The following is a 111,407-nucleotide window of genomic DNA, read 5'->3' on the forward strand; positions in this document are numbered from 1 at the left end:
CCGGGAATCCGTGATGAACCATAAAAAAGCCCCGGCTCTTGCGAGTCGGGGCTTTTTTTGTGGCTGGCGATTAGCTTGAACCTTTTGGTGATCCAAATGTGGGAGCGAGCAAGCCCGCTCCCACATTGGTTCTGCGCTCAGTCACAGGCTGCGTTAGAACAGATCGATCGGCGCTGCCTCATCCGCCGGCAGCGGGCTGCCCGGTGCAACGCCATTGCCCAGTTCGTTGACCGATGGGGGCGTGTCTTCGCTCTTGAACAGCTCAAAGTACGCATTCGGCGTGCTCGGCGATGCCGCACGACCGCTGACCGGGTCGATCCGCAGGCTGAGAATGCCTTCCGGCTCGGGCTGGGTATGCAGTGGCATGTCCTTCAGCGCAGCGGCCATGTAGCTCATCCAGATCGGCAGCGCGACGGTACCGCCGAACTCCCGGCGACCCAGGCTTTCCGGCTGGTCGTAACCGGTCCAGACGGTGGTCACGTAGTCGGCGTTGTAGCCCGAGAACCACGCATCCTTGGAGTCGTTGGTGGTACCGGTCTTGCCGCCGATATCGGCACGGCCCAGGGCCAGTGCGCGACGGCCGGTACCTTTCTTGATCACGTCTTCCAGGATGCTGTTGAGGATGTAGGTAGTACGGCCATCCACCACACGTTCGGCCACGGCCGGCGCTTGTGGGGCGGCGGGTGCGTCGGCTGCCGGGGCTGCCCCAGGTGTCGGATTGATGGTGATGCCACCGTTGGTGGGGGCCGCCTGGCCATCAGTGGCCGCGACACCATTGACCACGTCACCCGGTACGCGCGGCGGGTTGGCGGTGAACAGGGTTTCGCCGCTACGGCTTTCGATCTTGTCGATCAGGTACGGCGTGATCTTGTAGCCGCCGTTGGCAAAGGTGCTCCAGCCCGTGGCGATTTCCATCGGCGTGAGGGTTGCGGTACCCAGGGCCAGCGACAGGTTCTGCGGCAGGTCCGCCTTGTTGAAGCCAAAGCGCGTGATGTAGTCGATGGTCTTGCCCACGCCCATCGATTGCAGCAACCGGATTGATGCCAGGTTACGGGATTTGTACAGCGCCTCGCGCAGGCGGATCGGCCCGAGGAAGGTGTTGGTGTCGTTCTTCGGACGCCAGACCTTGTCCAGGTACTCGTCGACAAACACGATCGGCGCATCGTTGATCAGGCTGGCGGCGGTATAGCCGTTATCCAGGGCGGCGCTGTAGATGAAAGGCTTGAAGCTCGAACCCGGCTGGCGCTTGGCCTGGGTGGCGCGGTTGTAGTTGCTTTGCTCGAAGGCAAAACCGCCCACCAGGGCACGGATCGCACCGTTCTGCGGGTCAAGCGACACCAGGGCGCCTTGGGCTACGGGCACCTGGCTGAATTTCAGGCTGTCGTCCTTCTGGCGCTGTACGCGGATCAAGTCACCGACCTGCGCCACGTCCGACGGCTGCTTGGGCATCGCGCCCATGCTGTTGGTGTTCAGGAAAGGGCGTGCCCATTTCATGCTGTCCCACGACACATGCTCTTCGCCGGTGCGGGTCAGGACCTGTACGCCATCTTTCTTCACCTGGGTGACGATGGCGGGCTCAAGGCCGCTGATCGGGCGTTGTTTACCCAGCTCCACGGTCCAGGCGCTCAGGGTCTTGCCCGGCAGACGCGATTCAGGGCCACGGTAGCCGTGGCGCTGATCGTAGGCGACCAGGCCATCGTGTACCGACTTGTTGGCGATTTCCTGCAGGTTGCTCGGAATCGTCGTGGTCACGCGGAAACCTTCGGTGTACGCCTCGCTGCCATAGCGGCCGACCATTTCGGCACGGACCATTTCGGCGATATACGGTGCATTCACTTCCGGCGTCGGCACGTGGTAGCTGGCATTCAGCGGCTCGGCTACCGCGCTTTCGTACGCGGCCTGGTCGATCTTGCCCAGTTTGTACATGCGGCCCAGGATCCAGTCGCGACGTTCTTTGCTGCGAGCCGGGTTGGCCAACGGGTTGAAGCGCGATGGGGCTTTCGGCAGGCCGGCGATCATCGCCATCTGCGCCAGGCTGGCGTCACGAATCGACTTGCCGTAGTAAACCTGGGAAGCCGCCTCGATCCCGTAGGCACGGTTACCGAGATAGATCTTGTTGACGTACAGCTCGAGGATCTCGTCCTTGGTCAGCTGTCGTTCGATCTGCAACGCCAGGAGAATTTCCGTGGCCTTGCGGGAAAAGCTGCGTTCGCTGGTCAGGAAGAAGTTCTTCGCCACCTGCATGGTGATGGTGCTGCCACCGGACTGAATGTGTCCGCTTTTTACCAGCTGTGTGGCGGCCCGCACCAGGCTGCTGGGGTCGACGCCATAGTGATTGGCGAAGTTATCGTCTTCGGCCGACAGCAGGGCGTTGATGAAATTGGGTGGAATGTCGGCGAAACGGATCGGGGTGCGGCGCATTTCGCCGAACTCCGCGATCAGTTTTTCATCGCTGCTGTAGACCCGCAAAGGAATCTGCAACTGGATACTTCTCAGGGCCTCTACGGAGGGCAAACCCGGACTAAGGTAGAGATAGGCCCCGCTGAGTACGAGCATCAGCCCGCAGACGATCGCGACAATGGAGTACCCGAAAAACTTCAGCAGACGAATCAAGGCTTTTGGATTTCCAAGGAAAAGAATGGGTTAGGCGTCGGGGCATGCACGGTAAGCGGTGGATCGACCCGGCCAGCAGATAAACGCGGGAAAAAACGCTGGGCATTAAAGCATTTTTCGGCTTCGGGCGTCATTCGCACCGCTCATACGAGCCGACCGAATGCATGAAGCCTGGCAGCAATCAGTCCGTAAGACAGGGAAAGTTTTGGGGAGTTTTATGAGAAAGGGATTTTTCAGGCGAAAAGCCGATGCCGTCCTCGGTGTCGACATCAATGACGCGGGTATTCGGCTGGTGGAACTGGAGGCGTCAGGCCGCGGCTACAGCGTCCGGGCGTATGCGCTGCAACCGTTGCCGGCCCATGCGGTGGTCGACAGCAGCGTGGTGGAGTTTGATACCGTCGCACAGGCAATTTCCCGGGCGCTGGCACAGGCGCGTACTTCGCTGAGGCACGCCGCCGTGGCCGTGGCCGGGCCCTCGGTGATTACCCGCGTGCTCGAGATGGACGCAGGGCTCAGTGATGATGAAATGGTGCGTCGAATCCATGAGGAGGCGGACCAGTACATTCCTTATCCGCTGGAGGACGTCGCCATCGACTTTCAGGTGCAGGGCCCTTCGCCCCTTGATCGGCGGCGCGTCGATGTGCTGCTCGTGGCCTGCCTCAAGGAGCAGGTCGAGGCCCGAGAGGCGGTTTTGGCCCTGGCCGGGCTGGCGACGCGGATAGTGGACGTCGAAGCATTTGCATTGGCCCGCGCGGGCAGGCAGGCTTCGGACAGCATCACGCCGGGCAGTCGCGTCGATGGCGCGCAATGGGCGGTGGATGCCCAGGGAATGGGAGTGGCCTGCGGGTTGGCCTTGAGGAGTTTCGACTGATGACACGAATCAACCTGCTGCCGTGGCGGGCAGAACGGAATGAGCGGCGGCGTAAATATTTCCTGGTTTTTTTACTGGGGGCGGCGGCTGTCGCGCTGGCCGCAGTGTGGCTGGCTGACCAAGTGATCGACCGTGCGATTGATCGGCAATTGGCCCGCAATAGCCAGTTGAACCAGGGCATCACCGGACTCGACTCCAGGATCAAGGCCATCGACGAGTTGCATGAGCAGCGCCAGCAGTTGATGGAGCGAATGAAAGTTGTGCAGGGTTTGCAGGACGACCGTTCGGCGGGCGTTCAGTTATTGGACCAGTTGGCCCGTGCCGTGCCGGACGGTGTGCAGTTACGTGAAGTGAGCGTGGACGGCGGCTCTGTGTCGATCAGTGGTACGGCGGAATCCAACCATGACATTGCCCAATTGATGCGTGGCCTTGAGGCCGCCGATGACTTGCAGGCGCCCAGGCTTCAGCGGGTTCGGGGGGCGCAGGGCGGCGGCGACAATGGCTTTCAGTTGACGGTTCGCCATGGCCATTCGGATGAGGTGCGCCAATGAGAGTGGCGTCAGGCCTGCCAAGGCTGACGGAACTCGACATCGCCCAGCTCTACCGAAATGCCGCCAACTGGCCCCTGCCTGGCAAGGCTTTGTTGGGTGGCGCGGTTGTTGGCCTGCTGTGGACAGTGGGCATCACCTTCTACTTGAGCGGGCCGCGGGAGCACCTGCGCCAGCTTGAGGCGCAGGAAGCGGCGCTTGAGCATTCGGTGACGCTGAAAGGCCGCCAGGCGGCCGGTCTGGAATCTCATGCCCACGGCCTCGAAACGATGCAAGGCCGTTTCGCCAATCTGTTGCGCCAGTTGCCTGTTGAAGCCGAAGTGCCGGGCCTGCTTGAAGATATCAGCCGCCTGAGTGCGGCCAATGGCTTGGTGCTGGACGCCATCGAGCTGCTGGATGACCAGCCTCGGTCCCTGTACATCGAATCGTCCATGCAGGTAGATGTCACCGGGGCTTTTCACGATCTGGCGGGGTTCATCAACGGTATCGCCGGCTTGCCAAGGATTGTCACGGTGCATGACCTGGGGTTCAGCTACGTTGATCCCTCGCTGTTGCGCCTTAGCCTGGTAGCGAAGACCTATCGATACAACCCTCAGGCGGGCGATGACGTGCACCTGCGCTCGCAGGCGCTCGCTGGGCCCATGCTGCCGCAGCCAGTTGCCTACGATTTTGCGGACGTGCGCGATCCTTTTCAGCTCCCCTCGCGCCAGCGTGTGCGGCCTGCTGGTCGACCGGCTGCCGGGCCGGATCTGGCCAGGCCGCGGGGAATGCTCGAAGGCTTAGCCGTAGAGCAGATCGAAATGGTCGGCACCTTGTCCCTGGGTAGCCAAACCTTCGCGCTGCTGCGTGGAGCGTCGTCCATCCATCGCCTGGCAATCGGCGATTACCTGGGGCCAGACCACGGGCGGATCACGGCGATTCATGACGCCCACATCGAACTGGCCGAGCTTTTCCCGGATGGCCAGGGCGCCTGGCTGGAACGTTTGCAAACCCTTGCCCTGAACGTGAACTCATAACGGAAACAAACAATGAAAAGGACTTTTTCGTCCTTCGGTGTGGCGCTATGGATAGCGTTCACGGCACCGATGGTCATGGCTGTGCCCAATCGAGTCGATCTTATCCACCTGCCGCCTCCTGGTAACGTGCCCCTGAGCACCGGGCGCGTGGCGTTTACCGGCGACAAGCTGTCCCTCAACTTCCAGAACATCGAGTTGCGCGCCGTGCTGCAGCAGATTGCCGACGTCGCCGGCCTCAACCTGGTGGCCAGTGACGACGTGCAGGGTTCGATCACATTGCGTCTGAAGGACGTGCCCTGGGATCAGGCCCTGGATCTGGTGCTGCAAACCAAGGGGTTGGACAAGCGTGTGACCGCCAACGTGCTGTTGGTGGCGCCGGCCGAAGAGTTGGCCGCCCGCGAGCTGCTGGTGCTGGAGTCGCGAAAGCAAATGACCGAGCTGGCGCCGCTGCGCCGCGAGCTGTTGCAAGTCAATTACGCCAAGGCGTCGGACCTGGCCAAGCTGTTCCAGTCGGCCGTGGGGCTGGAGGGTGCAACCGATGAGCGCGGTTCGGTGGCGGTGGATGACCGCACCAATAACATCATCGCCTACCAGACCCAGGAGCGCCTGGAGGAGCTGCGCAGGATCGTGGCGCAGCTGGACATCCCGGTGCGCCAGGTGATGATCGAGGCGCGGATTGTCGAGGCCAATGTGGATTACGACAAAAGCCTGGGGGTGCGCTGGGGCGGGCAGCTTAACCGGGGTAACTGGAGCGGCGGCGGGATCAGAAAGCCGCTGGCCGAAGGCGCCGAGCTGCCTGAACCCCCACCCGGCTCGCCGTTTGTCGACCTGGGTACGGTCAACGGCAGCGCCGGCCTTGGGGTGGCCTTTATCACCGACAACCTGCTGCTGGACCTGGAACTGACCGCCATGGAAAAAACCGGCAACGGTGAAATCGTCTCGCAGCCCAAGGTGGTCACCTCCGACAAGGAAACTGCACGAATCCTCAAGGGCACCGAGATTCCGTATCAGGAATCCAGCTCCACCGGTGCCACCTCGGTTTCGTTCAAGGAGGCCTCGCTGTCCTTGGAAGTGACCCCGCAAATCACCCCGGATGGCTGGGTGATCATGGAGGTCAAGGTCACCAAGGACGAGCCCGACTACCTGAACAAACTCAACGATGTGCCGCCCATCAAGAAAAACGAGGTCAATGCCAAGGTGCTGGTCAAGGACGGGGAGACCATCGTGATTGGCGGGGTTTTCTCCAATACCCAAAGCAAAGTGGTAGATAAAGTGCCATTTTTGGGCGATGTGCCGTATCTTGGCCGCCTTTTCCGGCGGGATGTGGTTTCGGAGAAAAAATCCGAGCTGCTGGTATTCCTGACTCCGCGTATTATGAATAACCAGGCGATTGCTGTGAGTCGTTGATTCTGTGCGAAATTTGATTCTTGTTGGACCGATGGGGGCTGGAAAAAGCACCATCGGCCGTTTGCTGGCCAAAGAGCTGCGCCTGCCATTCAAAGACTCCGATAAGGAAATTGAATTGCGCACGGGCGCCAATATCCCGTGGATCTTCGATAAGGAAGGCGAGCTGGGCTTTCGCGACCGCGAGCAGGCGATGATTGCCGAGCTGTGCGGCTGCGATGGCGTGGTATTGGCCACCGGCGGCGGCGCGGTGATGCGTGATGAGAATCGCCGGGCGCTGCATGCCGGCGGTCGTGTGGTTTACCTGCATGCTTCTGTCGAGCAGCAGGTGGGCCGCACCGCTCGCGATCGCAATCGCCCGTTGCTGCGTACCGCCAACCCGGAAAAAACCCTGCGGGATTTGCTGACGCTGCGCGACCCGCTGTATCGGGAAATTGCCGATCTGGTGGTGGAAACCGATGAGCGGCCGCCACGAATGGTCGTTCTCGACATTCTTGAGCGCCTGGCGCAGCTGCCGCCCCGTTAAAGCCAGAGCCGAAATGCGCTATTCTCGGCGGCACGTCGTGACCGTCCGAGTTGTGGCGTAGAGCCATCAGGCAGCGTCAGATCCCGACGTTGCCGACAACGTTAATGTAGGGCAGTACGCCTGCTTTCATCTTCAACGCGGGGACACATGCAGACACTTAAGGTCGATCTTGGCGAGCGCAGCTACCCGATCCATATTGGCGAAGGTTTGTTGGACCTGCCCGAATTGCTCGCACCGCATATTGCCGGGCGACAAGTGGCGATCATCTCCAACGAAACGGTCGCGCCGCTGTATCTTGAGCGTCTGAGCCGCAGCCTGGCGGCGTACTCGGTGATCTCGGTGGTGTTGCCCGATGGCGAGGCCTTCAAGACCTGGGAAACCCTGCAACTGATCTTTGATGGCCTGCTGACTGCCCGTCATGACCGTCGCACCACCGTGGTGGCGTTAGGCGGCGGTGTGATCGGTGATATGGCCGGCTTTGCGGCCGCCTGCTACCAGCGCGGCGTGGACTTTATCCAGGTGCCGACCACGTTGCTGTCCCAGGTCGATTCGTCGGTGGGCGGCAAGACCGGCATCAACCACCCGTTGGGCAAGAACATGGTCGGCGCGTTCTATCAGCCAAACGTGGTGCTGATCGACACCGCCACCCTCAATACCTTGCCGCCCCGCGAGCTGTCGGCGGGCCTGGCGGAAGTCATCAAGTACGGGCTGATCTGCGATGAGCCGTTCCTGACCTGGCTGGAAGAACACGTCGACGCCCTGCGCGCCCTGGACCAGGTGGCGCTGACCGAAGCCATTTCCCGCTCCTGCGCCGCCAAGGCGCTGGTGGTGAATGCCGACGAGCGTGAGTCCGGCGTACGCGCCACCTTGAACCTCGGCCACACCTTCGGCCATGCGATCGAGACCCACATGGGCTATGGTGTGTGGTTGCATGGAGAGGCCGTAGCGGCTGGCACGGTAATGGCACTTGAGATGTCGCAGCGCCTGGGCTGGATCAGCGCCCAGGAGCGTGATCGCGGGATCCGCCTGTTCCAGCGCGCCGGGTTGCCGGTCATTCCTCCCGAGGAGATGACCGAGGCAGATTTTCTCGAACACATGGCAATAGACAAGAAAGTGATCGACGGTCGACTGCGACTGGTGCTGTTGCGCCGAATGGGCGAAGCGGTAGTGACCGACGATTATCCGAAAGAGATTTTACAGGCCACGCTGGGAGCGGATTACCGCGCCCTGGCCCAGCTTAAAGGTTAATAAGATCCCGATGACTAGTTTGCATGCCGACGAGGCGTTCCTCGGCCATTACCAGTTAAGCCACGACCCTTTTGCTCCACGGGTGCCTGGTTTCAAATTTTTCCCTGCGCAACGCAAACCGGTGCTCGGGCAATTGCACCACCTGGCGCGCTACAGCCAGCTGTTGCTGGTGGTCACCGGCCCGTTGGGCAGCGGCAAGACCTTGCTGCGCCAGGCGCTGGTGGCCAGCACCAACAAGCAATCGGTACAGAGCGTGGTGGTTTCCGCCCGTGGTGCCGGTGATGCTGCGGGTGTGTTGCGCCAAGTGGCCCAGGCCCTGGACGTGTCCACGGCCGAGCCGAACGCCATCCTCAAGCAAGTGGTGCAACTGGGCCTGACCGGCCAAGAGGTCTACCTGCTGGTGGACGACGCCGAGCAGCTCGACGAGTCCGCCCTGGAAGCCTTGCTGGCCCTGGCGGCCGGTACGCCTGAAGGCCGCCCCCACGTGTTCCTGTTTGGCGAGTCTTCGCTGATTGCCGAGCTTGAGCAGATCAGCGGCGAGCAGGAGCTGTTCCACGTCATCGAACTGCAGCCCTACGAAGAAGAAGAAACCCGCGAATACCTGGCCCAGCGGCTGGAAGGCGCAGGGCAGGGCATCGAACTTTTCTCCGCTTCGCAGATCTCTGATATTCACGAAAGCTCCGACGGCTGGCCTGGCACCATCAACCAGGTTGCCCGGGATGCAATGATCGAAGCCATGATTGCCAGCCGCTCAGCGGTTAAGCGTCCAAAGATGGGGTTTACTATGCCGAAGAAGCACGTATTGGCAATTTCTGCCGTTGTCGTGGTCGCTGTTGCCGCCGCCTGGTTGATCCCGGGTCGCAGCAAGGCCCCGACCACCGCTGGCGCGCCAACCGAACAGGCGCAGTTGCCACTGGGTAAGCCAACGCCGAATGTTGAATTTGCCAACTCCGGCCAACCGACCAACCTGCCGATGGTGGGCCAACCTGTGATGCGCGGCCCGCTCGCCGAGGAAGCCGGTGGCATCTCCGAAGGCGATGACGGCGTGCCGGTGGAAGGCTCCAGCGCCACGCCGCCGACCGTGACCACCACTGCGCCACCGGCGGGCGTGCCAGCCGGTCAGCCTGCTGCCAAGCCAGCGCCTGCACCTGCGCCGGCCCAGGTCGCCACCGCCAAGCCCGCCCCGGTTGCCAAGCCGGCAGCCCCGGCACCTGTGGCCAAACCGGCTCCAGCGGCCAAACCTGCTGAAAAACCTGTGACCGTGGCCAAGGCCGGCGCTACCGGCAGCAGCTGGTACAGCGGCCAGCCTACCGGTAACTTCGTGGTGCAGATCCTCGGCACCAGCTCCGAAGCCAACGCCCAGGCGTTCGTGAAAGAGCAGGGCGGCGAGTACCGTTATTTCAAGAAAGTACTCAACGGCAAGCCGCTTTACGTGATCACTTACGGCAACTTCTCCAGCCGTACAGCAGCTGAATCCGCTATCAAGGCCTTGCCAGCGAAGGTTCAGGCTGGTAAACCTTGGCCTCGCACTGTCGCCAGCGTCCAACAGGAACTGGCAACAACTCGCTGAAGATTCGGCGGCCTTACCCAGGCCGCCCTCCCGGCACCTCAAAAAAACCGCAAGTGCGTGCTGCCCTCCAGGCCGCGCGCTTTGTGGTGTCTGCGTCACGGTAGCTTTTGAGTCGTAGCGGTCAGAATTAAAAAAGTTTTGACTAGCACAGCATATCGCTTTAAACCTTTCATAAATGCGACATAGATTTGCGACATTTCGTCGCTAAATTTGTGAGCGTCTGTGTCGGTGTGTACAATGACCTCCCTTTTGCCCCCGCTAAGCCGGCGTACGTTCGGCGTGGAAGGTAACCGGTTGAATTGAAAAGAAATTTGCCTCATAAAAAGAGGCAGCCTGGTGAGAAAGTGTCTATGAAAGCAGGTCTGTACCAACCCGATGAATTCAAGGATAACTGCGGTTTCGGCCTGATAGCCCATATGCAGGGCGAGCCCAGTCATACCCTTTTGCAAACGGCCATCGAGGCCCTGACCTGCATGACCCACCGCGGTGGGATCAACGCCGACGGTAAGACCGGTGACGGTTGCGGCTTGCTGATTCAAAAGCCCGACCAGTTCCTGCGCGCCGTCGCCAAGGAGCATTTCGGCGCCGATTTGCCCAAGCAGTACGCCGTGGGCATGGTGTTTTTCAACCAGGACCCGGTAAAAGCCGAAGCTGCTCGCGAGAACATGAACCGCGAGATCCTGGCCGCCGGCCTGCAACTCGTTGGCTGGCGCAAAGTGCCGATCGACACCAGCGTGCTCGGCCGCCTGGCGTTGGAGCGCCTGCCGCAGATCGAACAAGTGTTCATCGCGGGCGACGGCCTGAGCGACCAGGACATGGCGATCAAGCTGTTCACCTCCCGTCGTCGCTCGTCGGTGTCCAACGCCGCTGACACCGATCACTACATCTGCAGCTTCTCCAACAAGACCATCATTTATAAAGGCCTGATGATGCCGGCGGACTTGACCGCCTTCTATCCAGACCTGAGCGATGAGCGCCTGCAAACCGCAATCTGCGTGTTCCACCAGCGCTTCTCCACCAACACCTTGCCGAAATGGCCGCTGGCCCAGCCATTCCGCTTCCTCGCCCACAACGGCGAGATCAACACCATCACCGGCAACCGCAACTGGGCCGTGGCCCGTCGCACCAAGTTCGCCAACGACCTGATGGACCTGGAAGAACTCGGCCCGCTGGTCAACCGCGTGGGTTCCGACTCCTCCAGCATGGACAACATGCTCGAACTGATGGTCACCGGCGGCATCGACCTGTTCCGTGGCGTGCGCATGATCATTCCGCCAGCGTGGCAGAACGTTGAGACCATGGACCCCGACCTGCGGGCGTTCTATGAGTACAACTCGATGCACATGGAACCGTGGGACGGCCCGGCCGGCGTGGTAATGACCGACGGTCGCTACGCCGTGTGCCTGCTCGACCGTAACGGCCTGCGCCCGGCGCGTTGGGTGACCACCACCAACGGCTTTATCACCCTGGCGTCGGAAATCGGCGTGTGGAACTACCAGCCGGAAGACGTAATCGCCAAGGGCCGCGTTGGCCCGGGCCAGATCCTGGCCGTGGACACCGAAACCGGTCAGATCCTCGACACGGACGCGATCGACAACCGCTTGAAATCCCGTCATCCGTACAAGCAATGGCTGCGCAAGAACGCCCTGCGCATCCAGGCGACCATGGAAGACAACGACCACGGTTCGGCGTTCTACGACGTCGACCAGCTCAAGCAGTACATGAAGATGTACCAGGTCACGTTCGAAGAGCGTGACCAAGTGCTGCGTCCACTGGGTGAGCAGGGCTACGAGGCCGTCGGTTCCATGGGCGATGACACGCCAATGGCCGTGCTGTCCCAGCGTGTGCGCACGCCGTACGACTATTTCCGCCAGCAGTTCGCCCAGGTGACCAACCCACCGATCGACCCGCTGCGCGAAGCCATCGTGATGTCCCTGGAAGTGTGCCTCGGTGCCGAGCGCAACATCTTCCAGGAATCGCCTGAGCACGCTTCCCGCGTGATCCTCAGCTCGCCGGTCATTTCCCCGGCCAAGTGGCGTTCGTTGATGACCCTGGACCGCCCGGGCTTCGACCGGCAGATCATCGACCTGAACTACGACGAGAGCCTTGGCCTTGAAGCCGCGGTGCGTAACGTCGCCGATCAGGCCGAAGAAGCCGTGCGTGCCGGTCGTACCCAGATCGTGCTGACCGACCGCCATATTGCTCCGGGCAAGCTGCCGATCCACGCGTCCCTGGCCACCGGCGCGGTGCACCACCGCCTGACCGAAAAAGGCCTGCGTTGCGACTCCAACATCCTGGTTGAAACCGCCACTGCCCGCGACCCGCACCATTTCGCGGTGTTGATCGGCTTCGGCGCTTCGGCGGTGTACCCGTTCCTGGCGTACGAAGTGCTGGGTGACCTGATCCGTACCGGTGAAGTGCTGGGCGACCTCTACGAGGTGTTCAAGAACTACCGTAAAGGCATCACCAAGGGCCTGCTGAAGATCCTGTCGAAGATGGGCATCTCCACCGTCACGTCCTACCGCGGCGCTCAATTGTTCGAAGCCATCGGCCTGTCGGAAGAAGTCTGCGAGATGAGCTTCCGGGGTGTGCCGAGCCGCATCAAGGGCGCACGTTTCGTCGACATCGAAGCCGAGCAGAAAGCCCTGGCAGCCGAAGCCTGGAGCGCGCGCAAGCCGATTCAGCAAGGCGGCCTGTTGAAGTTCGTGCACGGTGGCGAATACCACGCCTACAACCCGGACGTGGTCAGCACCCTGCAAGCGGCTGTGCAGCAGGGCGACTACGCCAAGTTCAAGGAATACACCGCGCTGGTGGATAACCGCCCGGTGTCGATGATCCGTGACCTGTTCAAGGTGAAAACCCTGGACACGCCGCTGGCCATCGGCGAAATCGAACCACTGGAGTCGATCCTCAAGCGTTTCGACTCCGCCGGTATTTCCCTGGGCGCGTTGTCGCCTGAGGCTCACGAAGCCCTGGCCGAAGCCATGAACCGCCTGGGTGCGCGTTCCAACTCCGGTGAAGGCGGTGAAGACCCGGCGCGCTACGGCACCATCAAGAGCTCGAAAATCAAGCAGGTTGCGACGGGCCGTTTTGGTGTGACTCCGGAATACCTGGTCAACGCCGAAGTGCTGCAGATCAAGGTTGCCCAGGGCGCCAAGCCCGGTGAAGGCGGCCAGCTGCCAGGTGGCAAGGTCAACGGTCTGATCGCCAAGCTGCGTTACGCGGTGCCGGGCGTGACCCTGATTTCGCCGCCGCCGCACCACGACATCTACTCCATCGAGGATTTGTCCCAGCTGATTTTCGACTTGAAACAAGTCAACCCGAAGGCGCTGGTCTCGGTGAAACTGGTTGCGGAAGCCGGCGTGGGCACCATCGCCGCCGGTGTGGCCAAGGCCTATGCTGACCTGATCACCATCTCCGGCTACGACGGCGGCACCGGCGCATCGCCGCTGACCTCCATCAAGTACGCTGGCGCGCCGTGGGAACTGGGCCTGGCGGAAACTCACCAGACCCTGCGCGGCAACGACCTGCGCGGCAAAGTCCGGGTGCAGACCGACGGTGGCCTGAAAACCGGCCTCGACGTGATCAAGGCCGCGATCCTCGGCGCCGAAAGCTTCGGCTTCGGCACCGCGCCCATGATCGCCCTGGGCTGCAAATACCTGCGCATCTGCCACCTGAACAACTGCGCCACCGGCGTGGCCACCCAGAACGAGAAGCTGCGCAAGGACCACTACATCGGTACCGTCGACATGGTGGTGAACTTCTTCACCTACGTCGCCGAAGAAACCCGTGAGTGGCTGGCCAAGCTGGGCGTGCGTTCGCTGGAAGAGCTGATCGGTCGTACCGACCTGCTGGACATCATCCAGGGCCAGACCGCCAAGCAACAGCACCTGGACCTGACGCCGCTGTTGGGCAGCGATCACATCCCGGCGGACAAACCACAGTTCTGCCAGGTTGAGCGGAACCCGCCGTTCGACAAAGGCCTGCTGGCCGAGAAGATGGTCGAGATGGCCACTTCGTCGATCAACGACGCGAGCGGCGGCGAATTCGCCCTGGACATCTGCAACTGCGACCGTTCCATCGGCGCACGCGTCTCCGGCGAAATCGCGCGCAAGCACGGCAACCAGGGCATGGCCAAGGCACCGATCACCTTCCGCTTCAACGGCACCGCTGGCCAGAGCTTCGGCGTGTGGAACGCCGGTGGCCTGAACATGTACCTCGAAGGTGACGCCAACGACTACGTGGGCAAGGGCATGACCGGCGGCAAGCTGGTGATCGTCCCGCCGGTGGGCAGCGTCTACAAGACGCAAGACAGTGCCATCATCGGCAACACCTGCCTGTACGGCGCTACGGGCGGCAAGCTGTTTGCAGCCGGTACCGCCGGTGAGCGATTCGCCGTGCGTAACTCCGGTGCCCACACCGTGGTGGAAGGCACCGGCGATCACTGCTGCGAATACATGACCGGTGGTTTTGTCGCGGTGCTGGGCAAGACCGGCTACAACTTCGGTTCGGGCATGACCGGCGGTTTCGCCTACGTGCTCGACCAGGACAACACCTTCGTCGACAAGGTGAACCACGAGTTGGTGGAGATCCAGCGGATCAGCGGCGAAGCGATGGAATCCTATCGCAACCACTTGCAGCATGTGCTGGACGAATATGTCGAGGAAACCAACAGCGAATGGGGTCGTAACCTCGCTGAAAACCTCGATGACTACCTGCGTCGTTTCTGGCTGGTCAAGCCCAAGGCTGCCAACTTGAAATCGTTGCTTTCCAGCATCCGTGCCAACCCGCAGTGATATGCGCCTGAAGAGTTTGATGAGGTTTTAACATGGCTGAACGTCTGAATAACGACTTCCAGTTCATCGATGTCGGGCGCAAAGATCCGAAGAAGAAACTGTTGCGTCAACGCAAGAAAGAGTTCGTGGAAATCTACGAGCCCTTCAAACCCCAGCACTCGGCCGACCAGGCCCACCGCTGCCTGGGTTGCGGTAACCCGTATTGCGAATGGAAGTGCCCGGTGCACAACTTCATTCCCAACTGGCTGAAATTGGTGGCCGAGGGCAACATCCTCGCCGCCGCCGAGCTGTCGCACCAGACCAACACCCTGCCGGAAGTCTGCGGCCGGGTGTGCCCGCAGGATCGTCTGTGTGAAGGTGCGTGCACCCTCAACGACGGCTTCGGCGCGGTGACCATCGGTTCGGTGGAGAAGTACATCACCGACACCGCGTTCGCCATGGGCTGGCGCCCGGACATGTCCAAGGTCAAGCCGACCGGCAAGCGCGTTGCGATCATCGGCGCGGGCCCCGCGGGCCTGGGCTGTGCCGACGTGCTGGTGCGTGGCGGCGTGACCCCGGTGGTGTTCGACAAGAACCCGGAAATCGGTGGCCTGCTGACCTTCGGCATCCCCGAGTTCAAGCTGGAAAAAACCGTACTGAGCCATCGTCGCGAAGTCTTCACCGGCATGGGTATCGAGTTCCGCCTCAATACCGAAATCGGCAAAGACGTGACCATGGAGCAACTGCTCGAAGAATACGATGCCGTGTTCATGGGCATGGGCACCTACACCTACATGAAGGGCGGCTTTGCCGGTGAGGACCTGCCGGGCGTGTACGACGCTCTGGATTTCCTGATCGCCAACGTCAACCGCAACCTGGGCTTTGAAAAGTCGCCGGAAGATTTCGTCGACATGAAAGGCAAGAAGGTCGTGGTGCTGGGCGGTGGTGACACCGCGATGGACTGCAACCGGACGTCGATCCGCCAGGGCGCCAAGTCGGTGACCTGTGCGTACCGTCGTGACGAAGCCAACATGCCGGGCTCGCGCAAAGAGGTGAAGAACGCCAAGGAAGAAGGCGTGAAATTCCTCTACAACCGCCAGCCGATCGCCATTGTCGGCGAGGACCGTGTCGAAGGCGTGAAAGTGGTCGAGACCCGTCTCGGCGAACCGGACGCCCGTGGCCGTCGCAGCCCTGAGCCGATCCCGGGTTCCGAAGAGATCATCCCGGCTGACGCCGTGGTCATCGCCTTCGGTTTCCGCCCAAGCCCGGCGCCGTGGTTCGAGCAGTTCGAAATCCAGACCGACAGCCAGGGCCGCGTGGTGGCCCCGGAACAAGGCCAATACAAACACCAGACCAGCAACCCGAAAATCTTCGCCGGTGGCGACATGGTTCGCGGGTCTGACCTGGTGGTGACGGCCATCTTCGAAGGCCGCAATGCCGCCGAAGGGATCCTGGATTACCTGCAGGTCTGATCAAATTTCAGTTTGAAATGCGATCAAATGTGGGAGCTGGCTTGCCTGCGATGCAGGCAACTCGGTCTGTCATCCAGACCCGGTTGATGCTATCGCAGGCAAGCCAGCTCCCACACAAACCTCATTTCACATTGAGGTTTGTGTCGCCACTCATTGCGACAAATTGACCCGATAGACAAAAGGCACGGCTCTTGCCGTGCCTTTTGCGTCGCGCTCTGAGAAAATGCCCGCACTTTTTTTGCGGATGCCGACATGACTGCCCTCAAGAACGACCGTTTCCTTCGTGCCCTGCTCAAGCAACCCGTGGACGTCACCCCTGTGTGGATGATGCGCCAGGCCGGTCGCTACCTGCCGGAATACCGCGCCAGTCGCGCCCACGCCGGCGACTTCATGAGCCTGTGCATGAACCCGGAGTTCGCCTGCGAAGTCACGATGCAACCGCTGGACCGCTATCCACAGCTGGACGCGGCCATCCTCTTCTCCGATATCCTGACCATCCCGGACGCCATGGGCCAAGGCCTGTACTTCGAAACCGGCGAAGGCCCGCGTTTCAAGAAAGTCGTCAGCACCTTGGCCGACATCGAAGCCCTGCCGATCCCTGATCCCCACAAAGACCTGGGCTACGTGATGGACGCCGTCAGCACCATCCGCCGCGAGCTGAACGGCCGCGTGCCGCTGATCGGCTTCTCCGGCAGCCCGTGGACCCTGGCCACCTACATGGTCGAAGGCGGCTCGTCGAAAGACTTCCGCAAGACCAAGGCCATGCTCTACGACAACCCGCAAGCCATGCACCTGCTGCTGGACAAGCTGGCGCAGTCGGTCACGTCCTACCTCAACGGCCAGATCATGGCCGGCGCCCAGGCGGTGCAGATCTTCGACACCTGGGGTGGCAACCTGTCGGCGGCGGCGTACCAGGAATTCTCCCTGGCCTACATGCGCAAAATCGTCAGCGGCCTGATCCGCGAACACGAAGGCCGCAAAGTGCCGGTCATCATGTTCACCAAGGGCGGTGGCCTGTGGCTCGAAAGCATCGCCGACGCCGGCGCCGATGCGCTGGGCCTGGACTGGACGTGTGACATCGGCGAAGCCCGTCGCCGCGTGGGCAGCAAAGTGGCGCTGCAAGGCAACATGGACCCGACCGTGTTGTACGCCAAGCCGGAAGCCATCCGCACTGAAGTCGGCCGCATCCTGGCCAGCTACGGTAAGGGCAGCGGTCACGTGTTCAACCTCGGCCATGGCATCACCCCGGAAGTGGATCCGGAGCACGCAGGCGCGTTCCTGCGGGCGGTGCATGAGTTGTCGGCGCAGTATCACGAGTGATCATGCGGCAATGAAAAAGCCCGGCAGATGCCGGGCTTTTTTGTGAGCGGTGGTTAAGCCTTGGCTTCCTGCAACGGCGGCAACTTCGCCAGCTTCAACGCCACCAGCAACGCGACGATCAACAGCGCGACGATAAACCCGCCAATCCCGTTCCACCCGCCGTAGTGCCAGAAAAACCCGCCCGCCGTCCCCGCAATACTCGACCCGACGTAATAACTGAACAGGTACAGCGACGAGGCCTGCCCCTTGGCTTTCAACGCGCGGCGGCCAATCCAGCTGCTGGCCACCGAGTGGGCGCCGAAGAAGCCGAAGGTGAAGATCAGCATGCCGGGCACTACCAGCCACAGCGGGGTGAACAGGGTCAGGGCGATGCCGCCGAGCATCAACACAATGGTGCCCCACAGCACGCGACGGCGGCCCAGGCGGTCGGCCAGGGAACCGATCTTCGCCGAGCTGTAGATACCCGAGAGGTACACCAGCGACAACAGGCCTACCACGGCCTGGCTCAAATCGTACGGATCGGCGAGCAGGCGGTAGCCGATGTAGTTGAACATCGTCACAAAGGCGCCCATCAACACGAAGGCTTCGAGGAACAGCCAAGGCAGGCCAGCATCCTTGAAGTGCATGGTGAAGCCGTCGATCAGGCTGCGCGGGCGCAAGGTGCTGGCGCGGAAGTTGCGCGATTCGGGGAGAATTTTCCAGAACACCGTGGCCGCGATCAACGCCAGGGCGCCGATGATCAGCATTGCGGTGTGCCAGCTGACGAAGTCGATCAAGACGCCGATGATCAAGCGCCCGCTCATGCCGCCGATGGCGTTGCCGCCGATGTACAGGCCCATGGCCAGGCCGATGTGTTGCGGGTGGATCTCTTCGCTCAGGTAGGTCATGGCCACCGCCGCCAGGCCGCTGAGGGACAGGCCCACCAGGGCGCGCATCAGCAGAATGCCTTCCCAGCTCGGCATCAGGCCGCTGGCGATGGTGCACAGCGCGGCGCAGAACAGCGCGGCCACCATCACCGGCTTGCGCCCGAGAGTGTCGGAAATCGGCCCGGTGATCAGCAAGCCAATGGCGAGCATGCCGGTGGCCACCGAGAGAATCAGGCTGCTTTGTGCGGCATTGATAGAAAATTCGTGGGACAGCGCCGGCATCATCGGCTGTACGCAGTACAGCAGGGCGAAGGTGGCGAAACCGCCGGAAAACAGCGCCAGCACCGTGCGCATGAACATCGGCGTGCCTTTTTCGATGAACTGCTCATTGAGCTGCGCCACCACGTCATCGAGGGCGGTGGGTGGGACTTCTTGAGCGAGCGGAGCGACAGCAGATTTCACGCGGGACCTCGGGGAGCAAAGGCTGCCAGGGCGGCAATGCAAAAAAGAATATAGCTCCCTATTGATTCTTTCCAATATATTGTTCGACCTGTTTAAGAGCTTTTACGACCTAATGAGGTTTTCATGGAATTGCGCCACCTGCGTTACTTCATCGCCGTGGCAGAAGAGCTGCATTTTGGCCGCGCTGCGCAGGTGCTGGGGATCTCCCAGCCGCCCCTGAGCCAGCAGATCCAGGCGCTGGAGCAGGAGATAGGTGCGCGGTTGTTTGAGCGTACCAATCGTCGGGTTGAGCTGAGCGAGGCGGGCCGGTTGTTCCTGCAAGAGGCGCGTCTGGTGCTGGCGCAGGTGGATAAAGCCGCGGACGTGGCGCGTCGGGCGCAGTTGGGGGAACTGGGGGAGTTGAAGATTGGCTTCACGTCTTCCGCGCCGTTCAACTCCAGCATCCCACAGGCGATCTTCGCCTTTCGCCAGGCGTTCCCGGCAGTGCATTTGAATCTGCAGGAGATGAGCAGCACGGAAGTGGCCGAGTCGCTGGTGGATGAGTCGATACAGGTGGGATTGATGCGGCCGTTGCCGTTGCCGGACTCGTTGAGTGTTGTGGAGCTGATGCGCGAACCCTTGGTGGCCGTGCTGAACGCTGGGCATCCGTTGGTGGAAGGCAGCGAGCGTGGGTTGCACCTGGCGCAATTGGCCGAAGAACCGTTTGTGTTTTTCCCGCGGACTTACGGCAGCGGCCTGTATGCCCAACTGCTGAACCTGGCACGTGATGCAGGGTTCAGCCCGCACTTCGCCCAGGAGGCCGGGGAGGCGATGACGATCATTGGTCTGGTGGCGGCGGGGTTGGGGGTCTCGGTGCTGCCGGCGTCGTATCAGCGGATCCGCATTGATGGCGTGGTGTATCGCACGCTGCTGGACCAGGAAGCGGTGACGGCGGTGTGGCTGGTGCAGCGCAAGGGCCAGCAGACGCCGATGGCGAAAGCGTTTGTTGAGCTGCTTGTGGCGAGGGGGCAGTAGGTCAAGCCATGGACGATGTAAATCCAGTGTGGGAGCTATCGAGTTTTAGCGAGGCTGCGATAGCGGTAGGTCAGGCAACATCAATGTTGAGAGTGCCGACGCCGTCGCAGCCTCGCTAAAGCTCGACAGCTCCCACCTTTGATCTTCGCAAGGCAAGGCGCTTTGCCACCGATTGTCGGGTGCAGATTCCCAGGCATAGTGGCCGAGTTCCCGAAAGGGGCTTGTGAGACTCTGAGGATCCTGGGCAACCAGCCATCGCAGAGCCAGGCAGGAACCGGCGATGACAAGCCAACCTGTTTGTGAAGAGGGCGCCGAAAGGCGCCCTTTGTCGTTTCTGGTATTTCAGTTCTGCTTCGAAGTCCCGGTCTGCTGGAACAACTGCGCCGCCGACCCGGTGTCACTCACCCCGTTGGTGCGCAGCGCCGCCAGGATGTCCTTGTCCAGCATGCTCACCCAACGGTTGTAGTTGCGATGAATCTTGCCGTCCTTGTAGCCCAGGTCGCGGCTGTCGCGGTAGGTGATGGCGTAGCTGGTCGCGGTGTAGCGAATGTCGATTTCAGCGTGGAACTGGTTGCGCACGTTGATCTCGGCCTGGACCAGTTGCGGGCTTAGGCGCTGCACCACCCATTCGCGCTTGTTCAGGGCAGCCACGATGGTCTGCTTCATTTTTTCTTCGTTGACCTGCGGGTTCGCCGGCAAGTCGTGCTGGGTGTTGAGCACCGGTTTGTTGGTGCAGCCAGCGGTGGTGAGCAGGGCCAAAGCGACCAGTGTTGCGCGTAGCAGGGAAGACATTCCATTTCTCCAGTCAGTAAAAAAATCAGGCCCAGCGGCGGAAAATCAGCGAAGTGTTGACGCCGCCAAAGGCAAAATTGTTGTTCATCACGTAGTCGCTGTGCAGCTCGCGGAACTCACCTTGCAGGTAGTCCAGCGCGCCGCAGCGCGGGTCGATCTCATCGAGGTTGAAGGTATGCACGTACTGGTCGCGGTTCATCATTTCGATGCTGAACCACGACTCCAGCGCACCACACGCGCCCAGGGTATGCCCGAGGAAACTCTTCTGCGAACTGATGGGCATGCGGCTGCCGAACAGGCTGCTGGTGGCCAGGGTTTCGGCAATGTCACCCTGGTCGGTGGCCGTGCCATGGCCGTTCACGTAGCCGATGGCATCGGGTTGCAGCCCGGCATCTTCCAGGGCCAGCTCCATGGCGCGGCGCATGGTGGTCTGTTCGGGGCGTGTGGTGTGCTGGCCGTCGGCGTTGCTGCCGAAGCCGACGATCTCGGCGTGGATATGCGCGCCACGGGCCAGCGCGTGTTCCAGCTCTTCGAGCACCAGCATGCCGCCGCCTTCGCCGATCACCAGGCCGTCGCGGCCACTGTCATAGGGGCGCGGGCTGGTTTGCGGTGCATCGTTTTTCAGGCTGGTGGCGTACAAGGCATCGAAGACCATGGCTTCGGTAGGACACAGCTCTTCCGCGCCCCCCGCCAGCATCAGCGGCAAGCGGCCAAACTTGATGGCTTCATAGGCATAGCCGATGCCCTGGCTGCCACTGGTGCACGCGCTGGACGTCGGGATCAGTCGGCCGGTGAGGCCAAAGAAGATGCTGATATTCGCCGCTGTGGTGTGGGGCATCATCCGCACGTAAGAGTTGGCGTTCAGGCCCTCGGCCACCGAGTTCAGCAGCATGTTGCCGAAGGCCTTGATCTCGTCGGTGCTGCCGGTGGACGAGCCACAGGCCACGCCCATGCGCCCGTCCTTGATCGACGCGTCGCCCAGCAAGCCCGCGTCTTTCAGTGCCTGCTCCGCCGCCCACACCGCCAGGCGCGAAACCCGGCCCATGCTGCGCAACTGCTTGCGGGTCCAGTGGGCGGGCACCACGAAATCATCAATCGGCCCGGCCAGCCGTGTGTTCAATTCGGTGAAGCGATCCCACTCGTCCATGCGCCGAATGCCGCTGCGGTTGGCGCGGAAGTTGGCGGCGATGGTTGCCCAATCGCTGCCCAGGGACGTAACGCCGGCCATGCCGGTGACCACCACGCGCTTCATCAGCACAGGCCTCCATTCACGGCCAATACCTGGCGGGTGATGTAGCCGGCTTCCGCCGACATCAGGAAATTCACCGCACCGGCGACTTCTTCCGGAGTGCCCATGCGTTGGGCCGGGATCATTTTCATCAGTTCTTCCACCGGTACGTTTTCATCGAGCATCGCGGTGTCGATCAGCCCGGGGGCCACGCAGTTGACGGTGATCTTGCGCTTGCCCAGCTCGATGGCCAGGGCCTTCGCGGCGCCGATCAAGCCGGCCTTGGACGCGCTGTAGTTGACCTGGCCGCGGTTGCCGATCAGCCCGGACACCGAGGTAATGCACACGATGCGCCCGGCGGCGCGACGACGAATCATCGGCATCATCACCGGGTGCAGCACGTTGTAGAACCCGTCGAGGTTGGTGCGCATCACCACGTCCCAGTCGTCTTCCGACAGCGCCGGAAACGCACCGTCGCGCGTCAGCCCAGCGTTGAGCACCACGCCGTAATAGGCGCCATGGGCTTCCACGTCCGCCTCGAGAATTTCCTTGCAACTGGCGCGGTCCGCCACGTCGAATTGCAACACCCGGGCCTTGCGTCCCAAGGCTTCGATTTCGACCTGCACCCCCTCTGCCTCGGCACGCCCGCTGCGGCAATGCAGCACGATGTCGTGCCCGGCCTGGGCGAGGCGCAAAGCGATAGCGCGGCCGATGCCACGGCTGGAGCCGGTAACCAATACGGATTCAGTCATGGCGTGGTGTCCTTCGATTCATCTAAATAGTTGGCCGCCTGGGGCGGTCGAAATACGTTCAAGCGTGCACTCGCTTGGATACCGTCACCGGTGAGGTGGCATTCGAACACACCCATGCCGTTGTCGTCTTCCAGGGATCGCAAGCCGTGGATGGTCAGTTCGCTGCCGACGGGAAAATGCTCGACGTTGCACTCGAACTTGCGCGTGCCCAGCAGGAAGCCCAATTCCACGGCGTCGCCTTTCTGGCGGGCACGGCAACCGGCGTAGGCGGCGACGCTTTGCGCCATCAACTCAATGCCGACCCACGCCGGCAGGCTGCCGTCGGCGCGGCTGAAAAGACCACCGGGCTTGACCGTCAGGCGGGTGTGAATCTGTTCTTCATCAAAGCTCAGGACCTGATCGATCAAAATCATGTCCCCGGCGTGGGGCAGCAGTTCGGCGAGCGGCCAGTCAGTCATGGGGCGTCTCCGATAATCAGGCTGACGTTGTTGCCGCCGAAGGCAAACGAGTTGCTCATCAGGCAGCGTTTTTCCAGGGTGTCGCCGGGCTGCGCCCACTTCAACACGGGCAGCTCGGGGTCCGCCTGGCCGTCCCAGACATGGGGCGGCACCAGGCCTTCTGCGAGGCTCAGCCAGCAGAAGGCCGCTTCCAGGGCACCGGCGGCGCCCAGTGTATGGCCGCTCATGGGTTTGGTTGACGAACAGGCCACGCCGTCCGGGAACAGGGCCGCGACCGCCAGGGCTTCCATGGCGTCGTTATGCTGCGTGGCGGTGCCGTGCAGGTTCAGGTAACCGATCTGCCCGGGCGCCAGTTTTGCGCTGGCCAGGGCCTTGCCCATCGCTTGCAGCGCGCCCTTGCCGGTGGGCTCGGGGGCGGAAATATGGTGGGCGTCGCAACTGGCGCCACTGCCCAACAGCGCGACGGTTGCCGGGGTCTTGCTCATCAAAAACAACACGGCGGCTTCGCCGATGTTGATCCCGTTACGGTTCGCCGAGAACGGGTTGCAGCGTTGTGCCGAGACCGCTTCCAGCGATGAAAAACCATTGAGGGTCAGCTTGCACAGCGTGTCGACACCACCGCAGATCACCGCATCGCACACGCCCAGATCCAACAGGCGCTGGGCACTCATCAGCGCCCGCGCGCTGGAGGTGCAGGCAGTGGAAATCACATAGGCCGGGCCGCTCAGTTGCAGCCACTCGGCGAGGAAGTTCGCCGGGGCGCCGAGTTCCTGTTGCTGGTAGTCGTAGTCGCCGGGGAACTGCTTTTCCCGCAGGTAGTGGGCGATACCGCGGCTGGCCTCATCGATGCCCGAGGTGCTGGTGCCGAGCACGATGCCGATACGGGACGCACCAAAGGTCTGGATCGCGTGCCGGATCTCGTCGTCAATCTGCAACGCCGCTTCCAGTAACAACTGGTTATTACGGCTGCGATGGGATTCCAGCCCGGGCGGGATTGCCGCCAGCTCACCGTGTACGCCGGCCACCGGCAACACACGCTCCGGCACCCAGCCGCTTTCAGCGCGCATGCCGGAGCAGTCGCCGGCAAACAGGCTGCGGCTGACTTCGCGCTTGTCGCGGCCCAGGGCGCAGATCACGCCGAGGGCGTTGAGGTAGGCGGTCATCGGGCGGCCTCAAGGGGCGAGATGCGGTAGGTCAGGTGTTGCCCGATCACGTCCACGCGAAATACCAGGGAGGAGTGATAAGTGATTTTCCAGTGGAGCGGCAGGGTGCGGATCAGGTCCATTTCCTGGGTGCCGGGGTACAGCGCGGAGACTTCATCCGACGACGTGAGGGCAAACAACAGCGCGGCAAACAACTCCCGCGCCTGGGGGTTGGGCGGCAGCAGTCCATCGGCTTGCCAGCCACCGTTGATCAACTTCTGCCGCGCCTGGGGAATGCCCAGCGGGTCCATCATCGACCAGCGGATCCCGCCGCCTTCGCGTTGCATCACCAGTAACCAGTCCTGACGCTGGCCGTCCTGTTCGCGCTGCACGTGCAGTTGCAGGGGCAGGCTCAGCACCGGGTTTTTCGACGGCAACGGCGGCTGGCTGGCGCACGCGCTCAGCAGCAACAGGCAGCCGATCAACAGCATTCGAATCATGTTTCAGGGCTCGCTAGAGGTTTGCGGGCGACCACATTGACCAGGGTTTCTTCGCGCTGGCCGGCCGGTGGCGGCTGGCGCAGGCCCCAGCGTTCAAGCAGGCCGAAATCGGTGGCGCGGCTCCACCACAGGTACGGGTATGATACGTTCTGCGGGCCGAACTCAAAGCCTTGCTCGCGGAGCATCTCAAGGTACTCTTCTGCGCTTTTTTGCACATGCATCGGGTGACGGAACAGCCAGCGAATCACCCAGGTGTCGATGTAGGCTTCGGTGGACTCGGCAAACAGCAAATAGCCGCCCGGCTTGAGCACCCGGTAGAACTCTTTCAGGGCGCGGTGTTGTTCCACCAGGTGATGGAAAGTCTGGTGACAGAACAGCACGTCGACACTGGCGTCGGGCACCTCGAGGGTCGCGCAATCGCTGCTGATCAACTCAATGGCGATGCCCTGGCGCGCCGCTTCGGCACGGCTCAGTTCCAGGCTGTGAGGGTCGGCGTCCAGGCCGATCAGGCGCTCGGGGGCGAACACCTGTTGCAAGTACTGGAACGACTTGCCCTGGCCGCAGCCGGCGTCCAGCAGCACCGGCGCCACCGGCAGCGGATCGCTGAACAGGCTGCGCAGGTCGTTGATTGCCACGCGCAGCACATGGTGCTGCCAGGTGTGGCTGCGCAGGAACCAGAAGCCGAATTTGGTTTCTTCGACATAATTTTTACTGAGGTACTGGCTGCTCATCTTTTCTTCCTTGTCCCTGACGGGGCGGCCCACGGTGCCAGGATGAAGCTGAACGCCAGCCCCAAACTCACCGACAGCCCAAAATTACTCACCGCCGGCGTGCTGGAAATGGCCAGCAGGCCGAACGATAGCCAAGTAGTCACGGCGGCCAACAGTGTGCCCAACAGGCTCACGGCGGCGCCGCCAATTTGTTCACGCATCAGGATCGCGTAGTCGACGCTGATGGCGGTCACCAGCAGCAGGCCAAACAGGCTGAACAACGTCAGTGGCTGCCCCAGCCAACCGAGGCTGGCCAGGCTGCACAGCGCCGCCAGCAGCGGCAGGGCGACGATACGCAGGGCACCGCCGAAGCCGAACGGCAGGATCAGCAACAGCACGATCAACACGCACGACATCAATTTCAATTCGGCGGCGCTGATCTGCGTGGCGGCAAACACCTGGTTCAAGTCGCCCAGGCGGTCCACCAACTGCACACCGGGCAGATCCAGGGCCTGCACCCGCAGCAACGCCGGGTTGTTCAAGCCTTGCAGGCTGACCATCGCCGCCACGCCGCCGTCGACGTTGCCCAGCCACAGGGTGCGCCACGGCTCAGCCAGCGGGCCGACCAGTGCGGCGTCGATGTCTTCCGTGGGCAAGGCTTGCAACTGGGCCAGCTCGGCTTGCAACGCGCTGGCCGGCACGCCGAGGTCGAGCAATGGCTGCCAGTACTGCGGCAACGTGCTCAGGGCGTCCCGCAGTTGCTGTTGCTCGGCCGGCGCGCTGACCAACTGGTTGAGCGCCAGGTAACCCTGGAGCTTGTCCATGTTCACCAACTGATCCAGGCGCTGGCTCAGTGCAGCCTGGCGCTCCAGCAACTGTTGCTGGTTGTCTGCCCGTACCAGGAAGAATTGGCTGGTGGGCTGATACCCGGTAATCCGTGCAACGGCCTGGGCTTCCTGCAGCAACTGCGGCGGTGCACCGATCCATTGGCGGATATCGTTTTTGCTGTTCAGGTGCCACAGGCCGCCGGCGCAAAACACCAGCACCAGTACCAGCAACACCGGGCTTGGCAGGCGCTTGAGCAGCGACTCGCGCACGCTCAGCAGGACCTCGGCAATGCGCAGCGGCCATTGCGCCGGACGCAGCTCCAGGCCCTTGAGCAAGGCCGGCAGCAGGCACACGGCGGACAAGTAAGCGCCCACCAGACCTGCTGCCGAGAACACCGCGATTTGGGTCAGGGCCGGGAACGGCGTCCAGGCCAGCGCCAGGTAGCCGATGCAACTGGTGGCCAGGCTCAGGCTCAGGCCCGGCAAGGTCAGGCGCAACGCCGGCCAACTGCGCCAAGGGCTCATGCTCCAGCTCTTGGACAGGTAATGCAGCGGGTAATCCACCGCCACGCCGATCAGGCTTGATCCCAGCACCAGCGTGATCACATGCATATGGCCGAACAGCGCCACACAGGCCACCGCGCCAAACAACATGCCCACCAGCACGGGCACAAACGCCAGCCATACCCGCCAGCGCCGGAACGCCAGCAGCAACAGCAACAGAATCCCGGCCGTCGCGCCGCCGCCGACCCAGGTGATTTCCCGGGTCGCCTGCTGCTGACCATTGGCCGCGTAGAGCAGGCCGCTGGCGGCGAGCAATTGCGCGCCTTGCGGGTCGGCCTGCTCGCGGCTGGCCTTGAGCAGTTCGGCCACTTGCAGCGGCAGTTTCAGGTCGAAGGCGTTGCCGGTGGTGCGCGCCCGCAGCAGCACCCAGCTTTTGCCGTCGGCATCGGCGATCAACGCGCCGCTGCCGATATCCAGTTGCACCGAGCCGTGCTGCGGCTGGCTGTTCTGGATGCGCCCGGTGAGGCCCAGCCAATCGTCCTGGCTGGGCACCAGGCTGAAGCCGGTGAACGGATCAAACAGCGACTGAACACGCTGCTGAATAAACGCTTGGGGCTCGTCGATCAATTGCTCGCGGTCCTTGGCCGAAAGCATCGCCAGCCGGCCTTGCAGCAACTGCTGACGCAGGGCGGGCAAGTCGGCTTGCAGGTTCCACTGGACCTTTTCAAACAGGCCGCTGGCCTGCCAGCGCTCGCCCAATTGTTGGGCCATGGCCACGGCTTTTTGCCGGTCGGCATGCCCCACCAGCACCAGTATTTCGCGGTTCAGCGGTTCCTGCATGCGTTGTTCGGCGCGCAACTCCAGGGCGTCCGGCGCGGTGCCGGGCACCAGTTCCATCAGGTTCGCCGACAGCGGCGCGCCATGGCGCCATTGCCAGCCCGCCAGGGCCAGCACGGCCACCAGCAGGATCAGGAACAGGCGCGGCAACCAGCGTTCACTCGGCAAAGTCGTGTTGCTCCGCGTCACTCAAAGGCTGGCTGCTGGTGCTGTCCTGCATGCGCAGCACGGTGCTGTCGCCCTGGGTTTCCAGCAGCTCGATTTTTTGCACCAGCTCGCCGCCGTCGATATTGATCTGGGTGAACACCTGCTTGAGCAGCAACGAGCGCGGGGTCAGCGTGAGTTGCCACTGCTGGGCGTCGCCTTGCAGGTGCAGCTCGAAGTCCCGTTGCAAGCCGCTGCTGTCGCCCTGCAATACGGCGAGGAACAAACGGTTCTGCTCAGTACCGGCGCTCTTGTTTGGCAGCCGTTGCCAGCCGTTGGCGTCACGCCGGGCGATGCCATTGGCGCTGATGCGGTAGTCCTGTTGCAGCGGGGTTTTCAGCAGCCACAGCAGGCCGTGATCCTTGGCCAGCACGAAGGTGCCTTTGCTGACCAGGGGCTGGGGCAGGGCGCGCAGGTGTTTTTCCTGGATGAAGTTGCCGTGGATCACTGACGGTTTTGCCAGCTGATCGCTGAGTTGTTGCAGGTCGAAAGCGTGGGCCACGCCTGAAACGCCCAACAACAGCATCAACGCGACCCTTGTAGGAGCGAGCTTGCTCGCGAAGAACCAGAGGGCGCTGCGGGGTGTCAGGCGGCCTGCGTTATCGTTGACGTTTTTCGCGAGCAAGCTCGCTCCTACAGGGGGGGTCATTGCAGGGCTCTCTCTACGGCGTCTGTGAATATTTTTGGCGACGCCAGTTGCATCTCGCGGCTGGCAATCTCCACCGCCACTTGCACGGTACTGGCGCGGGTCAGGCGCTCACCGGTGGCCTTGTCGCTGATCAGGTAATTGACCTTCAAGCGGTTCTCCCACTCCACCAGGCTGGCGCGCACGGTGATGGTCTGGCCGAAGGTCGCGCCGCGCACATACCGCAGCTGCATATCGATCACCGGCCAGGCGTAGCCCGACTCCAGCATCTGCGTGTAGTTGTGGCCGAGCTTGTCCAGCAAGGCGCAGCGGGCGACTTCCAGGTACTTCACGTAGTGCCCGTGCCACACCACGTTCATGGTGTCGATGTCGAAAAACGGCACGAGGATTTCAGTGTCGCAATGCAACACACCCTGGCTACGCATGCAGCCTCCAGTGTTGCTCGGCGATGCGTTTCAGGCACAGGCGCAGTTCGCCTTCCAGGGCGCGGTCTTCGATGACCGGCGGGAAGTCCTTGGCCAATTCTTCGTGCATGGCGGCCAGCGCCGGTGGCAGCGGGCGGGCGTCTTCAGCCTGGGCCCGCAGCCATACGCCCTGGTTGGCGGCCAGCAGGGCGGCGGCGGCGACTTGTTCGGTCAGCTCCAGCACACGAATGGCGTCGCGGGCGGCGATGGTGCCCATGCTCACCTTGTCCTGGTTGTGGCACTCGGTGGAGCGCGAGAACACGCTGGCCGGCATCGTGTTTTTCAGGGCTTCGGCGGTCCAGGCGCTGGTACCGATCTGCACCGCCTTGAAGCCGTGGTTGATCATTGCCCGCTCGGCGGGTGCGCCCGACAAGTTGCTCGGCAGGCCGTGGTTGTAACGCACGTCCACTAGCAGGGCGAGCTGGCGGTCCAGCAGGTCGGCGACGTTGGCCACCAGGGTCTTGAGGCTGTCCATGGCGAAGGCAATGTGGCCGCCGTAGAAGTGGCCGCCGTGCAGCACACGCTCTTCTTCGGCGTCGATGATCGGGTTGTCGTTGGCGCTGTTGAGTTCGATCTCGATAAACGAGCGCAGCCAGTTCAGGCTGTCGGCCAACACGCCCAACACGTGGGGCGCGCAGCGCAGCGAATAGCGATCTTGCAGGCGATGCAGCGGCGCGGTGGGTGCGTCAATCGCCAGGTCTTTGCGCAGCCAGGCGGCCACTTGCATCTGCCCCGGGTGCGGCTTGGCGGCAAACAGGCGCTCGTCGAAATGCTCCGGGTTGCCTTGCAGCGCCACTACGTTCAGCGCGGTGATGCGCGTGGCCAGTTGCAGCAGGTAATCGGCGCGGGCGAAAGCCAGGCAGGCGAGGCCGGTCATCACCGCGGTGCCGTTCATCAAGGCCAGGGCTTCTTTCGGGCGCAGCACCAGCGGGTCCCAGCCCAGCTCGCGGTGCACGTCGGCGGCCAGGCGACGTTCGCCACGGAACATCACTTCGCGCTCGCCAGACAGGGTCGCAGCCACGTAGGACAGTGGCGTCAAATCACCGCTGGCGCCCACCGAGCCTTCTTCCGGAATCAGCGGCAGCACGTCGAATTCAAGGAACGCGTGCAGGCGTTCCAGCAACTCCACGCGTACCCCGGACACGCCGTGGCACAGCGACTGCAACCGCGCGGCCAGCACGGCGCGTGTGGCTTGCGCGTCCAGCAACTTGCCCAGGCCGCAGCCGTGGAAGGTGTAGAGGTGGCGGGGCAGCGCTTCGACATGCTGCAACGGCACCGCCACCACGCATGAGTCGCCGTAGCCGGTGGTCACGCCGTAGATCACGCCTTCCTTGTCCAGCAGCGAATCGAGGAACTGCGCGCCCTTGGCGATACGCTGGCGATACGCGGCATCGGCTTGCAGTTGAGTCGGCGCCTGACGGTTGGCCAGGGCCAGCACGTCTTCGATGCGCAAAGGGAGTTCGCCGAAGGTTACCGGCTCAAGATGCGTCGTCATCGGTCTTCCAGAAAGGGTAAAAGTTGAACCATTGTTGGGGCGCTTCCAGGCAGAACTGGCCCAGGCGCTCGGCGTAGCGGGCGGTCCATTGAGCGATCACCTGCTGGCGGTCGCTGCGTTTCCATTCGATCAGGTGGGCGAACGGCTCGATGATCAGGCGGTAACGGCCCTGATGCTTCAAGCACATCAGCAGGTTGACCGGGCATTTCAGCAGGCCGGCCAGCAGCCACGGGCCCTGGGGAAGGGCGGCGTCATGGCCGAGGAAATCCACCCGCACCGTGCGCCCGCCATGCAGCGGCACGCGGTCGCCGGCAATTGCCAGCCACTCGCCGGCGTCCAGGCGCTGGCTGAGCAGCATCATCACCGCCGGGTCGAGTTCGCTGACCTGGATCAGGCGCAAATGGGTCGCCCCGGCTTCGCCCAGAATCCGGTTGAAACGTTCGGCGTGTTTGGTGTGCACCAGCACGTTCATGGTGACCTTTTCCCCCAGTTCGGCGAGGGCGCGGCACACTTCAAGATTGCCCAGGTGCGCGCCCACCAGCATCTGGCCGCGTTCGCTGCGCAGTTGGCCGCGCAGTTGGGCCGAGTCGATGATTTCGATCTGGTCCAGGCGCAGCTTGCCGTTCCACACGTCGAGCTTGTCCAGCAACGCATCGGCGAAGGCCATGAACTGGCCGAAGACCCTTCTGTGGGTGGGGCGCAGGTCGACGCGCTGGCTCCAGTCGGCCAGCCGCTGCTGGTACTGCCAGGCGCTTTGGCGCGCAGTGCGGCCGAACAGGAAGAAGTAGAAAACGATGCCGTACAGCAGCGGGCTCAATAGCCGGCGCCCGAGGACTTTGGCGGCGAAGGCGGTGAATTTCATCAGCCAGAAACTGCCGCGTTCTTCGCGGTCGGCCCAGTGTTTAGTGTCCTGGGTCATGCTTTCCACCGGTGCCAGAGGATCATCGGGGCACGTACCAACATGCCGAAGAACAGCCGGGTGTGCATCGAGGAAATCAGGGCGTTGTCGTGGAACAGGCGAAAGTGCGACAGGCCGTCGGCGGGGTAATGCACCTGGGTCGGCAGCCAGCGCATTGGCTGATTGCGCCAGGCCAGACGCACCAAAATGTCGGAGTCGAAATCCATGCGTTTGCCGATGTTGGCCGAGTCCATCAGGGCCAGGGTTGGTTGTAGTGGGTACACGCGAAAGCCGCACATTGAATCGCGGATTTGCAGCGACAATGTATTGATCCACACCCACACGTGGGTCAGGTAGCGCGCGTAGAGGCGGCCCTTGGGCACGCTGTCGTCGTATTCCGGGTAGCCGCAGATGACCGCGTCCGGGTGGGTGCGCGAGGCGTCGAGGAAGGTGCCGACCTCTCGCAGGTCGTGCTGGCCATCGGCGTCCACTTGCAGGGCGTGGGTGAAACCCAGGCGTGCGGCTTCGCGAAAGCCGGCCATGACTGCGGCGCCCTTGCCCTGGTTGGTGGGCAAGGTCAGCAAGGACACGTTATCGAGGGTTGCCAGTTGCGCCAGGACAGCGGCGCAGGCGGGGCTGCTGCCGTCGTCCACCAGCAGGCACGGCAGGCCGCTGTCCAGTACGGTGCGGACCACGGCGGGCACGGCGGCTTCGTGGTTATAGACCGGGATCAGGGCGCAGGGGTTATGCATAACAGGCACCCCATTGGCACAAGCACTTCGTGTGGCGAGGGAGCTTGCTCCCGCTGGGCTGCGAAGCGGCCCCAATACAGGCGACCGAGATCTGCCTGATAAACCGCAGTGCCTGGGTTGGGAGTGCTGCGCACTCCAGCGGGAGCAAGCTCCCTCGCCACAAAAGCTTAATCACTGACCCTCTCCAGCACGATACGCCCACTGGAGCAGGCCGCCGTCTCATTGCGGTAGGCAAAGTACAGCTTGCCGCGCTCCTGATCGAACCGCAGGTGCAGTTCGATCCGGTCGTCCGGGCGCACCAGTTGCTGAAACTTGAGCACTTCCATCCCGGCGAATTGCGCCGGCAGGTTGAGCAGTTGCTGGCCCAGGTTCAGGGCCCAATCCACCTGCACCACACCCGGCAGCACCGGGGTTTGCGGAAAGTGGCCGCTGAAGTAGGCGAGGTCCGGCGGGATCGCCAGTTGCAGGGTCCATTCACCGTTGACTTCGGTCTGTTCCAGCACTTCCGGCGCTTTCGGGCGGGGCGCCAGCAGCAGGGCTTCGACGTCAGCCTGGGGCAGCTTGCCTTGGCTGTTCAACGGCAATTGGCGCAACAGGCGCCAGCGGCGGGGCAGGGCCAGGGCTTCGCAATGTTGGCTCAAGTGCTGGCGCAGGGTTTGGGTGACGGTGCGCCGGCCCTGGTTGCGCAGGGCATGCAAACCGTCGCTGCTGAGCACCACGAGGGCGCCGAGGGAGGCACGGTTTTCCTGCACCACGCCAAGGCGGGTTTCGGCGACCCAGGCATGGTCCGTCAGCGCTTGTTCAAGCATCGGCAGGGAGATGCGTTTTTCTTCCAGCTTGACGATGCGGTCCAGGCGCCCCAGCAATTCGAAGCGGCCGTCGGCGTGGATCTTCGCGGCGTCGGCGGTGTGTTCGATATGGCCGGCGGGCAGGTACGGTGAGGCAATGCGCAAGGCGCCGTCGGCGTCCTGGGTCAGTTGCACCTCGGCAAACGGCTGCCAGGGTTGGTCGCCCTGGCGCCAGGCGATGCCGCCGGTTTCCGAGCTGCCGAGGATTTCTGTGGGCCACTGTTGCAGGCGCTGATGCAGGCTGCGGGCGGCGTCGAAAGGCAGCGCGCCGCCGGAGGAAAACACTCGCTTGACCGGTGTGAGGGCCGGCCAGTCGAGGTTGTCGCCCATACGCTTGAGCAGCGCCGGGCTGGCGACCCAGGCGAACTGCGCATGCTCGCGGCTGGCGCGCTGCAAGTCCTCGGGGAATGCCAGTTGCTGACGCACAAACGTACGCCCGGCACACAGCGGCCACAGCACCCGGAACAGCAAGCCATAGATATGTTGGGTGGCGACGCTGCCGATGATGCAGGCCTCACCGAGGTCGGCGCCCCACAGGGTTTCCAGGGCCAGGACCTCATTGGCCATCTGGCGCAGGGTTTTGTCGATGCGCTTGGGCTCGCCGCTGGAGCCGGAGGTGCACAGGCTCAGGCAGCAGGCGTCCAGGTCCAGGGCCGCGGCGCTCAATGGCGCTTGATACAGCGCGTCCAGGTCGCCAGCCGCGGTCAGCCAGGCGTCGACGGCATCGTCCCAGCGCTGGCGGGTTTGGGGTTGCAGGTCGGCGGGCAGCAACACGCTGACCCCGGCGCGCCAGGCACCCAGCAGGGCGATCGCCAGCAAGCCGGCATCTTCCAGGTGCACCGCCAGGCGCTGGATGCCCCGGGCTTGCAACCCGGCGGCCAGGCTCAGGGACTTCTCCCACAACTGCGGGTGATCCAGGGCAGGCTCGGTGGTGACTGAACGCTGACCTACAGGCTCAAGCAACACGTGCTCAAGATTCAACCAATTCATACGCGGCCTCGAACCCTTTGTCGTACCAGCCATTCCACGGCAAACAACAGCCCCATCAGCCCGTAGGCGATCATGCCGTTGTACAACGTCCACCAGCTCAGCGGCGCCCACAGGGTGAGGGCGGCGGCGAGCAGGCCGTTACACAGAAAAAACACACTCCACACCACGGTGACCTGGCGGGTATACACAATCGCTCTTTCGGGCAATTGGGGCTCGGTCATGCGGGCCAGGCGCTCGACCATCGGTGGCCCGTATTTCAGGCTCAGGCCGAACAGCGCCAGCATGAACGCGCTGACCAGGCTCGGGTACCAGCGCAGCATCTGCGGGTTGTCGAACCAGGCGAGCAGCAGGCAAAAGACGATGATTGCCGCCGCCATCCAACGACTGCCCGGGCGCCGGGCGCCGGTCAGTGCGCGCAACAGCCACAGGCTGCCCAGCAGCAGGCCAAATTGCCAGGGGGCAAAATGCTCCGTGCCGTAATACACCGCAAAAGGGTACAGCAGCCCCGCCAGCAACAGGCCAAGGCCGATCAGCCGGCTCATGCGGCCGGTTGAACCAGACGGTAGACCGCCTCGACCACGTCGCTCACAGTACGCACGGCCTTGAACTCTTCGGCGGCGATTTTTTTGCCGGTCTGGCGCTTGATGTGGTCGATCAGGTCCACCGCATCAATGCTGTCGATTTCCAGGTCCTGGTACAGGTTGGCGTCGAGGGTGACGCGTTCAGGTTCCAGTTCAAACAGTTCCACCAGGGCGTCGCGCAAGGTGTTGAAAATATCGTCACGAGTTTGCATGGTACGGTCTCAAGCTGCCTGTCTGGCCGTGACGAACGCCGCGAGGCTGGCCACGTTGGTGAAGTGATTGCGGGTGTCCTTGGCGTCGGCATCGATCTTGATGCCGTACTTTTTCTGGATCGCCAGGCCCAATTCCAGGGCGTCGACGGAATCCAGGCCCAGGCCTTCGCCGAACAGGGTTTGCTCGTTGCCGATGTCGCTCTCGTTGATGTCTTCCAGGCCCAGGGCCTCGATGATCAGCGTTTTTATGTCGTGCTCAAGGCGGTGTTGGTCGCTCATCTTCGGCGAGCTCCTTAATAAAATACTGGTGCAGGTAATCGTTAAGCTTGCGTGAAGCCTGGGGCGCGGGGCCTTGTGCGGCAAACGCCTGTGGTTCTATATCGGCACCCACGCGCAAACTGAAGTGAAAACGGCGATTCGGGATGCGATACCAGGGTTCGGCCTTGGTCAGGGTGGTGGGGCTGACCTTGATCACCACCGGGGTAATGATGCTCGCACCTCGCAAGGCAATAGCGGCGGCGCCGCGATGAAAGGTCGGCGCCTGGCCGGGAGAGGTGCGGGTGCCCTCCGGGAAAATGATCAGAGTCTGGCCGTCTCGCAGGGCACTTGCGGCGGCGTCGAGCATGTCGGCGCTGCCGTCGTTGCTGATGTAGCCGGCGTCGCGCACCGGCCCGCGGGTGAACGGGTTCTGCCACAGGCTCTGCTTGACCACGCAGTTGGTCTGGCGCATCAGGGCGATCAGAAACACCACGTCCACCAGCGACGGGTGGTTGGCGATGATCATTTGGCCCGGGCGGCCGAGCTTTTCCGCGCCTTCGACGCTGTAGGTCAGAATGCCCAGGCGCATCATCATGCGGATAAACAACCAGAACAGGCAGCTGATGGTGTGGCGGGCGCGTCGCTGATGCTGTTTGGTGTCACCCGGCAGGCAACTGAGCAGCGGGAACACCAGCACGCGCAGGCACAGGCCACCGAGGCCAAACAGGGCGAAGGCGGTGGCAGTGGCGAACAGGCGCCAGTAGTAGGCCTGTCGAGGCTTTTCGGTCAGGGCTTGCGTTGCCAGTTCCATACTCGGTTCTTCCAGGCATGTTGGCAGGCGCCCTGATCGTTCAGCAGGGTGCGCAGCAGGTTCAGGGCGTGGGGCCACTGGGCTTTGGTGGTGGGTTGGACAGCGGCCGTATTCAGTTCCAGCTGCCACTCGTCGCCCGGCGTCAGCAGCAGGCCGAGGGCGTAGGGGAACGGCACGTCGTCGATCCAGCGGGCATAGGCCTCGGGCGGCTGTTCCTCGGTAATGATCAGCAACACCGCCGGTGCGCCTTCATTGAGCAGGGCGGCGGCTTCGAGCACGCCGTGCTCCAGGCCATCACCGGCGGCGGCGAGGGCGGTCATTTCGGCGGTTTCATTGCGCAGGATCGACCACAAGCCAATCACCGCGTTGTGCACCGACAGGCTGAACTGGGTCGGCGACAGCGGTTCGTCGTTGGCCAGGTCGCTGAGAATATCGAGGGTGCGCGGGGTTTCACCGTGACGGGAAACAAACACCAATGGCAGCTGTTGCAAGCCATCGGCCAGTGGCCAGCCCACACTGAAGGCCATGCGCGCCAGGCGGCTCAGGCGCCGGCGCTGCATGGCCGGCAGGAATGACACGTCGGGGGCGGCGTCGCTGCCGGCGAGCACCGTGGGTTGCTGGCACCAGGCGCGCCAGTCGTCCGCGCTTTCGAGCCCGGGGGCCCAGGCACGCCATTGGGCGATGTTGAAATTGATCACTGAGAAGTTATCCCGCCCCTGCGGGCTTCCTTGTGCGGCCTTTGGCCCCGGATACGGGGACAGGGAGCAATGGCCGAGTGGGGCGCATTATCCCGGTGCCGTGGGGTTCTAGCAAACTTTGGTAAAGAATTGTTCACGGCTGATTACAATTTCGAAGGAAAGAATTACAGATTGTCCGCCATGCAGGTGGGGCAGCAGGTGTCAGGCAATTCCTGCTTTGTCGGACAGGCGGGAAAATGTTGTGCGAGATAGAGCCTCTGATGCTGTAGTACAAGAACAAACGAGGTAGCTAAGCGGCGCTTTTGCCCTCTACACTCGGTCATTCATTGATACACGGAGGTTTTTCCATGCGGCGCGTGGTGTTCAACCAAAAAGGCGGTGTTGGCAAGTCCAGCATTGCCTGCAACCTGGCGGCGGTCAGCGCCAGCGAAGGCTATCGAACCCTGTTGGTGGACCTCGATGCTCAGGCCAACTCAACCCAGTACCTCACCGGGCTGACCGGCGATGACATCCCCATGGGCATCGCTGACTTCTTCAAACAAACCCTGTCTTCCGGGCCGTTTTCGAAGAAAAACCAGGTGGATATCTACGAAACCCCGTTCGACAACCTGCACGTCATCACCGCCACGGCGGAACTGGCGGACCTGCAGCCCAAGCTCGAGGCCAAGCACAAGATCAACAAGCTGCGAAAGCTGCTGGATGAATTGAGCGAGGACTACGACCGGATTTACCTGGATACGCCGCCGGCGTTGAACTTCTATGCGGTTTCAGCGCTGATTGCCGCTGATCGCGTACTGATCCCGTTCGATTGCGACAGCTTCTCCCGCCAGGCGTTGTATGGCCTGCTGGCAGAAATTGAAGAATTGAAGGAAGACCACAACGAAGGGCTGGAAGTGGAAGGCATTGTGGTCAACCAGTTCCAGGCCCGGGCGAGCCTGCCGCAGCAGATGCTGGATGAACTGATTGCCGAAGGGTTGCCGGTGCTGCCGGTGTACCTGACCAGTTCGGTGCGCATGCGTGAGTCGCACCAGGCGAATATGCCGCTGATCCACCTGGACCCACGGCACAAGCTGACACAGCAATTTGTGGAGTTGCACAACCTGCTGGAAAACGCGTGATTTAGCAGGCAACACATAACCCATGTGGGAGCCTGCTTGTGTGGGAGCCGGGCTTGCCCGCGATGCAGTCAACTCGGTTTGTCAGTTACACCGAGGTGATGCTATCGCAGGCAAGCCAGCTCCCACATTGGTCTTTGTTCCTACAGGGAAATCGTCGTCTTGCGCCGTTGCCTACAGTTACGCCAGAATCCGCCGGCTTGTGCGTCTAGCCCTGCATCTCTAAGGTTCTTCGATCGCTGACATCAGCGATCGGGTTTAGTAGCCCAGTGGTGACGACGTCCAGTGCTTATTCAGTCAGGAACTTCCTGCGCTTGATGGCGGCTGTACGTAGGGCGCTTTCGAGCGCGCCGGTTGCGTCTCCCCGGTCTACTAACCTGCGTACAGCTGCCACCCCTTCGTTTAGTAGCGAGTTGGTTGCGGCTTCACTACTACGGAGACGAATCATGTTCAAAATAACGCCAAATCCGCCAGATGCCCCGTTTCATGACGAGAAGCTCAATCGAGCCGCTTACCGCGCCATCGACCACTATCTCAATCCCTCTGAAACCCCAAGCTCAGCAACGTTGTTTGCCGTTACCCCCGGCATTGACGACGAAACCCTGATCCTCAATACCTACGAAACCTTCTCCTCAGTCACCACCCTCTTGCTCGACCTTTCCGACGACCTCACCGGTAAGCAGCGCGATGTCGCGTTGGCCATTCATCAATTGAGCGAATTGGGCGTACTGCTGATGGGGCAAGTGATGGACCGGGGCGTTCCGCTGCCTCAAACGCCCTGACTGCGCAGCCAGCTCATCAACTGCGGCAACGGAAACGCTCCGCTCTGACGCGCCACTTCCCGGCCATTCTTGAACAGGATCAGGCTGGGAATCGAGCGAATTCCCAACTGAGCGGATAACTGCTGATTGGCCTCGCTATCGAGCTTGGCCAACCGGCATTTCCCGGCCAACTGCCCGGCAGCCTGTTCAAACACCGGTGCAAACGACTTGCACGGCCCGCACCATTCGGCCCACACATCCACCAGCAACGGCAGGTCGCCCTTGATCTGGCTGGCGTAGTCGCCCTGTTTCAACTCAAAGGATTTGCTCAACAGCACCGGCTGCTTGCAGCGCCCGCATTTAGGCGCATCGCCCAGGCGTTCATTGGGGATACGGTTAAGACCGTTGCAGTGGGGGCAGGGGATTACTAGAGAGTCGGACATGGTGGGCTCCGTGAAAGTGGCCAATGGGTTCTATTTGGAGTCGGAGACTTGGTTTATCAAGGAATAACTGAAAGAGGGGGCAACATGAGCTAAATCGTCAAGCAGGCTATCGAACATTGGCCTTTTGTTTCTGCTCTCTTGCGTAAGCCCATGACCGAGAAGGATTACGATATTTTGGTTATGGCGCTCGACGAGTTGCTGGATGAGGTTGGGGAGGACGAAAGCCACGCGCTGATTGGGATGTTAGATATCATCGGTGATTGGATCGAAGGTTATGACCTTGAGCATCGTCCGATGTCTGTAAATGGCTAATAGCGCTGGTCATAAGCCATCAGTGCCCAATCTTCTTTCGTGCTAGCTGGCAGGCAAACACGCTGCCCACAGCACATCCCCCAATCACCAGCATCAGGGTGAAAAGCAGTGGCACATCCAGCTGAGACCCAAGCCAAGTTAAAAATCCCGCCCCGGCCACGGTGATGCATCCGAAAACTGCAGAAGCCTTGGCTTGGTGAGGCGCGTCGATATCCAGTGCCCAGCCGGTTGCAAGGGGCAACAAAATGCAGAAGGCAATACTGGTTGCTGCTGCAGCTGCCAAGTAAAGGTAGATATCGACATGTAGCCATGTCGCTACCGTCAAGAGCGCGGCGAGGCACTGAGAGACCGATCCAGCATTCAGGCGTTGGGCGTCACTGAATCGTGTGACGGCTTTCCCTGAAAAGAAAAATCCTGCCGCTACCAGCGCCGCCCAACCTGAAAGGATCATGCCTGTTGCTTGCGGCGAGAGCTGGAAAGTGCCCTGAAGGACAAACGCCTTGCTGAGGTTCAACTGTGTGAAGGCGCTCTGCATCAGGAGTGCAACCAGTAAACCGCAGATAAATTTCGGGCGTTTCCATAGCAAGGATGGCGTTTCATTTGCAGGCCGTTGGTCTTGCTCGGATGTCTTGTCGACATGTGTGACTAGAAGTCCCAGGAAAATTACAAATAGCAGGCAGCCGAACACGCTAAATACCCATCGCCAACCCCAAACTGAGGCTGCCGCCAGCAGAATCGGCGGGCTTAGCACCGAAAGGATGCTAATCGCACCCAAGAGATAAGCCGTTGTGCTTTGGAAGGTTGTTTGCCCAAGTCGTTGACGTAGCCAAAGGCGTGAAGAGGTTGCTGCCACCGCGTTGGCGATGAACATGAAAGTAAAGATGATCGATAATGTGAGAACGGTCGTTGATAACGCCACTGCGACACATAGCAGCGCGATCAGCACCGATGCACCGGCTAGGCTGACGCTGGTTCCCAGGCGGTTGATCAGCGGCGTTGAAAACAACTGGCTGAATGCGAAAGCCATCAGGCACACGCCGAGCATGCCTTGAAAGAATGCCGGAGAAACACTCAAGTCTTGAGCGATTAACGGAGAAAGAGGAACAAGGGCATCGAAAACAACCGCACTGATCAGCGTCCTGGCCACCACGACCCTAAGGCCTGGGGTCACGGCCTGATGCTCCAGCTCCTCTGTACCACTGCTTACGTATTCACTGCGCGCAGAGTCGCTGCAGGCTCATTCGCCTCAGCCCTGGCTTGGCTCCCTTTGAGCCACAGTGCTATTACTTCCTTGTGCTGTGGGTATCGCTCAACCAAAAACAGCTCAAGTGGCCCCCATGCCCGCTTTTCCAGCCAGGCATTGACCTGGGAAAGGTCGTGGTGAGGGAAGGACAAGTCCATGTGTAGACGGACAGCGGAATATTTCTCGGGTGTAGCGTGATCGCACACCGATTCCAGATTTGGAACATCGACGCCCATGACGCACCTCCATTTCATATCTGCTTAGGTTTGTTGCGTGATTGCAACAGGCCAACCCTAGGCCGAAGAGATGTTTAATGATGTCAGGCGCGTCCGGCATTTATTTCTTGATATGTCGCTCGGATTTAACCCCTACGATGAACAACTGATCTCCAAATGCTTCCCCCAATCCGGTGGTCGCTGGGCGTATTGCTCCATCCCCGGCTGCTCTTCAAAGGGTTTGGTCAGCACTTCATGCAGCCGGCGCACTTCACTGTAGTCGTCCAGCTCCGCCGCCTGGATAGCATTCTGCGCCAGGTAATTGCGCAGGATATAAAGCGGGTTCACCCCATGCATCCGCTCACGCCGCTGCTCTTCTGTGCCGCTGGCTTCGCGCTCCACACGGGCTTTGTACAGCTCGGCCCACTCATCAAACCCCTTGAGGTCGACAAAATCGTCACGCAACCGCGCCACGGCCAGCGCGGCTGATTCATCCCCCAGCCGGCGGAAGAACAAGGTGTAGTCGACGCCACTGTTCTGCATCAGTTGCAGCAGGCGCTCCACCAGTTTTTGATCGTCATCTTCGGCGGTGGTAAAGCCCAGTCGGCGGCGCATCAGGTCCAGGTAGTGCGCCTGGAACAACGGCAGATACAGCCCGAGGGTTTCCCGCAGCGCTTCAACAGTGATGAACGGCGTCAATGCCTGGGCCAGCGCGCTCAGGTTCCATTGCCCGATCGGCACCTGGTTGCTGAAGGAGTAACGCCCTTCATGGTCCGAGTGGTTGCAGATGAACTGCGCGTCGAAATCATCCAGGAACGCAAACGGCCCAAAGTCGAAGGTGATGCCGAGGATCGACATGTTGTCGGTGTTCATCACCCCATGGCAGAACCCATAGGCCTGCCACTTGGCGATCAGCTCGGCATTGCGTTCGACGATTTCTCGGAACATCGCCAGGTACGGCTCGGGTTGTTCCATGCACTCCGGGAAGTGCAGCGACAATACGTGCTCCGCCAGCTGCTTCTGCAACTCGGGCTTCTTGGTGTAGTAGAAATATTCGAAATGCCCAAAGCGCACATGGCTGTGGGCCAGGCGCAGCACCATGGCGGCGCGCTCCTGTTTCTCGCGCCACACGGGGGTGGTGGAGCCGATTACACACAGCGCGCGACTGCTGGGAATACCCAGTGCATGCAGCGCTTCCGAGGCCAGAAACTCCCGAATCGAGGAGCGCAGTACCGCGCGCCCATCGCCCATGCGCGAATAAGGGGTTTGCCCGGCACCCTTGAGGTGCAGGTCCCAATGCTCGCCGGCTTCGTTGTACACCTCGCCCAGCAGCAATCCGCGCCCATCACCCAGTTGCGGGTTGTAGGAGCCGAACTGATGCCCGGAATAGATCATCGCCCGCGGCTCGGCCTCGGCCCACAGCTTGTGCCCGCCAAACAGCTCGGCGAATACCGGTGTCTCGGCCACGGCGGGGTCGAGATCCAGCAGCGCCATGGCCGCCTCGCTCGCCACCACTAAACGCGGCTCGTCGATGGGTTCGGGCAGTATGTGGGTCGAGAAACCGTCGCCCAGGCGGGCGAAGCGGTTGTCGAAGGTCAGTTCGTCGAGGGCTTTCAACGGCCATCTCCTGAGCAGAATGTCCGACCATTCTGCTGGGGATAGCGCGTTTAGTCGAGTTTGGCCGGCGGCGGCTCGGGGAGGTCCTGGTCCTGGGCAGGCGGCAGGATGGTTTTGTTTTCCTCTTCCACGGGCACCAGTTTGTATTCCTGGCCATGCAGGTTTTTCAGGTACACCTCCATCTGCCGGAACGAGATGTTGATGTGGTGGTTCTTGAACTCGCGGTTGATGAAGCGGTTGACCTCGTCGATCACCGGGTTACGGTCGCCCAGATCCCGTACATGCATGCGCAGTTCGTGGTCGAGGGTGCTTTCGCCGAAGTTGAGGAAGTAAACGTGGGGCGCCGGGTCCTTCAGGACGCGCGGGTTTTCGGCGGCGGCCTTGAGCAGCAAATCTTTCACCAGGTCCAGGTCCGAGCCGTAATCCACACCCAGTTTCAGGGTCACCCGGGTGATGGTGTCGGTCAGCGACCAGTTGATCAGTTGCCCGGTGATGAACGTCTTGTTCGGGACAATGATGTCCTTGCGGTCGAAGTCGGTGATGGTGGTCGCGCGGATGCGGATCTTGCTCACCGTGCCCGACAGGTTGCCGATGGTGATGGTGTCGCCGATCCGTACCGGGCGCTCGAACAGGATCATGATGCCGGAGATAAAGTTGGCGAAGATCTCCTGCATCCCGAAGCCCAACCCCACCGACAGCGCGGCCACCAGCCATTGCAACTTGTCCCAGCTCACGCCGAGGGTCGACAGGGTGGAGACAAAGCCCACGCCGGCAATCACATAGGACAGCAACGTGGTGGTGGCGTAGGCGCTGCCCTGGGCCAGGTCGAGCTTGGACAGCACCAGCACTTCCAGCAAACCGGGCAGGTTGCGCGCCAGGGCGAAGGTGATGCCGATGATGATCAAGGCGCCGAGCAAGTCGCCGATGCTGATGGGCACCATGCTGATATTGGCACCGGTGCCGCTGGTGTATTCGTAGAGGGTGACGTTGTCCAGGTAGGAAAACACCGAGATCAAGTCAGACCACACCCAGTACAGCGCAGCGATAAAGCCGCCGAGCAAGGCCAGGCGAATCAGTCGCATGGACTGTTCGTTGACCTGTTCGATGTCCAGGGTCGGCTCTTCGATCACCGCTTCGCCATCCCCCGCTTCCTTGGCGGCCTGGCGTTTGGCCAGGGCCCGCGCATAGGCCAGGCGCCGTGCAGCAACCCCCAGGCCGCGCACGAACGTGGCTTCGATCACCAGCCAGAACATCAGCAGGTACAGGGTGTTGATCAGCCGGTCGCTGAGCTTGAGGGCGGTGTAGTAGTAGCCAAAACACACGGCAATAAACAGCGCGACCGGCAGGGCGGTAAACACCAGGCCGACGGCTTTGCGAAACAGCGAGGCTTTTTCGTGGGTTGGGCTGTTGAGCAGCAGGCGGCTGAGCAACCAGGCCATCAAGGCGTAGCAGGTCAGTACCACGCCGATGCCCAGCACGTCGTCCGCCAGTGCCGCCGGCTGATGCTCGGCGATGGCCACCACAGCCACCAACGCCAGCACCACCAGCCCGAGTTTGCGCACCCAGCCCTGGAGGAATTCGACCTGGGGTTTTTCCCAGCGGAAATGCAGCTCGGCGACGCCGCCCGGCGCGAGGATTCGATAGGCGGTGTAGAACACCAGCCAGGCCTGGGCTATCTGCAGCAAGGCCGCACCGAGGTTGGCGTTTTGCCCGCGGGCGTCGATCTGCAAGGCATAGCCGCACAGTGCCAGGCCCAGCGCCACCGGCATCGCCAGCGCGATATTCACCAGAATTGCCACCGGCGTGTGCCACTGGCTGTCGCGTTTGAAGTGGCCGATGTCCAGGTGGATTTTTTTCAATCGGTTATACAAATAGCTGCGGCGCCACAGCAGGGCGCCAATCAACAGCAGCAGAGGCAGGAACAGCAACGGGCGCTGGGTCAGGCCGTCATACAGTTCGCTGACGCTGGAGGCCCACGGCAGGGTCGTCACCTGTTTGCTCAGGTGCGCCGGTACGGTTTCCAGCCACTCGGTGTCCAGCGGCTTGTTGCTGGGAATCCAGAACATCTGCTCATCAAGGGTCGCCCGCAACGTGGTGGCGGTGCTCAGCAGTTGTTTCTGGTTCAGTTGCAGGGTGATGGATTCGTTGAGCAGGGCGCTCAGTTCCCGGCTCAGGCGTTCCAGCAGGTCGCTGCGGGTGATCGCCAGCTCCAGCAGGGTACGCCGCAGCTGTGGTGTTACCTGGTCGGCAGGCTGGGTGGCCAGCAGGCTGTCGACGTAGGTACTCGGGGTGCTGATCAGTTCGCGCTGTTGATTGACCTCGAACTGGTACAGACGAATATTCGCAATATCGTCCGCCAGGTCACGGTCCACGGTCAGGCGCGGCAGGGCCTGTTTCTGTTTGTAGAGGATCTTGGACAGCAATAGGCTGCCCTTGAGCACGTTGATCTGCTCGTCCAGCGCCGAGTCGCTTTGGGTCACGCTGTCCAGTTGCTGCTTGGTTTGCAGGTTCTTCTGGGTCAGTTCGTTGAGCCGGTCGGTGCTTTTGAGCAAGTAGTCGGACAGTTTCAGGTTGGCCGCGCTTTCCGTGGCGAGCAGGCTGCTGCCGCCGGCCTTTTGGGCCTCGATGGACTGCTGGGTCACGGTTTCCTGGGATTGGGCCAGGCGTTTCTGGTTGATCAGGGTTTGCAGGTCCTGGATTTCCTGCTCCAGGCGGGCGGTTTTCTCCAGCACCAGGTCGTGCTGGCTGTTGCCCAGGTCTTGCAGCTGGCTGTTGCCGGCCAGCTCCTGGCGGCGCAAAGGAATCAGGGCGTTAAGGGCGGCCAGCTCGGCGTTCAGCTGGTTGCGCTGGTCGCCGCTGAGGGTCTTGCCGTTGTCTTTGCCGGCCTTGAGGGTCGCGTTGATCTGCTGGATACGCGTCTGGCTGCTGCTGATTTCAGTCTGGGCACGCTCGGGCCGGGTCTGGGCGGCGATGGTCAGGCTGTTGGCGTCGGCCAGTTCCTTTTGCAGGTCGCCTTGCTGGGTGGTGCGCTGCACCAGCAGTTGCTCAAGTTGCGGCACCGGCAAGGTGGCGTAGCGTTGGGTGACCGGAATCACCTTGGTGGCCTTGAGCCGGGTCAGTTCGCGCTGGTTGTCGACGGTTTGGCGGGGCGCGTCTTCCAGTTGGCGCTTGAGGTCGACCAGGCGTTGCTGGTAGTCCTGCTGGTTGCCGAGGTAGGTGAGGGTCTGCTGCAGGATGGTTTGCAGCGCCTTCATGTCGGCGTCGGGCAGTTTGCGGTCTGGCAGTTTGTCCAGGGTTTGCTGGACGGCGTCGACGCTGGGCGGGTCGGCCGCGTGTACGGTGCCGACGCAGAGTGTCAGGCCCAGCAGGGCAGTGGCGAGAAAAGTGCGCAGGGTTGTCATAGAGACCGGTCGAGCAAGGTGGTAAATAGGGGGCGTCCTGACATCGACTGGCGCGCCGTCGCCCCGCAGTTTAGAGGAAGAGCCCGGGGCCCGGGCGACTTCCTTCGGGGAATCTGACGCCGACTTTGCCGATCTTGTTCCCGTCCATGACCGCGACGGTCCAGATGGTGTTGTTCCATTCCACCTGATCGCCCACCACGGGCGCACCGCCGACTTTCTGGGTGATGAAGCGGCTCAGCGGCATGTCCGGGTCGATGCCTTCGAGCTTGAGCCCGTACAACGCCGACACCGCGCCCAGCTGGGCGTCGCCTTCCAGTACGAAGTCACCGAAGAAGCGCAGGTCGAGGCCCCGTTGCGGTGCCTGGCTGAACAGCTTGCCGAGGGCCGGCAGGTTGTGTTCATGGCCGATCACACAGAGCAAATCGTCGACTTCCAGCACCGTACTACCCGACGGATGGAGCAGTTGCTGGCCGCGAAACAGTGCTGCGATCCGCGTGCCTTCAGGCATTTTCAGCTCCCGCAGGGCCGCGCCGATGCACCATTTCTCGGCGCCCAGGCGGTAGACGAACAGCTCCCACTCGCTGGTGACGTGCACTTCCAGGGCCGCCCGGGAAATCGGCGCGGGCTCCGGCGGTACCGTCACTTTCAACAGCTTGGCGACCCACGGCAGGCTTGTGCCCTGCACCAGTAACGACACCAGCACGATAAAGAACGCCAGGTTGAAGTACAGCTGGGCATGGGGCAGGCCGGCCATCAGCGGGAACACCGCCAGAATGATCGGCACCGCGCCGCGCAGGCCGACCCAGGCAATAAAGGCTTTCTCTCGGCCATGGAAGGCCTTGAACGGCAGCAGGCCGACCATCACCGACAGCGGCCGTGCAAACAGGATCATCCACAGCGCCAGGCCCAGGGCGGGCAGCGCGATGGGCAGCAAATCATGGGGCGTGACCAGCAGGCCCAGCACCAGGAACATGCCGATCTGTGCGAGCCAGGCCATGCCGTCGAGCATATGCAAAATGCCATGACGGCTGCGCACCGGGCGGTTGCCGAGCACCAGGCCGCACAGGTACACCGCGAGGAAGCCGCTGCCATGCAAGGCGTTCGTCAGGGCGAACACCACCAGGCCGCCGGCAATCACCAGGATCGGGTACAGGCCGTTGGCCAGGTTGATCCGGTTGACCAGCTGCAGCATCAGCCAGCCGCCGCCCAGGCCGATGAAGCCGCCGATGCCGAACTCGCGGATCAGGTGGCCCAACAGGCTCCAGTGCAGGCCGGTCTGGCCGCTGGCGAGCATGTCGATCAGGGTGACGGTGAGGAACACCGCCATCGGGTCGTTGCTGCCGGACTCGATTTCCAGGCTGGCGCTGACCCGTTCGTTCAGGCCTTTGCCACCCAGCAGCGAGAATACCGCGGCGGCGTCCGTGGAGCCGACGATGGCACCGATCAGCAAGCCTTGAATGATATTGAGGTTGAACAGCCAGGCGGCCGCCATGCCGGTGAGCCCGGTGGTGATCAGCACCCCGACCGTCGCCAATGACAGCGCGGGCCAGAGGGCCACGCGGAAACTGGCTACCCGCGTTCGCAAGCCGCCATCGAGCAGGATCACGGCGAGGGCAAGGTTGCCCACGAGGTAGGCGGTGGGGTAGTTATCGAAGATGATGCCGCCGCCGTCGACGCCGGCGAGCATGCCCACGGCCAGGATAATTACCAGAATCGGAATCCCTAAGCGGGACGAAAGAGAACTCACCAGAATGCTCGCACCTACCAGCAACGCGCCGATCAAGAACAGGCTGTTGATGGTCGTCGCATTCAAAGGCAGTACTCCATGAGTAGGTAAGGCGAGGCGCAAACTGACCATGCAGTCTGCGTGCCAGCGATTCTAACCTGTTGAATTGCGGTGCTGTCAAAAAAGGTGTTGGGGATGTACATCGGTCAAATGTGGGAGCTGGCTTGCCTGCGATTGCGGTGTGTCAGTCACTGGAGATCGTGGCTGTCAGATTGCTATCGCAGGCAAGCCAGCTCCCACAAGGGATCGCCGGTGTCAGTTAAAGCCTGAACCGCCCCACCATCCCGTTCAGATCCACCGCCAGGCGCGACAGCTCACTGCTCGCCGCACTGGTCTGGCTGGCGCCGGTGGCCGATTGCACCGACAAATCACGAATATTCACCAGGTTGCGGTCCACTTCCCGCGCTACCTGTGCCTGCTCTTCAGCGGCACTGGCGATCACCAGGTTGCGTTCGTTGATTTCGACGATGGCGGTATTGATGGTGTCCAGCGACATCCCCGCACCTTTGGCGATGTTCAACGTCGACTCCGCCCGCTCGGTGCTGTTGCGCATCGAATCCACGGCATGCTCGGTACCGGCCTGAATGCTGCCGATCATCCGCTCGATCTCGCTGGTGGACTGCTGGGTACGATGGGCCAGGGCCCGCACTTCATCGGCCACTACCGCAAAACCACGCCCGGCTTCACCGGCGCGCGCCGCTTCAATCGCCGCGTTCAGGGCCAGCAGGTTGGTCTGGTCGGCCAGGCCGCGAATCACGTCCAGCACCTTGCCGATGTCCCGGGACTCCTCCGCCAGGTTGCCGATCAGGGTCGCGGTGGCTTGCACATCGCTGCTCATGCGCTCGATGGCGCTGACGGTTTCCTGCACCAGGTCACGGCCATCGCCCGCAGACGAGGTAGCGTTTTTCGAGGCTTCGGAGGTGCTGACCGCGTTGCGGGCCACTTCTTCAACCGCGCTGGTCATCTCGTTGACGGCCGTGGCGGCCTGTTCGATTTCGTTGTTTTGCTGGGTCAGGCCGCGGGCGCTTTCGTCGGTTACGGCGTTCAGCTCTTCGGCGGCGGAAGCCAGCTGGGTGGCCGAACCGGCGATACGCTGCAGGGTGTCTTTCAGCTTGTCCTGCATCTTGGCCATCGCCAATAGCAGGCGGCCGGCTTCGTCGTTGCCTTCGACCTTGATCGGGCGCGTCAGGTTGCCTTCGGCGATTTCCTCGGCGGCATCCAGGGCCTGGGCAATCGGCTGGGTGATGCTACGGGTCAGCAGCCAGGCGAACAGCATGGTCAGTGCCGTGGCCAGGATCAGCAGGACCACCACCAGCTCAAAGGCCATGTCGTACTGGTCGGCGGCTTGCTGGTTGGTGGCCAGGGCCATCTTGCTATTGATGTCCAGCAGACGGGACAGTATGGCGTTGACCTGATCGGAATTGTTCAGCAACTCGGTGTTGAGCAGCGTGCGCAACTCTTCCACCTGATTGGCCCGGGACAGGCTCTTCATGCGTTCTTCGATCTGGTGGTACTGGCCCAGCAGGCGCACGTACTCGTCGTAGGTGCTGCGCTCTTCAGGGCTTTCGATCAACTTCTCGTAGACCGCCTGGGCGGTACGAATCTGCTGATTGCGCACGTCAAACGATTCCAGGGTCTTTTGCTGAACGTCGGGTTCGCGGTTGGTCAGCAGGCGATAGGACAGCACTCGCAGGCGCAGGGTCAACTGGGTGAATTCGTCCAGGGCGCGAATGCTCGGCACGCTGCTCAGGGTGATGTCTTCCGTTGCCGCGCGAATCTTGCTCATCTGGTTCAACGCGAACACACCGAGAAACAACATCAGCGCGCCAATCAACGCAAAGCCGAGGAAGGCCCGCGGCGCGATATTCATATTACGAAGAGACATGCTGTGATCCTGGGGAGAAGCGCGATCCATGCGGGGTTTTGGCAGGGTGTCCATGACCTATCGGTCATACGACTAAAGTCTTGAGGGGGTGCGCGCTTTTGTCGCAGAGTTGGACGGGCCGACGGGATTCAGGAACCAGATGGCATAAATGCAGTCACTAAGGCTCCAACGCGTGGCCTGCCCCATGAAATCAAGGCCCCGCGCCAGGGATAACCCTGGCATCCGAGGTGAATTTTCTTTATCGTCACCGCCCTTTGAAAAAGCCCGAGAAATCAAAATGTTAGAAGCATCCCTCAGCCAATTGGAACAACTGGTCAGCGACCTGGTACAGCAGAACCAGGATCTGTTGGGCACCAACGAATCCCTCAAGGCCGAACTGGCTCGCGCCAAGGATGAAAACGACAGCTTGCAGCTGAACCTGATGGAGCAGGAAGAAAAGCAGGGCGCCACCGCTGCCCGTATCCAGGCGTTGGTTGAGCGTGTGAGCGCGGGTCCTGTGAGCGCATGAGTGAAGGGATAAAGGTCGTTTCGATTCTCGGTGAGGATTACTCGATCAAGGCGCCGGAGGGGGAAGACAACACCCTGATGAGCGCCGTGACGATGCTCAAGGCATCCCTGGCCACCACCAAGAAAAAGTACCCGACACTGATCGGTGACAAGCTATTGGTGCTGGCGGCGCTGAACCTGTGCGCCGAGCAGATCGAAATGCAAAAGCATCACCAGCAGGAACTCGACCGTTACCAAGAGCAAGTCAGCGCCACGGTCGAGGTGATTTCCAAGGCGATCGGAACGCCTTAGAACCACTCATCCTGCATCCCCAGGCACGTGTCATCGCGTGCCTCGAGAATCGCCAGTTCATGATGGCAGCCCGGTATTTCCCACGTCAGGAAGTACCGGGCGGCCTGGAGCTTGCCCTTATAGAAGGCGACATCGGCCGCATTGCCTTTGGCCAGCCCTTCCTCGGCGCGAATCGCTTGCTCCAGCCAGCGCCAGCCAATCACCGTATGCCCAAACACTTTCAGGTACAGCGCCGAATTCGCCAGGCTGCTGTTGACCTTGCCCTGGGCGAGATCCGTCAGCAGGCCGAGGGTGACGCTTTGCAGGCGCGCTACCAATTGTTCCAGCGGTTCCCGTAAGGCGGTCAGCGACGGGTATTCCTGTGCCCGCGCGCCGGTCTCGGCGATCAGGCGAATCAATTGTTTCAAGCCCGCGCCGCCGCTCTGCGCCAGTTTGCGCCCGAGCAAGTCCAGTGACTGGATGCCGTGGGTGCCTTCATGGATCGGGTTCAGACGGTTGTCGCGGTAGTACTGTTCGACCGGGTATTCGCGGGTGTAGCCGTGGCCGCCGAGGATCTGGATCGCCAGTTCGTTGGCCTTCAGGCAAAACTCCGACGGCCAGGATTTGACGATGGGCGTCAACAGGTCCAGCAGTTCGTGGGCCTGTTTGCGTGCGGCGTCGGTTTCCAGGGTCGTGGTGTCGTCGAACAGCCGCGCCGCGTACAGGCCGAGGTCGAAAGCGCCTTCCACGTAGGCTTTTTGCGTCAATAGCATGCGCTTGATATCGGCGTGCTGGATGATCGACACCGGCGCGGTGTTCGGGTCTTTGCTGTCGGGCAGGCGGCCTTGGGGGCGTTCCCGGGCGTACTCCAGGGAATACAGGTAGCCGGCGTAGCCGAGCATCACTGCGCCCATGCCCACGCCGATCCGCGCTTCGTTCATCATCTGGAACATGCAGCTCAGGCCCTGATGCGGCTTGCCCACCAGATAGCCGACACACTCACCGTTATCGCCGAAATTCAGCGCGGTCGAGGTGGTGCCGCGCCAGCCCATCTTGTGAAACAGCCCGGCCAGCAACACATCATTGCGTTTGCCCAGGCTGCCATCGTCGTTGACCAGGAACTTGGGCACGATAAACAGCGAAATGCCCTTCACCCCGGCGGGGGCGTCCGGCAGTTTGGCCAGCACCATGTGCACGATGTTCTCCGACAGCGGGTGATCGCCGCCGGAGATGAAGATCTTGTTGCCCTTGAGGCGATAGCTGCCGTCAGCCGCCGGCTCTGCGCGGGTACGAATATCCGACAGCGATGAGCCTGCATGGGGCTCGGTCAGGGCCATGGTGCCGAAGAAGCGCCCTTCGATCATGGGTTGCAGGAAGCGTTGTTTCTGCTCCTCAGTGCCGAAGCTCTCGATCAGGTTGGCGGCGCCCATGGTCAGGAACGGGTAGGACGTGGACGCGGCGTTGGCTGACTGGAAGTGCGCGAAACAGGCTTGGGAGAGCAGGGTTGGCAACTGCATGCCACCGGCTTCGAAACTGCGGGCGGCGTTAAGGAAGCCGGCTTCAAGGAAGGCATCCACGGCCGGTTTCACTTCAGGGATCAGAATCGCCTGACCGTTCTCGTAGCGCGGTTCGTTCTCGTCGCCCTTGCGGTTGTGGGGGGCGAAGAACTTCTCGGCAATGCTACGGGCGGTGCCGATGGCGGCGTCGAAGGTTTCGCGGTTGTGTTCGGCAAACCGCTCGCGCTGGGTCAGGCCCTCGGCATCGAGGACTTCGTACAGCTCGAAAGCCAGATTGCGGGAACTGAGCAGCGTCTCGGACATGGCGGCTTACCTCTGTGGGAATGGGCCTGAGTCTAAGTGCGCAAATAGAGGCTGGATAGCAAGATTGATCTGGGTGATGGAGGGGCCAAACAACAGCGGTGAGTTGCAAATACGGTCAGTGTGGGAGCTTTTGTGGGAGCCGGGCTTGCCCGCGATGCAGGCACCTCGATGTGTCAGATACACCGAGGTGATGCCATCGCAGGCAAGCCAGCTCCCACACAAGCCCGCTCCCACATTTTGACCGCGTTCCGTCAGTTAGCCGATCGTCATCAGGCTGGCGTTACCACCCGCCGCCGCGGTGTTGACGCTCAGCGCGCGCTCGATCACCAGGCGCTCCAGGGCAATCCCGGTTTCCCCCGAAGACAAGCCGTGAACCCCGACAATCGCCCCGCCACGCTTGGCCACTTGCTGGCAAACCCCGCGCAGTTGGTCGGAATCGCCATGATGCAGCACGGCATCAAACACGGTTTCATCCTTGGTCCAGTCAGCCACCAGCTTGATCTTCGCCTGAAGCTCCTTCGGCAAGCGTGCGAACACGGCCTTGGTCAATTCAGTGTCCGGCCATACCGCCGAGCTGCCGACTGCCAGTACGGCGGCCAGTTGGGTCAGCAGGTCGCCTTCCGCATCCGCCAGGCACAACACGTGCTCGCGGGGCAGGATGGCGTAGCTGTTGCGCTCGCCGGTGGGGCCGGCCAGTTGGCGGGTGATACCGCTCTGGGACTGCGCGGCGAATTGCACGCACAGGGCGCTCAAGTCACTGAGCTTGCTGCTGTCGGCCCAGGCTTGCAGGGCCGTCAGCGGCTTGCTCATGGCATCCCGCAGGCGTACATCCGGTGCGGCCAGTGCATCGCCGCGAACGAAGGATTGCTCGATGGCATCCGTAGGACGGGTCGACAGCAGGCGGTACAGGTACAGGGGGCCGCCGGCTTTCGGGCCGGTCCCCGACAAACCTTCGCCGCCGAACGGTTGCACGCCGACCACGGCCCCCACGATGTTGCGGTTCACGTAGACGTTACCGGCATGGACGTTGTCGATCACCTTGGCGATGGTCTCGTCGATACGGGTGTGCACGCCCAGGGTCAGGCCGTAGCCAGAGGCGTTGATCTGACCGATCAGTTGGTCGATCTCTTTACGCTTGTAGCGCACCACGTGCAGCACCGGGCCGAAGATCTCCCGTTGCAGCTCGTCGAAGCTTTCCAGTTCGATCAGGGTCGGCATCACGAACGTGCCACGCTTGACCTCTTCGCTATCGGCAATGGCCACCTGGTAAACGGTGCGGCCTTTGTCGCGCATGGCCTGGATGTGTTTCTCGATGCCAGCCTTGGCTTCGGCGTCGATCACCGGGCCGATGTCCACCGACAGGCGTTCCGGGTTGCCGAGGCGGCATTCAGCCATGGCACCTTTGAGCATTTCGATGACGCGGTCAGCGGAATCTTCCTGCAGGCACAACACACGCAGGGCGGAGCAGCGTTGACCGGCACTGTCGAAGGCCGAGGACACTACGTCGATCACCACTTGTTCGGTCAGCGCCGAGGAGTCGACGATCATCGCGTTCTGGCCACCGGTTTCGGCGATCAGCGGGATCGGACGACCTTGTGCATCCAGGCGACCGGCGACGTTGCGTTGCAGCAAACGTGCGACCTCGGTGGAGCCGGTGAACATCACGCCTTTGACGCGATCATCACCCACCAGGCGGGCGCCGACGGTTTCGCCCTGGCCCGGCAGCAGTTGCAGCACGCCTTCCGGAATCCCGGCTTCCAGCAGCAGGCGCACGGCTTGTGCGGCCACCAGTGGAGTTTGCTCGGCCGGCTTGGCCAATACCGGGTTACCGGCGGCCAGTGCAGCGGCGACCTGGCCACTGAAGATCGCCAGCGGGAAGTTCCACGGGCTGATGCACACCACCGGGCCCAGCGGGCGGTGGGCGTCGTTGGTGAAGTCGTTACGGGCCTGCACCGCGTAGTAACGCAGGAAGTCCACGGCTTCACGCACTTCGGCGATGGCGTTGGCGAAGGTCTTGCCGGCTTCACGGGCCAGCAGGCCCATCAGTGGCTGGATCTCGCCTTCCATCAAGTCGGCGGCGCGCTCCAGGATCGCGGCGCGTTCGGCGGGCGGGGTGGCCTGCCAGATCGGTGCAGCATTCAGGGCGCATTGGATAGCGTTGTCGACGTCTTCGACGGTGGCTTCCTGCACATGGCCGACCACGTCACGCAGGTCGGACGGGTTCAGCACCGGCACAGCCGCTTGGTTGCTGGAAACGCAGCCGAGCATCGGCGCGGCTTTCCAGTGGTTGTGGGCGGTGGCCAGCAAGGCGCAGGACAGCGACGCCAGGCGGTGTTCGTTGGCCAGGTCGATACCGGCAGAGTTGGCGCGCTCGGCACCATACAGGTCACGGGGCAGCGGAATACGCGGGTGCGGCAGGCCGAAGCCGCCTTCCAGCGTCGCCATCTGCTCGATGCTGGCCACTGGATCGGCCACCAGCTCCTGGATTGAGATGGATTGGTCGGCGATGCGGTTGACGAACGAGGTGTTGGCGCCGTTTTCCAGCAGGCGACGCACCAGGTAAGCCAGCAATGTTTCGTGGGTGCCGACCGGTGCGTACACACGGCACGGACGGTTCAGCTTGCCTTCGGAGACCTTGCCTACAACCTGCTCGTACAGTGGTTCACCCATGCCGTGCAGGCATTGGAACTCGTACTGGCCGGGGTAATAGTTCTGACCCGCGATGTGGTAAATCGCCGACAGTGTGTGGGCGTTGTGGGTGGCGAACTGCGGGTAGATAACTTCCGGAACGGAGAGCAGTTTGCGTGCGCAGGCAATGTAGGAAACGTCGGTGTACACCTTGCGGGTGTACACCGGGTAGCCTTCCAGGCCTTCGACCTGGGCGCGTTTGATTTCGCTGTCCCAGTACGCGCCTTTTACCAGGCGGATCATCAGGCGGTGGCGGCTGCGGCGTGCCAGGTCGATGACGTAGTCGATCACGTATGGGCAACGCTTCTGGTAAGCCTGAATCACGAAGCCGATGCCGTTCCAGCCGGTCAGTTGCGGTTCGAAGCACAGGCGTTCCAGCAGGTCGAGGGACAGCTCCAGGCGGTCGGCTTCTTCGGCGTCGATGTTCAGGCCGATGTCGTATTGCTTGGCCAGCAACGTCAGGGACAACAGGCGCGGGTACAGCTCGTCCATCACGCGCTCGTACTGCGCACGGCTGTAACGCGGGTGCAGGGCCGAGAGTTTGATGGAAATGCCCGGGCCTTCATAAATCCCGCGACCGTGAGAGGCTTTGCCGATCGAGTGGATGGCTTGTTCGTACGAGGCCAGGTACTTCTGGGCGTCGTGTTCGGTGAGTGCGGCTTCACCGAGCATGTCGTAGGAGTAGCGGAAGCCCTTGGCTTCGAACTTGCTCGCATTGGCCAGGGCTTCGGCGATGGTTTCGCCGGTGACGAACTGCTCGCCCATCAGGCGCATGGCCATGTCGACGCCCTTGCGGATCATCGGCTCGCCGCTCTTGCCGATGATGCGGCTCAGGGACGATGTCAGGCCGGCTTCGTTGTGGGTGGCGACCAGTTTACCGGTCAGCAGCAGGCCCCAGGTGGCGGCGTTGACGAACAGCGACGGGCTGTTGCCCAGGTGCGGGTGCCAGTTGCCGGTGCTGATCTTGTCGCGGATCAGCGCGTCGCGGGTGCCCTTGTCCGGGATGCGCAGCAGCGCTTCGGCGAGGCACATCAGCGCTACACCTTCCTGGGACGAAAGAGAGAATTCTTGCAGCAGGCCCTGGACGATGCCTGCACGGCCGCCGGCGCTTTTCTGATTGCGCAGTTTCTCGGCGATCGAAGAGGCGAGCTTGTGGGTGGCTTCGGCCATTGCCGCTGGCAGACGTGCCTGCTCGATCAGCATCGGTACCACTTCCGGTTCCGGGCGACGGTAGGCGGCGGTGATCGAAGCGCGCAGTACCGATTGCGGCAGGATGCTCTCGGCGAACTCCAGGAAGCACTGGTGAGCGTGGTCGGTCTGGACCTCGCCGGCATCTTCCGCGTCTTTGCTGCTCAGGCCGTTGAGCTCGGCCAGGGTTGCACCACCCTCGAGTTTCTCCAGGTAATTGAAAATCGCCTGCTTGATCAGCCAGTGCGGCGTGCGATCAATGGAGGTCGCGGCCGCCTTCAGGCGCTCGCGGGTCGGGTCGTCAAGTTTGACCCCAAGGGTGGTCGTAGCCATCTTTTTATCCTCATGGGTGCCACTACTGCGTGGCATCAGCTGGCGGCAAGATTAGCTTTGCGTCGAGAGAGGTGCAACCGGGTGCAACCCTTTTTATTCATGATTTTTTTTGATGCCGATCGGGAAAAATTATCACCGCAGCCGAATCCGCTGCGCCTTGGTGCATTTGCTTCTGACTTTGGCTGTGCTTGCTCCGAAAAGGAGCAAAAACACAGTGTTTTTCGCAAAACACATCAGGGTGCAACTTATTCTCAAGAAACTGGTTGCACCTTATTTGCTTTGTTGAATAGCATTCGCGCCCAAGGTGCAACCGTCTTACGGAAGGTTCATCGGCTGATGGCTTTCCTGGGGAAACGTCAGTCCTAAATGCGCGGCTCCAGGCGTCGTCTATCCACTTGCGAGTGGGTGGCCGTTCTGACAGACCGCCGCTACATAAAAACAAAGCCAGGGCGTAACCCAATGACTGTAAGTAATCCTACCCTGATCACATTTGTGATCTATATCGCTGTCATGGTGCTGATCGGCCTTATGGCCTATCGCTCCACCAACAACCTTTCCGACTATATTCTGGGCGGTCGCAGCCTCGGCAGCGTGGTCACCGCGCTCTCGGCCGGCGCCTCGGACATGAGCGGCTGGTTGCTGATGGGCTTGCCCGGCGCGATCTACATGTCTGGCCTGTCGGAAAGCTGGATCGCCATCGGCCTGATCGTCGGTGCTTACCTGAACTGGCTGTTTGTAGCCGGCCGCCTGCGGGTGCAGACCGAGCACAACGGCGACGCCCTGACCCTGCCGGATTACTTTTCCAGCCGCTTCGAAGATAAAAGCGGCCTGCTACGGATCATCTCTGCGGTGGTGATTCTGGTGTTCTTCACCATCTACTGCGCTTCCGGCATCGTTGCCGGCGCCCGTCTGTTTGAAAGCACCTTCGGCATGTCCTACGAGACGGCGCTGTGGGCCGGTGCTGCAGCGACCATCGCCTACACCTTCGTCGGTGGTTTCCTGGCCGTCAGCTGGACGGACACCGTACAAGCCACGCTGATGATCTTCGCCCTGCTGCTCACGCCGATCATCGTGCTGCTGGCCACCGGTGGCGTCGACACCACGTTCCTGGCGATCGAAGCGCAAAACCCTGACAACTTCAACATGCTGAAAAACACCACCTTCATCGGCATCATTTCGCTGATGGGCTGGGGCCTGGGTTACTTCGGCCAGCCGCACATCCTTGCGCGCTTCATGGCGGCGGACTCGGTGAAGTCGATTGCCAAGGCGCGTCGCATCTCCATGACCTGGATGATCCTGTGCCTGGGCGGCACCGTGGCGGTAGGCTTCTTCGGTATCGCCTACTTCTCGGCGCACCCGGAAGTGGCCGGTCCCGTGACCGAGAACCACGAGCGTGTGTTCATCGAACTGGCCAAGTTGCTGTTCAATCCATGGATCGCCGGTGTGTTGCTGTCGGCCATCCTGGCCGCGGTAATGAGCACCTTGAGCTGCCAGTTACTGGTGTGCTCCAGCGCCCTGACCGAAGACTTCTACAAAACCTTCCTGCGCAAAAACGCCTCCCAGCTTGAGCTGGTGTGGGTCGGTCGCGCCATGGTGCTGTTGGTGGCGTTGATCGCCATCGCCCTGGCGGCCAACCCGGAAAACCGTGTACTTAGCCTGGTGAGCTACGCCTGGGCAGGCTTCGGCGCTGCGTTCGGCCCTGTGGTGCTGATCTCCGTGCTCTGGAAAGGCATGACGCGTAATGGCGCACTGGCCGGCATCCTGGTGGGCGCGATCACCGTGATCGTGTGGAAACACTTCAGTCTGTTCGGCCTGTACGAAATCATCCCGGGCTTCATCTTCGCGAGCCTGGCGATCTACTTCGTGAGCAAGCTGGGCGCGCCGACGGCTGGCATGCTCCAGCGGTTTGATGCCGCCGAGGCGGATTACAACCTCAACAAGTAATCGGCGGGGGCTTGAATGCCCGCGGAATTGAAAACGGCCCGCCTGCGGGCCGTTTTTTATGGGCGAGATTCAGTCGCGCTCGGTGTCCGGCTGATTCAGGAAAATCAGCACGCCCAGGATCGCCATATAAAACTTGAAGGCCGCTTCCTGGCCGTTCCATTGATGGGACTGCCACATCAGGAACCACTCGCCACCGATCACCATAAAGCCGAAGAACCACACGACAAAACCTAGGGTCAGGCCCACGACTGCGCATTTCTTTGCGCGGTTGAATTCGGTGCCGGTGGCACGACGAGCCCGCCACAAGGCCAGCGCGCCTCGTGCCAGCAACACGGCCGTCAGTGCTTCACCCGCAATGATCAGCCAATACGCGCCGTGCCACAGCCATGGGGTGGTGATGGAACGATACATCGCGGCGTTGCCGGGAAAGGTGGTGTCCATACTCAGCACATGTTTGACGAAGGCAAAGTTGGAGCCGTAGTCGGTGATGTTGCTGAAGGCGACGAGTGTGGCGAAGGCTGCCAGGGCAAGGGTCAGGACGATTTTTGCGTAGCGGGTGGCCATGTTTTTTCCATTGTCATGGGGCGATGGGGGGCGAATACGCTAGCACGCTGGCGGTAGGGCTTCGACGCCTGATACATGAAGATTAAAGCGCCGGCGATGTAGGGATTTACTGATTTGCCTGCAGCGTACTCAGCTCGGCAAAAAGCTGGTGCAGAATCGGCCGCCCACTACTTGCAGAGAAACACCGGATGTTCGCTCCTGCCAATCAAAGTGCCTTTACCCTGACCCTCGACGGCGTGCCCAGTGATCTCAAGGTCCTTGAGTTCATGGGTGAAGAGTTCATCAGCCTTCCTTATCGTTTTGACCTTGAACTGGTCAGCGAACAGTCCGACCTGGATCTGGAAGGCCTGATGCACCGCCAGGCTTTCCTGGGGTTCGATGCCCACGGCCATGGTATTCATGGCCAGGTCTACCGGGTGGCTCAAGGCGATTCGGGCGCGCGCCTGACCCGTTACCAGATCACGGTGGTGCCGCAGCTGGCTTATCTGGAGCACAGTACTCACCAGCGGATTTTCCAGGACAGGACGGTGCCGCAGATCATTGCTCGGGTATTGGAAGGGCAGGGCATCCAGGGTGATGCCTTCTCCTTTCAATTGAGCGGGGTGTATCCCGAGCGTGAGTACTGCGTTCAGTTCGGCGAAACCGATCTGGCGTTCATTCAGCGCTTGTGTGCCGAGTCGGGCATTCACTACCACTTCCAGCACCATCCCGAGCGCCATCTTCTGGTGTTTGGTGATGACCAGACGGTGTTCGCCCAGCCTGATCTGCCCACTCAGTACGCTGCGGGTTCCGGGATGGTTGCCGATACGCCGGTGATCAAGCGTTTTATCGTGGGGCTGAAGACCCGCACCACCGGCGTGAGCCTGCGGGACTACGACTTCAAAAAGCCCCGCCTGACGCTGGAAAGCGTGGCATCTGGCGGCCAGCGTCCTGCCCTGGAAGAGCAAGTCTATCCCGGCCACTTTACGGATCGCGTCCACGGCAAGTACCTGGCGCAACGCATGTTGGAGCGCCATCGCAGCGACTTTCGCCAGGCCAGTGGTCATAGCGATCAGCCGGCTCTGCTCAGCGGGCGGTTCCTGAAGATGGCCGGGCACCCTCGTCAGGCGTGGAATGATTTGTGGCTGGTCACCCAGGTGACGCATGTGGGGCGCCAGCCCCAGGTGCTGGAGGAGTCGGCCCCTGGCGTCATGGGCGATGAGTACTCTCAAGGCTATAGCAATGACTTTGTTGTAACGCCATGGGATGTACCGTTTCGAACACCGCTGCTGGCGCCGCGGCCACCCATGTCGGGCTACCAGAACGCCGTGGTGACCGGGCCGGCCGGCAGCGAAATTCATTGCGACGAGTACGGTCGGGTCAAGGTGCAACTGGCCTGGGACCGCGCGGGTGCAAACAACGAGCATTCCAGCTGCTGGCTGCGGGTGGCCACCGGGTGGGCTCATGAGCATTACGGCACGGTGTTGATTCCGCGGGTGGGCATGGAGGTGCTGGTGGGTTTCGTCGACGGCGATGCCGACACGCCGCTGGTGGTCGGTTGCCTGGCCAATGCGGCGACGCCGGTGCCGCTGGACCTGCCGGCCGACAAGACCCGCAGCATCTTCCGCAGCCAGACCAGCCCCGGCGGCGGTGGCTACAACGAGCTGCGGATCGAGGACCGCAAGGGCGCCGAGGAAATCTACCTGCGCGCCCAGCGTAACTGGACCCAGCATGTACTCCACGACCAGCACGTGCAGGTCGACCATCAACGCAGCGTGATCGTCAAAGGCCTCGATCGCCACGAGCTTCAGGGCGAAGAACAGCGTACCACCCACGGCAACCGCCTGACCGAACTCAAGCAGGACGATCACCTGATGATCGCCGGCTCGCAGCAAGTGCGTGCCGGGATGACCGTTCACATCGGCGCAGGGCAAAGCGTTGTTATCGATGGGGGTGCCAGCGTGACGCTCCAGGCTGGAGGGCAGTGGATCAACGTGTCGGCGGGCGGGATTTTCAGCAGCACAGAGATCCAGCTTGGGGGCGCGCCAGCACCGGCGGGAGTGCCGTTGATGCCGGGGTTGCAGGAAACGTTGCTGGCGGTGATACCCGCGCCGTTAAGTGCCGTACAGGTGTCGAGCCTGAAACGCAGTGCGCCCTTTTGCGAAGAGTGCGAGCGCTGCAGGAATGGCGTGTGTAATACGCCTCTGCACCGCAGCACATCACAGGTGGGAGGTGCACCGTGATCTCGCCCGGGCAGTGGCTTGAGTCAGCGCCCTTGCAGGCGGGTGAGCAGGTGTTTGCGGTGCTGGGCAATGCCAGTGACAGCAAGCCGCTCCTGGCGTGGCGCCGTACCGATGGGGGCGCACTCAGTCCGATCTGGGCCGGTAGCGAGTATGCAACGTGGGAAGAGGTCATGCCCTACGTAGCGGTGGTTGCCGTTGACAGTGCGTTTCTGGAGTGGGCCGCCGAATGCAAGGGCACCGATTGGGGTTGGCTGGCGGTGTCGTCCTGCCCTTTGCCAGTCGTTGTCGAGCATCTGTGCAGCCTGACCAAGGTGCTGTTGCCGGACGGACAGGCAGTTTTTTTTCGCTTCTGGGACGGGACCTATACGCTGCCTGTGTTGCAGGCATTGGGGCCGGACGCACGGGCGTTGCTCCCGGTGTTCAGCCGGTACTGGATCAATGGTCGCCAGCACGAGGTGACGGTTACGGTGGCGGGCGCGGCAAGGGCCAGCCCGTGGTGGCAGGTGCCGGCGCAGGTTCTCGAACGCTTGAATGACCCATCGAGCGTCACACGGGTGGACAACCTGCTGCAATGGCTGGAAGAACAGCGCCCGGACCTGCACAACGCGTTAGCGCTGGCGACCTTGAAACACAAGGTCGCTCACTTTGTGCGCAGGCCGGATGTCAGTCATCAGGCGCTGGCCGCGTGGCTGGTCTCAGAGTTGGGTTGAAGCCAGGGACTGCTGCAGGTCCTCGATCAGGTCTTCAATGGCTTCGATGCCCACCGACAGGCGAATCATCTCCGGCTTCACCCCGGCCTTCGCCTGCTCCTGTTCATTCATCTGGCGATGGGTGGTGGACGCCGGGTGGCAGGCCAGGGATTTGGCGTCGCCGATGTTCACCAGGCGTTTGAAGATTTGCAGTGCGTCATAGAAACGCACGCCGGCCTCGTAGCCGCCCTTCAGGCCGAAGGACAGAATGGCCGACGGTTTGCCCTGCATGTATTTCTGCGCCAGATGATGGTGTGGGTGATCCGGCAGGCCAGCATAGCTGACCCATTCCACCTGTTCGTGGTCTTGCAGGAAATGGGCAATCTTCAGCGCGTTCTCGGTGTGGCGCTCCATGCGCAAGGCCAGGGTCTCCAAACCTTGCAGCAGCAGGAACGCATTCATCGGCGCCAGTGCCGCGCCGGTATTGCGTAGTGGCACCGTCCGGGCTCGGGCGATGAACGCGGCAGGGCCGAATTTTTCGGTATAGACCACCCCGTGATAGGCCGGCTCGGGCTGGTTGAGCCCGGGGAATTTCTCCGGGTATTGGGTCCAGGGGAAGGTGCCGCTGTCGACGATCACGCCACCCAGCGAGTTGCCGTGCCCGCCCACGTATTTGGTCACCGAATGCACGACGATATCCGCGCCGAACTGGATAGGTTTGCACAGGATCGGAGTGGCCACGGTGTTATCCACCATCAGCGGCACGCCTCGGGCGTGGGCGACGTTGGCCAGGGCCTCGAGGTCGATGATGTTGCCCGCCGGGTTGCCGATGCTTTCGCAGTACACCAACTTGGTGTTGTCATCGATCAGCTCGGCGATGGCTTCGGCGCTGTCGTCACGGGCAAAACGTACGTCGACGCCAAAGCTCGGCAGCAAGTGGGCGAACAGGGTGTAGGTGCCGCCGTACAGCTGCGGCGTGGTGACGATATTGTCGCCGGCACGGGTCAGGGTCTGGATTGCGTAGTGGATCGCCGCGCTGCCGGCCGACACGGCCAGGGCCGCGATGCCGCCTTCCAGCGCCGCGATGCGTTGCTCCAGCACGTCGTTGGTGGGGTTCATGATGCGCGTGTAGATATTGCCCGGTACGTCGAGGTTGAACAGGTCGGCGCCGTGCTGGGCGTTATCGAATTCGAAGGCGACGTTCTGGTAGATCGGCACGGCGACGGCCTTGGTGGTCGGGTCCGACTTGAAGCCGTGGTGCAGGGCGATGGTGGCGTCTTTCATGAGTTTTTATGACCTCCATGGAGAGTGGCTGGCCACAATAAATCCGCTTTCGCATCGGCAATTAGACTATTTTCGGCGGCGCCCCTGTGTTTGCGGCATAAGCACCACCTGACGCGCAGCCCTGCACCTTTGCCTGCGTAAAAGGTAAACTTCGCCCCCTGCGCAGGAGCAACCATGAATTATCGTCACGCCTTTCACGCCGGCAACCACGCCGATGTCTTCAAACACCTGACCTTGACCCGCCTCATCGCCCTGATGTCGCGCAAGGAGCAGCCGTTTGCCTATCTCGACACCCACGCCGGCATCGGTCTGTACGACCTGCAGGGCGACCAGGCGAACCGCACCGGTGAGTACCTGGAAGGTATCGCACGCCTGTGGGGCCAGGCCGACCTGCCACCGCTGACCGCCGATTACATGCGCGTGCTGCACGAGATGAACCCCGATGGCGAGTTGCGCTACTACCCGGGCTCGCCGGAGCTGGCACGGCGCCTGACGCGGCCCCAGGACCGCGTGTTGCTCAACGAGAAACACCCGGAAGACGGCCTGCTGCTCAAGGACAACATGAAGGGCGACCGTCGGGTGAAAGTCCACCTTGGCGAAGGCTGGCACGTACCACGGGCGCTGCTGCCGGTGCCGGAAAAGCGCGCGTTGATGCTGATTGACCCGCCGTTCGAAAAGCTCGACGAGATGCAACGCTGCGCTGCGTCCCTCAAGGAAGCCGTGAGCCGGATGCGCCAGACCGTGGCCGCGATCTGGTACCCGGTGAAAGACCAGCGCATGCTGCGTCGCTTCTACCAGGACCTGGCCGGCACCGGCGCGCCGAAGTTGCTGCGAGTGGAATTGCTGGTGCATCCGTTGGACACGCCGAACACCCTGACGGGCTCGGGTTTGGCGATTGCCAATCCGCCGTGGGGTTTGGAGGAGGAATTGCGTGAGCTGCTGCCGTGGTTGTCCAAGCAGCTTGGGCAAACCCAGGGTGGGTGGCAGATGGATTGGCTGATCGCCGAATAGTTGTATCGTTTGCTGGATCGCTATCGCGGGCAAGCCCGGCTCCCACATTGGAACGCATTCCAATGTGGGAGCCGGGCTTGCCCGCGATGCTTTTGGCGTCAGATCGGGCAGGTCACGCCTGTGCCGCCGATCCCGCAGTAACCCTGCGGGTTCTTCGCCAGGTACTGTTGGTGATACGCCTCGGCGAAGTACACGGTCGGCGCTTCTTCGATTTCAGTCGTGATGGTGCCCAGGCCAGCCTTGGTCAGCTCATTCTGATACGCCTGGGCGCTGGCCTTCGCCGCCTCCAGGTGCTCCGGTTTGACCGCATAGATCACCGAGCGGTACTGGCTGCCGATGTCATTGCCCTGGCGCATGCCCTGAGTCGGGTTGTGCAGTTCCCAGAACATTTTCAGCAGCTCTTCGTAGCTGATCTTGTCCTGGTCAAACACCACCAGCACCACTTCGCTGTGGCCGGTCAGGCCTGAGCACACTTCTTCGTACGTCGGGTTCGGCGTGTAGCCGCCGGCATAACCCACCACCGTGCTGACGATGCCTTCACGCTGCCAGAAACGGCGCTCTGCACCCCAGAAACAACCCAGGCCGAAGATCGCAAACTCTACGTTGTCGACAAACGGGCCCAGCAGCGGGTTGCCGTTAACGAAGTGAGTTTCGGGCAGGGACATCGGGGTTTCACGGCCAGGCAAAGCTTGTTCTTGAGTGGGGAGCACGTTTTTGTTCACCAGAATTTCCGAGCGTAAGACCATGATCAGTCCTCTCAGTCAGATTGAGTTACAGATAAGAATTCAGACTGCCAGTGTGCCCGAGTGTTACCGCGCTGTCAGGCGATTGGCCCGCGAGGATAGCGTTTAAGCTTCTGGATCAGCTCGGACCCCGGGATGGGCCGGTCGAACAGGTAGCCCTGGCCGACGTCGCAACGGTGGCGGCGCAGGAACGCCAGCTGCTCGGCGGTCTCGATGCCTTCGGCCACCACCTTGAGCTTGAGGTTGTGGGCCATGGCGATCACGGCGGAGGTGATCTCCATGTCGTCCTGGTTGTCCGGGATTTCATGAATAAAGCTGCGATCGATCTTGATGATGTCGATCGGGAATTTTTTCAGGTAGCTGAGTGATGAGTAACCGGTGCCGAAGTCATCCATGGCCAGGGTCAGGCCAAAACTCTTCAACTGATCCAGTTGCAGGCGCGTGTCCTCGGTGGCTTCCAGCAGCAAGCCTTCGGTCAGTTCCAGCTCCAGCAGGTTGGCCGGCAGCTGTTCTTCCTTGAGGATCGCGGCAATCGAGGCCACCAGGTCCGGGTCGGAAAACTGCTTGGGCGACAGGTTGATCGCCACTTGCAGGTTACCCATACCGGCGGCGGTCAGTTGCCGGCTCATGCGGCACGCCTGGCGGGCAATCCATTTGCCGATAGGAATGATCAACCCGGTCTCTTCAGCCACGCTAATGAATTGATCGGGGCGGATCATGCCCTTTTCTGGATGGTTCCAGCGCAGCAGCGCTTCCATGCCCAGCAGACGCCCGCTGCGCAGGCACAGCTTGGGTTGGTAGAACACGTCCAGCTCGTTTTGGGTCAGGGCGCGGCGCAGGTTGTTTTCCACAAACAGCTTGTAGCTGGCCTCGGCATTCAGCGCTTCGGTAAACACCTGCACCTGGTGTTTGCCGTTGGCCTTGGCCTTGTGCAGCGCCAGGCCGGCGTTGCGCATCAGGGTTTGCGGGTCGCGGCCATGCAGCGGCGCGCAGGCCAGGCCCACGGAGCCGGTGACGCTGATCAGTTGGTTGTCGACGAACATCGGCTTGTCGAGGGTGGCCAGCAACTGGCTGGCGACCTGCTGGCCGGTCTCAAGGTCGGTATCGTCCAGCAGCACGGCAAATTCGTTACTGGCAAACCGCGCCAGGCTGCCGCTGGCGCTCAGGCTGTTACGCAGGCGCCGGGCCAGGCTGATCAGCAGCTTGTCGCCGGTCTGGTGGCCGAGGCTGTCGTTGATCCGCTTGAAGTTGTCGATGTCCACCAGCAGCAGGCTGATCGGGCTGTCGCTGTCGCGGGCAAAACGTTCGTCGAGGTTGCGAATGAACGCCGGCCGGTTGCCCAGGTTGGTCAGGTTGTCGGTGTAGGCCAGGCGTTCGATGCGTTGCTGGGCCAGCTTGGTCTGGGTGATGTCTTCGTAGATGCCGATGTAATGCGTCAGCTCACGGTTGTCGCCATAGACCTTGGAGATCGACAACTGGCCCCAGTAGGGTTCGAGGTTCTTGCGACGGCTCTTGAACTCGCCCTGCCAGCTGTTGCTCTTGGCCAGGCTTGAAGGCGCGTCGAACAGCAGCTCGCTGAGGTTCTCCAGCGCCGGCAGTTCCGACAGCAGGTGGCCGTGGACTTCTTCGGTGCTGTATTGGGTGATCGCGGTGAAGCTGGGGTTCACGTACTCCACCACGCCGTCGCAGTTGACCAGCAGGAACGCGTTGGCGCTTTGCTCCACGGCCCGTTGGAACAAGTGCAGGGCGCTGGTGGCGGTGCGGCGGTTGTGGTTGTTGATCACCTGGGCGAACTGGTCGGCCAGCTCGCCGGCAAACGCGATCTCGTCGGACTGCCAGGCGCGGGTGCTGCCGCTTTGCTCCAGGCACAACACGCCGACCACATTGCCATCGACGCGGATACTGGCGTCGAGCATGGCGTGGATGTCCCGGGGGCGCAGGCTCTCGGCCATTTCCCGAGTGCGCGGGTCACGCATCGCGTTCGTCGCGTCGATGGCACGGCTGGTTTGCAGGGCTTCCAGGTAGTCCGGGAAGCCACTGGCATCGATGGGCTCCGGCAGGTGGTGCTGCTGATCGTCGCGGTGGTAGGCGGAAATCGGCACCAGGCGCTGGTTTTCGAGGTTCCAGATGCTTGCGCAGTCGATCTGGTAGATATCGCAGGCGCTGCGGGTGATCAGTTCGGCCGCTTCTTGCAGCGAGTTGTTGGTGCTGTAGCGCTGGCGAGCCAGCAGCAGGATCAGCTCCTGCTGGGCGCGCACCCGCTCAAGGTGTTGCAGTTGTTCCTGCTGGGCGCGCTGGTTGAGTTCCAGGGCGATCTGCAAGCGGCTGTTCTGGCTTTCGAGATCCGCTGCCGGGGCCGGCGAGATATCACTGAACAGGCCGTCGACCACCATCAGGTAGCCACGCAGCAGGTGCCGATTGTGTTGTTTGTAGGCCTCGCCCAGCTCCAGCAGGCTCAGCGGGCCGTCGTTGGTGTGCAGGGTGTAGCGCACCAGGTAATGCGGGCTGATGGTCAGCTGTTCCTGGATGGCATCATGCAGCTGATAGCGTGCCTGGGGCTCCATCAGGCTGGCGTAGGGCGAGCCGATCAGGGCGCACAGTTCCACCGCAGGCAGGCCGAATTGGCGTTCGCAGTTGGGGTCGAGGTACAGCAGGGCCCAGCTTGCCTCATTAAGCCGCTCGAAACGCAGCATACCGAGGCGCGAAGGCACCGGTAATTGCGTCACTACCTCGGCCGCCGTACGGGCGACATCGGGTTGGCTTTTCATGGGGAAACTCGCTTGGAAAAATGCGCATCGCGCCGGGCTCACGCCCTCTTTACTGTTGCCTGCGGCAAGGTTGCATCATGCAGCACGGGCTGACAAGAGAGGATGAAGGCTAAGTGCTATAAGTGAGTTATCGGCCGGCAGGGGCTTTTCTGCAATCGGGGTGATGGGTGGCGATCCCGAACCCACGCAGGAGCCTCTGTAGGAGCGAGCTTGCTCGCGAAAAACACCCAGGCACCGCGCTCATTCAGACCGCCCGCGTCATCGTTAACGACCTTCGCGAGCAAGCTCGCTCCTACAAAGAGGCAGGCAACAATCGTTAACGACCTTCGCGAGCAAGCTCGCTCCTACAAAGAGGCAGGCAAAAATCGTTAACGACCTTCGCGAGCAAGCTCGCTCCTACAAAGAAGCAGGCAAAAAAAGCCCCGCCAATTGGCGGGGTTGAGGTACGAGCGTGGCGCTCGGAAATCGTTGAAGCCAGGTCTTCTGCGTGGGCAGAAGACCTGTTGAGGCTTAAAGCAGAATGGTGCGGATGTCGTTCAGCAACTGGCTCAGGCGCTGAGTGAAGCGTGCAGCCGCCGCGCCATTGATCACACGGTGATCGTAGGACAACGACAGTGGCAGCATCAGCTTCGGCTGGAACGCTTTACCGTCCCACACAGGCTGGATGGTGGCCTTGGAAACACCCAGGATCGCCACTTCCGGCGCGTTGACGATTGGCGTGAAGCCAGTGCCGCCAATGTGCCCGAGGCTGGAGATGGTGAAGCACGCGCCTTGCATGTCGTCGGCGGTGAGCTTCTTGTCGCGGGCCTTGGCAGCCAGTGCGGCGGCCTCAGCGGCCAGCTGCAGCAGGCTCTTCTGATCAACGTTCTTGATCACAGGCACCAGCAGGCCGTCCGGGGTATCGACCGCAAAGCCGATGTTCACGTACTTCTTGCGGATGATCGCCTTGCCGCTAGGGGCCAGCGAGCTGTTGAAGTCCGGCAGTTCCTTGAGCAGGTGGGCGCAGGCCTTGAGCAGCAGTGGCAGCACGGTCAGTTTTACGCCAGCCTTCTCGGCGACGGCTTTCTGCGCAACGCGGAAAGCTTCCAGGTCGGTGATGTCGGCCTGGTCGAACTGGGTCACGTGCGGGATGTTCAGCCAGCTGCGGTGCAGGCTCGACGCGCCGATTTGCATCAGGCGGGTCATTGGCACTTCTTCGGTTTCGCCGAAGCGGCTGAAGTCCACGACCGGGATCGGCGGAATGCCCGAGCCACCGGTAACAGCGCCGGCAGCCGGAGCTTCCTTGGCTTTCTGCATCATGGATTTGACGTAAACCTGCACGTCTTCCTTCAGCACGCGACCGTGAGGACCAGTGGCCGACACCGCATTCAACTCAACCCCGAATTCACGGGCCAGTTGGCGCACGGCAGGGCCGGCATGAACCTTGGCACCGCTTGGCGCAGGTGCAGCCGCCGGAGCCGGTGCGGCCTCGGCTTTTGCAGCAGGCGCAGGGGCGGCGGCAGCCGGTGCAGCTTCAGCCTTGGCAGCCGGAGCAGCGGCGGCTGGAGCGGCAGCAGCAGGGGCCGCAGCGCCCGCTACTTTCAGCTTGAGGATGAAGTCGCCAGTGCCGACTTCGTCTTCCAGCTTCACGGCAATGCTTTCCACCACACCGGCAGCCGGCGAAGGGATTTCCATGGAGGCCTTGTCGGACTCCAGGGTGATCAGCGACTGGTCGGCTTCGACGGTGTCGCCGACTTTAACCAGCAGCTCGATGATCTTGGCCTTGCCCGACGAGCCGATGTCCGGAACATGAATATCCTGGACGGTAGCGGCGGCAGCAGGAGCAGGTGCAGCAGCCGGGGCCGCTGGGGCCTCGGCAGCAGCGGCAGGTTTTTCAGCAGCGGCTGGGGCAGCTGCAGAAGCGGCCGCCGCAGGGGCCGCATCTGCGGCACCTTCGATTTCCAGCTCAAGCAGTTCGTCGCCTTCTTTCAGGCGGTCGCCCAGCTTCACTTTCAGGCTTTTGACCACGCCGGCCTTGGGAGCAGGGATTTCCATGCTCGCCTTGTCCGACTCCAGGGTCAGGATGCTCTGGTCGGCTTCGACGGTGTCGCCGACCTTCACAAACAGTTCAATTACTTCACCTTCACCGCTGCCGATGTCAGGTACGCGAATGAGTTCGCTCACAGAAAGTCTCCTCAGCAGTCCAGTGGGTTGCGTTTTTCCGGGTTGATCCCGAACTTGACGATAGCGTCTGCTACCACCTTAGGTTCGATTTCACCACGGTCAGCCAAGGCTTCCAGGGCTGCCAACACCACGAAATGACGGTCGACTTCGAAGAAGTGACGCAGCTTTTTACGGCTGTCACTCCGGCCGAAACCGTCGGTGCCCAGGACTTTGAATTCCTTGGACGGTACCCACTGACGAATTTGTTCAGCAAACAGTTTCATGTAGTCGGTAGAGGCGATCACCGGACCCTTACGGCCAGCCAGGCACTCTTCAACGTAGGTGCGCGCAGGCTTCTGGCCCGGGTGCAGACGGTTGCTGCGCTCTACGGCCAGGCCGTCGCGACGCAGTTCGTTGAAGCTGGTAACGCTCCATACGTCAGCACCGACGTTGAACTCTTCACGCAGGATTTTCGCAGCTTCACGCACTTCGCGCAGGATGGTGCCGGAGCCCATCAGTTGCACGTGGTGAGCGGCTTCCTTGGTGTCTTCTTCGAGCAGGTACATGCCCTTGATGATGCCTTCCTCGACACCCGCCGGCATGGCTGGCTGCTGGTAGGACTCGTTCATCACGGTGATGTAGTAGAAAACGTCCTGCTGCTCTTCGGTCATCTTCTTCATGCCGTCCTGGATGATCACCGCCAGCTCATAGCCGTAGGTTGGATCAAAGGTGCGGCAGTTCGGGATGGTGCCCGCCAGGATGTGGCTGTGGCCGTCTTCGTGTTGCAGGCCTTCGCCGTTCAGCGTGGTCCGGCCGGCAGTACCGCCGATCAGGAAGCCACGGGTACGGCTGTCGCCTGCTGCCCAAGCCAGGTCGCCAATACGCTGGAAGCCGAACATCGAGTAGAAGATGTAGAACGGCAGCATCGGCTGGTTGTGGCTGGAGTACGAAGTACCGGCCGCGATGAAGGAGCTCATGGCGCCCGCTTCGTTGATGCCTTCTTCGAGGATCTGGCCCTTCTTGTCTTCCTTGTAGAACATCACCTGGTCTTTATCGACTGGCTCGTAGAGCTGGCCGACGGAGGAGTAGATGCCCAACTGACGGAACATGCCTTCCATACCGAAGGTACGGGCTTCGTCCGGGATGATCGGCACGATACGCGAACCAATTTCCTTGTCCTTGACCAGTTGCGCGAGGATCCGCACGAAGGCCATGGTGGTGGAGATTTCACGGTCGCCCGAGCCGTCCAGGATAGCCTTGAGGGTATCGAGTGGCGGTGTAGGGATGTCGAAGGATTTAGCGCGGCGCTGTGGCACGAAACCGCCCAGTGCAGTGCGACGCTCGCTGAGGTAGCGGGCTTCGGCGCTGTTTGGCTCCGGCTTGAAGAACGGCAGGTTCTCCAGCTCGTCGTCCTTGACCGGGATGTCGAAGCGGTCGCGGAACAACTTCAGGCTTTCAACATCCACTTTCTTGGTGTTGTGCGCAGTGTTCTTCGCTTCGCCGGCACCGGTGCCATAACCCTTGATGGTCTTGGCCAGGATAACGGTAGGTTGTTCTTTGTGGTTGACCGCTTCGTGGTACGCCGCGTAGACCTTGTACGGGTCGTGGCCGCCACGGTTGAGTTTCCAGATCTCGTCGTCGGACAGGTCTGCAACCATCGCCTTGAGTTCTGGCGAGTTGAAGAAGTGTTCACGTACGAACGCGCCGTCTTTGGCTTTGTAGTTCTGGTACTCGCCGTCGATGACTTCGTCCATCCGGCGTTGCAGGATGCCGTCGACGTCCTTGGCCAGCAGTGGGTCCCAGAAACGGCCCCAGATGACTTTGGTCACGTTCCACTGAGCACCGCGGAACACGCCTTCGAGTTCCTGGATGATCTTGCCGTTGCCGCGAACCGGGCCGTCGAGGCGCTGCAGGTTGCAGTTGATGACGAAGATCAGGTTGTCCAGCTTCTCGCGGCCGGCCAGGGAGATGGCGCCCAGGGATTCCGGCTCGTCACACTCGCCGTCGCCCAGGAAGCACCAGACTTTCTGCTTGCCTTCAGGGATGAAGCCACGGGCTTCCAGGTACTTCATGAAGCGTGCCTGGTAGATCGCCTGGATCGGGCCCAAGCCCATGGATACCGTCGGGAACTGCCAGAAATCAGGCATCAGCCAAGGGTGCGGATAGGACGAGAGGCCCTGGCCGTCGACTTCCTGGCGGAAGTTGTTCATTTGTTCTTCGGTGATGCGGCCTTCCATGAACGCACGGGCGTAGACGCCTGGCGAGGTGTGGCCCTGGAAGTAGATCAGGTCGCCGCCGTGTTCGTCGGTCGGGGCCTGGAAGAAGTAGTTGAAGCCGATGTCGTACAGGGTTGCGCTGGAAGCGAAGCTGGAGATGTGACCGCCCAGGTCAGAATCTTTCAAGTTCGTGCGCATTACCATCGCCATGGCGTTCCAGCGTACCAGCGAGCGAATGCGGCGTTCCATGAACAGGTCGCCAGGCATGCGTGCTTCGTGGGTAACGGGGATGGTGTTGCGGTACGGCGTAGTGATGGCGTAAGGCAGTTGCGAGCCGCTGCGGGTCGCGAGTTCGCCCATACGGGTCATCAGGTAGTGCGCACGGTCTTCGCCTTCTTTGTCGAGAACCGATTCCAGGGCGTCCAGCCATTCCTGGGTTTCGACGGGATCGAGGTCTTGCATGGCTTGCTCCAGGGCGGAAAGGCTACCAGAATCGGTTGCCTGAAGTTTGCGACTGGCCTTGTGGGCAGACGACATAAATTCTTGGATGGCCGAAGGTTGCTTCGGCGTCCTGTAGTTTTACTACAAATCGTCGGCCATTTCAGCCTTTCGAATGTATATACGAGTAGTAAAACTACACAAGACTGAGCGGATTGCTCTGTCTTGCTGGCGAGCATAATCGTTATTGTTGGTCATTTGCGAACAAGAAAAGGTGAAATCTTGATGCTGCCTGCCAAAATGAAATTAATTTCAGCTATTTCTAACCTTTGTTCGACAGTCCTTCACCGAGCGTGGTTCTTGCGTTCACAGCAACAGGCCGTTTACGCGCCGATCAAGGATAGACCATGAGCCTTCCAGTGCAGGCCGAATTGCCGGCCATCCTGCTTCCATTTGCCCAACGGGCCGAGCAGTCATTTCGTGACGCCGTGGCCGGATTGGACGGCGATAATGGCCTTTCTGAGTGGACGCCGCAACGTTGGGCTGACTTCGCCCGTGTGTGCGCCGCCAGTGATTTCGTTATTGAACAGAGTGTTCGTGACCCTTTGATGTTGCTGGAACTGGTGGCCTGGGGCGAGCTGGACCGAGGCTTTGCCCCCGGTGAGCTGTGCGGGCAGATTGCGGTGGCGGTGCAACAAGCCGAAACAGAAGACGAACTGGGCCGGGTTCTGCGCCGCCAGCGCACCCGCCAGCAAGTGCGGATCATTTGGCGTGACCTGACCCGACAGGCGGACCTGGTGCAAACCTGCCGCGATCTATCGGACATGGCCGACGCCAGCATCGACCAGGCCTATCAGTGGCTATACCAGCGCCATTGCGTGCTGTTCGGCACGCCCACCGGTCGCCGCAGCGGCGAGCCGCAGCACATGGTCATCCTCGGCATGGGCAAGCTCGGCGCCGTGGAGCTGAACCTGTCGTCCGACATCGACCTGATCTTCGCCTACCCGGAAGGTGGCGACACCGTGGGCGTCAAACGCTCGCTGGATAACCAGGAGTTCTTCATCCGCCTTGGTCAAAAACTGATCAAGGCCCTGGATCCGATGACCGTCGACGGCTTCGTGTTCCGCGTTGACATGCGCCTGCGGCCCTACGGCTCCGCCGGGGCGCTGGTGCTCAGCTTCAACGCGCTGGAGCAGTACTACCAGGACCAGGGCCGCGACTGGGAACGCTACGCGATGATCAAGGCGCGGGTGGTGGCCGGTGACCAGGTGGCCGGCGCGCAATTGCTCGACATGCTGCGACCGTTTGTCTACCGGCGTTACCTGGATTTTTCCGCCATCGAAGCGCTGCGCACCATGAAGCAGCTGATCCAGCAGGAAGTACGGCGCAAGGGCATGGCCGAGAACATCAAGCTGGGCTCGGGGGGCATCCGCGAAGTCGAATTTATCGCCCAGGCGTTCCAACTGATCCACGGTGGCCGTGACCTGAGCCTGCAACAGCGCCCGCTGCTAAAAGTGTTAGGCACGCTGGAAGGCCAGGGCTACCTGCCGCCGGCGGTAATCGCCGAGTTGCGCGATGGCTATGAATTCCTGCGCTACACCGAACACGCGATCCAGGCGATTGCCGACCGCCAGACCCAAATGCTCCCGGACGGTACCGAAGACCAGGCGCGAATTGCCTTCATGATGGGCTTCCCGGACTGGACCGCGTTCCACGAACGCCTGATGTACTGGCGTGGTCGGGTGGACTGGCATTTCCGTCAGGTGATCGCCGACCCGGATGAAGAAGAGGGCGAAGAAAGCGAGCTGGTGGTGGGCGGCGAGTGGTTGCCGCTGTGGGAAGAGTCCCAGGACGAGGAAGCCGCTTGCCGGCAACTGCAGGAAGGCGGTTTTACCGACGCGCCCAGAGCCTTGAAAACTTTGGCGGGCCTGCGCAGCAGCCCGCAATTGCGCGCCATGCAGCGCTTGGGTCGCGAGCGCCTGGATGCATTTATCCCGCGCCTGCTGGCCCAGGCTGTCGAGCACGCCAACCCGGATCTGGTGCTGGAGCGCGTCCTGCCATTGGTCGAAGCTGTCGCCCGACGTTCCGCTTATCTGGTGCTCCTGACAGAAAATCCCGACGCCCTGCGCCGCCTTTTGACCCTGTGCGCCGCCAGCCCGTGGATTGCCGAGCAGATCACCCGCTTCCCGCTGCTGCTGGACGAATTGCTCAACGAAGGCCGCCTGTTCAAACCGCCGTTGGCGCCAGAACTGGCCGCCGAATTGCGCGAGCGCCTGACACGCATCCCCGAAGACGATCTTGAACAGCAGATGGAAGCCCTGCGTCACTTCAAACTGGCTCACCGCCTGCGGGTGGCGGCCTCGGAAATCGCCGGTAGCCTGCCGTTGATGAAGGTCAGTGACTACCTGACCTGGCTCGCCGAAGCCATCCTCGAACAAGTGCTGGCCCTGGCCTGGCGCCAGACCGTCGCCCGTCACGGCTCGCCGCAGCGGGTGGACGGTACGTTGTGCGATCCCGGCTTCATCATTGTCGGTTATGGGAAAGTCGGCGGTATCGAATTGGGGCATGGTTCGGACCTGGACCTGGTGTTTATCCACGACGGTGACCCGCAAGCCGAAACCGACGGCGCCAAGCCGATCGACGGCGCACAGTTCTTTACCCGGCTGGGCCAGCGGATCATTCACCTGCTGACCACCCAGACCAACTCCGGGCAGTTGTACGAAGTGGACATGCGCCTGCGACCCTCGGGCGCATCCGGTTTGCTGGTGAGTTCCCTGGGCGCGTTTGCGCGCTATCAGGAAAACGAAGCCTGGACCTGGGAACACCAGGCGCTGGTGCGCGCACGGGTGCTGGTGGGCAGCCAGGATGTGGGCCGTGCGTTTGAGCGCGTACGGGCGCAAGTGCTGGGCCGTGCACAGGACCTGGACAAGCTGCGCCAGGAGGTCAGCGAGATGCGCGCGAAGATGCGTGACAACCTCGGAACCAAGTCCACGGCAGCCGGAAGGGCGGCGAATGCCTTCGAACCCACGGTGGCGTTTGACCTCAAGCAGGACGCCGGAGGTATCGTCGATATTGAATTTATGGTGCAATACGCGGCTTTGGCGTGGTCTGCGCAACATCCATCGTTGCTGCGCTACACCGACAATATCCGCATTCTGGAAGGCCTGGAGCAGGTCGGGCTGATGCCCGCCGCCGATGCCCATTTGCTGCGCGAGGTGTATAAAGCCTACCGCTCCGCCGCTCACCGCCAGGCCTTGCAGAACGAGGCCGGTACGGTTACCGGGGACCAGTTCGCTGACGAACGGCGCCAGGTGCAGCGAATCTGGCATGAACTGGGGTTAAGCTGAAACACTATATAAGGCGGGGAGGCATGAGCCTCCCCGTATCGTTTGTGGAAACTACATGAATATTCTGATCGTTGGGCCCAGTTGGGTCGGTGACATGGTGATGGCGCAGACACTGTTCCAGTGCCTGAAGCAACGCCATCCCGACTGCCAAATCGACGTGCTCGCCCCCGAGTGGAGCCGGCCGATTCTTGAGCGCATGCCCGAAGTGCGTCAGGCCTTGAGCTTCCCGCTCGGCCACGGCGCGCTGGAGTTGGCGACCCGCCGACGCATCGGCAAGTCCCTGGCCGGGCAGTACGATCAGGCCATCCTGTTGCCCAACTCGATGAAGTCGGCGCTGGTGCCGTTTTTTGCCGGCATCCCCAAGCGCACCGGCTGGCGGGGCGAGTTTCGTTATGGCTTGCTCAATGATGTGCGCAAGCTCGACAAAGCCCGCTACCCGCTGATGATCGAGCGCTTCATGGCCCTGGCCTACGCGCCGGGCGCCGAGTTGCCCACGCCTTATCCGCGCCCGAGCCTGCAAATCGACCCGGTCACCCGCGATGCCGCCCTGGCCAAGTTCGGCCTGGAGCTGGACCGTCCGGTGCTGGCGCTGTGCCCTGGCGCCGAGTTTGGCGAGTCCAAGCGCTGGCCGTCGGAGCATTACGCCAAGGTCGCGGAGATGAAGATTCGCGAGGGCTGGCAAGTCTGGCTGTTCGGCTCGAAAAACGATCATTCGGTGGGTGAGGATATTCGCCAGCGCCTGATCCCGGGCCTGCGTGAAGAGGCGGTCAACCTCAGCGGCGACACGTCCCTGGCGGAGGCCATCGACCTGCTGTCCTGCGCCGACTCGGTGGTGTCCAACGACTCCGGCCTGATGCACGTGGCCGCCGCGCTGAACCGCCCGCTGGTGGCGGTGTACGGTTCGACGTCTCCAGGGTTTACCCCGCCGCTGGCCGACAAGGTCGAAGTGGTGCGCCTGGGGCTGGAATGCAGCCCGTGTTTCGATCGCACCTGCCGTTTCGGCCACTACAACTGCCTGCGCCAACTGTTGCCGCAACCCGTCAGCGACGCGTTGCAGCGGTTGCAGGGTTCTGTGGTCGAGGTCCGTTAAGTTGCGGGTTCTGGTAATCAAGACCTCATCCCTGGGTGATGTGATTCATGCGTTGCCGGCGTTGACTGACGCCGCGCGGGCGATCCCGGGCATCCGGTTTGACTGGGTGGTGGAAGAAGGCTTCGCCGAAATTCCAGCCTGGCACCCGGCGGTGGACAAGGTGATTCCGGTGGCGATCCGCCGCTGGCGCAAGAACCTCTGGCAGACCTTCAAGAGTGGCGAATGGCGGCGCTTCAAGAAGAGCGTGCAGTCGACCAAATACGACTTGGTGATCGACGCCCAGGGCCTGCTGAAAAGCGCCTGGCTGACCCGTTACGTGCGTGCTCCGGTGGCGGGCTTCGATAAGCAGTCGGCTCGAGAACCATTGGCCGCGCATTTCTATTCCCGGCGTTTGGCCGTGGCCCGTGGGCAGCATGCGGTGGAGCGCTTGCGCCAGCTGTTTGCCGTCGCCCTGGGCTACGACCTTCCCAAAGGCCTGGGTGACTACGGCCTCAGCGTCGAAAAATTGCAGGGCCTGCCGCCGAAAAAGCCGTTCGTATTGCTGCTGCACGGCACCACGTGGGACACCAAGCACTGGCCGGAAGCCTACTGGCGCGACCTGGCCGAGCGCATGGACCGTTTTGGCGTGGACGTGAAGTTGCCGTGGGGCAATGCCGCCGAAAAGGCCCGCGCCGAACGCTTGGCCAAAGGTCTGAAAAACGCTGAAGTGCTGCCCAAGCTGAACCTGGCGGGCGTGGCCCGTGTACTGGCCAATGCCCAGGCGTGTGTCGCTGTCGACACCGGCCTCGGTCACCTGGCCGCTGCGCTGGATGTGCCGACGATTTCACTGTTCGGCCCCACCAACCCGGGCCTGACTGGCGCCTATGGCAAGGCGCAGATTCACCTGGCCAGCGACTTCCCGTGTGCGCCATGCCTGCAAAAGAAATGCACCTATCAACCGACCGCCGAAGACCAGCGCCGGTTTGATATCAAGCGCGAGTGGCCACTGTGCTTCACTCGCCTGAACCCTGAGCGTGTCGCAACGCGATTAAGCACGTTGTTATTGGCTGAGGAACACTGATGCAACTGGCTTTTGTCCTCTACAAATACTTCCCCTTTGGTGGCCTGCAGCGCGACTTCATGCGCATTGCCCTGGAGTGCCAGCAGCGCGGCCATCAAATTCGCGTCTACACGCTGATCTGGGAAGGCGATGTTCCACCGGGCTTTGAAGTGTTGGTGGCGCCGGTCAAGGCGCTGTTCAATCATCGGCGCAACGAAAAGCTCTACGCCTGGATCCAGGCCGACCTGGCCAAGCGCCCGGTTGATCGGGTGGTGGGCTTCAACAAGATGCCGGGGCTGGACGTGTACTTCGCCGCCGACGGCGTGTTCGAAGACAAGGCACAAAACCTGCGCAACCCGATGTACCGCTGGTTCGGTCGTTACCGGCACTTTGCCGAATACGAGCGCGCGGTATTCGACAAGGGCGCCAAGACCAAAATCCTGACGATCTCCCGGCAACAGCAGCCGTTGTTTACCCAGTATTACGGCACCGAGCCTGAGCGTTTTCACCTGCTGCCGCCGGGCATTGCCCGCGACCGCCGCGCGCCGCCCAACGCCGCTGAAATTCGCGCCGAGTTTCGCCGCGAATTTGGCTTGGCCGAAGATGATTTGCTGCTGGTGCAGATTGGCTCGGGCTTCAAGACCAAGGGCGTCGACCGTAGCCTCAAGGCCCTGGCCGCGCTGCCATCCCGGTTGAAGAAGCGCACCCGGCTATTTGTAATCGGCCAGGACGACCCCAAAGTATTCCAGTTGCAGAGTGCCGCACTGAGCCTGGGCGACCAGGTGCAGTTCTTCCAGGGCCGCAGCGATATTCCGCGTTTCCTGTTGGGGTCGGACCTGTTGATTCACCCGGCCTACAACGAGGCGGCCGGCAATGTGCTGATCGAAGCGGTGGTCGCCGGTCTCCCGGTGCTGGTGAGCCAGGTCTGCGGTTACGCGTTTTACATCGACGAGGCTCAAAGTGGCCGGGTGTTGGACGAACCGTTCGAGCAGGCCCAGCTCAACCAGTACCTGGTGGATATGCTCGACGACCAAGAAGCGCGCGCGGCCTGGAGCCGCAATGGTCTGGCCTTCGCTGAGACGGCCGACCTCTATAGCATGCCGCAGTACGCTGCGGACCTGATTCTGGCGGAGCCAAACCGATGAAGTTGATTCTTGCCGAACCGTTCAAGACCCTGTGGGCCGGGCGCGATGCGTTCGCCGAAGTCGAGAAGCTGGACGGTCAGGTGTTTCGTGAGCTGGCCGCCCGCCGTACCTTGCGTACGGAAGTGGAAGGCCGCCATTATTTTGTGAAGATCCACCGGGGAATTGGCTGGGGTGAAATCCTCAAGAACCTGATCACGGCAAAGTTGCCCGTCTTGGGCGCAGGCCAGGAGTGGGACGCGATCCAGCGTCTGCAGGAACTCGGTGTGCCCACCATGACCGGCGTGGCTTTTGGTGAAAAGGGCAGCAACCCGGCTGATCAGCACTCGTTCATCGTCACGGAAGAGCTGGCGCCTATCGTCAGCCTTGAAGACCTGACCATGGACTGGGTCAAGCAGCCGCCCGTGCCGGCGATTCGGCACGCCCTGACCGTTGAGCTTGCGCGCACGCTGGGTGCGATGCACCGGGGGGGCGTGAACCATCGTGATTGCTACCTGTGCCACTTCCTGTTGCACACCGAGCAGCCGGTCACTGTCGATAACATCAAGCTCTCGGTGATCGACCTGCACCGTGCCCAGGTGCGTTCGAAGATTCCACGGCGCTGGCGTGACAAGGACCTGGCGGGGCTTTACTACTCCGCCCTGGAGATTGGTTTGACCCGGCGCGACAAATTGCGGTTTCTCAAGGCCTACTTCCAGCAGCCTTTGCGCCAGATCCTGGGCGAGCAAAGCGCGCTGCTGGCGGCGCTGGAACGCATGGCCTCCAAGCTTTACGCACGCAAGCAACGATACGGGGATGCGCTCTGATGGCGGGTTGGAACCTGGAACCTGCTTACGCCGCCCTGGCGGATGACTTTGGTAGCCTCGAGGCGGTGTTTGCCTTGCAAGGGGAGCGCCTGACTCGCGATCCGTTGTCCGAAGTGATTCGTGTGGAGCGCGGCGGGGTCAATTATTACGTCAAGCGCTACGTCGGCGCGGGCAAGGGTTTGCGCCGTTACCTGGGCAAGCCACGGGTCAAGTCTGAATGGCAGAACCTCAAGCGCTTCGCCAAGTGGGGCATTCCCACCGCCGACGTAATCGCCTGGGGCCTGGAGCGCAAAGGCCTGGCTTATCACCGTGGGGCGATGATTACCCGCGAGCTGCCAAAAACCGAAGACCTGTCGGCATTGGCCGAGCGCAACGACCCGCGATTGTCTGACCCTGTGTGGGTCAATAACATCAGCCGGCAACTCGCTGAATACACGCGGACCATGCACGACCACCGGTTTACTCACAACGATTTGAAGTGGCGCAACTTGCTGGTGGACGACCAGCAAACCCTGTACCTGATCGATTGCCCCAACGGCGATTTCTGGCGCGGGTTCTGGCTCAAATACCGCATCACCAAAGACCTGGCCTGCCTGGACAAGGTCGCCAAGTATCACCTGTCGGCCACCCAGCGCCTGCGCTTCTACATGCAGTACCGCCAGCGCCAGCACCTGAGCGCGTCGGATAAACAGCGAATTCGTCACGTGGTGAAGTTTTTCGAGGGACGAGAATGAGTGATTTCCTGGCGGCCGAAGATCGGGCATTGCTTGAGCGCAACGGCCTCGGCACTTTCGATGCGCTATGGGCCAAGCAACTGGATGCAGTGGACGAGCCCAACACCAGTCGCGGCGGCTGGAGCAGTGTGTTTCGCCTCGAGCTCGAGGGCCAGGGCTACTACCTCAAGCGCCAGAGCAACTACCTGACGCGCACCTTGCACCGGCCGTTTGGCGAGCCGAGTTTTGCCCGTGAGTTTCGCAATATCAGCCGTTACCGGCAGTTGGGCATTCCGGCGTTGCAGGCGGCGTTCTTCGGTGAGCGCAAAGTGGCGGGGGAGCATCGGGCGATGTTGCTGACCCGGGCGCTGGATGGCTGGAATGACCTGGATTCGTTGCTGGAGCAATGGTCTGAACTGAGCGACCCGCAGCAGCGGGCGATCCTGCTGGCTTGCGGTCAGTTGGCGCGCCGGCTGCACAGCGTGGGCCAGGTGCATGGTTGTTTTTATCCCAAGCATATTTTCCTGCAGGCCAGCGGCGATGGTTATGCGGCGCAGTTGATCGACCTGGAGAAAACCCGCCCGTTGTTGTTCGGCTGGCGTGACCGGGTCAAGGACCTGGAGCCGCTGTTGCGTCGTGCGCCGCAGTGGTCGGACGACCAGGTTCGCCTACTGCTGGCGGCGTATCTGGATCAGCCGCAGGACAGCGCCTTGGTCGCCACCTGGAACCAGCGCCTTGCCGCTCGGCGCAGTCACAAGGAGAACCGCTGATGCGTTTGTCCGAACTGAAAAATGCCGGCCGTACCCCCAGCCTGCCCCTGAGCATCGAGCTGGCAGACGCGGCCGGGCCTGGGCAGTTGCAACTGCTCAGCCTGCTGCGGGTATTGCCGGGCCAGCGCTATGTCGGCGCCGCCGTGTGGCGCGGGCGCCCGGTGCTGGCCAAGTTGCTGGTGGGCCGCAAGGCGGCGCGGCATTTTCAGCGTGAACTCAAGGGGGTGCGGCTGTTGGCCGAGCAAGGCCTGACCACGCCGCTGTTGCTGGCCGATGGTCTGCAAGAGGGCGAGGGTGGTTGGCTGCTGTTCGAGTTTCTGGAAGGCGCCGACAGCCTGGCTGATGCCTGGCACGCCGTTGAAGGTTTGCCGCCATTGGCCGACGAGCAACAAGCGGTGCTGGCCGAGGCGTTGGGCGCGATTGCGCAGATGCATGCCAAGGGCCTGTGGCAGGAAGACCTGCACCTGGACAACCTGCTGCGCCAGGACGGCAAACTGTATTTGATCGATGGCGCCGGGATCTGCGTCGAAGAGGCGGGCAAGCCGCTGTCCCGCAGCCGGGTGCTGGAAAACCTCGGGGTGTTTTTCGCCCAATTGCCGAAAAACCTCGAGCCGTTTACTGAAGAGTTGCTGGTGCACTACCTGCTGAGCAATGGCGAACACGCGTTGCCGATGGAAGCGTTGCAGAAGCAGGTGCACAAAGTCAGCGTCTGGCGCTTGAAGGATTTCCTGAGCAAGGTGGGCCGTGAGTGCACGCTCTTCAGCGTGATGCGTGGGCCGTTTGCCTTGCGCGCGATTCGGCGTGAGGAAGAAGCGGCGATGCTGCCGGTGCTGGCGCAGGCCGATGCGCTGCTGGACCAGGGCCACCTGTATAAAACCGGCGGGGCGGCCAGCGTTGCCAAGGTCGAGGTGGCCGGTCGGCCGCTGGTGATCAAGCGCTACAACATCAAGGGTTTCGCTCATTGGCTCAAGCGCTTCTGGCGTCCGAGCCGGGCCTGGCATTCGTGGCGCGAGGGCAATCGCCTGGTGTTCCTCGGTATTGCCACGCCCAAGCCGCTGGCGTTGCTGGAAAAGCGTTTCCTGTGGCTGCGCAGCCGGGCTTACCTGGTGACTGAGTACCTGCCCGGGCCGGATATCATCGAGCGGTTTGCACCGTATGTTGAACGTGGCGATGCGCCTGAAGCCGAGTTGGTTGCCCTTGATGATCTGTTTGCAGAACTGATCCGCGAGCGCATCAGTCATGGAGACTTCAAGGGGCATAACCTGTTCTGGCAGGGGGACCGCTGGGCGATGATCGACCTGGATTCGATGTGTCAGCATGGTTCACTGAGCAGCTTCGCCCCGGCTTACGCCAAAGACCGCGCGCGGTTTATGCGTAACTGGTCTGAGAGCAGTGCGTTGCATCGGGTTATTGATCAGCGGGTGCCGAAAGAAGTGGGTTAGGCTTTTCAGGGCCGCAGCGCGGCCCAACGGGGGACAAGCCCCCTCGCCACAAGCCTGTGGCAGTTGCTAAAAGGTGTACTCGGCGCCGGCGCCGGCGTACCACGAGCGTCCTGGCGCCGCTTCGTAATAGCGGCCGTTGCCGTCCCCGACAATCACCGAGCCTACGTACTGGCGATCCAGCAGGTTATCCAGGCGCAGGGTCTGGTGAAACGTCCAGTGCTCCACCTTCTGTTCAAACCGTGCGCGCCAATTGAAGACGCTGTAGCCCGGCGCCGCGTGTTGCTGGTTGGTGTCTTCGACGTAGACCTTGCTGCGGTACATGCCTTCCAGGGCGGTGCTGACCCAGTCCCGGGGCTTCCAGTTCAGTTCGGCAAATAAGGTGGTTTGCGGGACGCCGGGGAGGTAGTTGCCCTTGTCCACAGGTTTGCCGCCGCCGACGAAGTCGCTGTCGTAGGTGGCTTGCAGGCGGGTGTAGGCGATGTTGGTGCTCCACTGCTCGCTGAGCTGGCTTTCGATGCCCAGCTCGAAGCCGCGGCGCAGGGTGCGGCCGGCGTTCTGGTAGCTGGTACGGCCGCCGATGGATTGGTCCACCACCAGCTCATCCTCGGTGGTGATCTGGAAGAGGGCGGCGTTGACCCGTGTGTCATTCAACTGTGCTTTCAGGCCCACTTCATATTGCGTGCTTTCGGAGGGCTTCAGGCCGAAGTTGAACCCTTCGATATTGCCCGGGGCATACGCCAGTTCTGCCTGGGTCGGTGTTTCGAAACCCTTGCCGGCGCTGACGTAACCGTGCAGGTCGGGCGTGAAGGCGTACATCACGCTCACGGACGGGGTGTTCTTCTGGTAGGTCTTGTTGCCGCTGGAGTCGCCGTTGCTCAGGAACTGGTCGTCGACGTCCAGCTCCATGGTGCTATGGCGCACCCCGGCTTGCAGGGTCCAGCGGTCAATGGCCCAGTTGGCCTGGATATAGGGGTCGAGACTGCGGGCCGTATCGATTTCATCCCGGCGTAGCTGACCTTTTACGCCCAGGGTGTTGCCGCTGTAGTTCTGATAGCCGTGGCGACTGTCTTCGCTCTGGTCGAAATCCACGCCGGTGATGATCATCAGTTCACCCGGCACGCTGTCGATCGGCTGCATCCAGCGCACGGAGCCGCCGTAGAACTTGCGGTCGAACTGCACCACGCCGCCGCCGCGTTCGTTGGCGGGTGTGCCTTTGGGAATCGACAAATACTGAATCACGCTGCGTCGCCCGGTATACGCATTCACTTGCAGCGTCGCGTCACCAAAATACCGCTCGTAGTTCATCCCCACTTGCTGGTGGTCGATGCTTTTTCGAGTGTTGTACTGCTCTGCGAGGGGACTCACCGAGCGTGGGTCGGCTTTGTACGCGTCCCACGTCTGCCCCAACGGGTCCTGGGTGCCGTTCTGCTCCAGGCTGCTGTAGATCAGCGCCAGTTTGCTGTCGTCATCCGGCTCGACATTCAGCTTGGCGAAGGTCTGGTCGCGGCGGGCGCTGCTGTGGTCGCGATAGCCGTCGGTGTCCATACGCGAAGCATCGAGCACGAAGCCTGCGCCGTCTGCCGCGCCTTCGGCGGTCAGGTGGTTTTTGCTCAGGCCATCACTGCCCACCAGGGTCTCGGCGCCGATGCGCGGCGGGCCTTCGCCGTTGCGGGAAAACATCTGGATCACACCGCCCGCATTGCTGCCATACAGCGTGGCGGCCGGGCCGCGCAGGACTTCGATGCGCTCGGCGGTGTCGAGGTTGAACGTGGCGGCCTGGCCCTGGCCGTCCGGGGTGCTGGCGGGGATGCCGTCGGCGACCAGCTTGATGCCGCGGGCCCCAAACGCCGAGCGCGCACCGAAGCCGCGGGATGAAATCTGCAGGTCCTGGGCATAGTTCTGGCGGTTCTGGACCACCAGGCCGGGCACCCGGGACAGTGCTTCAGAGGCGTTGATGCCCAGTTGGCCGTCGCTGATCTGTTCACGGCTGATGCTGTCGACCGAATACGGCAGGTCAAACGATGGGCTGGCGCTGCGGGAGCCGGTGACCACGCTGGGGTCGAGGACCAGTGGTGCTTCGTCGGCCTGGGCGCCGTTGTACAGGCCCAGCAGTCCGGGAAGCAGCATCGCAAAACGAGTGGGCACAACAACTTTCATGAGTAAACCAGGATCCATGACACACAAAAGTGCGCGAGTTTAACGTTTCAGCCCGCTTTTACCATTTCGGAATCCTCTTACATGGCGCGGCGGCGCGCGGGGTCTGGGTCGCCTACAGGGCCGATGCTAGCGTTGCTGACCATTCAGAGGGCTGGCGATGAGACTAAAAATGACTTTTGCACTAAGCGTTGGGCTCGTTGTGTTGAGCGGCTGTGGGACGGTCAACACCGTGCTGCGCGAAGACGCGGTAGCGGCACGTGAGCTCAGGAAGCAAAAAACCTATTGCCAGGCCATTCCCCGTGTCTACAGCGGTGTTGCCTTTGATTTCTGCCTGCTGCATGCCGCGCCGGACCTTACTGGAGTAATGATGCCGTTTGTACTCTTGGATATAACGGTCTCGGGCATTGTTGATACAGTGGTCCTACCCTATACGGTCTACAAGCAAGGTACCGATGGTAACCTCGGTATCTATTGGCGCCCGGGTTCATAAACGGATCCAGTGGGGTCGTATGGGCAGGGGTGAATGCCCACACTTATGTCAAATGGAGTTGTCCATGAGTCCTGTCACCCGATTTCTTCTCGCCGCTGTACTGGTATCCACCACCGGTTGCGGCACCATCAACACGGTATTCCGCCCGGACGCCGTCGCCAGCCAGAACCTTAAGGAATCGCGCAGCTATTGTGAAAACGTGCCGCGTATCTACAGCGGGGTGATCTACGGTTTTTGCACACTGAACGGCGCACCCGACACCACCAAAGAGCACACACGCGATGCCTCCGGCTCCTTGCCGATCTTCGCCGCCGAGCTGGTTGGCTCCGGCTTGCTCGACACCCTCGTGCTGCCCTACACGGTTTACCGCCAGAACAGGGACGGCAGCATCGAGATTTTCCGCTAGCCCCGCAGTGACAACCGGTCGCCACAATCCCTAGATCATCACGGGACGTGTTTACGCTATAATCCCGCCCTTTAGCTGTTTCTCGCCCAGGCGGGGAGCACACTTTTTTCAGGCGTGACGCGCCTGCATGCAGACTAAAAGAGGCTAGACCCCTGTGGCATTGACGATTCTTGGCCTGTCCGGCGCCCTTAGCCATGATCCTTCCGCAGCCTTGTATATCGACGGCAAGCTGATCGCGGCCGCCGAAGAAGAGCGCTTCGTACGCGACAAACATGCAAAGAACCGCATGCCCTACGAGTCGGCGAAGTTCTGCCTGGAACAAGCCGGTATCAAGCCTTCCGACGTTGACGTGGTCGCGATTCCATTCGCCCCCATCAGCCTGTTCGGCGAAGCCCGCTGGCACTATGCCAAGCGTTACTGGTACGCCCCGGACCGCGCCCTCGACGCGATCCTGATGGGCAACCGTCGCTATAAGCGCTATCGCAACAAGATCGTCTGGTGCCTGGAGCAACTGGGCTTCGATCCGAAGAAAATCAAGATCGAACCGGTTGAACACCACCTGGCCCACGCCTCCAGCGCCTATCACTGCTCGGGCTTCCAGGAGAAGACCGCGATCCTCGGGATCGACGGCAAGGGCGAGTACGCCACGACCTTCTTCGGCTACGGCGAAAACGGCAAGATCCACAAGATCAAGGAATTCTACGATCCGGACTCCCTGGGCGGCCTGTATGGCGCTATCACCGAGTTCCTCGGTTTCGAGATGCTCGACGGCGAGTTCAAGGTCATGGGCATGGCGCCGTATGGCGACGCCAGCAAGTACGACTTCTCACGCCTGGCCTCCTTTGAGAACGGCGAGCTGGTGATCAACACCGACTACGCCAACGTCATCGGCCTGCGCCGCTACAAAGAGAAGGGCAAGGGGTTCTACTTCTCGCCGAAACTGATCGAGTGGCTGGGGCCCAAGCGCGAAGGCGACATCGCCGACGAGCCGTACATCCACTACGCCGCGAGCATGCAGGCGCTGTTCGAGAAGCTGGCGTTGCAGATGATCGACCATTACCTGGGCGACATCCTGAAAGACACCGGCAAGCTGGCCTTCGCCGGCGGCTGTGCACTGAACGTCAAACTGAACCAGAAGATCATTGCCCGCGACGACGTCAAGGAGCTGTTCGTGCAGCCGGCGTCCGGCGATGCCGGCACCGCGGTCGGTGCGGCAGCGTACGTGTCCCATGCCCGTGGTGTACCGGTTGAGAAGATGGAACACGTCTATCTCGGCCCGTCCTACAGCAACGAAGACGTGATCGCCGCCTGCGCCAAACACCCGAGCAAGCCGGTGTGGCGCCAGATCGAAAACACCCCGAAACGCATCGCCAAGATCATGGTCGACGGCAACCCGGTGGCTTGGTTCCAGGGCCGCATGGAGTTTGGCCCGCGTGCCTTGGGCGGTCGTTCGATCATCGGTTGCCCGAGCGCCACCGGCGTGGCCGACCGCATCAACCACCAGATCAAGTTCCGCGAGCGCTGGAGGCCTTTCTGCCCGTCGATGCTCGACACCGTTGCGCCACAGATGATCAAGGTCGATCACCCGGCGCCGTTCATGACCTTCACCTTTGAAGTGTCGGAAGAGTGGAAAACCCGCGTGCCGGAAGTGGTCCATGAAGATGGCACCTCCCGCGCCCAGGTGCTCAAGCGCGAGTACAACCCGCGCTACTACGACATGATGAAAGAGTTGGAAGTATTGACCGGCAACGGCGTGTCGCTGAACACCTCGCTCAACCGTCGTGGCGAAGCGATGATCTGCTCGCCGACCGATGCGCTGAATATGTTTTTCGGCTCCGACCTGCAGTACCTGATCATGGAAGACATCCTCGTGGTCAAGGACGGCGTGGACCCTTATGACGCTGTGGTCTAAATGCTGAACCGCTTCCAGGGCTGGCGTGAACGTGGCTGGACGCCTGTCGAGGCCGAGGTTTACGCCCAGGCCTGGCAGCGTTTTGGCGGCAGCGTGGCGACTCATCCGCAGATCGTCGAGCGGCTGGCGCACCTGGCGCAGATTCCGGTGCGTTACCTGGGCTGGGAGCAGGACGGCGAGCTGAAAGGCGCCATTGCCACCTGGGGGCGCGACCTGGCCCTGTCCAAGGACGTGCTCAAGCGCAAAGGCAAAAAAGGCCTGTTCGATCTGGGTAACGCCGAGATCATCCTGCCGATTGCCGCCGATGCGCAGCTGCCGTTGCGTCATCGAGCGCGTTACCTGTCGGCGCTGAACGAAGGGCACGTGAGCACCCTCAAGCCCCAGGCCGAGCAGTTGGCCATGGCACGCACACCGGAAGAACTGTCGAAGAAGTTTCGCTACAACCAGCGTCGTGAATTGCGTTTGCTGGAAGAGGCGGGCGGCGTGGTGCGGGCGGTCAGCGAGTTTTCCAGTACCGAATTGGCAGCGATCTATTGCGACCTGTTCCAGCGGCGCTGGGGTTTCCCAGCGGCAGGCGCCGAGCGTCTGGCGGAAGTATTGGAGTTGCTCAAGGAGTTCCTGTTCGGCTCGGTGCTGTTTCTCAATGACGCCGCGATTGCGGTGCAGCTGGTGTATCAGGTGCAGGCGCCGGCGTGGATCAGTGCCGAGTACGTCAACGGCGGTGTCGACCCTGAAACCAAAGCGTTCAGCCCCGGTAGCGTGCTGAGTTTCCTGAATACCCAAAGTGCCTGGGAACAGGCGCGGGCCAGCGACAAGCCCCTGCGCTTCTCTTTCGGGCGTTCCGACCGTGAATACAAGGAGCGCTGGTGCAACCCGGTGCCGGTGTTCAGCGTATGAGCCGCAAGCAGCAATTGCTCAAGCAGCATCGGCGCAACAAGCGTATCGCGCTGTTGGTTGGCCTGTTGCTGTTGCTGGCTGTCGGTGTGCTGGTGGCCTGGTGGTTGCCGCTGGTGCTGGCGGTGGTGCTGTGGGCGGCGCATGAAGCCTGGTTTGCCGACCATTTGTTCTATTCGCCCAAAGACGGCTATGAGTACGCGTTTCCTGAGGGCAGCGAGTGCGCGGGCCTGCGTCTCGAAGCGGGGCGGCTGGTGTTGGACACGCCCCTGGTGGGCGATGAAACCCTGATCGTTGCGATTGAACTCAAAAGTGCCTGGCTCGGACGCTTTCTCGACCCGGCCGTAGAATTGCTGGGCCTTGATGCGCCGGACCGGCAAGTTTTTGAACGCGGCGTCGCAGGTCGGCGTTACCTCAACCTGACCGGCGCGGGCGAGGCACTGACCGCCGGCAAACTGCGCCTGCGCGGGCGCTTCTGCCGGATCAAGGGCCAGCCTACGCTGTGGCGGTTCCGCCAGCCGGATTACCGGCGCCAGCGGGTGATGGTCATCGCGCCCCATGCCGACGATGCCGAACTGGCCGCCTTCAGCCTCTATAGTCAAGCCGATGAGAGCTGGATCGTCACCCTCACGGCGGGCGAAATCGAAGCCGATCACTATCAACACATGGGTATGCCCAAGGCCGACGCCGCACGACTCAAAGGCCGCCTGCGCGCCTGGGACAGCGTTACTGTGCCTCGCTGGGCGGGGGTTCCCGAGGCGCAGTGCGTGCAACTGGGCTACTTCTGCATGCAACTGCCGGCCATGCAGGCCGCGCCGGATCAGCCCCAGGCTTCCCGGGAAGCCGAGTTGGACGATACCCGACTGTTTCGCCAGTTCAATGCCCTGGCCTTGCCCGGTGACGTGGACGGTGCGCCGACGTGGAACAACCTGATTGCCGACCTGCGGGCGCTGTTGCTCAAGGCGCGTCCGCAGGTGATCGTGTTGCCAACACCCTTGCTGGATCCGCACCCGGATCACATCTGTGCCCACGCCGCGATACTCGAGGCCCTGCACGGCCTGGAATGGCAACCGGACACGTTGCTCGGCTACGCCAACCACCTGCATGATAACGATCGCTGGCCCATGGGCGACTCGGGCGCTGGCGTGGCCTTGCCGCCGCGTTTTGACGCCTCCCGTGAACTTGTGCCGTGCAGCTTGCCGCTGACCCTGAGCCAGCAGCAGGACAAGGCCATGGCCCTGGGCATGATGCACGACCTGCAGCCGCGGGCGCCGTTCAAGCGCCGCGTGCGCAGGTGGTTGCAGCAATTGCTGGCAGGCCGGAGTCCATCGCCTTACGGAGAGAATGAGTTCTTCCGCAAGGCGGTGCGCCGTCATGAGTTGCTCTGGGTGTTGAAGCAGGATTGAGTGCTTATTGAAGGCAGGCTTGCAGCGCCTGCCGCCCCTTTTTCGCCGGGCTGCGTGCCCGCAGCCTGATTGCAGCATGGAGAGTTATGAAGCCTCGTTTCAAGGTTTTGCAGTTACAGCCGGACTACAACGTCAAGACCCACGACTTTGCCGACCTCGGCGAGCAGATCGTCAAGGCCTTGCCGGCTGAGCGTTTCGAGGTCACCTCCGGGTTTCTCAGCGGCCGTCCGCTGCCTGGCCAGCCCCTGAGCGTCGCTGAACACTCCCATTATTTCGAGCTGCCGGAAAAATCCCTCAAGGGCATTCGCTTCGGCGCCATGTGGCAGATCTACAAGTACTGCCGCGAGCAAAAATTCGACGTGGTCATTTGTAACCGCTTCAAGTCGGTGAACATGATGCTGTCCCTCAACCGCTGGTTGAAAATCCCTCTGTGCATTGGCATCTCCCACGGTTTCGGCGAGTACGCCCGTGGTTACCGTCGGCGTCAGACGCAGAAATGGGTCAGCCCGGCATGGCGGTTTGTCGGGGTGTCGGCGGCGGTCAAGGATTACCTGGTGGACCTCAACTGTGGGTTCACCCGTGAAAACACCACCTTTGTCACCAACGCCATCGACATCCCCCAGGCCGAAGCCTTGCAGCTGCCTCGCGATGAAGCACGCAAGGCGTTGGGCTTGCCGCTGGAAGCCCGAATGATTGGCGCCTTGGGCCGCTTGGTACCGATCAAGGGCCACACTCATTTGCTGCAAGCCTTCGCCACCCTGAAAGACAAATACCCTGAAGCCCAGGTGGGGATCATCGGTTCCGGCCGCGCTGAAGCGGACCTGCGTGCCGACATCGAGCGCCTGGGCCTGACCGGCCGTGCGCACCTGCTGGGGTTTCGCGAAGATGGCATGAAGTATGTACGCGGTTTCGATATCTGGACCATGCCGTCGCTGTTCGAAGGCCTGGGCCTGGCGCTGCTGGAAGGCATGAGCGGCCATCTGCCGGTCATCGCCTCCAACGGCCCGGCGATGTTGCCATTGGTGGAAGGTGCGGGCGGCCTGTCCCATGACCCGGGAAATGTCGAGCAACTGGCGGCGGCGCTGGACACTTACCTGGCGCTGAGCGACGAGCAGTTGCGTGCCAAGGGCGAACAAGTCTTCCGCTACCTGGAAGAAAACCACACCCTGGGCGAGTTCCGGCACAAGTATTTGACCCTGATCGAAACCGGTCTGCGTGAAGTAGGTAAAGCATGACTCTGCAGCAACCCCTGGTCACCGTGATCATCGCGTCCTACAACCACGGGCCGTACATCGAGCAGAGCATCCTCAGTGTGCTTGGCCAGACCTACGCCAACATCGAATTGCTGGTGGTGGACGATGGCTCCAAGGATGACAGCGTGGAGCGCATTCAGCGCTTGCAGGCCGAACACGGGTTTGATTTCCAGGTGCAGCAGAACCAGGGCCTGACCAATACCCTGAACGGTGCCGTCGCCCGCGCCAAAGGCAGCCTGATCGTGCCCTTCGGTTCGGATGACATCATGCTGCCGGAGCGCATCGCCACCCAGGTTGCCTATATGGAAGGCAAGCCGAAGGTGGGTATCTGCGCCGGCAACATTGAGCTGATCGATGGTGACGGCAAGCCGTACCCGGAGAAGAAGCAGCGTCGTGATTTACCGTTTCGCAGCCTGGATTTCGATGACCTGTTTCTGGATCGCAAACCGTTCCCGCCGGCACCGACCCTGATGATCCGCCGGCATGCGCTGGAGGAGGTTGGCGGTTTCGACCCGCAGATTCCCCTGGAAGACTTGCTGATCGAATTGAAGATCACCCACGCCGGTTACACCATCGACGTGTTGAATGTGGTGATGGCGCGTTATCGCCAGCACGCGACCAATACCTACAAGAATCATCGCTACATGATTCAGAACATCCTCAAGTCCTACGGATTGTTCAGTGATCACCCTGCCTACGATCAGGTCCGCTACAACTTCCTGAACTCGATGTTCCTCAAGACCGCCGACCGTGACCGCCCGCTGGCGCGGGAGATCCTCAAGCAGATTCCCTTGAAGTTCTGGGGGCGCAAGACCTTGCGTGGGTTGGTGCGGTTGTACCTGACGCCGCAGCGCAGCGCATAGCGGTTGGGCCTGGCCATTGCCTGTACAGCAATGGCCGCAACCCTGGAGCCTCAGCGGCTCAAATCATCACTTCGCCGGGCTCGCGACCTGCGCGACCGGGTTGTTGAGCTTCAACACCTGATCACGGATCTTCGCCGTGGCGCTTGGCGACGCGATCGAGGCATAGCCCTTGGCCAATTGCTCGAAATGGGTTTCGAACAACCAGCTACGATCCTGGGGATAACGCTGCATGTGCCGCAGGTTGCGCTGGCGCAGGGCATTTCGCAGGGCCGACGGGTAGAGGCGCATGTCGGCCACGTCAATCAGGCCGAACTCACCGTCATCCATCAACAGGACGTTGCCCAGGTGCAGGGAGCGGAAATAGATGCCGCGCTCGTGCAGTTGCGCCATGAACTGGCCGAAACGCTCAATCAATGATTCGCGCAGGCTGCTGTCCAGGCTTTGCAAGGCCTGGCGCAGGGTCAGCCCGGGCAGCGGCTGGTACTGCACAGCGCTGCTGTGGTCCGGCAACTCATAGAGTCCCAGAATCGCTGGTGAGGGAACGCCCCGTTCACGCAGTTGCTCGCTGTTACTGGCAAAACGCTGGGAATACGGGTTGAAGCTACCGGAGGTGTACCAGTTCCGGGCGCGGAACAGCTTCAGGAAACTGCCATCTTCCAGGCGCAGGACCTTGGGCCCCAGGCCGTCGGCCTCAATCACGTGGGCGTTGCTGCACAGCTGTTCGAAAGCCTGCGGCTTCAGGCTTTGTACAGGCATGCGCAGCAGGCTGCGGCGACGTTGGGCGATACTCAGGCCAGCAATCAGGGCCAGCGGGATCCACAGCAGGAACCAGTGCTCTTTTGGTCGCGAGAGAATGCCACCGCCTTCGGTCAGGCCAGCACCGGTGCCGTAGGCCAGTAGTGACGAGGCCAGGATAAACAGCGGTTGTGCGCGAGCCTTCAGGCTTTTGTAGAGGCCCCAGCCGAGCATGAAGACCCACGGAATGAAGCCGATGATGCCGACGTAATAAAGCACGCCCAAGGCGAAGCTGTGAGGTTCGCGGAGCGCGCCGTAGGCAAAGTTGGCAGGCTGCACGTAAAGCTCGGAGTCGTAGCTGTGACCGATCCATGGATGATCGGCGATACGGCCCAGAATAATGCGCCATATTTCGAAGCGGAATGAGCTACCGCGTTCGGTAACCAGTTGCGGGTAAAACAGCAATAGCGCGGCAGCCGCCAGTACCAGGCCGGCAATCATCAGCACCGAGCGGCGATTTCGGCTGAGGAAACCCATCCAGAAAACCGCCAGAACCAGTGCCACCAACGGTGTTCTGGAACCCGTAGCCAAGACTGCTGCAGTCATGATCGCCAGCGCCGGGACGCTTAGCCAAAGCGCATGCAAGCGTTTGGTGGTGACACAGACATACAGCCAGTACACGCAGAAAAAGCCGAATACATGGGAGCTGAGCAGCGGATTATCGAGCGCTCCACGACCGCCGATCATGCGCATCCCGGGCTCGAATCCAGCACCGAAAGACACCAGGTTGATCGCGCAGACGACCGTGGCGATGACGGCGGCGCTGAAGAAGATCGGCTTGAACAGGTCATTGCGGTAGTGCAGCAACAAGCCGCACCCGGCAAACAGCATGAATGTGTGCAGCGGTCGCCTGTACAGGTCAGTGTCCGGGTGGGCTTCCGGACTCCAGAACAGGCTTGTGAGTGCCCAGGCAGAAAACAACAGGAAGGCGATGGCGAGCGGCTCGCGTAGAACCTCTCTCAGCTCCCTGGGGCGCAGGCACAGCAGCAGCAAAGTGGGGGCGCTGAACAGGCCGTAATAAAATTTATGCATGACATTGCGGTTGGAGACAAAGAACAGCGCGCTCAAGAGGAGCAACAGGCCGATCGGTAGAATCCATAGGCACAGGAAGTCGAATACACGATTTGAGCCATAGATGAAGCGTTTTGAGTGCATACGGAAAAGCCGTTCCTGGAGAGAGAAAGCCGAACATACTAAAGTAGTGGCTATATAATGTCGCTTGTTGGATCCAACCTGGCCGCAGGTTTGCCGGGTGCAAGTACAACAGAGAAGCTGTGCTAAAGTCAGCCTCCTTTTTCAAAACCGCCGCGTGATATGACCGACTCCAGTCCGAGCGCAAGCCCTTCGAGCTTGAAAATATACTTCCGCCTGCTCAGCTACGTGAAGCCCTATGCCGGCTTGTTCGCGCTGAGTATCGTCGGCTTTCTGATTTTCGCCTCGACCCAGCCGATGCTGGGGTACATCCTCAAGTACTTTGTCGACGGCCTGTCCAACCCTGAAGCGGTGTTGTTCCCCACGGTGCCTTTCCTGCGTGACCTGCAACTGTTGCAGGCTGTGCCGCTGCTGATCATCCTGATCGCCGCCTGGCAAGGCCTCGGTTCGTTCCTGGGCAACTACCTGCTGGCCAAGGTTTCCCTGGGCCTGGTTCACGACCTGCGGGTGCAGCTGTTCAACAACCTGCTGACCCTGCCGAACCGCTATTTCGACAATCACAACTCCGGGCACCTGATCTCCCGCATCACCTTCAACGTGACCATGGTCACCGGTGCGGCGACCGATGCCATCAAGGTGGTGATTCGCGAAGGCATGACGGTGATCTTCCTGTTCGCCTCCCTGCTGTTCATGAACTGGCGGCTGACCCTGGTGATGATCGCCATCCTGCCGTTGATTGCCGTGATGGTCAGGACCGCGAGCAAGAAATTCCGCAAGCAGAGCAAGAAGATCCAGGTCGCCATGGGTGACGTGACCCACGTCGCCTCGGAAACCATCCAGGGCTACCGCGTGGTGCGCAGCTTCGGCGGCGAGCTGTATGAGCAGAAGCGCTTCCTCAAGGCCAGCCTGAGCAACACCAACAAGCAACTGCGCATGACCCGCACCGGCGCGATCTACACGCCGGCGTTGCAGCTGGTGATCTATACCGCCATGGCGGTGCTGATGTTCCTGGTGCTGTACCTTCGCGGGGATGCGTCGGCGGGTGACATGGTGGCCTACATTACGTTGGCCGGCCTGTTGCCCAAGCCGATTCGCCAGCTCTCTGAAGTCAGTTCGACCATCCAGAAAGGCGTGGCCGGTGCCGAAAGCATTTTCGAGCAACTGGACGAAGACGTGGAAATCGATCGCGGCACCATCGAGCGCGACAAGGTCAGTGGCCGCCTGGAAGTGCGCAACCTGAACTTCACCTACCCTGGCACCGAGCGTCATGTGCTGAAGGACATCACCTTTACCGCAGAGCCTGGGCAGATGATTGCCCTGGTGGGGCGCTCGGGTAGCGGCAAGTCCACACTGGCCAGCCTGATCCCGCGTTTTTACCATCACGAGAGCGGCGAGATCCTGCTCGATGGCGTGGAGATCGAAGACTATCGCCTGCTGAACCTGCGTCGACATATCGCCCAGGTCACCCAGCACGTGACGCTGTTCAGCGATACCGTGACCAACAACATCGCCTACGGTGACCTCGAAGGTGCACCGCGGGCAGATGTCGAAGCGGCGGCAGCCGATGCCTACGCCAAGGACTTCATCGACCAGTTGCCCAAGGGCTTCGATACCCAGGTCGGCGAAAACGGTGTGCTGCTGTCCGGTGGCCAACGTCAACGCCTGGCGATTGCTCGCGCGTTGCTGAAGAACGCGCCACTGCTGATCCTCGACGAGGCCACCTCGGCGCTGGACACCGAGTCGGAGCGCCATATCCAGGCCGCCCTGGACAAGGTCATGCAAGGCCGTACGACCCTGGTCATCGCCCACCGGCTGTCCACCATCGAGAAAGCTGACCTGATCCTGGTCATGGACGATGGCCGGATCGTCGAGCGCGGTACCCACAGCGAACTGTTGGCGCAGAACGGTTATTACGCCCGTCTGCACGCCATGGGCCTGGACGCGCCGGTGTCGGCCGACATCACCTGATGCACCGGAGTGGGGGGCCTGGCCCCTCACTCCGTTCCCCTCGCAATATCTTCTCTGCACACCCCGACAAGCCTTTGACAACCCTGTGGTAATATCGCGCCCCTGTTCATTTTGTATGTGGGTTGCTCCATGAAGTTGTCCATGCCGCGATTCGATCAAGCCCCTGTCTTGGTGGTCGGCGATGTCATGCTCGACCGTTACTGGCATGGCGGTACCTCACGGATTTCCCCTGAGGCACCGGTACCGGTAGTCAAGGTCGAGCAAATCGAAGACCGTCCAGGTGGCGCTGCCAACGTTGCCCTCAATATTGCCGCCCTCGGCGCCCCGGCCTCCCTGGTGGGTGTGACCGGCGACGACGAAGCCGCCGACAGCCTGGCCAACAGCCTGCGTGGTGCTGGCGTGCGTGCGCTGTTCCAGCGCATCCCCCACCAGCCGACCATCGTCAAGCTGCGGGTGATGAGCCGTCACCAGCAATTGCTGCGTATCGATTTTGAAGAACCCTTCGCCACCGATGCCCTGGCCCTCAGTGCCCAGGTCGACGAACTGCTTGAAGGCATCAAGGTGCTGGTGCTGTCCGACTACGGCAAAGGCGCCCTGAGAAACCACCAGATGCTGATCCAGGCCGCCAAGGCCCGGGGCATTCCAGTGCTGGCTGATCCCAAGGGCAAGGACTTCTCGATTTATCGGGGCGCCAGCCTGATCACGCCGAACCTCAGCGAATTTGAAACCATCGTCGGCGGCTGTGCCGATGAGCACGAGCTGGTGACCAAGGGCGCCAAACTCATGGCCGACCTCGACCTGGGCGCCTTGCTGGTGACCCGTGGCGAACACGGCATGACCTTGCTGCGTCCCGATCAACCGGCCATGCACTTGCCTGCGCGGGCCCGTGAAGTGTTCGACGTGACCGGTGCCGGTGACACGGTGATCTCCACCCTGGCGGCTTCCATTGCCGCGGGTGAAGAGCTGCCTCACGCGGTGGCCCTGGCCAATCTTGCGGCGGGCATAGTGGTCGGCAAACTGGGTACGGCGGCCATCAGCGCACCTGAGTTGCGTCGCGCCATCCAACGTTCCGAAGGTTCGGAGCGCGGCGTGTTGAGTATCGAACAGCTGCTGCTGGCGATTGACGATGCCCGTGCCCATAACGAGAGCATTGTCTTCACCAACGGCTGCTTCGACATTCTCCACGCCGGTCACGTGACGTACCTGGAGCAGGCGCGGGCCCAGGGCGATCGCTTGATCGTGGCGGTCAACGATGATGCCTCGGTCAGCCGCTTGAAAGGGCCGGGCCGGCCGATCAACAGCGTCGACCGTCGTATGGCGGTGCTGGCGGGGTTGGGTGCGGTGGACTGGGTGATCAGCTTTGCCGAGGCGACCCCGGAAAGCCTGCTGGCCCAGGTCAAGCCGGACGTGTTGGTCAAGGGCGGTGATTATTCGGTCGACCAAGTGGTCGGTGCCGATATCGTCAGTGCCTATGGTGGCAAGGTCAAAGTGTTGGGGCTGGTGGAAAACAGCTCGACCACGGCGATTGTTGAAAAAATCCGCAGCAACTGACCGAGCGCGGCAGGGGCGCTTGCTCCCTTGCCGCAGGTTACCGGGTGCGCTTGCGCGGGACGATTTTCTTCAATAGCAGCTTGGCCCTTCCGGTCAATCGCTTCAATTTCGACTCTTTCTCAGGTGCACTCAGCCCCTGCTGACGCAGCCAGTCCTTCCACCGAATCCGCTCATCACGCACGATCCAGCCTTCCTGCTGGGCAAAGCTTTCTGCCAGATACAACCCTCGCGTACTCGCCGGATACAGCTGATCCTTCTTCAAGGTATACAGCTCCGCACACGGCTGACCGTCCTTCAGCGGCATCAGGTACAAGTCCGGGCGCTGACGGTCCAGGCGGGCCACCAACTGGTCACCCTCCAGGCGCTCGTCCACGTGAAACAGGCTCAGGGACTTGGCCTCCTTGGGCACTTCCAGGCGCAAGTCATAAATCAGTTGCAGCGAAGCCGTGGGCAGATGCACATAGGCCCGAGGGCGTTCAATCAATTGCATGGTGGCGCAGCGCACCGGGCGCGCGGCACCGGACAGCGGCGAGAGACGAAACGGCAACGCTTCGCGGTAGTGCAGGGCAGACGAGTAGGGCGCCGGCAGCCAGGTGTCATTGAAGCGCCCGCCCAACCAGCCTTCCGGGGTTTCCAGCAGGCATTCCTCGGCAATTTCCTGAATGGCGGTGTGCAGTGGCAGGTTCAGTTCGTGGGCCGGCACATAACCGGAGATCAGCTTGAGCACCACATCGCCGCGGTCTTGCCGGCGCTGGCGCACCAGCACCCAATAATCACGATTCTGCCAGTGCAGGGTAAGGCGCACCGAAACGCCAAGGTTGGCCAGTTCCAGTACGAAACGCTCAGTGTCTTTCACCTCTACCGGCTTGCGCCGTTGCAGGGTCTGGGCAAAGTTGAGCGGCATGCCCACGCTCTGGTAACTCAAACCCTCGGGTGTGGCTTCGACGTGCAGCGGCAGTGTTTTGAAGTTGCTTGGATTTTTTCTAATGAGCGTTCGCGGCATGTCGGCTCCTTCTTGCGTCGGGGTCGGCCGCGTCGGCGGCATCAGAGTTGACGAATGACCTTGGCAGCGGTCGCCACGTTATGGGCGAGGTGCAGCGGATTAATGGTCCCGACAATAGCACTGGCAACGCCAGTTTGCGCAAACAACAGCATGAAACTGGCGTGAATTGGATCCACTCCTGACTCCAGGCAAACATGGCCACTGGCCAGAGCCTTTTTTACCAGGATGCCTTTGCCGTGCGCGGCGGCGTAATCAATGACGGCTTTCTCGGCCTGTTCGTTCAGATTGTAGGTGACCATGGCGCAATCGCCTTGTTCCAGAGCCTTCACGCCGCCCTCGACGGTTTTGCCGGAGAAGCCGAAACCGCGAATCTTGCCCTCGCGCTTGAGGTCGGCCAGGGTCTGGTAAACCTCGCAGTCATTGAGGATATGCAGGTCATTGCCGTCGGAGTGCACCAGCACCAGGTCGATGAAATCGGTTTCCAGTCGTTTCAGGCTGCGCTCGATGGAAAACCGGGTATGGGCCGCGCTGAAATCGTGGTGGGACACGCCCTCGGCAAACTCTTCACCCACCTTGCTGACAATCACCCAGTCCTGGCGCTGGCCGCGCAGCAGCGGGCCCAGGCGTTCTTCGCTGCGGCCGTAAGCGGGCGCCGTGTCGATCAGGTTGATGCCCAACTGGCGGGCCTGACGCAGCAGCATCCGCGCGGCGTCGTCATCGGGAATCTGAAAACCGTTGGGGTATTTCACCCCTTGGTCGCGGCCCAGCTTGACGGTGCCCAGGCCTAATGGCGAGACCCGCAGGCCGGTGCTGCCCAGCGGGCGGTGAAGGTCATGCAGGGTCGGCAGGGTCATGGCAGCAGATGCTCCCAGGCAGGTTGGGCGATGGCGGGTTTCGGCAGTTCAGGCAGCTTTTCGGGGATGCCTGGCGTGATGCCGTCACGTTCCAGCGCGTGGATCACCCGGTCGGCGAAGTCCGGAGCCAAGGCCAACTTGGTGGGCCAGCCCACCAGCAGGCGGCCCTGCTCGGCGAGGAAGGCGTTGTCCGGGCGGGTCAGGCCCGACTGCAGCGGCTCGGCGCGGTCCACCCGAAGGGTGGCCCACTGGGTCTGGCTCATGTCGATCCAGGGCAGGAGTTGGGCCAGCTCTTTTTGGGCGGTGGTGATCTGTTGCTCCGGCGTACGGGCCACGCCTTCGGCTTCGGCGATATCACCGCCCATGTACCACACCCAATTGCCATCGGCTGCCGGGTGTGTGGTAACGGTGATGCGCGGCTTGGTGCCGCCGCCCAGGCAGTGGGCGTACAGCGGCTTCAGGCCGGGGCCCTTGGCGATGATCATGTGCAGTGGCCGGCGTTGCATGGCGGGCTGGCTCAGGCCCAGGGCACTGAGCAGGTCAGCCGTGCCGCCGCCGGCACTGAGGACGATACGCTGGGCGCGAATCTCGCGGCCATCGACCTTCAGGCCGACCAGCGTGCCGTCTTCCAGAAGGGGTTCGATGTGCTCCCCGGCCAGCAGGCCGTCACCGGCCAGTTGGGCCAGGCGCTCGATCAGGCTCGGGACATCGACCACCAGTTCGGCCAGGCGATAGACCTTGCCCTTGAAGCGGCGGTCTTGCAGGGCAGGTGGCAGATCGTCGCCTTTCACTTGGTCGACGCGGCCACGCACGGCCTTGCTGGCGAAGAAGCTGGTGAGGTTGCCGGCGATAGTCCCCGGCGACCACAAATAATGGGCTTCGGACAGCAGGCGCACACCCGAAAGGTCCAGCTCGCCGTTACCTGCGAGGGCTTCGCGCCAGCGGCGGGGCATGTCGGCGATGGCTTCGGAGGCGCCGGTCAGGGCGCCGTGCAGTGCGTATTTCGCACCGCCGTGGATGATCCCCTGGGACTTCACGCTCTGCCCGCCACCGAGGGTGGCGCTTTCCACCAGCACCGTGGAAAAGCCCTGGCGGCGCAGGCGCGCATTGAGCCAGAGGCCGGCAACCCCGGCGCCGACGATCAGAACGTCGGTGGAAATAACGGATGGCATGCAGCGACCTCAGTGTTCAAGACAAGAGGCGCAGTATACAGGCTGTTTGCCGGTGATCAGTGCCCGGCGGTTTTCGAGAACAACTGAATCACCACCACCCCGAGCACAATCAGGCCCATGCCCAGCATCGCCGGGACATCCAGTTTCTGCCCGTAGATAAACAGCGCGGCGATGCTGACCATCACGATGCCCATCCCGGCCCACACTGCATACGCGACGCCCACCGGCACGGTGCGCACCACCAGCGTCAGCATCCAGAAGGCCACGCCGTAGCCGACGATCACCAGCAACAACGGGATCGGCGTGCTGAAACCCTTGATCGCTTTCATGGAAACGGTGGCGATCACTTCCGAGCAAATGGCAATGGCCAGGTAATAGTAGGCGGCGTTCATGGGGTAAATCCTCGGTACAGGGGTTCAACCGTAGGCGCGAGTTTGCTCGCGAAAATCGTCAACGATAACGCGGTGCATCTGGTTTAACGTGGCGCTCTCGGATCCTTCGCGAGCAAGCTCGCTCCTACAAAGGTCGGCATTCAAAGGTCGGCATTCTAGAGACTTACCAGATGCGGTAAAGTCATTACCTATCCGAATTAAAGATGGGTTGAGCCATGAGCGTGCAGTGGAGTCTTGAGCAAATGCGCCTGTTTGTCAGCGTCGCCGAGCAGCGTTCGTTTTCGGCGGTGGCGCGGGACCAGCGCAAGGCGCAATCGGCGGTCAGCAATGGCATTGCGTTGTTGGAGGCCGACCTGGGCGTGTGCCTGTTTGATCGCAGCAGCGGCCGCCAGCCCCGCTTGACCGAGGCTGGCACCGCGTTGCTCGAAGAGGCGCGGGAGGTCTTGCGCCAGTGCGAGCGCCTGAATGGTCGTGCCCTGTCGTTGATGCGTGGAGAAGAAGCGCGGCTGCGCCTGGCTCAGGACGAGGCCATGCTCTATCAGCCGGTGCTGGACAGCCTCGAAGCATTGGCGGGGCAATTTCCCAGCCTGGAAGTGCAGTTGTCCAGCGCCGCCCAAGGCGATGTCGCGCGCAAATTGGTGGAGCGCAAGGCGGATCTGGGCCTGTTGTTCTATCACGATCAAATCCCCGAAGCGTTGGAGCGCCGGGTGCTGGGCAGTGTGGAGATGGTCACGGTCTGCGGCAGGAACCATCCCCTTGCGGCGCAAAAGACCGTGGATTGCCAGCGCCTCGCACAGTTTCGCCAGTTACTGATGGCGACCCAGACCAGTGTGTATCCCGGTAGCGAGGCCGCCAGCCCGCAAGTCTGGCGTGCCGACAGCTTCTACGTACTGGCCGAATGGCTGGCGCGCGGGTTGGGTTGGGCATGGCTGCCACGGCACGTTGTGCAGTATCCGGGCTATCAGGATCAGATGGTCGAACTGGACAGCGAATGGACCCCGCCGGCCCTGGTCGTCGAACTGGTCTGGCGCCGCGACGAGCCCCTCGGTCCGGCCGCGCGTTTCCTCGCCGAACGTTTTGCCGAGTGCTTGCAGGCGATCGACTGAAAAAGCCGATAAACTCCGCCGCCATGAATAGAACTCTCTACAGCTGTCTGTTTTACCTGGCGCTGCCGTTGGTGGCTTTACGTCTGTGGCTGCGGGCTCGCAAGGCGCCGGCGTACGCCAAGCGTGTGGGTGAGCGCTTTTCCTGGGGTTTGCCGGCGATGCAGCCCGGCGGAATCTGGGTGCACGCGGTGTCGGTGGGCGAAAGCATCGCCGCCGCGCCGATGATTCGCGGGCTGCTGGAACGTTATCCACAGCTGCCCATCACCGTCACCTGCATGACGCCCACCGGTTCCGAGCGAATCCAGGCGTTGTTTGCCAACGAGCCGCGCATCCAGCACTGCTACCTGCCGTACGATTTGCCCTGTGCGGCCAAGCGTTTTCTGGATCGCGTGCAGCCGACATTGGCGGTGATCATGGAAACCGAACTGTGGCCCAACCATATTCACCAGTGCGCCCAACGCGGGATTCCCGTGGCCTTGGCCAACGCACGGCTGTCGGCCCGTTCGGCCAAGGGCTACGGACGCTTCGCCAAGCTGACCGCGCCGATGCTGGCGGAAATGAGCCTGTTCGCCGTCCAGACCGAAACTGAGGCCGAGCGTTTTCGCCGCCTGGGTGCACGGCCCGATACCGTCGAGGTCACCGGCTCGATCAAGTTCGACCTGACCATCGACCCGCAATTGCTGGAGCGCGCCGCTGCGTTGCGCGAGCAATGGCATGCCAGCGAGCGCCCGGTGTGGATCGCCGCCAGCACCCACGAAGGCGAGGATGCAGTGGTGCTCGCGGCGCATCGGCAGTTACTTGCCAGCTACCCCAATGCCTTGCTGATTCTGGTGCCGCGTCATCAGGAGCGCTTCAACCCGATGTTCGAGCTGTGCCAGCAGCAGGGCTTTGCCACGGTACGTCGCTCCAGCGGCGAGGCGGTGACGGCGCAAACCTCCGTGTTGCTCGGTGACACCATGGGTGAGTTGCTGTTTCTGTATGCCTTGGCCGACAGCGCGTTTGTTGGCGGCAGCCTGGTCGCCACGGGCGGGCATAATCCGCTGGAGCCGGCGGCCTTGGCCAAGCCGGTTATCTGCGGGCCCCACGTGTTCAACTTCCTTGAAATCAGCGCGATGATGCGCAACGCCGGCGCGTTGCAGGAAGTGGACGATGCCGAGGGGTTGGCGGTGGCGGTGCAGCGCTTGTTCGAGCTGCCGCAGGACGCACAGAAGATGGGGCAGGCGGGGCTGGCGGTGATGCGGGCCAACCAGGGCGCGTTGAAGCGTTTGCTGGATGGGTTGGGCAGGCTGCTTAACCACTGACAACACAAGTCAAATGTGGGAGCGGGCTTGCTCGCGAAGGCGCAGTGTCAGTCAACGAATAGGTCGACTGATACACCGCCTTCGCGAGCAAGCCCGCTCCCACATTGGGTTATTCGGCGCGCTTAGTAACCGGGATTAGCCTTCAACTGCGCCGCAGCCGCCTTGGCCAGGTCCGGCGGCAGGAAGTCCTTGTCCGGGTTGTAGTCGGCCTTCAGGTACCGCGCCAGATCCTGCAAATCCCCCGGGTTCAACGTCCCCGCGGCTTGCTTCAAACGCAGGTTGTCGAGGATGTAGTCGTAGCGGCTGTTGTTGTAATTGCGCACCGAGGTGTACAGCTGGCGCTGGGCGTCCAGCACATCGACGATATTGCGCGTGCCCACCTGGTAACCGATTTCCGTAGCTTCCACCGCGCTCTGGTTGGAGATGATCGACTGGCGGCGCGCCTGCACCTGCTCCACGTCGGTGTTCACCGCGCGGTGCAGGTTGCGGGTGTTTTCCACCACCTGGCGACGCAGGCCTTCGCGTTGCTGCTCGGTCTGGCCCAGGCGGGAATAGGATTCGCGCACTTGTGAGCTGGTGAGGCCGCCGCTGTACAGCGGGATGCTCAACTGCAAGCCAACGGTGCGCTGCGACACATCACCGTGATACGGCTGGCCAAACGCGCTGGGGTTGCTGAAGCCCAGGGCGTCATTGTCACCTTTTTCATATTGCGCCACCGCATCCAGGGTTGGCGCGTGGCCAGCCTTGCGTTGCTTGAGGGTTTCTTCGGCGGCGGTGACGGCGTAGTTGCTGGCCAGCAGGTTCAGGTTCTGGCGGCCGGCGGTTTCGACCCAGGCCTTGGCGTCGTTCGGCGACGGAGGCAGCACCGGCAGCGTGTGCACGATGCCCTGGATCGAGTTGTACTGACGGTTGGTCAGGGTGATCAGCGCTTCGAAGGCGTCGTCCACCTGACGCTGGGCCAGGATCCGGTTGGCCCGTGCGGTGTCGTAGCTGGCCTGGGATTGCAGCACGTCGGTCTTGTCTGACAGGCCCACGTCAAAGCGTTCGTTGGACTGGTCCAGCTGGCGTTTGAAGGCGGCTTCTTCGGCCTTGGTGGAGGCCAGGTTGTCCTGGGCCCGCAGCACGGCGAAGTAGTTTTCGGCGCTTTGCAGGATCAGGTTCTGTTCGGTGGCCGAGAGTTGCAGCGCAGCCTGTTCGTTGACCGCTTCGGCGGCTTGCAACTGGAACCAGCGATCGGCGCGGAACAGCGGCTGGCTCAAGGTCGCGCGCCAGGAATGGGCATCGCGGTTGACCGTAGCAGCGGGCTGATCCAGCTGGGTGCGCACGTTATTGATGTCGGCACCGGCCGACAGGTTCGGCAGCAAACCGGCGCGGGCCTGGGGCACCACTTCTTTCTGCGCGCCATACTGGGCACGGGCGGCAGCCAGGTCGGCGTTGTTATCCACTGCCTCCTGGTAGACGCTGACCAGGTCGGTTTTGGTCGTCAGGGGCGCTTCAGCTGCCCAGACCATTCCGTTGGTCGCACAAGACACGGCAAGAGCCAGTGAGAGTTTGCGCAGCATGAGGCGATCCCTAGAATAATATTACGGTGATAATTTGGAGCCCAAGGCTAAGGCGGCCCATTCCTGGCGTCAAGGCCTCAAGCAGTCACCGAGTGTAGTGGCGCTATCACGGCACAACAATCCTGTAATTACGCCATTCATCACGATGAATGCACCGCCATTGGCAATTTGCCTGCTCCATGGTCTAGACTGGTCGCGTTCTTGTCGGGGTGCCTTGTTAGAAGGCTGAGATCGGTAAATACCGGATCCCGTTGAACCTGATCAGGTTAGCGCCTGCGTAGGGAACAAGATTTCTCGTCACCCGGCGAGTCCTCTTGTGCTTCGTCCGGGATGTTGTTCGACAATCGAACAGCTCTTGTGCGCCAAGCACAGCACTGGTTTCAGTGCGTCCATCCGTCACAGGTTCGCTCCGACAAAAATCCACCGCCTGGATAGTTGGAGAGCCCGTGATGACTACAAAACTAAAAAACACCGTGCATTTAAGTGAATCGGCCAAGGTCGACTCCGGTTCCGTGCAGCCGTTTACCCGCTCGCAAAAAATCTACGTCCAGGGCACCCGTCCGGATATCCGCGTGCCCATGCGCGAAGTCAGCCTCGACGTGACCCCCACCGACTTCGGCGGCGAAATCAACGCGCCGGTGGTGGTCTACGACACTTCCGGCCCGTACACCGACCCGAATGTGATCATCGACGTGCGCAAAGGCCTGGGGGATGTGCGCTCGCCATGGATCGAATCCCGTGGCGACACCGAGCGCCTGTCGGGCTTGAGCTCGCACTTTGGGCAACAGCGCCTGAGCGATGCCGAGCTGACCGCACTGCGTTTCGCCCACGTGAAAAACCCGCGCCGCGCCAAGGCCGGGGCCAACGTCACGCAAATGCACTACGCCCGCCAAGGCATCATCACCGCCGAGATGGAATACGTCGCCATCCGCGAAAACATGAAGCTGGAAGAGACGCGCTCCGCCGGCCTGCTGGACCAGCAACACGCCGGCCACAGCTTCGGCGCCAGTGTGCCGAAAATCATCACGCCGGAATTTGTGCGTGAAGAAATCGCCCGCGGCCGCGCGATTATCCCGGCCAACATCAACCACACCGAACTGGAACCGATGATCATCGGCCGTAACTTCCTGGTGAAGATCAACGGCAACATCGGCAACAGCGCCCTGGGTTCGTCCATCGAAGAGGAAGTGGCGAAACTGACCTGGGGCATTCGCTGGGGTTCGGACACGGTGATGGACCTGTCCACCGGCAAACACATCCATGAAACCCGCGAGTGGATCATCCGCAACTCGCCGGTGCCGATCGGTACCGTGCCGATCTACCAGGCCCTGGAAAAAGTCGGCGGCGCCGCTGAAGACCTGACCTGGGAGCTGTTCCGCGACACCCTGATCGAACAGGCCGAACAGGGCGTCGACTATTTCACCATCCACGCCGGCGTATTGCTGCGCTATGTACCGCTGACCGCCAAGCGCGTCACCGGCATCGTGTCCCGTGGCGGTTCGATCATGGCCAAGTGGTGCCTGGCGCACCACAAAGAGAACTTCACCTACACCCATTTCGACGAAATCTGCGAAATCATGAAGGCCTACGACGTCAGCTTCTCGCTGGGAGATGGCCTGCGTCCGGGTTCGATTGCCGACGCCAACGACGCCGCGCAATTCGGTGAGCTGGAAACCCTCGGCGAGCTGACCAAGATCGCCTGGAAGCACGACGTGCAGACCATGATCGAAGGCCCGGGCCACGTGCCGATGCAGTTGATCAAGGAGAACATGGACAAGCAGCTGGAATGCTGCGACGAGGCGCCGTTCTACACCCTCGGCCCACTGACCACCGACATCGCGCCGGGCTACGACCACATCACCTCGGGTATTGGTGCGGCGATGATCGGCTGGTTCGGTTGCGCGATGCTCTGCTACGTCACGCCGAAAGAGCACTTGGGCCTGCCGAACAAGGATGACGTGAAGACCGGGATCATCACCTACAAGATTGCGGCGCATGCGGCGGACTTGGCCAAGGGGCATCCGGGGGCACAGATTCGTGACAACGCCTTGAGCAAGGCGCGCTTTGAATTCCGTTGGGAAGACCAGTTCAACCTGGGCCTGGACCCGGATACCGCGCGTTCGTACCACGATGAAACCCTGCCGAAGGACTCGGCGAAGGTCGCGCATTTCTGCTCGATGTGCGGGCCTAAATTCTGCTCGATGAAAATCACCCAGGAAGTGCGTGAGTACGCGGCCAACCAGCGCATTGAAGCGGTGGATGTGGACGTGGCCAAGGGACTGGCGGAGCAGGCGGAGCGGTTCAAGCAGGAAGGTAGTCAGCTGTACAAAAAGGTCTGAATCAGAACCTGTGGCGAGGGAGCTTGCTCCCGCTGGAGTGCGCAGCGCTCCCGGAATCTGGATCGGTGTCTTGACTGACACTCATCAGTTGCAGGTTTTGGGGCGGCTTCGCCACCCAGCGGGAGCAAGCTCCCTCGCCACAGGGGGCTTTCCTGATTCAAATAATAGTGTCCCCCTGAGATAACACCCTTGAGCATTCAACCCAGCACCTATTCCCCAGACATCGCGGTGCCCGCCGACAAACGCGTCTTCGGCGCCCGCGATCTCTTTTCCCTGTGGTTCTCCCTGGGCATCGGCCTGATGGTCCTGCAAACCGGCGCGCTGTTGGCGCCGGGCCTGGGCCTGTCCGGCTCGTTGCTGGCGATCTTCCTTGGCACGCTGGTCGGCGTGCTGTTGCTGGCCGCCGTCGGTGTGATCGGCAGTGACACCGGCCTGTCCTCCATGGCTGCCCTCAAACTCAGCCTCGGCGCCAAGGGCGCCAGCGTGCCGGCGTTGCTGAACCTGCTGCAGCTGATCGGCTGGGGTTCGTTCGAAATCATCGTGATGCGCGATGCGGCCAGCCTGCTGGGCACCCGCGCGTTCAGCGAAGGCAGCCTGCTGGCCAACCCGCTGTTCTGGACCCTGGTATTCGGCGCCCTCGCGACCTTGCTCGCCGTCAGCGGCCCGCTGACCTTTGTGCGGCAGATCCTGCGCAAGTGGGGCATCTGGCTGCTGCTGGCGGCCTGCCTGTGGCTGACCTGGAACCTGTTCGCCAAGGCCGACCTGGCTGCACTTTGGGCCCAGGGCGGTGACGGTTCGATGCCATTTGCCGTGGGTTTTGATATCGCCATCGCCATGCCGTTGTCCTGGCTACCGCTGATTGCCGACTACTCGCGCTTTGGCAAACGCGCGAAAAGCGTGTTCGGCGGTACGGCACTGGGCTTCTTTATCGGTAACTTCTGGCTGATGAGCCTGGGCGTGGCCTACACCCTGGCGTTCGCGCCGAGCGGTGAAGTGAACGCCTTGCTGCTCGCGTTGGCCGGGGCTGGCCTGGGGATTCCGCTGCTGCTGATTCTGCTGGATGAATCAGAAAACGCCTTCGCTGATATTCATTCGGCGGCGGTGTCCAGCGGGATTCTGTTGCGCTTGAAGGTCGAGCACCTGGCGTTGGCCATCGGCGTCATCTGCACGCTGATCGCCTGCTTCGCACCGTTGGCGCAGTACCAGAACTTCCTGCTGCTGATCGGCTCGGTGTTCGCGCCGCTGTTCGGCGTGGTGCTGGTGGATCACTTTATCCTGCGCCGCCGTGGCCATGGGGTTGCTGCCAACCTGCGTTGGCCGGCGCTGTTGGCCTGGCTGGGTGGCATCAGTACCTATCACGTGCTGGCGAATCTGTACCCGGATGTCGGCGCAACCCTGCCGGCGCTGGTGCTGGCAGGGCTGTTGCACTTCATTCTGGGCCGGGCCTTCAGTGGCGTGCGGGCACCAGCTCAGGCTTGATCACGCCGGTCAGGCGCGCATAGGGGATGGTCATTTCGATCAGCCCCAATGCGTACGGGGCGATGGTGGTCACGTTGTACTTGAGCACCACCCCATTGCTGGTCAGCGCCACATTCGGGGTTTTCTGGAACGGCCAGTTCTTCACGAACTCCGGGTCGCGGTCCATCTGGGAGTTGATCAGCCAGTTGTTGTGGGCGACTTTCGCAGTCTTCCAGAACGCCTCTTCCTGGCCCGGCAACAGCATGTCGGTCAGGCTCAGCTCTTTGTGCAGCAGGCGTGAATAGTTGATGAAGCCGCGGCCCGGCTCGCCGTGGGCGGTGCCGGTGTCCAAGTAACTGGAGACTTCGACGATCACCAGTCCGTCATGCTGCTCACGTACCTTGGCCTGCAAGTACATGCTGTTGCGGTCTGGGGACTCACGCAAAAACTTGTCGCGGTAGGCATTCAGGGTGGCGGGCATGGCCTGGCCAGGCGAGGTGCGGGCCATCTGCAGCAGGCGCTGCTCGACGATCTGGTCCAACTGCGGCTCGGACGGGAAGTGCACGGTGTCGATGTTGACCAGCGGGCAATCCGGGCTGTTGCAGCCGGATTTGATCTGCTCCGAGGCGTCGGCGGTGGTGTCCAGCGGCTTGAGATAGCTGGGCTGGAACAGGCTCTGGCAAGCACCCAGGGTCAAGGCGATACAGGCCACGGAGGCGATTTTTAAAAGCGACATGTGTGTCCTTCATAAATCGAGGAAAGGTGAAAATGTGGAGCTTCGACTCCCGACAGGGCAGTCAGTTCGCCACTAAGCTGATTAGAGTGAGTTTGACGCCCGCCGTCTATCCCGGCAACCGGAAAGGGGCTGCATCAAGGGGCGCGAGCGCGTTAGGATGGCGCGATGTCGAGGGCAGCCTCGATACCGCAAGGCAAAAAAACGAGGGTTGATATGACGGACACAGCGAAATCGACGCCGAGCAAGGTCGAGATTGTTCAGCGCGACAATGCCTACAAGGGCTTCTACAAACTGGATCGGCTGAAGTTGCGGCACGAGAAGTTTGATGGCGGCATGAGCCGTGAGCTCAATCGCGAAGTCTTTGTTCGTCACGACGCCGTGTGCGTGCTGCCCTACGACCCGCAGCGCGATGAAGTGGTGCTGATCGAGCAGTTTCGTGTAGGCGCCATGGGCCGTACCGACAACCCGTGGCTGATCGAAATGGTCGCCGGCCTGATCGACAAGGATGAGCAACCGGAGGAGGTTGCACACCGCGAAGCCGAAGAGGAAGCTGGCCTTACATTCTCCGCACTCTGGCCGATCACAAAGTACTTTCCGTCGCCGGGTGGCAGCACCGAATTTGTCCACTTGTTCCTGGGCCGTTGCGAAAGCGCCGGGGCCGGTGGCGTCCATGGACTGGAAGAGGAAGCCGAAGATATCCGCGTCACCGTCTGGGCCTTTGAAGATGCCCTGCAAGCGGTACGTGACGGTAAAATTTCCAACGCAGCGAGCATTATTGCCCTGCAATGGCTTGCGCTTAATCGCGCGGAAGTGAGGGGGTTATGGCAGTAAAGGCACGGGAGCGATATCGGGTTGACCTGATCGGGCTGCAAGCAGCCTGCGAGGCCAACTATGCACGGCTGATGCGGCTGCTGCCGGACATGCGCCACACCCCCGAGGCGCGGCGCATCGCCGTAACCCACGGGGACCAGATGCTGGGCGTGCTGACCCTGGAAGTGATCGTGAACTGCCCGTACACCACCACCCTGCGGGTGCGCCAGGAACACAGCCTGCCGTGGCTGCCGGTGCCGCAGCTGGAAGTGCAGGTGTACCACGACGCGCGCATGGCCGAAGTGATCAGCGCTGAACATGCACGACGCTTTCGCAGCATCTATCCTTACCCCAATGTGTTCATGCACCAGCCCGATGAGAAAGCACAGCTCAATGTGTTCCTCGGTGAATGGTTGAGCCACTGCCTTGCTTTGGGCCACGAGTTCGAAGTCGTTCGATAGATGTGAACTGCGTCCGCTTCACGGGTTTCTTCTTTGTGTCCTGCCCCAGCATAATCGCCTCAAATGTCCATTCCTGTGATCACGCCCTGGGAGACCGCCTTGCCGAGCGTATCCGCCTTGAACCCTGACGCTTCGGCGTTGCTGGTGCAGTTGTCCGACAGTCACCTGTTTGCCGAGGCGGACGGCGGGCTGCTGGGCATGAAAACCCGCGACAGCCTGCAACGGGTCATCGAAACGGTGCTGGCGCAGCAGCCGCAGATTGACCTGGTGTTGGCCACCGGGGATTTGTCCCAGGACGGCACGCTGGAGTCCTATCAGGCGTTCCGTGACATGACCCGGCAGATTCACGCACCGGCGCGCTGGATTCCGGGGAACCACGATGAGCCGCAGGTGATGCAGCAAGCGGCGATCAACAGCGCCTTGCTGGAGCCGGTGGTGGACGTGGGCAACTGGCGGATCACCCTGCTGGACTCAGCGGTGCCGGGCTCGGTGCCGGGGTATTTGCAGGACCAGCAACTGCAACTGCTGGCGCAATCGTTGAGTGAGGCGCCGACTCGGCATCATCTGGTGTGTTTTCACCATCATCCGGTGTCCATCGGGTGTGCTTGGATGGAGCCTATTGGTTTGCGTAATCCTGAGGCGCTGTTCGCGGTGCTGGATCGGTTTCCGCAGGTGCGGGGGGTGCTTTGGGGGCATGTTCATCAGGAAATTGACCGGGAGCGTAACGGGGTGCGGTTGTTGGCGTCGCCGTCTACCTGTATTCAGTTTGCTCCCGGCAGTGAGGATTTCAAGGTGAGTGAGCAGGCGCCCGGGTATCGCTGGCTGCGGTTGCATGCCGACGGGCGGTTGGACACTGGCGTGGAGCGGGTGCAGGGTTTTGTGTTTCAGGTGGATTACGGTAGTAGCGGGTACTGACGGCTTTGGGGGGCATATCCGTTATTTAGGTAACGGCGACTTAGGGTTCCGCTCTTACAGCGGGTCACTTTTGGCAAACGCCCCAAAAGTAACCAAAAGGTCTTTGCCCCACCACTCGGTGCCTCGCCTAGGCTCGGCATGCCCGCACTCCGGCCCGGCTCCGCGGGCCGCCGCGACGGCCCGTC

At 61.8% G+C, this 111,407-nt stretch carries 87 protein-coding genes, 2 pseudogenes and 1 riboswitch; of the genes and pseudogenes, 45 read left to right on the top strand and 44 right to left on the bottom strand.

All coding sequences use genetic code 11. The features are described 5' to 3' along the window. Positions 1-153: 153 nt before the first annotated feature. On the bottom strand, positions 154-2,610 hold the full coding sequence (locus HX855_RS10390; protein ID WP_375140075.1) for a penicillin-binding protein 1A: 2,457 nt from the start codon (positions 2,608-2,610) through the stop codon (positions 154-156). 220 nt (positions 2,611-2,830) lie between these two features. Between HX855_RS10390 and pilM the strand changes: the two genes are divergently transcribed. The 10 genes and pseudogenes from pilM (at position 2,831) to hemE (ending at position 17,363) form a co-directional block, all read left to right on the top strand. Next, positions 2,831-3,484, top strand: a complete 654-nt coding sequence (gene pilM / locus HX855_RS10395) for a type IV pilus biogenesis protein PilM (protein ID WP_177086186.1) — start codon at positions 2,831-2,833, stop codon at positions 3,482-3,484. Further along, a complete protein-coding gene (locus HX855_RS10400; RefSeq protein ID WP_177086188.1) occupies positions 3,484-4,035 on the top strand; it encodes a PilN domain-containing protein in 552 nt (183 codons plus the stop codon). Before pilM ends, HX855_RS10400 begins: the two co-directional genes overlap by 1 nt. Then, complete coding sequence (locus HX855_RS10405) at positions 4,032-5,048, top strand: pilus assembly protein PilP (protein ID WP_177086190.1); 1,017 nt, start codon at positions 4,032-4,034, stop codon at positions 5,046-5,048. The genes HX855_RS10400 and HX855_RS10405 overlap by 4 nt, the downstream gene beginning before the upstream one ends. A gap of 159 nt (positions 5,049-5,207) precedes the next feature. Beyond that, a pseudogene (locus tag HX855_RS10410) lies at positions 5,208-6,455 on the top strand (type IV pilus secretin PilQ); the annotation flags it as partial. A gap of 4 nt (positions 6,456-6,459) precedes the next feature. Next, positions 6,460-6,978 (top strand): shikimate kinase AroK, encoded by a 519-nt coding sequence (gene aroK / locus HX855_RS10415; RefSeq protein WP_177086191.1) that lies wholly within the window; start codon positions 6,460-6,462, stop codon positions 6,976-6,978. A 147-nt stretch (positions 6,979-7,125) separates the two neighbouring features. Then, positions 7,126-8,226, top strand: coding sequence for a 3-dehydroquinate synthase (gene aroB / locus HX855_RS10420; protein ID WP_169386558.1), 1,101 nt, complete (start codon positions 7,126-7,128; stop codon positions 8,224-8,226). 10 nt (positions 8,227-8,236) lie between these two features. Beyond that, entirely contained in the window at positions 8,237-9,796 is a 1,560-nt protein-coding gene (locus tag HX855_RS10425) for an SPOR domain-containing protein (protein ID WP_177086193.1), read from the top strand. 350 nt (positions 9,797-10,146) lie between these two features. Next, positions 10,147-14,592 carry a glutamate synthase large subunit gene (gene gltB, locus HX855_RS10430; RefSeq protein WP_177086195.1) on the top strand — a complete coding sequence of 1,482 codons (4,446 nt, stop codon included), beginning with the start codon at positions 10,147-10,149 and terminating at the stop codon, positions 14,590-14,592. A 32-nt stretch (positions 14,593-14,624) separates the two neighbouring features. After that, positions 14,625-16,043, top strand: a complete 1,419-nt coding sequence (locus HX855_RS10435; protein ID WP_003209353.1) for an FAD-dependent oxidoreductase — start codon at positions 14,625-14,627, stop codon at positions 16,041-16,043. 252 nt (positions 16,044-16,295) lie between these two features. Beyond that, positions 16,296-17,363: a uroporphyrinogen decarboxylase gene (hemE, locus tag HX855_RS10440; protein ID WP_076015450.1), complete on the top strand. Its 1,068-nt coding sequence runs from the start codon at positions 16,296-16,298 to the stop codon at positions 17,361-17,363. A gap of 53 nt (positions 17,364-17,416) precedes the next feature. Here hemE and HX855_RS10445 read toward each other — a convergent pair whose 3' ends face one another. Next, entirely contained in the window at positions 17,417-18,634 is a 1,218-nt protein-coding gene (locus HX855_RS10445; protein WP_375140076.1) for an MFS transporter, read from the bottom strand. Positions 18,635-18,814: 180 nt separating this feature from the next. Here HX855_RS10445 and HX855_RS10450 point away from each other — a divergent pair, with 180 nt between their 5' ends. Further along, positions 18,815-19,705: a LysR family transcriptional regulator gene (locus HX855_RS10450; RefSeq protein ID WP_010169215.1), complete on the top strand. Its 891-nt coding sequence runs from the start codon at positions 18,815-18,817 to the stop codon at positions 19,703-19,705. A 342-nt stretch (positions 19,706-20,047) separates the two neighbouring features. Here the strand turns inward: HX855_RS10450 and HX855_RS10455 are convergent, their stop codons facing one another. From HX855_RS10455 to HX855_RS10545, 19 genes are all read right to left on the bottom strand, one after another. Further along, positions 20,048-20,497, bottom strand: a complete 450-nt coding sequence (locus tag HX855_RS10455; RefSeq protein ID WP_177086199.1) for a hypothetical protein — start codon at positions 20,495-20,497, stop codon at positions 20,048-20,050. 25 nt (positions 20,498-20,522) lie between these two features. Then, positions 20,523-21,749 (bottom strand): beta-ketoacyl-ACP synthase, encoded by a 1,227-nt coding sequence (locus HX855_RS10460; protein WP_177086201.1) that lies wholly within the window; start codon positions 21,747-21,749, stop codon positions 20,523-20,525. After that, the gene (fabG, locus tag HX855_RS10465) at positions 21,749-22,477 is read right to left on the bottom strand and encodes a 3-oxoacyl-ACP reductase FabG (RefSeq protein ID WP_177086203.1); all 729 of its coding nucleotides are present in this window, start codon (positions 22,475-22,477) and stop codon (positions 21,749-21,751) included. The genes HX855_RS10460 and fabG overlap by 1 nt, the downstream gene beginning before the upstream one ends. Next, positions 22,474-22,935 (bottom strand): hotdog family protein, encoded by a 462-nt coding sequence (locus tag HX855_RS10470; protein WP_177086205.1) that lies wholly within the window; start codon positions 22,933-22,935, stop codon positions 22,474-22,476. Before HX855_RS10470 ends, fabG begins: the two co-directional genes overlap by 4 nt. Then, positions 22,932-24,098, bottom strand: a complete 1,167-nt coding sequence (locus tag HX855_RS10475; RefSeq protein WP_177086207.1) for a beta-ketoacyl-[acyl-carrier-protein] synthase family protein — start codon at positions 24,096-24,098, stop codon at positions 22,932-22,934. Before HX855_RS10475 ends, HX855_RS10470 begins: the two co-directional genes overlap by 4 nt. Then, positions 24,095-24,577 (bottom strand): hypothetical protein, encoded by a 483-nt coding sequence (locus HX855_RS10480; RefSeq protein ID WP_177086209.1) that lies wholly within the window; start codon positions 24,575-24,577, stop codon positions 24,095-24,097. Before HX855_RS10480 ends, HX855_RS10475 begins: the two co-directional genes overlap by 4 nt. Next, positions 24,574-25,308, bottom strand: a complete 735-nt coding sequence (locus HX855_RS10485) for a class I SAM-dependent methyltransferase (protein WP_177086210.1) — start codon at positions 25,306-25,308, stop codon at positions 24,574-24,576. Before HX855_RS10485 ends, HX855_RS10480 begins: the two co-directional genes overlap by 4 nt. After that, positions 25,305-27,623, bottom strand: coding sequence for an MMPL family transporter (locus HX855_RS10490; protein WP_177086212.1), 2,319 nt, complete (start codon positions 27,621-27,623; stop codon positions 25,305-25,307). Before HX855_RS10490 ends, HX855_RS10485 begins: the two co-directional genes overlap by 4 nt. Beyond that, positions 27,613-28,308 carry an outer membrane lipoprotein carrier protein LolA gene (locus HX855_RS10495; RefSeq protein ID WP_177086214.1) on the bottom strand — a complete coding sequence of 232 codons (696 nt, stop codon included), beginning with the start codon at positions 28,306-28,308 and terminating at the stop codon, positions 27,613-27,615. The genes HX855_RS10490 and HX855_RS10495 overlap by 11 nt, the downstream gene beginning before the upstream one ends. Further along, a complete protein-coding gene (locus tag HX855_RS10500; protein ID WP_177086216.1) occupies positions 28,305-28,730 on the bottom strand; it encodes a thioesterase family protein in 426 nt (141 codons plus the stop codon). Before HX855_RS10500 ends, HX855_RS10495 begins: the two co-directional genes overlap by 4 nt. Then, complete coding sequence (hutH, locus tag HX855_RS10505; protein ID WP_177086218.1) at positions 28,723-30,264, bottom strand: histidine ammonia-lyase; 1,542 nt, start codon at positions 30,262-30,264, stop codon at positions 28,723-28,725. Before hutH ends, HX855_RS10500 begins: the two co-directional genes overlap by 8 nt. Further along, the gene (locus tag HX855_RS10510) at positions 30,248-31,183 is read right to left on the bottom strand and encodes a glycosyl transferase (RefSeq protein WP_177086220.1); all 936 of its coding nucleotides are present in this window, start codon (positions 31,181-31,183) and stop codon (positions 30,248-30,250) included. The genes hutH and HX855_RS10510 overlap by 17 nt, the downstream gene beginning before the upstream one ends. Continuing rightward, positions 31,180-31,914: a glycosyltransferase family 2 protein gene (locus HX855_RS10515; protein ID WP_177086222.1), complete on the bottom strand. Its 735-nt coding sequence runs from the start codon at positions 31,912-31,914 to the stop codon at positions 31,180-31,182. The genes HX855_RS10510 and HX855_RS10515 overlap by 4 nt, the downstream gene beginning before the upstream one ends. A 167-nt stretch (positions 31,915-32,081) precedes the next feature. Then, on the bottom strand, positions 32,082-33,752 hold the full coding sequence (locus HX855_RS10520) for an acyl-CoA synthetase family protein (protein WP_177086224.1): 1,671 nt from the start codon (positions 33,750-33,752) through the stop codon (positions 32,082-32,084). Next, complete coding sequence (locus HX855_RS10525) at positions 33,749-34,294, bottom strand: hypothetical protein (protein WP_177086226.1); 546 nt, start codon at positions 34,292-34,294, stop codon at positions 33,749-33,751. The genes HX855_RS10520 and HX855_RS10525 overlap by 4 nt, the downstream gene beginning before the upstream one ends. Further along, positions 34,291-34,545 carry an acyl carrier protein gene (locus tag HX855_RS10530; protein ID WP_133101347.1) on the bottom strand — a complete coding sequence of 85 codons (255 nt, stop codon included), beginning with the start codon at positions 34,543-34,545 and terminating at the stop codon, positions 34,291-34,293. Before HX855_RS10530 ends, HX855_RS10525 begins: the two co-directional genes overlap by 4 nt. Before the next feature lie 9 nt (positions 34,546-34,554). Further along, complete coding sequence (locus tag HX855_RS10535; RefSeq protein ID WP_177086228.1) at positions 34,555-34,824, bottom strand: phosphopantetheine-binding protein; 270 nt, start codon at positions 34,822-34,824, stop codon at positions 34,555-34,557. Further along, on the bottom strand, positions 34,802-35,614 hold the full coding sequence (locus tag HX855_RS10540; RefSeq protein ID WP_177086230.1) for a 1-acyl-sn-glycerol-3-phosphate acyltransferase: 813 nt from the start codon (positions 35,612-35,614) through the stop codon (positions 34,802-34,804). Before HX855_RS10540 ends, HX855_RS10535 begins: the two co-directional genes overlap by 23 nt. Next, positions 35,590-36,312 (bottom strand): beta-ketoacyl synthase chain length factor, encoded by a 723-nt coding sequence (locus HX855_RS10545; RefSeq protein ID WP_177086232.1) that lies wholly within the window; start codon positions 36,310-36,312, stop codon positions 35,590-35,592. The genes HX855_RS10540 and HX855_RS10545 overlap by 25 nt, the downstream gene beginning before the upstream one ends. 347 nt (positions 36,313-36,659) lie before the next feature. Between HX855_RS10545 and HX855_RS10550 the strand changes: the two genes are divergently transcribed. Continuing rightward, the gene (locus HX855_RS10550; protein WP_003209397.1) at positions 36,660-37,430 is read left to right on the top strand and encodes a ParA family protein; all 771 of its coding nucleotides are present in this window, start codon (positions 36,660-36,662) and stop codon (positions 37,428-37,430) included. 443 nt (positions 37,431-37,873) lie between these two features. Next, positions 37,874-38,209 (top strand): DUF6124 family protein, encoded by a 336-nt coding sequence (locus tag HX855_RS10555; RefSeq protein ID WP_177086234.1) that lies wholly within the window; start codon positions 37,874-37,876, stop codon positions 38,207-38,209. Here HX855_RS10555 and trxC read toward each other — a convergent pair. Continuing rightward, on the bottom strand, positions 38,197-38,631 hold the full coding sequence (gene trxC, locus HX855_RS10560) for a thioredoxin TrxC (RefSeq protein WP_177071102.1): 435 nt from the start codon (positions 38,629-38,631) through the stop codon (positions 38,197-38,199). The genes HX855_RS10555 and trxC overlap by 13 nt on opposite strands. A gap of 93 nt (positions 38,632-38,724) precedes the next feature. Here trxC and HX855_RS10565 point away from each other — a divergent pair. Next, positions 38,725-38,934: pseudogene (locus tag HX855_RS10565) on the top strand (hypothetical protein); the annotation flags it as partial. Between the two features lie 28 nt (positions 38,935-38,962). On the opposite strand, the gene HX855_RS10570 reads toward HX855_RS10565, so the two are convergent. From HX855_RS10570 to HX855_RS10595, 6 genes are all read right to left on the bottom strand, one after another. Beyond that, entirely contained in the window at positions 38,963-40,114 is a 1,152-nt protein-coding gene (locus tag HX855_RS10570) for an MFS transporter (RefSeq protein ID WP_177086236.1), read from the bottom strand. Between the two features lie 32 nt (positions 40,115-40,146). Then, entirely contained in the window at positions 40,147-40,422 is a 276-nt protein-coding gene (locus tag HX855_RS10575; protein ID WP_177086240.1) for a hypothetical protein, read from the bottom strand. A gap of 132 nt (positions 40,423-40,554) precedes the next feature. Continuing rightward, positions 40,555-42,018, bottom strand: coding sequence for a protein adenylyltransferase SelO (gene selO / locus HX855_RS10580; RefSeq protein ID WP_177086242.1), 1,464 nt, complete (start codon positions 42,016-42,018; stop codon positions 40,555-40,557). A 50-nt stretch (positions 42,019-42,068) separates the two neighbouring features. Beyond that, positions 42,069-45,419, bottom strand: coding sequence for a mechanosensitive channel MscK (gene mscK / locus HX855_RS10585; RefSeq protein WP_177086244.1), 3,351 nt, complete (start codon positions 45,417-45,419; stop codon positions 42,069-42,071). A 70-nt stretch (positions 45,420-45,489) separates the two neighbouring features. Then, on the bottom strand, positions 45,490-47,232 hold the full coding sequence (locus tag HX855_RS10590; RefSeq protein WP_177086246.1) for a potassium/proton antiporter: 1,743 nt from the start codon (positions 47,230-47,232) through the stop codon (positions 45,490-45,492). Positions 47,233-47,464: 232 nt separating this feature from the next. Further along, positions 47,465-49,090: a methyl-accepting chemotaxis protein gene (locus HX855_RS10595; protein WP_177086248.1), complete on the bottom strand. Its 1,626-nt coding sequence runs from the start codon at positions 49,088-49,090 to the stop codon at positions 47,465-47,467. Positions 49,091-49,367: 277 nt separating this feature from the next. Here HX855_RS10595 and HX855_RS10600 point away from each other — a divergent pair, with 277 nt between their 5' ends. After that, entirely contained in the window at positions 49,368-49,598 is a 231-nt protein-coding gene (locus tag HX855_RS10600; protein ID WP_003209413.1) for a hypothetical protein, read from the top strand. Next, positions 49,595-49,888 (top strand): cell division protein ZapA, encoded by a 294-nt coding sequence (locus HX855_RS10605; RefSeq protein WP_177086251.1) that lies wholly within the window; start codon positions 49,595-49,597, stop codon positions 49,886-49,888. The genes HX855_RS10600 and HX855_RS10605 overlap by 4 nt, the downstream gene beginning before the upstream one ends. Here HX855_RS10605 and HX855_RS10610 read toward each other — a convergent pair. Continuing rightward, entirely contained in the window at positions 49,885-51,687 is a 1,803-nt protein-coding gene (locus tag HX855_RS10610) for an acyl-CoA dehydrogenase (RefSeq protein ID WP_177086253.1), read from the bottom strand. The two genes, HX855_RS10605 and HX855_RS10610, sit on opposite strands and share 4 nt — an antisense overlap. Positions 51,688-51,942: 255 nt before the next feature. Then, the gene (gene putA / locus HX855_RS10615) at positions 51,943-55,896 is read right to left on the bottom strand and encodes a trifunctional transcriptional regulator/proline dehydrogenase/L-glutamate gamma-semialdehyde dehydrogenase (protein WP_177086255.1); all 3,954 of its coding nucleotides are present in this window, start codon (positions 55,894-55,896) and stop codon (positions 51,943-51,945) included. An 81-nt stretch (positions 55,897-55,977) separates the two neighbouring features. Between putA and HX855_RS10620 the strand changes: the two genes are divergently transcribed. Together HX855_RS10620 and putP are read left to right on the top strand one after the other, a co-directional pair. After that, positions 55,978-56,262, top strand: coding sequence for a hypothetical protein (locus HX855_RS10620; RefSeq protein WP_177086257.1), 285 nt, complete (start codon positions 55,978-55,980; stop codon positions 56,260-56,262). Between the two features lie 93 nt (positions 56,263-56,355). Then, a complete protein-coding gene (gene putP, locus HX855_RS10625; protein ID WP_177086259.1) occupies positions 56,356-57,840 on the top strand; it encodes a sodium/proline symporter PutP in 1,485 nt (494 codons plus the stop codon). A gap of 69 nt (positions 57,841-57,909) precedes the next feature. Here the strand turns inward: putP and HX855_RS10630 are convergent, their stop codons facing one another. Continuing rightward, the gene (locus tag HX855_RS10630; protein ID WP_177086261.1) at positions 57,910-58,404 is read right to left on the bottom strand and encodes a DUF2165 family protein; all 495 of its coding nucleotides are present in this window, start codon (positions 58,402-58,404) and stop codon (positions 57,910-57,912) included. 188 nt (positions 58,405-58,592) lie between these two features. Between HX855_RS10630 and HX855_RS10635 the strand changes: the two genes are divergently transcribed. Beyond that, positions 58,593-60,626 (top strand): type VI secretion system tip protein VgrG, encoded by a 2,034-nt coding sequence (locus HX855_RS10635; RefSeq protein WP_177086263.1) that lies wholly within the window; start codon positions 58,593-58,595, stop codon positions 60,624-60,626. Then, positions 60,623-61,336 (top strand): DUF4123 domain-containing protein, encoded by a 714-nt coding sequence (locus HX855_RS10640; protein ID WP_309139805.1) that lies wholly within the window; start codon positions 60,623-60,625, stop codon positions 61,334-61,336. The genes HX855_RS10635 and HX855_RS10640 overlap by 4 nt, the downstream gene beginning before the upstream one ends. On the opposite strand, the gene HX855_RS10645 is transcribed toward HX855_RS10640, so the two are convergent. Beyond that, positions 61,322-62,599: an O-acetylhomoserine aminocarboxypropyltransferase/cysteine synthase family protein gene (locus tag HX855_RS10645; RefSeq protein ID WP_177086265.1), complete on the bottom strand. Its 1,278-nt coding sequence runs from the start codon at positions 62,597-62,599 to the stop codon at positions 61,322-61,324. The genes HX855_RS10640 and HX855_RS10645 overlap by 15 nt on opposite strands. 174 nt (positions 62,600-62,773) lie before the next feature. Between HX855_RS10645 and HX855_RS10650 the strand changes: the two genes are divergently transcribed. Beyond that, entirely contained in the window at positions 62,774-63,610 is an 837-nt protein-coding gene (locus tag HX855_RS10650; RefSeq protein WP_076015494.1) for a 23S rRNA (adenine(2030)-N(6))-methyltransferase RlmJ, read from the top strand. 98 nt (positions 63,611-63,708) lie between these two features. Here HX855_RS10650 and msrA read toward each other — a convergent pair whose 3' ends face one another. The 4 genes from msrA to aceE form a co-directional block, all read right to left on the bottom strand. Beyond that, complete coding sequence (gene msrA / locus HX855_RS10655) at positions 63,709-64,356, bottom strand: peptide-methionine (S)-S-oxide reductase MsrA (RefSeq protein WP_063033432.1); 648 nt, start codon at positions 64,354-64,356, stop codon at positions 63,709-63,711. Positions 64,357-64,430: 74 nt separating this feature from the next. Continuing rightward, entirely contained in the window at positions 64,431-67,121 is a 2,691-nt protein-coding gene (locus HX855_RS10660) for a bifunctional diguanylate cyclase/phosphodiesterase (RefSeq protein WP_177086267.1), read from the bottom strand. Between the two features lie 510 nt (positions 67,122-67,631). Continuing rightward, entirely contained in the window at positions 67,632-69,284 is a 1,653-nt protein-coding gene (gene aceF / locus HX855_RS10665; protein WP_177086269.1) for a dihydrolipoyllysine-residue acetyltransferase, read from the bottom strand. A gap of 11 nt (positions 69,285-69,295) precedes the next feature. Further along, positions 69,296-71,941, bottom strand: a complete 2,646-nt coding sequence (aceE, locus tag HX855_RS10670) for a pyruvate dehydrogenase (acetyl-transferring), homodimeric type (RefSeq protein WP_177086271.1) — start codon at positions 71,939-71,941, stop codon at positions 69,296-69,298. 383 nt (positions 71,942-72,324) lie between these two features. On the opposite strand from aceE, the gene glnE reads away from it, so the two are divergent. From glnE to HX855_RS10710, 8 genes are read left to right on the top strand one after another with little or no spacing between them, the layout of a single operon-like run. Next, positions 72,325-75,264, top strand: coding sequence for a bifunctional [glutamate--ammonia ligase]-adenylyl-L-tyrosine phosphorylase/[glutamate--ammonia-ligase] adenylyltransferase (gene glnE, locus HX855_RS10675; protein ID WP_177086273.1), 2,940 nt, complete (start codon positions 72,325-72,327; stop codon positions 75,262-75,264). Between the two features lie 55 nt (positions 75,265-75,319). Further along, complete coding sequence (gene waaF / locus HX855_RS10680; protein ID WP_177086275.1) at positions 75,320-76,354, top strand: lipopolysaccharide heptosyltransferase II; 1,035 nt, start codon at positions 75,320-75,322, stop codon at positions 76,352-76,354. A 1-nt stretch (position 76,355) separates the two neighbouring features. After that, complete coding sequence (waaC, locus tag HX855_RS10685) at positions 76,356-77,414, top strand: lipopolysaccharide heptosyltransferase I (protein ID WP_177086277.1); 1,059 nt, start codon at positions 76,356-76,358, stop codon at positions 77,412-77,414. Beyond that, on the top strand, positions 77,414-78,538 hold the full coding sequence (locus HX855_RS10690; RefSeq protein WP_177086279.1) for a glycosyltransferase family 4 protein: 1,125 nt from the start codon (positions 77,414-77,416) through the stop codon (positions 78,536-78,538). Before waaC ends, HX855_RS10690 begins: the two co-directional genes overlap by 1 nt. Then, the gene (rfaP, locus tag HX855_RS10695) at positions 78,535-79,341 is read left to right on the top strand and encodes a lipopolysaccharide core heptose(I) kinase RfaP (protein ID WP_177086281.1); all 807 of its coding nucleotides are present in this window, start codon (positions 78,535-78,537) and stop codon (positions 79,339-79,341) included. The genes HX855_RS10690 and rfaP overlap by 4 nt, the downstream gene beginning before the upstream one ends. Continuing rightward, the gene (locus HX855_RS10700) at positions 79,341-80,075 is read left to right on the top strand and encodes a lipopolysaccharide kinase InaA family protein (protein ID WP_177086283.1); all 735 of its coding nucleotides are present in this window, start codon (positions 79,341-79,343) and stop codon (positions 80,073-80,075) included. Before rfaP ends, HX855_RS10700 begins: the two co-directional genes overlap by 1 nt. Then, entirely contained in the window at positions 80,072-80,824 is a 753-nt protein-coding gene (locus tag HX855_RS10705) for a lipopolysaccharide kinase InaA family protein (RefSeq protein WP_177086285.1), read from the top strand. The genes HX855_RS10700 and HX855_RS10705 overlap by 4 nt, the downstream gene beginning before the upstream one ends. Beyond that, complete coding sequence (locus HX855_RS10710; protein WP_177086287.1) at positions 80,824-82,266, top strand: lipopolysaccharide kinase InaA family protein; 1,443 nt, start codon at positions 80,824-80,826, stop codon at positions 82,264-82,266. The genes HX855_RS10705 and HX855_RS10710 overlap by 1 nt, the downstream gene beginning before the upstream one ends. Positions 82,267-82,332: 66 nt before the next feature. Here HX855_RS10710 and HX855_RS10715 read toward each other — a convergent pair whose 3' ends face one another. After that, positions 82,333-84,423: a TonB-dependent receptor gene (locus tag HX855_RS10715; RefSeq protein WP_177086289.1), complete on the bottom strand. Its 2,091-nt coding sequence runs from the start codon at positions 84,421-84,423 to the stop codon at positions 82,333-82,335. A gap of 157 nt (positions 84,424-84,580) precedes the next feature. On the opposite strand from HX855_RS10715, the gene HX855_RS10720 reads away from it, so the two are divergent. The 7 genes from HX855_RS10720 to HX855_RS10750 all read left to right on the top strand — a co-directional run bounded on the left by HX855_RS10720 (position 84,581) and on the right by HX855_RS10750 (position 91,647). Continuing rightward, the gene (locus tag HX855_RS10720; protein ID WP_177086291.1) at positions 84,581-84,913 is read left to right on the top strand and encodes a YceK/YidQ family lipoprotein; all 333 of its coding nucleotides are present in this window, start codon (positions 84,581-84,583) and stop codon (positions 84,911-84,913) included. Positions 84,914-84,977: 64 nt separating this feature from the next. Continuing rightward, positions 84,978-85,319, top strand: coding sequence for a YceK/YidQ family lipoprotein (locus HX855_RS10725; RefSeq protein WP_375140074.1), 342 nt, complete (start codon positions 84,978-84,980; stop codon positions 85,317-85,319). Positions 85,320-85,473: 154 nt separating this feature from the next. Next, on the top strand, positions 85,474-87,231 hold the full coding sequence (locus HX855_RS10730; protein ID WP_076015509.1) for a carbamoyltransferase: 1,758 nt from the start codon (positions 85,474-85,476) through the stop codon (positions 87,229-87,231). Continuing rightward, positions 87,232-88,128: a GNAT family N-acetyltransferase gene (locus HX855_RS10735; RefSeq protein WP_177086295.1), complete on the top strand. Its 897-nt coding sequence runs from the start codon at positions 87,232-87,234 to the stop codon at positions 88,126-88,128. It abuts the gene before it with no gap. After that, entirely contained in the window at positions 88,125-89,531 is a 1,407-nt protein-coding gene (locus HX855_RS10740) for a PIG-L deacetylase family protein (protein WP_177086297.1), read from the top strand. The genes HX855_RS10735 and HX855_RS10740 overlap by 4 nt, the downstream gene beginning before the upstream one ends. Positions 89,532-89,617: 86 nt before the next feature. Beyond that, positions 89,618-90,766, top strand: a complete 1,149-nt coding sequence (locus tag HX855_RS10745) for a glycosyltransferase family 4 protein (protein ID WP_177086299.1) — start codon at positions 89,618-89,620, stop codon at positions 90,764-90,766. Continuing rightward, complete coding sequence (locus HX855_RS10750) at positions 90,763-91,647, top strand: glycosyltransferase (RefSeq protein WP_177086301.1); 885 nt, start codon at positions 90,763-90,765, stop codon at positions 91,645-91,647. The genes HX855_RS10745 and HX855_RS10750 overlap by 4 nt, the downstream gene beginning before the upstream one ends. A gap of 66 nt (positions 91,648-91,713) precedes the next feature. On the opposite strand, the gene HX855_RS10755 is transcribed toward HX855_RS10750, so the two are convergent. Then, complete coding sequence (locus HX855_RS10755) at positions 91,714-93,597, bottom strand: bifunctional O-antigen ligase/aminoglycoside phosphotransferase family protein (RefSeq protein ID WP_177086303.1); 1,884 nt, start codon at positions 93,595-93,597, stop codon at positions 91,714-91,716. A gap of 159 nt (positions 93,598-93,756) precedes the next feature. Between HX855_RS10755 and msbA the strand changes: the two genes are divergently transcribed. Further along, complete coding sequence (msbA, locus tag HX855_RS10760; protein ID WP_177086305.1) at positions 93,757-95,562, top strand: lipid A export permease/ATP-binding protein MsbA; 1,806 nt, start codon at positions 93,757-93,759, stop codon at positions 95,560-95,562. A 129-nt stretch (positions 95,563-95,691) separates the two neighbouring features. Then, positions 95,692-97,113 (top strand): bifunctional D-glycero-beta-D-manno-heptose-7-phosphate kinase/D-glycero-beta-D-manno-heptose 1-phosphate adenylyltransferase HldE, encoded by a 1,422-nt coding sequence (gene hldE, locus HX855_RS10765; RefSeq protein WP_177086307.1) that lies wholly within the window; start codon positions 95,692-95,694, stop codon positions 97,111-97,113. Between the two features lie 37 nt (positions 97,114-97,150). On the opposite strand, the gene HX855_RS10770 is transcribed toward hldE, so the two are convergent. The 4 genes from HX855_RS10770 to HX855_RS10785 are packed head-to-tail and all read right to left on the bottom strand — an operon-like array spanning position 97,151 to position 100,534. Then, on the bottom strand, positions 97,151-98,116 hold the full coding sequence (locus HX855_RS10770) for a metal ABC transporter ATPase (protein WP_177086309.1): 966 nt from the start codon (positions 98,114-98,116) through the stop codon (positions 97,151-97,153). A gap of 41 nt (positions 98,117-98,157) precedes the next feature. Continuing rightward, positions 98,158-98,970 carry an aldo/keto reductase gene (locus tag HX855_RS10775; protein ID WP_177086312.1) on the bottom strand — a complete coding sequence of 271 codons (813 nt, stop codon included), beginning with the start codon at positions 98,968-98,970 and terminating at the stop codon, positions 98,158-98,160. Continuing rightward, the gene (locus HX855_RS10780) at positions 98,967-100,142 is read right to left on the bottom strand and encodes an FAD-binding oxidoreductase (RefSeq protein WP_177086314.1); all 1,176 of its coding nucleotides are present in this window, start codon (positions 100,140-100,142) and stop codon (positions 98,967-98,969) included. Before HX855_RS10780 ends, HX855_RS10775 begins: the two co-directional genes overlap by 4 nt. 56 nt (positions 100,143-100,198) lie before the next feature. Further along, positions 100,199-100,534, bottom strand: coding sequence for a multidrug efflux SMR transporter (locus tag HX855_RS10785; protein WP_177041236.1), 336 nt, complete (start codon positions 100,532-100,534; stop codon positions 100,199-100,201). 215 nt (positions 100,535-100,749) lie between these two features. Here HX855_RS10785 and HX855_RS10790 point away from each other — a divergent pair, with 215 nt between their 5' ends. Continuing rightward, positions 100,750-101,640, top strand: coding sequence for a LysR family transcriptional regulator (locus tag HX855_RS10790; protein WP_177086316.1), 891 nt, complete (start codon positions 100,750-100,752; stop codon positions 101,638-101,640). A 23-nt stretch (positions 101,641-101,663) separates the two neighbouring features. After that, the gene (gene waaA / locus HX855_RS10795) at positions 101,664-102,941 is read left to right on the top strand and encodes a lipid IV(A) 3-deoxy-D-manno-octulosonic acid transferase (RefSeq protein WP_177086319.1); all 1,278 of its coding nucleotides are present in this window, start codon (positions 101,664-101,666) and stop codon (positions 102,939-102,941) included. A gap of 122 nt (positions 102,942-103,063) precedes the next feature. Here the strand turns inward: waaA and HX855_RS10800 are convergent, their stop codons facing one another. Continuing rightward, complete coding sequence (locus HX855_RS10800) at positions 103,064-104,503, bottom strand: TolC family outer membrane protein (protein ID WP_177086321.1); 1,440 nt, start codon at positions 104,501-104,503, stop codon at positions 103,064-103,066. Positions 104,504-104,698: 195 nt separating this feature from the next. Then, positions 104,699-104,804: riboswitch (TPP riboswitch) on the top strand. A 148-nt stretch (positions 104,805-104,952) separates the two neighbouring features. Here HX855_RS10800 and thiC point away from each other — a divergent pair. Together thiC and cytX are read left to right on the top strand one after the other, a co-directional pair. Continuing rightward, positions 104,953-106,842, top strand: a complete 1,890-nt coding sequence (gene thiC / locus HX855_RS10805) for a phosphomethylpyrimidine synthase ThiC (RefSeq protein ID WP_177086323.1) — start codon at positions 104,953-104,955, stop codon at positions 106,840-106,842. Positions 106,843-107,031: 189 nt separating this feature from the next. Then, a complete protein-coding gene (gene cytX / locus HX855_RS10810; RefSeq protein ID WP_177086326.1) occupies positions 107,032-108,321 on the top strand; it encodes a putative hydroxymethylpyrimidine transporter CytX in 1,290 nt (429 codons plus the stop codon). Here the strand turns inward: cytX and HX855_RS10815 are convergent. Next, complete coding sequence (locus tag HX855_RS10815) at positions 108,290-109,036, bottom strand: RsiV family protein (protein WP_177086328.1); 747 nt, start codon at positions 109,034-109,036, stop codon at positions 108,290-108,292. The two genes, cytX and HX855_RS10815, sit on opposite strands and share 32 nt — an antisense overlap. 213 nt (positions 109,037-109,249) lie before the next feature. On the opposite strand from HX855_RS10815, the gene HX855_RS10820 reads away from it, so the two are divergent. From HX855_RS10820 to cpdA, 3 genes are all read left to right on the top strand, one after another. Further along, positions 109,250-109,867 (top strand): NUDIX domain-containing protein, encoded by a 618-nt coding sequence (locus HX855_RS10820; protein ID WP_003209505.1) that lies wholly within the window; start codon positions 109,250-109,252, stop codon positions 109,865-109,867. Continuing rightward, a complete protein-coding gene (locus tag HX855_RS10825) occupies positions 109,858-110,307 on the top strand; it encodes a DUF1249 domain-containing protein (protein ID WP_003209507.1) in 450 nt (149 codons plus the stop codon). The genes HX855_RS10820 and HX855_RS10825 overlap by 10 nt, the downstream gene beginning before the upstream one ends. 99 nt (positions 110,308-110,406) lie before the next feature. Then, positions 110,407-111,222 carry a 3',5'-cyclic-AMP phosphodiesterase gene (gene cpdA, locus HX855_RS10830; protein ID WP_177086335.1) on the top strand — a complete coding sequence of 272 codons (816 nt, stop codon included), beginning with the start codon at positions 110,407-110,409 and terminating at the stop codon, positions 111,220-111,222. The last annotated feature ends 185 nt before the right edge of the window (positions 111,223-111,407 follow it).

Origin of the sequence: Pseudomonas sp. IPO3778, assembly GCF_013386825.1 — a bacterium.
GTDB lineage: Bacteria > Pseudomonadota > Gammaproteobacteria > Pseudomonadales > Pseudomonadaceae > Aquipseudomonas.

What these genes read in the sequence shown, in the direction of transcription:
- trxC (WP_177071102.1), bottom strand. Translation starts at nt 38,631, where the DNA reads ATGTCCGACTCTCTAGTAATCCCCTGCCCCCACTGCAACGGTCTTAAC.
- HX855_RS10775 (WP_177086312.1), bottom strand. Translation starts at nt 98,970, where the DNA reads ATGACCCTGCCGACCCTGCATGACCTTCACCGCCCGCTGGGCAGCACC.
- HX855_RS10530 (WP_133101347.1), bottom strand. Translation starts at nt 34,545, where the DNA reads ATGCAAACTCGTGACGATATTTTCAACACCTTGCGCGACGCCCTGGTG.
- HX855_RS10750 (WP_177086301.1), top strand. Translation starts at nt 90,763, where the DNA reads ATGACTCTGCAGCAACCCCTGGTCACCGTGATCATCGCGTCCTACAAC.
- HX855_RS10425 (WP_177086193.1), top strand. Translation starts at nt 8,237, where the DNA reads ATGACTAGTTTGCATGCCGACGAGGCGTTCCTCGGCCATTACCAGTTA.
- HX855_RS10600 (WP_003209413.1), top strand. Translation starts at nt 49,368, where the DNA reads ATGTTAGAAGCATCCCTCAGCCAATTGGAACAACTGGTCAGCGACCTG.
- hldE (WP_177086307.1), top strand. Translation starts at nt 95,692, where the DNA reads ATGAAGTTGTCCATGCCGCGATTCGATCAAGCCCCTGTCTTGGTGGTC.
- HX855_RS10400 (WP_177086188.1), top strand. Translation starts at nt 3,484, where the DNA reads ATGACACGAATCAACCTGCTGCCGTGGCGGGCAGAACGGAATGAGCGG.
- HX855_RS10710 (WP_177086287.1), top strand. Translation starts at nt 80,824, where the DNA reads ATGCGTTTGTCCGAACTGAAAAATGCCGGCCGTACCCCCAGCCTGCCC.
- waaF (WP_177086275.1), top strand. Translation starts at nt 75,320, where the DNA reads ATGAATATTCTGATCGTTGGGCCCAGTTGGGTCGGTGACATGGTGATG.
- thiC (WP_177086323.1), top strand. Translation starts at nt 104,953, where the DNA reads ATGACTACAAAACTAAAAAACACCGTGCATTTAAGTGAATCGGCCAAG.
- HX855_RS10790 (WP_177086316.1), top strand. Translation starts at nt 100,750, where the DNA reads ATGAGCGTGCAGTGGAGTCTTGAGCAAATGCGCCTGTTTGTCAGCGTC.
- HX855_RS10755 (WP_177086303.1), bottom strand. Translation starts at nt 93,597, where the DNA reads ATGCACTCAAAACGCTTCATCTATGGCTCAAATCGTGTATTCGACTTC.
- HX855_RS10495 (WP_177086214.1), bottom strand. Translation starts at nt 28,308, where the DNA reads ATGACCCCCCCTGTAGGAGCGAGCTTGCTCGCGAAAAACGTCAACGAT.
- msrA (WP_063033432.1), bottom strand. Translation starts at nt 64,356, where the DNA reads ATGGTCTTACGCTCGGAAATTCTGGTGAACAAAAACGTGCTCCCCACT.
- HX855_RS10780 (WP_177086314.1), bottom strand. Translation starts at nt 100,142, where the DNA reads ATGCCATCCGTTATTTCCACCGACGTTCTGATCGTCGGCGCCGGGGTT.
- HX855_RS10510 (WP_177086220.1), bottom strand. Translation starts at nt 31,183, where the DNA reads ATGACCCAGGACACTAAACACTGGGCCGACCGCGAAGAACGCGGCAGT.
- HX855_RS10610 (WP_177086253.1), bottom strand. Translation starts at nt 51,687, where the DNA reads ATGTCCGAGACGCTGCTCAGTTCCCGCAATCTGGCTTTCGAGCTGTAC.
- HX855_RS10700 (WP_177086283.1), top strand. Translation starts at nt 79,341, where the DNA reads ATGGCGGGTTGGAACCTGGAACCTGCTTACGCCGCCCTGGCGGATGAC.
- HX855_RS10770 (WP_177086309.1), bottom strand. Translation starts at nt 98,116, where the DNA reads ATGCCGCGAACGCTCATTAGAAAAAATCCAAGCAACTTCAAAACACTG.
- HX855_RS10800 (WP_177086321.1), bottom strand. Translation starts at nt 104,503, where the DNA reads ATGCTGCGCAAACTCTCACTGGCTCTTGCCGTGTCTTGTGCGACCAAC.
- HX855_RS10725 (WP_375140074.1), top strand. Translation starts at nt 84,978, where the DNA reads ATGAGTCCTGTCACCCGATTTCTTCTCGCCGCTGTACTGGTATCCACC.
- HX855_RS10470 (WP_177086205.1), bottom strand. Translation starts at nt 22,935, where the DNA reads ATGACTGACTGGCCGCTCGCCGAACTGCTGCCCCACGCCGGGGACATG.
- HX855_RS10525 (WP_177086226.1), bottom strand. Translation starts at nt 34,294, where the DNA reads ATGAGCCGGCTGATCGGCCTTGGCCTGTTGCTGGCGGGGCTGCTGTAC.
- HX855_RS10520 (WP_177086224.1), bottom strand. Translation starts at nt 33,752, where the DNA reads ATGAATTGGTTGAATCTTGAGCACGTGTTGCTTGAGCCTGTAGGTCAG.
- HX855_RS10435 (WP_003209353.1), top strand. Translation starts at nt 14,625, where the DNA reads ATGGCTGAACGTCTGAATAACGACTTCCAGTTCATCGATGTCGGGCGC.
- rfaP (WP_177086281.1), top strand. Translation starts at nt 78,535, where the DNA reads ATGAAGTTGATTCTTGCCGAACCGTTCAAGACCCTGTGGGCCGGGCGC.
- hutH (WP_177086218.1), bottom strand. Translation starts at nt 30,264, where the DNA reads ATGACGACGCATCTTGAGCCGGTAACCTTCGGCGAACTCCCTTTGCGC.
- HX855_RS10450 (WP_010169215.1), top strand. Translation starts at nt 18,815, where the DNA reads ATGGAATTGCGCCACCTGCGTTACTTCATCGCCGTGGCAGAAGAGCTG.
- aceE (WP_177086271.1), bottom strand. Translation starts at nt 71,941, where the DNA reads ATGCAAGACCTCGATCCCGTCGAAACCCAGGAATGGCTGGACGCCCTG.
- HX855_RS10785 (WP_177041236.1), bottom strand. Translation starts at nt 100,534, where the DNA reads ATGAACGCCGCCTACTATTACCTGGCCATTGCCATTTGCTCGGAAGTG.
- HX855_RS10595 (WP_177086248.1), bottom strand. Translation starts at nt 49,090, where the DNA reads ATGTCTCTTCGTAATATGAATATCGCGCCGCGGGCCTTCCTCGGCTTT.
- HX855_RS10825 (WP_003209507.1), top strand. Translation starts at nt 109,858, where the DNA reads ATGGCAGTAAAGGCACGGGAGCGATATCGGGTTGACCTGATCGGGCTG.
- HX855_RS10635 (WP_177086263.1), top strand. Translation starts at nt 58,593, where the DNA reads ATGTTCGCTCCTGCCAATCAAAGTGCCTTTACCCTGACCCTCGACGGC.
- HX855_RS10715 (WP_177086289.1), bottom strand. Translation starts at nt 84,423, where the DNA reads ATGAAAGTTGTTGTGCCCACTCGTTTTGCGATGCTGCTTCCCGGACTG.
- HX855_RS10550 (WP_003209397.1), top strand. Translation starts at nt 36,660, where the DNA reads ATGCGGCGCGTGGTGTTCAACCAAAAAGGCGGTGTTGGCAAGTCCAGC.
- HX855_RS10815 (WP_177086328.1), bottom strand. Translation starts at nt 109,036, where the DNA reads ATGTCGCTTTTAAAAATCGCCTCCGTGGCCTGTATCGCCTTGACCCTG.
- HX855_RS10555 (WP_177086234.1), top strand. Translation starts at nt 37,874, where the DNA reads ATGTTCAAAATAACGCCAAATCCGCCAGATGCCCCGTTTCATGACGAG.
- waaA (WP_177086319.1), top strand. Translation starts at nt 101,664, where the DNA reads ATGAATAGAACTCTCTACAGCTGTCTGTTTTACCTGGCGCTGCCGTTG.
- HX855_RS10745 (WP_177086299.1), top strand. Translation starts at nt 89,618, where the DNA reads ATGAAGCCTCGTTTCAAGGTTTTGCAGTTACAGCCGGACTACAACGTC.
- HX855_RS10475 (WP_177086207.1), bottom strand. Translation starts at nt 24,098, where the DNA reads ATGACCGCCTACCTCAACGCCCTCGGCGTGATCTGCGCCCTGGGCCGC.
- pilM (WP_177086186.1), top strand. Translation starts at nt 2,831, where the DNA reads ATGAGAAAGGGATTTTTCAGGCGAAAAGCCGATGCCGTCCTCGGTGTC.
- mscK (WP_177086244.1), bottom strand. Translation starts at nt 45,419, where the DNA reads ATGACAACCCTGCGCACTTTTCTCGCCACTGCCCTGCTGGGCCTGACA.
- gltB (WP_177086195.1), top strand. Translation starts at nt 10,147, where the DNA reads ATGAAAGCAGGTCTGTACCAACCCGATGAATTCAAGGATAACTGCGGT.
- HX855_RS10455 (WP_177086199.1), bottom strand. Translation starts at nt 20,497, where the DNA reads ATGTCTTCCCTGCTACGCGCAACACTGGTCGCTTTGGCCCTGCTCACC.
- HX855_RS10575 (WP_177086240.1), bottom strand. Translation starts at nt 40,422, where the DNA reads ATGGGCGTCGATGTTCCAAATCTGGAATCGGTGTGCGATCACGCTACA.
- aroB (WP_169386558.1), top strand. Translation starts at nt 7,126, where the DNA reads ATGCAGACACTTAAGGTCGATCTTGGCGAGCGCAGCTACCCGATCCAT.
- HX855_RS10500 (WP_177086216.1), bottom strand. Translation starts at nt 28,730, where the DNA reads ATGCGTAGCCAGGGTGTGTTGCATTGCGACACTGAAATCCTCGTGCCG.
- HX855_RS10605 (WP_177086251.1), top strand. Translation starts at nt 49,595, where the DNA reads ATGAGTGAAGGGATAAAGGTCGTTTCGATTCTCGGTGAGGATTACTCG.
- fabG (WP_177086203.1), bottom strand. Translation starts at nt 22,477, where the DNA reads ATGACTGAATCCGTATTGGTTACCGGCTCCAGCCGTGGCATCGGCCGC.
- HX855_RS10735 (WP_177086295.1), top strand. Translation starts at nt 87,232, where the DNA reads ATGCTGAACCGCTTCCAGGGCTGGCGTGAACGTGGCTGGACGCCTGTC.
- putP (WP_177086259.1), top strand. Translation starts at nt 56,356, where the DNA reads ATGACTGTAAGTAATCCTACCCTGATCACATTTGTGATCTATATCGCT.
- HX855_RS10460 (WP_177086201.1), bottom strand. Translation starts at nt 21,749, where the DNA reads ATGAAGCGCGTGGTGGTCACCGGCATGGCCGGCGTTACGTCCCTGGGC.
- glnE (WP_177086273.1), top strand. Translation starts at nt 72,325, where the DNA reads ATGAGCCTTCCAGTGCAGGCCGAATTGCCGGCCATCCTGCTTCCATTT.
- HX855_RS10820 (WP_003209505.1), top strand. Translation starts at nt 109,250, where the DNA reads ATGACGGACACAGCGAAATCGACGCCGAGCAAGGTCGAGATTGTTCAG.
- putA (WP_177086255.1), bottom strand. Translation starts at nt 55,896, where the DNA reads ATGGCTACGACCACCCTTGGGGTCAAACTTGACGACCCGACCCGCGAG.
- HX855_RS10705 (WP_177086285.1), top strand. Translation starts at nt 80,072, where the DNA reads ATGAGTGATTTCCTGGCGGCCGAAGATCGGGCATTGCTTGAGCGCAAC.
- HX855_RS10540 (WP_177086230.1), bottom strand. Translation starts at nt 35,614, where the DNA reads ATGGAACTGGCAACGCAAGCCCTGACCGAAAAGCCTCGACAGGCCTAC.
- HX855_RS10740 (WP_177086297.1), top strand. Translation starts at nt 88,125, where the DNA reads ATGAGCCGCAAGCAGCAATTGCTCAAGCAGCATCGGCGCAACAAGCGT.
- HX855_RS10535 (WP_177086228.1), bottom strand. Translation starts at nt 34,824, where the DNA reads ATGAGCGACCAACACCGCCTTGAGCACGACATAAAAACGCTGATCATC.
- HX855_RS10485 (WP_177086210.1), bottom strand. Translation starts at nt 25,308, where the DNA reads ATGAGCAGCCAGTACCTCAGTAAAAATTATGTCGAAGAAACCAAATTC.
- HX855_RS10660 (WP_177086267.1), bottom strand. Translation starts at nt 67,121, where the DNA reads ATGAAAAGCCAACCCGATGTCGCCCGTACGGCGGCCGAGGTAGTGACG.
- HX855_RS10650 (WP_076015494.1), top strand. Translation starts at nt 62,774, where the DNA reads ATGAATTATCGTCACGCCTTTCACGCCGGCAACCACGCCGATGTCTTC.
- msbA (WP_177086305.1), top strand. Translation starts at nt 93,757, where the DNA reads ATGACCGACTCCAGTCCGAGCGCAAGCCCTTCGAGCTTGAAAATATAC.
- HX855_RS10515 (WP_177086222.1), bottom strand. Translation starts at nt 31,914, where the DNA reads ATGCATAACCCCTGCGCCCTGATCCCGGTCTATAACCACGAAGCCGCC.
- HX855_RS10720 (WP_177086291.1), top strand. Translation starts at nt 84,581, where the DNA reads ATGAGACTAAAAATGACTTTTGCACTAAGCGTTGGGCTCGTTGTGTTG.
- hemE (WP_076015450.1), top strand. Translation starts at nt 16,296, where the DNA reads ATGACTGCCCTCAAGAACGACCGTTTCCTTCGTGCCCTGCTCAAGCAA.
- HX855_RS10690 (WP_177086279.1), top strand. Translation starts at nt 77,414, where the DNA reads ATGCAACTGGCTTTTGTCCTCTACAAATACTTCCCCTTTGGTGGCCTG.
- HX855_RS10405 (WP_177086190.1), top strand. Translation starts at nt 4,032, where the DNA reads ATGAGAGTGGCGTCAGGCCTGCCAAGGCTGACGGAACTCGACATCGCC.
- HX855_RS10480 (WP_177086209.1), bottom strand. Translation starts at nt 24,577, where the DNA reads ATGATTCGAATGCTGTTGATCGGCTGCCTGTTGCTGCTGAGCGCGTGC.
- HX855_RS10630 (WP_177086261.1), bottom strand. Translation starts at nt 58,404, where the DNA reads ATGGCCACCCGCTACGCAAAAATCGTCCTGACCCTTGCCCTGGCAGCC.
- HX855_RS10645 (WP_177086265.1), bottom strand. Translation starts at nt 62,599, where the DNA reads ATGAAAGACGCCACCATCGCCCTGCACCACGGCTTCAAGTCGGACCCG.